Origin of the sequence: Levilactobacillus tujiorum (genome assembly GCF_012641185.1) — a bacterium.
GTDB classification, from domain to species: Bacteria; Bacillota; Bacilli; order Lactobacillales; family Lactobacillaceae; genus Levilactobacillus; species Levilactobacillus tujiorum.
Genome location: NZ_JAAXLK010000002.1, coordinates 1 through 115,343, shown reverse-complemented (window position 1 = coordinate 115,343; position 115,343 = coordinate 1). Strand labels below are relative to the sequence as shown.

Annotated in this window: 104 protein-coding genes, 2 tRNA genes, 1 other RNA gene and 2 other annotated features (1 of these 109 running past the window's edge); of the genes, 26 read left to right on the top strand and 81 right to left on the bottom strand. The window is 48.5% G+C overall.

What is annotated here, in order from left to right; translation table 11 throughout:
* The 19 genes from rny to HF569_RS01300 all read right to left on the bottom strand — a co-directional run.
* On the bottom strand, positions 1–1,240 hold the 5' portion of the coding sequence (rny, locus tag HF569_RS01390; protein WP_168849836.1) for a ribonuclease Y. It extends 320 nt beyond the left edge of the window; the window shows 1,240 of its 1,560 coding nt (coding positions 1–1,240); the start codon lies at positions 1,238–1,240; the stop codon falls past the left edge of the window.
* Positions 1,241–1,482: 242 nt separating this feature from the next.
* Positions 1,483–2,610, bottom strand: coding sequence for a recombinase RecA (recA, locus tag HF569_RS01385; protein ID WP_168901055.1), 1,128 nt, complete (start codon positions 2,608–2,610; stop codon positions 1,483–1,485).
* A 90-nt stretch (positions 2,611–2,700) separates the two neighbouring features.
* Positions 2,701–3,951, bottom strand: coding sequence for a competence/damage-inducible protein A (locus tag HF569_RS01380; RefSeq protein WP_168901054.1), 1,251 nt, complete (start codon positions 3,949–3,951; stop codon positions 2,701–2,703).
* A 360-nt stretch (positions 3,952–4,311) separates the two neighbouring features.
* Positions 4,312–4,899: a CDP-diacylglycerol--glycerol-3-phosphate 3-phosphatidyltransferase gene (gene pgsA / locus HF569_RS01375; RefSeq protein WP_168901053.1), complete on the bottom strand. Its 588-nt coding sequence runs from the start codon at positions 4,897–4,899 to the stop codon at positions 4,312–4,314.
* 69 nt (positions 4,900–4,968) lie between these two features.
* On the bottom strand, positions 4,969–5,904 hold the full coding sequence (locus HF569_RS01370) for a helix-turn-helix domain-containing protein (protein ID WP_168901052.1): 936 nt from the start codon (positions 5,902–5,904) through the stop codon (positions 4,969–4,971).
* A gap of 112 nt (positions 5,905–6,016) precedes the next feature.
* A complete protein-coding gene (yfmH, locus tag HF569_RS01365; protein ID WP_332870947.1) occupies positions 6,017–7,306 on the bottom strand; it encodes an EF-P 5-aminopentanol modification-associated protein YfmH in 1,290 nt (429 codons plus the stop codon).
* A complete protein-coding gene (gene yfmF / locus HF569_RS01360; RefSeq protein WP_168901050.1) occupies positions 7,296–8,576 on the bottom strand; it encodes an EF-P 5-aminopentanol modification-associated protein YfmF in 1,281 nt (426 codons plus the stop codon). Before yfmF ends, yfmH begins: the two co-directional genes overlap by 11 nt.
* A gap of 200 nt (positions 8,577–8,776) precedes the next feature.
* Positions 8,777–9,631: an amino acid ABC transporter substrate-binding protein gene (locus HF569_RS01355; RefSeq protein ID WP_168850307.1), complete on the bottom strand. Its 855-nt coding sequence runs from the start codon at positions 9,629–9,631 to the stop codon at positions 8,777–8,779.
* 13 nt (positions 9,632–9,644) lie between these two features.
* Positions 9,645–10,280, bottom strand: a complete 636-nt coding sequence (locus tag HF569_RS01350; RefSeq protein WP_168901049.1) for an amino acid ABC transporter ATP-binding protein — start codon at positions 10,278–10,280, stop codon at positions 9,645–9,647.
* Between the two features lie 18 nt (positions 10,281–10,298).
* Complete coding sequence (locus tag HF569_RS01345) at positions 10,299–10,940, bottom strand: amino acid ABC transporter permease (RefSeq protein WP_168850309.1); 642 nt, start codon at positions 10,938–10,940, stop codon at positions 10,299–10,301.
* Between the two features lie 171 nt (positions 10,941–11,111).
* Positions 11,112–11,339, bottom strand: a binding site (T-box leader).
* A gap of 278 nt (positions 11,340–11,617) precedes the next feature.
* A complete protein-coding gene (gene minD / locus HF569_RS01340; protein ID WP_168850310.1) occupies positions 11,618–12,424 on the bottom strand; it encodes a septum site-determining protein MinD in 807 nt (268 codons plus the stop codon).
* A 1-nt stretch (position 12,425) separates the two neighbouring features.
* Positions 12,426–13,097, bottom strand: a complete 672-nt coding sequence (locus HF569_RS01335; protein WP_168850311.1) for a septum site-determining protein MinC — start codon at positions 13,095–13,097, stop codon at positions 12,426–12,428.
* Positions 13,098–13,115: 18 nt separating this feature from the next.
* Positions 13,116–13,637, bottom strand: a complete 522-nt coding sequence (gene mreD / locus HF569_RS01330) for a rod shape-determining protein MreD (RefSeq protein WP_168901048.1) — start codon at positions 13,635–13,637, stop codon at positions 13,116–13,118.
* A 12-nt stretch (positions 13,638–13,649) separates the two neighbouring features.
* The gene (gene mreC, locus HF569_RS01325) at positions 13,650–14,501 is read right to left on the bottom strand and encodes a rod shape-determining protein MreC (RefSeq protein ID WP_168901047.1); all 852 of its coding nucleotides are present in this window, start codon (positions 14,499–14,501) and stop codon (positions 13,650–13,652) included.
* Positions 14,502–14,585: 84 nt separating this feature from the next.
* On the bottom strand, positions 14,586–15,590 hold the full coding sequence (locus tag HF569_RS01320; RefSeq protein ID WP_057733437.1) for a rod shape-determining protein: 1,005 nt from the start codon (positions 15,588–15,590) through the stop codon (positions 14,586–14,588).
* Between the two features lie 154 nt (positions 15,591–15,744).
* On the bottom strand, positions 15,745–16,410 hold the full coding sequence (locus HF569_RS01315) for a JAB domain-containing protein (RefSeq protein ID WP_168901046.1): 666 nt from the start codon (positions 16,408–16,410) through the stop codon (positions 15,745–15,747).
* A gap of 638 nt (positions 16,411–17,048) precedes the next feature.
* Positions 17,049–18,368 carry a bifunctional folylpolyglutamate synthase/dihydrofolate synthase gene (locus HF569_RS01310; RefSeq protein ID WP_168901045.1) on the bottom strand — a complete coding sequence of 440 codons (1,320 nt, stop codon included), beginning with the start codon at positions 18,366–18,368 and terminating at the stop codon, positions 17,049–17,051.
* A 302-nt stretch (positions 18,369–18,670) separates the two neighbouring features.
* Positions 18,671–21,337, bottom strand: coding sequence for a valine--tRNA ligase (locus HF569_RS01305; protein WP_168901044.1), 2,667 nt, complete (start codon positions 21,335–21,337; stop codon positions 18,671–18,673).
* Between the two features lie 114 nt (positions 21,338–21,451).
* Positions 21,452–21,665 (bottom strand) — a binding site (T-box leader).
* Between the two features lie 23 nt (positions 21,666–21,688).
* Positions 21,689–22,198: a thiol peroxidase gene (locus HF569_RS01300; protein ID WP_240821931.1), complete on the bottom strand. Its 510-nt coding sequence runs from the start codon at positions 22,196–22,198 to the stop codon at positions 21,689–21,691.
* Between the two features lie 409 nt (positions 22,199–22,607).
* Here HF569_RS01300 and HF569_RS01295 point away from each other — a divergent pair, with 409 nt between their 5' ends.
* The gene (locus HF569_RS01295) at positions 22,608–23,594 is read left to right on the top strand and encodes a D-2-hydroxyacid dehydrogenase (RefSeq protein ID WP_168901043.1); all 987 of its coding nucleotides are present in this window, start codon (positions 22,608–22,610) and stop codon (positions 23,592–23,594) included.
* A 686-nt stretch (positions 23,595–24,280) separates the two neighbouring features.
* On the opposite strand, the gene thiI is transcribed toward HF569_RS01295, so the two are convergent.
* From thiI to ezrA, 3 genes are all read right to left on the bottom strand, one after another.
* Positions 24,281–25,498, bottom strand: a complete 1,218-nt coding sequence (thiI, locus tag HF569_RS01290; RefSeq protein WP_168901042.1) for a tRNA uracil 4-sulfurtransferase ThiI — start codon at positions 25,496–25,498, stop codon at positions 24,281–24,283.
* A gap of 30 nt (positions 25,499–25,528) precedes the next feature.
* Positions 25,529–26,674 carry a cysteine desulfurase family protein gene (locus tag HF569_RS01285; RefSeq protein WP_168850320.1) on the bottom strand — a complete coding sequence of 382 codons (1,146 nt, stop codon included), beginning with the start codon at positions 26,672–26,674 and terminating at the stop codon, positions 25,529–25,531.
* A 182-nt stretch (positions 26,675–26,856) separates the two neighbouring features.
* Positions 26,857–28,590 (bottom strand): septation ring formation regulator EzrA, encoded by a 1,734-nt coding sequence (gene ezrA, locus HF569_RS01280; protein ID WP_168901041.1) that lies wholly within the window; start codon positions 28,588–28,590, stop codon positions 26,857–26,859.
* 186 nt (positions 28,591–28,776) lie between these two features.
* Between ezrA and HF569_RS01275 the strand changes: the two genes are divergently transcribed.
* The 5 genes from HF569_RS01275 (at position 28,777) to HF569_RS01255 (ending at position 31,794) form a co-directional block, all read left to right on the top strand.
* Positions 28,777–29,247 (top strand): GAF domain-containing protein, encoded by a 471-nt coding sequence (locus HF569_RS01275; RefSeq protein WP_168850322.1) that lies wholly within the window; start codon positions 28,777–28,779, stop codon positions 29,245–29,247.
* Between the two features lie 198 nt (positions 29,248–29,445).
* Positions 29,446–30,051 carry a 30S ribosomal protein S4 gene (rpsD, locus tag HF569_RS01270; protein WP_168850323.1) on the top strand — a complete coding sequence of 202 codons (606 nt, stop codon included), beginning with the start codon at positions 29,446–29,448 and terminating at the stop codon, positions 30,049–30,051.
* 503 nt (positions 30,052–30,554) lie between these two features.
* Positions 30,555–30,920, top strand: coding sequence for a TM2 domain-containing protein (locus HF569_RS01265; protein WP_168901040.1), 366 nt, complete (start codon positions 30,555–30,557; stop codon positions 30,918–30,920).
* A 91-nt stretch (positions 30,921–31,011) separates the two neighbouring features.
* Complete coding sequence (locus tag HF569_RS01260; RefSeq protein ID WP_168901039.1) at positions 31,012–31,461, top strand: Ltp family lipoprotein; 450 nt, start codon at positions 31,012–31,014, stop codon at positions 31,459–31,461.
* A gap of 132 nt (positions 31,462–31,593) precedes the next feature.
* Entirely contained in the window at positions 31,594–31,794 is a 201-nt protein-coding gene (locus HF569_RS01255) for a hypothetical protein (RefSeq protein ID WP_168901038.1), read from the top strand.
* A 49-nt stretch (positions 31,795–31,843) separates the two neighbouring features.
* Here the strand turns inward: HF569_RS01255 and HF569_RS01250 are convergent, their stop codons facing one another.
* Together HF569_RS01250 and HF569_RS01245 are read right to left on the bottom strand one after the other, a co-directional pair.
* Complete coding sequence (locus tag HF569_RS01250; RefSeq protein WP_168901037.1) at positions 31,844–32,884, bottom strand: AI-2E family transporter; 1,041 nt, start codon at positions 32,882–32,884, stop codon at positions 31,844–31,846.
* A 44-nt stretch (positions 32,885–32,928) separates the two neighbouring features.
* On the bottom strand, positions 32,929–33,528 hold the full coding sequence (locus tag HF569_RS01245) for a DUF1054 family protein (RefSeq protein WP_168901036.1): 600 nt from the start codon (positions 33,526–33,528) through the stop codon (positions 32,929–32,931).
* A 76-nt stretch (positions 33,529–33,604) separates the two neighbouring features.
* Between HF569_RS01245 and HF569_RS01240 the strand changes: the two genes are divergently transcribed.
* From HF569_RS01240 to HF569_RS01225, 4 genes are all read left to right on the top strand, one after another.
* Positions 33,605–34,060, top strand: coding sequence for a YueI family protein (locus HF569_RS01240; RefSeq protein WP_168849507.1), 456 nt, complete (start codon positions 33,605–33,607; stop codon positions 34,058–34,060).
* Positions 34,061–34,078: 18 nt separating this feature from the next.
* Positions 34,079–35,353, top strand: a complete 1,275-nt coding sequence (locus tag HF569_RS01235) for a replication-associated recombination protein A (protein ID WP_168901035.1) — start codon at positions 34,079–34,081, stop codon at positions 35,351–35,353.
* 393 nt (positions 35,354–35,746) lie between these two features.
* Positions 35,747–36,034, top strand: a complete 288-nt coding sequence (locus tag HF569_RS01230; RefSeq protein WP_168901034.1) for a hypothetical protein — start codon at positions 35,747–35,749, stop codon at positions 36,032–36,034.
* Positions 36,035–36,130: 96 nt separating this feature from the next.
* Positions 36,131–36,610, top strand: coding sequence for a universal stress protein (locus HF569_RS01225; RefSeq protein ID WP_168849510.1), 480 nt, complete (start codon positions 36,131–36,133; stop codon positions 36,608–36,610).
* A gap of 131 nt (positions 36,611–36,741) precedes the next feature.
* Here the strand turns inward: HF569_RS01225 and HF569_RS01220 are convergent, their stop codons facing one another.
* The 27 genes from HF569_RS01220 to HF569_RS01090 all read right to left on the bottom strand — a co-directional run bounded on the left by HF569_RS01220 (position 36,742) and on the right by HF569_RS01090 (position 62,963).
* Entirely contained in the window at positions 36,742–37,599 is an 858-nt protein-coding gene (locus HF569_RS01220; protein ID WP_168849511.1) for a helix-turn-helix transcriptional regulator, read from the bottom strand.
* A gap of 354 nt (positions 37,600–37,953) precedes the next feature.
* Positions 37,954–39,558: a glycerophosphodiester phosphodiesterase family protein gene (locus HF569_RS12590; RefSeq protein WP_168901033.1), complete on the bottom strand. Its 1,605-nt coding sequence runs from the start codon at positions 39,556–39,558 to the stop codon at positions 37,954–37,956.
* A gap of 95 nt (positions 39,559–39,653) precedes the next feature.
* Positions 39,654–40,796 (bottom strand): D-alanine--D-alanine ligase family protein, encoded by a 1,143-nt coding sequence (locus tag HF569_RS01210; RefSeq protein ID WP_168901032.1) that lies wholly within the window; start codon positions 40,794–40,796, stop codon positions 39,654–39,656.
* A gap of 74 nt (positions 40,797–40,870) precedes the next feature.
* Positions 40,871–41,842 (bottom strand): DUF2785 domain-containing protein, encoded by a 972-nt coding sequence (locus HF569_RS01205; RefSeq protein ID WP_168901031.1) that lies wholly within the window; start codon positions 41,840–41,842, stop codon positions 40,871–40,873.
* A 57-nt stretch (positions 41,843–41,899) separates the two neighbouring features.
* On the bottom strand, positions 41,900–42,751 hold the full coding sequence (locus tag HF569_RS01200; RefSeq protein WP_168901030.1) for an SPFH domain-containing protein: 852 nt from the start codon (positions 42,749–42,751) through the stop codon (positions 41,900–41,902).
* A 185-nt stretch (positions 42,752–42,936) separates the two neighbouring features.
* Entirely contained in the window at positions 42,937–43,239 is a 303-nt protein-coding gene (locus HF569_RS01195; protein ID WP_211089009.1) for a glycine cleavage system protein H, read from the bottom strand.
* 15 nt (positions 43,240–43,254) lie between these two features.
* Entirely contained in the window at positions 43,255–44,460 is a 1,206-nt protein-coding gene (locus HF569_RS01190) for an FtsW/RodA/SpoVE family cell cycle protein (protein WP_168901029.1), read from the bottom strand.
* Between the two features lie 94 nt (positions 44,461–44,554).
* On the bottom strand, positions 44,555–44,779 hold the full coding sequence (locus HF569_RS01185) for a DUF2969 domain-containing protein (RefSeq protein WP_168849517.1): 225 nt from the start codon (positions 44,777–44,779) through the stop codon (positions 44,555–44,557).
* Between the two features lie 12 nt (positions 44,780–44,791).
* A complete protein-coding gene (gene yidD, locus HF569_RS01180; protein WP_168849518.1) occupies positions 44,792–45,085 on the bottom strand; it encodes a membrane protein insertion efficiency factor YidD in 294 nt (97 codons plus the stop codon).
* 27 nt (positions 45,086–45,112) lie between these two features.
* A complete protein-coding gene (gene mreB / locus HF569_RS01175; protein WP_168849519.1) occupies positions 45,113–46,117 on the bottom strand; it encodes a rod shape-determining protein in 1,005 nt (334 codons plus the stop codon).
* A gap of 757 nt (positions 46,118–46,874) precedes the next feature.
* Positions 46,875–48,182 carry a UDP-N-acetylglucosamine 1-carboxyvinyltransferase gene (gene murA, locus HF569_RS01170; protein ID WP_168901028.1) on the bottom strand — a complete coding sequence of 436 codons (1,308 nt, stop codon included), beginning with the start codon at positions 48,180–48,182 and terminating at the stop codon, positions 46,875–46,877.
* Positions 48,183–48,212: 30 nt separating this feature from the next.
* Positions 48,213–48,440 (bottom strand): DUF1146 family protein, encoded by a 228-nt coding sequence (locus HF569_RS01165; protein ID WP_168849521.1) that lies wholly within the window; start codon positions 48,438–48,440, stop codon positions 48,213–48,215.
* 319 nt (positions 48,441–48,759) lie between these two features.
* Positions 48,760–49,179: a F0F1 ATP synthase subunit epsilon gene (locus HF569_RS01160; protein ID WP_168901027.1), complete on the bottom strand. Its 420-nt coding sequence runs from the start codon at positions 49,177–49,179 to the stop codon at positions 48,760–48,762.
* Between the two features lie 13 nt (positions 49,180–49,192).
* Positions 49,193–50,608, bottom strand: coding sequence for a F0F1 ATP synthase subunit beta (gene atpD, locus HF569_RS01155; RefSeq protein ID WP_168849523.1), 1,416 nt, complete (start codon positions 50,606–50,608; stop codon positions 49,193–49,195).
* Between the two features lie 22 nt (positions 50,609–50,630).
* Positions 50,631–51,530 (bottom strand): F0F1 ATP synthase subunit gamma, encoded by a 900-nt coding sequence (locus HF569_RS01150; protein ID WP_168849524.1) that lies wholly within the window; start codon positions 51,528–51,530, stop codon positions 50,631–50,633.
* Between the two features lie 30 nt (positions 51,531–51,560).
* Positions 51,561–53,102 carry a F0F1 ATP synthase subunit alpha gene (gene atpA / locus HF569_RS01145; protein WP_168901026.1) on the bottom strand — a complete coding sequence of 514 codons (1,542 nt, stop codon included), beginning with the start codon at positions 53,100–53,102 and terminating at the stop codon, positions 51,561–51,563.
* A gap of 30 nt (positions 53,103–53,132) precedes the next feature.
* Positions 53,133–53,675 (bottom strand): ATP synthase F1 subunit delta, encoded by a 543-nt coding sequence (gene atpH, locus HF569_RS01140; protein WP_168849526.1) that lies wholly within the window; start codon positions 53,673–53,675, stop codon positions 53,133–53,135.
* On the bottom strand, positions 53,665–54,180 hold the full coding sequence (atpF, locus tag HF569_RS01135; protein WP_168901025.1) for a F0F1 ATP synthase subunit B: 516 nt from the start codon (positions 54,178–54,180) through the stop codon (positions 53,665–53,667). The genes atpH and atpF overlap by 11 nt, the downstream gene beginning before the upstream one ends.
* Positions 54,181–54,228: 48 nt before the next feature.
* Positions 54,229–54,441 (bottom strand): F0F1 ATP synthase subunit C, encoded by a 213-nt coding sequence (gene atpE / locus HF569_RS01130; protein ID WP_057733259.1) that lies wholly within the window; start codon positions 54,439–54,441, stop codon positions 54,229–54,231.
* Positions 54,442–54,475: 34 nt separating this feature from the next.
* Positions 54,476–55,195: a F0F1 ATP synthase subunit A gene (atpB, locus tag HF569_RS01125; RefSeq protein ID WP_168901024.1), complete on the bottom strand. Its 720-nt coding sequence runs from the start codon at positions 55,193–55,195 to the stop codon at positions 54,476–54,478.
* Positions 55,196–55,633: 438 nt separating this feature from the next.
* Positions 55,634–56,269 carry a uracil phosphoribosyltransferase gene (gene upp, locus HF569_RS01120; protein WP_168849530.1) on the bottom strand — a complete coding sequence of 212 codons (636 nt, stop codon included), beginning with the start codon at positions 56,267–56,269 and terminating at the stop codon, positions 55,634–55,636.
* Positions 56,270–56,362: 93 nt separating this feature from the next.
* Positions 56,363–57,604, bottom strand: a complete 1,242-nt coding sequence (gene glyA, locus HF569_RS01115; RefSeq protein ID WP_168901023.1) for a serine hydroxymethyltransferase — start codon at positions 57,602–57,604, stop codon at positions 56,363–56,365.
* A 110-nt stretch (positions 57,605–57,714) separates the two neighbouring features.
* Positions 57,715–58,575, bottom strand: a complete 861-nt coding sequence (locus HF569_RS01110) for a glycosyltransferase family 8 protein (protein WP_332870946.1) — start codon at positions 58,573–58,575, stop codon at positions 57,715–57,717.
* 764 nt (positions 58,576–59,339) lie between these two features.
* The gene (locus tag HF569_RS01105) at positions 59,340–60,356 is read right to left on the bottom strand and encodes an L-threonylcarbamoyladenylate synthase (protein WP_168901022.1); all 1,017 of its coding nucleotides are present in this window, start codon (positions 60,354–60,356) and stop codon (positions 59,340–59,342) included.
* Between the two features lie 28 nt (positions 60,357–60,384).
* Positions 60,385–61,227, bottom strand: a complete 843-nt coding sequence (prmC, locus tag HF569_RS01100) for a peptide chain release factor N(5)-glutamine methyltransferase (protein ID WP_168901021.1) — start codon at positions 61,225–61,227, stop codon at positions 60,385–60,387.
* Positions 61,220–62,305: a peptide chain release factor 1 gene (gene prfA, locus HF569_RS01095; protein WP_168849534.1), complete on the bottom strand. Its 1,086-nt coding sequence runs from the start codon at positions 62,303–62,305 to the stop codon at positions 61,220–61,222. Before prfA ends, prmC begins: the two co-directional genes overlap by 8 nt.
* A gap of 70 nt (positions 62,306–62,375) precedes the next feature.
* The gene (locus tag HF569_RS01090; protein ID WP_168901020.1) at positions 62,376–62,963 is read right to left on the bottom strand and encodes a thymidine kinase; all 588 of its coding nucleotides are present in this window, start codon (positions 62,961–62,963) and stop codon (positions 62,376–62,378) included.
* A gap of 205 nt (positions 62,964–63,168) precedes the next feature.
* Between HF569_RS01090 and HF569_RS01085 the strand changes: the two genes are divergently transcribed.
* A complete protein-coding gene (locus HF569_RS01085) occupies positions 63,169–64,518 on the top strand; it encodes a MurT ligase domain-containing protein (RefSeq protein WP_168849536.1) in 1,350 nt (449 codons plus the stop codon).
* Positions 64,515–65,219, top strand: coding sequence for a type 1 glutamine amidotransferase (locus HF569_RS01080; RefSeq protein WP_168901019.1), 705 nt, complete (start codon positions 64,515–64,517; stop codon positions 65,217–65,219). The genes HF569_RS01085 and HF569_RS01080 overlap by 4 nt, the downstream gene beginning before the upstream one ends.
* A gap of 536 nt (positions 65,220–65,755) precedes the next feature.
* Here HF569_RS01080 and HF569_RS01075 read toward each other — a convergent pair.
* The 3 genes from HF569_RS01075 to HF569_RS01065 all read right to left on the bottom strand — a co-directional run bounded on the left by HF569_RS01075 (position 65,756) and on the right by HF569_RS01065 (position 70,447).
* Positions 65,756–66,766, bottom strand: a complete 1,011-nt coding sequence (locus tag HF569_RS01075; RefSeq protein ID WP_168901018.1) for a serine hydrolase domain-containing protein — start codon at positions 66,764–66,766, stop codon at positions 65,756–65,758.
* Positions 66,767–66,879: 113 nt separating this feature from the next.
* Positions 66,880–68,721, bottom strand: a complete 1,842-nt coding sequence (locus HF569_RS01070) for an ABC transporter ATP-binding protein (RefSeq protein ID WP_168901017.1) — start codon at positions 68,719–68,721, stop codon at positions 66,880–66,882.
* Positions 68,714–70,447, bottom strand: a complete 1,734-nt coding sequence (locus tag HF569_RS01065; protein WP_168901016.1) for an ABC transporter ATP-binding protein — start codon at positions 70,445–70,447, stop codon at positions 68,714–68,716. Before HF569_RS01065 ends, HF569_RS01070 begins: the two co-directional genes overlap by 8 nt.
* Positions 70,448–70,618: 171 nt before the next feature.
* On the opposite strand from HF569_RS01065, the gene HF569_RS01060 reads away from it, so the two are divergent.
* Positions 70,619–70,948, top strand: coding sequence for a hypothetical protein (locus HF569_RS01060; protein ID WP_168849541.1), 330 nt, complete (start codon positions 70,619–70,621; stop codon positions 70,946–70,948).
* 90 nt (positions 70,949–71,038) lie between these two features.
* Here the strand turns inward: HF569_RS01060 and HF569_RS01055 are convergent, their stop codons facing one another.
* Both HF569_RS01055 and HF569_RS01050 read right to left on the bottom strand, forming a co-directional pair.
* Complete coding sequence (locus HF569_RS01055; RefSeq protein WP_168849542.1) at positions 71,039–71,245, bottom strand: hypothetical protein; 207 nt, start codon at positions 71,243–71,245, stop codon at positions 71,039–71,041.
* Positions 71,246–71,344: 99 nt separating this feature from the next.
* Positions 71,345–72,469 (bottom strand): GGDEF domain-containing protein, encoded by a 1,125-nt coding sequence (locus HF569_RS01050; protein WP_168901015.1) that lies wholly within the window; start codon positions 72,467–72,469, stop codon positions 71,345–71,347.
* A gap of 265 nt (positions 72,470–72,734) precedes the next feature.
* On the opposite strand from HF569_RS01050, the gene HF569_RS01045 reads away from it, so the two are divergent.
* Together HF569_RS01045 and HF569_RS12490 are read left to right on the top strand one after the other, a co-directional pair.
* Entirely contained in the window at positions 72,735–73,415 is a 681-nt protein-coding gene (locus tag HF569_RS01045; protein WP_168901014.1) for an EAL domain-containing protein, read from the top strand.
* Positions 73,416–73,770: 355 nt separating this feature from the next.
* Complete coding sequence (locus HF569_RS12490) at positions 73,771–75,555, top strand: SpaA isopeptide-forming pilin-related protein (RefSeq protein ID WP_168901013.1); 1,785 nt, start codon at positions 73,771–73,773, stop codon at positions 75,553–75,555.
* 128 nt (positions 75,556–75,683) lie between these two features.
* Here HF569_RS12490 and HF569_RS01035 read toward each other — a convergent pair.
* Positions 75,684–75,757, bottom strand: a tRNA-Glu gene (locus HF569_RS01035).
* A gap of 180 nt (positions 75,758–75,937) precedes the next feature.
* Between HF569_RS01035 and HF569_RS01030 the strand changes: the two genes are divergently transcribed.
* Positions 75,938–76,010 (top strand) — tRNA-Gln (locus HF569_RS01030).
* Between the two features lie 1,092 nt (positions 76,011–77,102).
* Here the strand turns inward: HF569_RS01030 and HF569_RS01025 are convergent.
* Together HF569_RS01025 and HF569_RS01020 are read right to left on the bottom strand one after the other, a co-directional pair.
* The gene (locus tag HF569_RS01025; RefSeq protein ID WP_168901012.1) at positions 77,103–77,918 is read right to left on the bottom strand and encodes a hypothetical protein; all 816 of its coding nucleotides are present in this window, start codon (positions 77,916–77,918) and stop codon (positions 77,103–77,105) included.
* Between the two features lie 98 nt (positions 77,919–78,016).
* Positions 78,017–78,211: a hypothetical protein gene (locus HF569_RS01020; RefSeq protein ID WP_168901011.1), complete on the bottom strand. Its 195-nt coding sequence runs from the start codon at positions 78,209–78,211 to the stop codon at positions 78,017–78,019.
* Between the two features lie 394 nt (positions 78,212–78,605).
* On the opposite strand from HF569_RS01020, the gene HF569_RS01015 reads away from it, so the two are divergent.
* The gene (locus HF569_RS01015) at positions 78,606–78,863 is read left to right on the top strand and encodes a hypothetical protein (protein WP_168901010.1); all 258 of its coding nucleotides are present in this window, start codon (positions 78,606–78,608) and stop codon (positions 78,861–78,863) included.
* Between the two features lie 406 nt (positions 78,864–79,269).
* Here the strand turns inward: HF569_RS01015 and HF569_RS01010 are convergent, their stop codons facing one another.
* From HF569_RS01010 to HF569_RS00985, 6 genes are all read right to left on the bottom strand, one after another.
* Positions 79,270–82,290 carry a YfhO family protein gene (locus tag HF569_RS01010; RefSeq protein WP_168901009.1) on the bottom strand — a complete coding sequence of 1,007 codons (3,021 nt, stop codon included), beginning with the start codon at positions 82,288–82,290 and terminating at the stop codon, positions 79,270–79,272.
* Between the two features lie 358 nt (positions 82,291–82,648).
* Positions 82,649–83,995: a glucose-6-phosphate isomerase gene (locus HF569_RS01005; RefSeq protein ID WP_168901008.1), complete on the bottom strand. Its 1,347-nt coding sequence runs from the start codon at positions 83,993–83,995 to the stop codon at positions 82,649–82,651.
* A gap of 131 nt (positions 83,996–84,126) precedes the next feature.
* On the bottom strand, positions 84,127–84,993 hold the full coding sequence (locus HF569_RS01000; protein ID WP_168901007.1) for a GRP family sugar transporter: 867 nt from the start codon (positions 84,991–84,993) through the stop codon (positions 84,127–84,129).
* A gap of 183 nt (positions 84,994–85,176) precedes the next feature.
* The gene (locus tag HF569_RS00995; RefSeq protein WP_168901006.1) at positions 85,177–86,325 is read right to left on the bottom strand and encodes a class I SAM-dependent methyltransferase; all 1,149 of its coding nucleotides are present in this window, start codon (positions 86,323–86,325) and stop codon (positions 85,177–85,179) included.
* A 101-nt stretch (positions 86,326–86,426) separates the two neighbouring features.
* Complete coding sequence (locus tag HF569_RS00990) at positions 86,427–87,890, bottom strand: sensor histidine kinase (RefSeq protein ID WP_168901005.1); 1,464 nt, start codon at positions 87,888–87,890, stop codon at positions 86,427–86,429.
* Positions 87,887–88,621, bottom strand: coding sequence for a response regulator transcription factor (locus tag HF569_RS00985; RefSeq protein ID WP_168849554.1), 735 nt, complete (start codon positions 88,619–88,621; stop codon positions 87,887–87,889). Before HF569_RS00985 ends, HF569_RS00990 begins: the two co-directional genes overlap by 4 nt.
* A 266-nt stretch (positions 88,622–88,887) precedes the next feature.
* Here HF569_RS00985 and ssrA point away from each other — a divergent pair.
* Positions 88,888–89,258: a transfer-messenger RNA gene (gene ssrA / locus HF569_RS00980) on the top strand.
* A gap of 481 nt (positions 89,259–89,739) precedes the next feature.
* On the opposite strand, the gene HF569_RS00975 is transcribed toward ssrA, so the two are convergent.
* A complete protein-coding gene (locus HF569_RS00975; RefSeq protein WP_168901004.1) occupies positions 89,740–91,767 on the bottom strand; it encodes a DUF5776 domain-containing protein in 2,028 nt (675 codons plus the stop codon).
* 341 nt (positions 91,768–92,108) lie between these two features.
* Between HF569_RS00975 and HF569_RS12485 the strand changes: the two genes are divergently transcribed.
* Positions 92,109–92,732, top strand: a complete 624-nt coding sequence (locus HF569_RS12485) for a C40 family peptidase (protein WP_168901003.1) — start codon at positions 92,109–92,111, stop codon at positions 92,730–92,732.
* Between the two features lie 104 nt (positions 92,733–92,836).
* Here HF569_RS12485 and HF569_RS00965 read toward each other — a convergent pair whose 3' ends face one another.
* From HF569_RS00965 to HF569_RS00945, 5 genes are all read right to left on the bottom strand, one after another.
* Positions 92,837–94,204, bottom strand: a complete 1,368-nt coding sequence (locus tag HF569_RS00965; RefSeq protein ID WP_168901002.1) for a M20/M25/M40 family metallo-hydrolase — start codon at positions 94,202–94,204, stop codon at positions 92,837–92,839.
* Between the two features lie 107 nt (positions 94,205–94,311).
* On the bottom strand, positions 94,312–95,253 hold the full coding sequence (locus HF569_RS00960; RefSeq protein ID WP_168901001.1) for an anti sigma factor C-terminal domain-containing protein: 942 nt from the start codon (positions 95,251–95,253) through the stop codon (positions 94,312–94,314).
* Complete coding sequence (locus tag HF569_RS00955) at positions 95,246–95,725, bottom strand: RNA polymerase sigma factor (RefSeq protein ID WP_168901000.1); 480 nt, start codon at positions 95,723–95,725, stop codon at positions 95,246–95,248. Before HF569_RS00955 ends, HF569_RS00960 begins: the two co-directional genes overlap by 8 nt.
* 179 nt (positions 95,726–95,904) lie before the next feature.
* The gene (locus HF569_RS00950) at positions 95,905–97,293 is read right to left on the bottom strand and encodes a class II fumarate hydratase (RefSeq protein WP_168900999.1); all 1,389 of its coding nucleotides are present in this window, start codon (positions 97,291–97,293) and stop codon (positions 95,905–95,907) included.
* A 580-nt stretch (positions 97,294–97,873) separates the two neighbouring features.
* On the bottom strand, positions 97,874–98,368 hold the full coding sequence (locus HF569_RS00945) for an alcohol dehydrogenase (RefSeq protein WP_168849561.1): 495 nt from the start codon (positions 98,366–98,368) through the stop codon (positions 97,874–97,876).
* Between the two features lie 210 nt (positions 98,369–98,578).
* On the opposite strand from HF569_RS00945, the gene HF569_RS00940 reads away from it, so the two are divergent.
* Positions 98,579–98,950, top strand: a complete 372-nt coding sequence (locus tag HF569_RS00940) for a DUF1304 domain-containing protein (RefSeq protein WP_168849562.1) — start codon at positions 98,579–98,581, stop codon at positions 98,948–98,950.
* A gap of 477 nt (positions 98,951–99,427) precedes the next feature.
* On the opposite strand, the gene HF569_RS00935 is transcribed toward HF569_RS00940, so the two are convergent.
* Complete coding sequence (locus HF569_RS00935) at positions 99,428–99,607, bottom strand: hypothetical protein (RefSeq protein WP_168850642.1); 180 nt, start codon at positions 99,605–99,607, stop codon at positions 99,428–99,430.
* Between the two features lie 392 nt (positions 99,608–99,999).
* Here HF569_RS00935 and HF569_RS00930 point away from each other — a divergent pair, with 392 nt between their 5' ends.
* Complete coding sequence (locus HF569_RS00930; RefSeq protein ID WP_168900998.1) at positions 100,000–100,449, top strand: OsmC family protein; 450 nt, start codon at positions 100,000–100,002, stop codon at positions 100,447–100,449.
* Positions 100,450–100,505: 56 nt separating this feature from the next.
* Here HF569_RS00930 and HF569_RS00925 read toward each other — a convergent pair whose 3' ends face one another.
* Positions 100,506–100,682, bottom strand: a complete 177-nt coding sequence (locus tag HF569_RS00925; RefSeq protein ID WP_168900997.1) for a hypothetical protein — start codon at positions 100,680–100,682, stop codon at positions 100,506–100,508.
* Between the two features lie 58 nt (positions 100,683–100,740).
* Positions 100,741–101,184 carry a MarR family winged helix-turn-helix transcriptional regulator gene (locus tag HF569_RS00920; protein ID WP_168900996.1) on the bottom strand — a complete coding sequence of 148 codons (444 nt, stop codon included), beginning with the start codon at positions 101,182–101,184 and terminating at the stop codon, positions 100,741–100,743.
* Positions 101,185–101,326: 142 nt separating this feature from the next.
* Here HF569_RS00920 and HF569_RS00915 point away from each other — a divergent pair, with 142 nt between their 5' ends.
* The 5 genes from HF569_RS00915 (at position 101,327) to HF569_RS00895 (ending at position 108,120) form a co-directional block, all read left to right on the top strand.
* Complete coding sequence (locus tag HF569_RS00915) at positions 101,327–101,884, top strand: DUF5067 domain-containing protein (RefSeq protein ID WP_168900995.1); 558 nt, start codon at positions 101,327–101,329, stop codon at positions 101,882–101,884.
* A 71-nt stretch (positions 101,885–101,955) separates the two neighbouring features.
* Positions 101,956–102,777, top strand: coding sequence for a LicD family protein (locus HF569_RS00910; RefSeq protein WP_168900994.1), 822 nt, complete (start codon positions 101,956–101,958; stop codon positions 102,775–102,777).
* Positions 102,778–103,493: 716 nt separating this feature from the next.
* On the top strand, positions 103,494–105,023 hold the full coding sequence (locus HF569_RS00905; RefSeq protein WP_232842523.1) for a Ppx/GppA phosphatase family protein: 1,530 nt from the start codon (positions 103,494–103,496) through the stop codon (positions 105,021–105,023).
* 2 nt (positions 105,024–105,025) lie between these two features.
* The gene (locus tag HF569_RS00900; protein ID WP_408610782.1) at positions 105,026–107,185 is read left to right on the top strand and encodes an RNA degradosome polyphosphate kinase; all 2,160 of its coding nucleotides are present in this window, start codon (positions 105,026–105,028) and stop codon (positions 107,183–107,185) included.
* The gene (locus HF569_RS00895) at positions 107,185–108,120 is read left to right on the top strand and encodes a Ppx/GppA family phosphatase (RefSeq protein WP_168900992.1); all 936 of its coding nucleotides are present in this window, start codon (positions 107,185–107,187) and stop codon (positions 108,118–108,120) included. The genes HF569_RS00900 and HF569_RS00895 overlap by 1 nt, the downstream gene beginning before the upstream one ends.
* 669 nt (positions 108,121–108,789) lie before the next feature.
* Here the strand turns inward: HF569_RS00895 and HF569_RS00890 are convergent.
* From HF569_RS00890 to HF569_RS00860, 7 genes are all read right to left on the bottom strand, one after another.
* The gene (locus HF569_RS00890; RefSeq protein WP_168900991.1) at positions 108,790–109,554 is read right to left on the bottom strand and encodes an ABC transporter ATP-binding protein; all 765 of its coding nucleotides are present in this window, start codon (positions 109,552–109,554) and stop codon (positions 108,790–108,792) included.
* Entirely contained in the window at positions 109,535–110,506 is a 972-nt protein-coding gene (locus tag HF569_RS00885) for an iron ABC transporter permease (protein ID WP_168900990.1), read from the bottom strand. Before HF569_RS00885 ends, HF569_RS00890 begins: the two co-directional genes overlap by 20 nt.
* A complete protein-coding gene (gene isdE / locus HF569_RS00880) occupies positions 110,503–111,399 on the bottom strand; it encodes a heme ABC transporter substrate-binding protein IsdE (RefSeq protein ID WP_168900989.1) in 897 nt (298 codons plus the stop codon). Before isdE ends, HF569_RS00885 begins: the two co-directional genes overlap by 4 nt.
* Positions 111,400–111,411: 12 nt before the next feature.
* Positions 111,412–112,182, bottom strand: coding sequence for an NEAT domain-containing protein (locus tag HF569_RS00875; protein ID WP_168900988.1), 771 nt, complete (start codon positions 112,180–112,182; stop codon positions 111,412–111,414).
* Positions 112,175–113,365, bottom strand: coding sequence for an NEAT domain-containing protein (locus HF569_RS00870; protein ID WP_168900987.1), 1,191 nt, complete (start codon positions 113,363–113,365; stop codon positions 112,175–112,177). The genes HF569_RS00875 and HF569_RS00870 overlap by 8 nt, the downstream gene beginning before the upstream one ends.
* Positions 113,366–113,549: 184 nt before the next feature.
* Positions 113,550–114,275, bottom strand: coding sequence for an NEAT domain-containing protein (locus HF569_RS00865; RefSeq protein ID WP_168900986.1), 726 nt, complete (start codon positions 114,273–114,275; stop codon positions 113,550–113,552).
* 336 nt (positions 114,276–114,611) lie between these two features.
* The gene (locus HF569_RS00860) at positions 114,612–114,920 is read right to left on the bottom strand and encodes a hypothetical protein (protein WP_168900985.1); all 309 of its coding nucleotides are present in this window, start codon (positions 114,918–114,920) and stop codon (positions 114,612–114,614) included.
* Positions 114,921–115,343 lie beyond the last annotated feature (423 nt).

The window sequence follows — 115,343 nt, the reverse complement described above, 5'->3', positions numbered from 1 at the left end:
CAGACTGCGGCGCCGTTTCATCCGCTTGTGAGGCGATGGCATTTACAACAACGGGACTCTCACGATACTTCTTTGCGAGCTCCATTCCTGTCGTAATGTAAGAACTATCGTCTTCATGTTCAGCGGCGCGGCCAATATCATGTAATAATCCTGCACGTTTTGCTAACGTAGCATCTTCACCGAGTTCGGCGGCTAAGACCCCAGTGATCTTGGCAACTTCAATTGAATGGGCTAAAGCATTTTGCCCATGAGAAATGCGGAAATTCAAGCGGCCGACCAGCTTGATCAATTCGGGGTGCATCGAATGAATCCCGAGATCAAAGGTCGTCTGCTCACCAAGCTCCCGAACATGTTCGTCCAGTTCTTTCTTCGCCTTAGCCACCATCTCTTCAATCCGGGCAGGATGAATCCGGCCGTCTTGAATCAATTTCTCCAAAGCAATCTTGGCAACTTCTCGCCGCAAGGGATCAAATCCACTTAATACAACCGCTTCAGGGGTATCATCAATAATTAAATCAATCCCTGTTAGCGTTTCCAGCGTCCGAATGTTCCGACCTTCACGACCGATGATTCGGCCCTTCATATCGTCATTTGGCAACGTGACCACTGAAATCGTGGTTTCGGTCACCATATCGGCAGCGCTACGTTGGATCGCCGACACAATCAGATCCTTGGCATTAGCCTCGGCTGTCTTGCGAGCTGATTCTTCGCTTTCCTTAATCATCTTTGCCCGTTCACCTGCCAGAGCCGTCTTCGCCTCTGAAATAATCAGGTCACGTGCATCATCCTGGGATAAAGCAGCCACAGCTTCCACTGCAGCTTGCCGTTTTTCAATCAGTGAGTCTGCTTGTTGTTGCTTTTTCGCTAAATTCTGTTCCTCACCACTAAGTTTCTTATCGCGGCGGTTCAACGAATTTTCCCGTTTTTCCAGTGAATTATCCTTCCGGTCTAACGTTTCTTCCCGTTGAATCAAGCGGTCCTCTTGCTTCTGAACTTCGGCACGTCGTTCTTTCAGCTCCTGTTCAACTTCCGCCCGATACTTATGACTGTCCTCTTTAGCCTCTAATAGCGCTTCTTTAGTAGCAGTCTCAGCTTGCTTCTTGGCTTCGGCAAGTACACCTTGAGCAGTGTACTTGGCAGCATCTAGCTTGCGTTCATGGACCGTTTTTCGATAGTAATAACCGCCCACGACACCAACAACGATAGCGATGATTGCGAGGATTATAATTGGAACACTCATGATTCCACCTCCGCATCATCAAAAATGACTAATTTAAAATCAGACTTTTCAAGATGTTGATATGATAACTGACGCAACTTCAATTTTAATGGTTGCCTGCAACGCTGTCAACTAAACTCCTCGGAAACTGCGCCCAAAATCATCGTGGTTGAGCTGTCCCATTTTTAGAAGTGTCGCGACCAGTCCTGGCAAACTGTGAGGTACAGAAAAAGGCTTGGAGACACTACTCCAAGCCCCATCGCTTATTTAGATTGTGGTTTATTCGGAATTAATTCACTCTGTTGCGTATTGGGCTTCTTGCCCGTTTTACCGGCCTTGGCCGTATCTTTATCCTTATCAGCGGCATCCGTCTTGGTGGCCTCTGGCGCATCTTCGCCATCGACGTTAACCCCATATGCTGTCCGCACACGCGTGTTAACTTCAGCCATCATATCAGGGTGATCAGCCAAGTACTTCTTGGCGTTCTCACGTCCTTGACCAATCCGGTCTTCACCATAGGAGTACCATGACCCACTCTTATCGATGATATCTTTTTCAACCGCCATGTCCAGCAGTTCACCAGTTTGTGAAATGCCTTGGCCATACATGATATCAACTTCAGCCCGCTTAAATGGTGAAGCAACCTTGTTCTTGACGACCTTGATCCGGGTCCGGTTCCCAATGACGTCGGTGCCGTCTTTGATCTGTTCTGCTCGCCGAACCTCTAGCCGAACCGTCGCATAGAACTTCAGTGCCCGACCACCAGGCGTGGTTTCAGGGTTACCAAACATAACCCCAACTTTTTCCCGAATTTGGTTAATGAAAAGAGCAATGGTCTTCGTCTTATTGATCGAACCTGAAAGCTTCCGCAAAGCTTGTGACATCATCCGGGCTTGTAACCCCACGTGAGCGTCACCCATTTCCCCTTCAATTTCAGCACGCGGAACCAGAGCGGCAACGGAATCGACAACGACGATGTCAATCGCACCACTGGTGATCAAAGCATCCGCAATTTCCAGTCCTTGTTCACCAGTATCTGGTTGGGACAAAAGCAAGCTGTCAATATCGACACCTAATGCCGTTGCGTAGGCTGGATCCAAAGCGTTTTCAGCATCAATATAAGCAGCCGTACCGCCACGCTTCTGAACTTCAGCAACCGCGTGCAAAGCCACCGTCGTCTTCCCTGAAGATTCTGGTCCGTAAATTTCAACGATCCGTCCGCGTGGGTAGCCACCGACTCCCAACGCCACATCCAGAGCTAACGAGCCAGAGGGCACCGTTTCCACCTGCATATTGGTGTTGTCACCTAACCGCATAATGGAGCCCTTACCAAAGTCTTTTTCAATTTTCTTTAGCGCCTTATCCAGCGCCGCTTGTCGTTCGTCAGCCATCCAAATCCTCCTTAGGTGCGTTACATTTCAAGTAATACTATACCGATTATTATCACAAAAAGCAAGCAAAAAGAGAACAAAAGTTCCCCTTCATTTTTGATCCCGCAAAATCCGGCGCAACCAATCTAAAGCCTGCATCACTGCTCGTTCCCGAATTTTAGCGCGATTCCCCGTCAAGTGAAGCAACTTCGCTTGGGGTGCGTGATCACGCTGCGCCAAGCCCAGCCAAACGGTACCAGCCGGCTGGCCCTCCAGTGCGTCTGGACCGGCCACTCCCGTGAAGCTGACGGCAAAGTCCGTCGCTAACTTTTGACGGGAACGTTCAGCCATCTCCTTAGCGGTGGCTTCACTCACGACACCTGCCGTATCAATGACCTGTTGTGGAACCCCCAACAAATCGTGCTTGGCGGCGTTGGCATAGGTCACGAAGCCCCCAGGAAAGACCGCTGAGACCCCCGGAACGTCACCCAGCGTACTTTGGAACTTTCCCGCCGTCAAACTTTCCGCTGCCGTAATCGTCAATTGCCGGTCAATCAGAGTCTGGACCACCACCTGCGCTAAGCTATTATCGTCACCATAACCGTACAGGTAGTCGCCAACGCGATCTTGGATTATCGCGGTCATACGATCTAACAACTGCTGTCCTGCCGCGGTTGATTGCGCGGTTGCCGTCAGCCGTAGGGTCACTTCGTTAACCTTGGCGTACGGGGCAATCGTCGGATTCGTCTGTTGATCGATCAGGTCAGCCAGCCGAGTGACCAGGTCAGCTTCACCAATCCCAAAGAAACGCAGTACCCGTGACACTAGGAATTCCTGTCGATGGTACGCCGCCTTTAACCGTGGTAAGGCTTCATTTTCAAACATGGGTTCCAATTCACTAGGCGGTCCAGGAAGCAACATGAGATCTGCGCCGTGCGGGTCGCGATAGAATGAGCCCACGGCCATCCCCGTGGTATTCTTCAGGCGTTCACTGCCCGCCAAATAGAGCGCTTGTAGCCGATTATTAGGCGTTAACTGTTGTCCTGTAGTCGCAAAATGCTGTTGGATTTTGGCCATTGCCGGTTGATCTTCCACCAATTTAACGCCCAGTAGCTGGGCCACCGTCTGCTTGGTTAGATCATCCTTGGTCGGTCCCAGTCCCCCGCTAATGATCACCAAATCACTCCGCGACCGGGCCTGATTCACGACATCTGTCAGCCGATCAGCGTTGTCACCCACCAGTGAATGATAGTAAACCTCAATACCAGCGTCGGCTAACCCTTGGGCAATATAAGCGGAATTGGTATCCACCACCTGTCCGAGCAAGATTTCAGTTCCTACCGCAATAATCTCTGCTTGCATGCTACCCCTCCTGGAGGTTCCACCACTTAACTCCGTTATTTAACCGGAAAAATTCGTCAAAACCTCATTTTTTATCTTTTTTACGCATTATTGATCAAACGACACTTCCCTAGCATACCACCGAATGCGCTCTATGACCGCTAATTACCTCGACAATCTCACTAGGACAAATGAGAGTGGGACAAAAGGCGGTTAGTCAATGAGCATGAACGGCGCTTCGATAGCCGAATAATCCCGGGCTTGGATTGTTTGGCTATCGGGGTTAAGCGGAGTTGACTGCCTTTGGTTCCACGTTTCGGCCATATACGTTCGGAGCGCAAAAAGAGTCTGGGGGTTTCGTCCCAGACTCCGTCACTGATTTTATTCCGCTGAAGAATCTGCAAAAACCTGTCGATTTTGAACAAAGTAGTCAATCCCAGAGTAAATCGTAAAGAACAGGCAAATGTAGAAGAAGATCAACGCCATTGGAATGTGAATTGTGCCAAAACCAATGTTATTCAAGAGCAAGAGGATAATCCCCACCATTTGTGTTGTGGTCTTAATCTTTCCAGGCCAAGCAGCCGCCAGGACTCGACCACCGGTTTCAACCACGATGAGTCGTAACCCCGTGACCGCCAATTCACGGCAGACGATGATTGCCACTCCCCAAGCCGGCACCGCGCCCATCTCAACCAATAAGATAAATGCAGTCATCACAATCATCTTGTCGGCCAACGGATCAGCAAACTTACCGAAATTCGTCACTAAATGTTGGCGCCGGGCAATTTGTCCATCCAAGAAATCGGTGATCGATGCCGCTGCAAACACAATTGCGCCTAAGACCTGGGTAACCGGAATCGTCGTCCCTAACCACACGACGTTGCCCCAGTTCAAGGGCAGTACTAACAGCAACAGAAATACGGGAATCAGAATAATGCGCACAATAGTTAAGCGATTTGGAACATTCACAACGATTTCCTCCTTAAGTCTCTCTCACAAAAAAAGCGTGCCGGTCGCCACGGACCGACCCGCTTTAACTTATTTGAATTCCAAAGTAACGGTTTGGACTTGACTAGTCGTCGTACTGCTACTGGTTGTGCCCGTGGTCGTCGTATCGGACGAACTGTTAGAGGCGTCACTCGTAGCCGTAGCTGAGGCAAAGTTAAACGTCTTGCCATCAACCTTCACCTTAGTCGCAGGTGCATTACCAAACTTAAACGTCACGCTCGTAGCAGAGCTTGGAATGGTCATGGTATGCGACGTTGAAGAGGATAACATCCCTTGCCAACTCGTTGCCCCGTTAACCGTCACGGAAGCCCAAGCACTGCCACTGGCAGATAAGGCGACCTTAGGCTTGGAAGCGGCGTTCTTCATCTCCCAAGTTGATCCAGACGTCGTCGAACTTAATTGCTTAAAGCTGGCCGTCTTTTGCTTGGATGAAGACTTCGATGACGTGCTGCTTGACTTAGATGAACTGTGACTGGACGATTGATTAGAACTGCCAGAAACGCTCACTGAGCTGCTGTCAACGTTGTCCTTCTTGGTGTTGCTGCCATTATGCGCAGCCGCAACCCAGATGCCCACTAAGACAACCAACACCACGATGACAATCCCGATAACCGGAATGGTCCGGCGTAATTTAACGTACCGATCGTCAACCTTGCGTTGTTGCGAGCGGGTTTCGGGATTATTCTCATTCACTTTATCAACATATTCCTGGGTCTGGGTGCTTGGCAACGCACTATCAAATTGCTTTAACAATTCAGCCCCATCCAGATCGACCATATCTGCATACTGCTTAATAAAGGCCCGCACGTAAAAGTCGCCGGGAAGTTCATCAAAGTTTTGATCCTCAATCGCAATGAGGTAACGCTTCTGAATCTTAGTCGTCTGTTGCAAGTCGTCCAACGTGAAGCCCTTAGCGATCCGGGCATCCCGCAGTGTTTTCCCCAATGTTATTTTATTTTCACTCATTATAAATTCTCCACCTGTTCAAAATTTCTCTACTAGCAGTATAGCATAGGCATCCCGTCATTTTCACGGACAGGCCCCAGATTTCATGATTTAACCGTTTCTTAACTTCCAGTTAGGGCAAGATGGTGTACACCGTTTGCTTAGCCTGGGCCAAGAAATCATGGGCCGCAGCGAGTAATTCATCAAAACTCAGCGCTTCTAAAATAGCCAACTCATCAAAAATAGTTGCCCCATCAAATAATGGGCCATCGTATTGATTAGCAATTCCTTCAACTGAATTGATGGCACCCACAATTCGGCCAACCGCCTCACGCTTGACCAGGTCAAACTGTGGCTGTGCCGCCTTCAACTGGGCTGGCGCATCCGTAAGAATTGCGGAAAGTTCACTGGCAAATTGCTCTGGCTGATCCGTATCCCCGGCCAACTGGGCAAAATGAGCACCCCGCTGAACTTGAAAATCATAGCCGAAGCTATCATCAATGATATTTGCATCATACAGCCGCAAGTAATTGTCGCTCGTGTCGTTGAACAACAGGTCAAACATCAGGGATACCGCGATACTATACCGTAGCCCAGCGAAGCCCGCTGGTACGTTGTCGAATCCCCGCAACCCAATGCTGACCTTAGGCCGAGACACCGTCAGCTGACGCGTGGTCTGCGCCACAATATCAGCTGGTGATGCCTGAGGTGAAGGAATTCGGGTGATCGGTTCGTTAGGCGCAAACGTTTTACCCTCCTGATTAGCCGTAATCCACGCCAACGTCTGGTCGGGATCCAATTGTCCCACGACAATTAAGCTCATATTGCTAGGATGATAGAACGTCTGATAGGCAGCGTACAAATCGTCCGCCGTAATGCGATCAATCGAGTCAACTGTTCCGGCAATATCAATGTGCAACGGTTCCTTAGGGTACAGCTGGCCAATCATACCAAAGTAACTCTGCCAGCCGGGATCGTCATCGTACATCTGGATTTCTTGACCAATAATTCCCTTTTCTTTATTAACGGTAGCCGCCGTGAAGTAAGGATCCTGGACGAAATCCAATAAGATTTCCAAATTCTCCTTCAGATGGCTCGTCGTCGCAAACAGGTAACTCGTTTGCGTAAAGCCAGTAAACGCATTGGCGCTGGCCCCATACTTGCCAAATAAGTCAAAGGCGTCGTGGTCCTGCTTCTCGAAGAGCTTGTGTTCCAAGAAGTGAGCAATCCCATCAGGAAAACGGACGGCTTCCTTTTGTCCCCGCGGAACGAACTCATTGTCCATCGCCCCGTAATTCGTCGTCATGATGGCAAAAGTCTTATGAAAGCCCGCTTTGGGTACCATCAACACTTTCAGACCGTTGGCTAACGTCGTCTGGTAGACGGTTTCACCCAACCGTTCATAATTTTTCTTACTTAGCACCCTGCACACCTCCGTGTAAGCAGTACGTTGCCTGCAGCGTGACTTGCTGAGCCACTCGTGACACATCGGCCACGGTAATTGCTGCCAGCTTCTCCTGCCATGATTCTAGTGGTTCATGTAAATGCGTTAGCTGGGTATTTAACAAGCCCGTCAACCGGCGCTGGGGACTGTCTAACGCTGCTAGCCGCGCATTGAGCAGACTAGCCTTTACTTCAGCTAACAATTTTTCAGATAATTCACCGCGTTGAACAGCCGTTAACTGCTCCGCGATGATCGCCATCACCCGTTGTTGATTTTCCGCTTGAATCCCCGTCTGGACAACCAGAGTTCCCGTAAACGGATTATAACTGCTGCTAGCATAGTAAGCGAGGCTCGCCTTCTCCCGTACGTTGGTAAAGAGTAGCGAGAGTGGCGTCCCACCGAAGGCCGCATTGAAGACCACCGCTGCCAGAAAATCATCATCATCACGATAAATCGGCAGTTGGTAGGCCAAGTTAAGTTTGGCTTGCACAACGGGGGCTTCATCGTCACCGTTTTGAACCTGATCCCGCAGTTGCCAACGGTAGTAAGGATCTGTGTCCCCAATCGACCGATCAGCCAACGGCCAGTCTGCAACGGCTGCTTTGGCCCGCTCCTCAGTGACATCGCCGACCACCGCAACGTGTACGGCATCGTGCGCCAACATGTCGTGGTAAGTCTGGAGAATATCCGTTGCTGACAAATCGTTCAAGACGTGCGTATCTCCCAAGGCACTCATCGCCTGGGTGGGTTGCCCGGTAAAGAGCAACTCTTGTAGGCGGCGATTAGCCAAGTACTGTTTATCATCATCCAAAGACTTGATGGCCGTCAATAAATTCTGCCGTTGCTGCGTAAACGTCGTGGGCTCAAACTGACCGCCAGGCAACAGGGGGGCAAATAAGACTTCTCGTAATAACGCCATTCCCTGCTCAAATAGCGGTTGCTGGGCCGTAAAGTGATCCAGATATTGTTCATCAACTAACGAACAAGTCAGGCGAATCACATGCTTGGTCCCTAGTTTCAGCACACTAATGCCAAAGCTAGCACCGTATAGTCGTGACAATTCCCGTGCCAGTGCCGTCTGTGTCGGATATTTCGCCGTACTGGTCTCTAATACCTGAGCCAATAGCGCACGGGCAGTGATCGCCGTAGCCTGAAGTGGGGCCACAAAATCCACCTTGATCCCAATAGTTTTAAATTGTTTTGTGGGCAACAAATCCAAGGTTACCCCGTCTTTTATGCGAAAGTGCACGCGCAATTGCCTCCTCTAGCAAAATACTAATCGGTGTTTAATTCTAAAGGAACCACGCCGCAAATACAAGCGACGACTGTGTTGAAGTGACGGTTAGGTCGGTGATCGCGTTACCCGCTAGTTGCCCAGTGGCACACGCTTTCCCCACCAAAATTTGGCGATAAAAAAATGGCTGAGACTTTTGTCCCAACCACTCGACATTACTTGGTCTTCAACAGTGGCGTGTCAACGTGACTGCCGAACCATTTTTCATTAATCTTTTGTAACTGACCATCAGCTGCCAATCGCTTTAGACCCGTATTAATCTTTTGGCGTAACGTCCGATCGCCCTTTCGCATTCCCACGGCAAATTGTTCTTTCGGGAAACTCCCAACCGTGACGCGGTAGTCTTCAGGGTGGGCTTGGTGTTTGATGTAGTAGTTAGCATACGTACTGTCAATCAATAACCCCTTAATCCGGCCAACGTTCAAATCAATAAAGGCATTCGTAAAGGAATCATACGTGACGGCATCATGATTCTTAATCCGATCCTTCAATAACTTAGGATACGTCTCAATATCATTGGCTCCCGATGACCCCGTTTGCGCGCCCAGAACCTTACCCGTCATATCCTGATAAGAGGTAATGTGGTTCTTCTTCAACGTGACCAGTACCTGATCATTATTCAAATACGTATCCGAGAAAGCCACTTGCTTGGCCCGTTGCGGAGTGATGGAAAAGCCGTTCCAGATCAGGTCAATCGTCCCATTATGCAATTCGGTCACGTTCATATTCCAATCAATTGATTGAAAATCTACTTTGATCCCATATTGCTTGAAGACTGCCCGGGCGAGATCAATATCATAGCCTACGAGCCGCCCACTTTTCTCGCGGAACCCCATTGGCACGAAACTGTCATCTAGTCCAATCACCACTCGCTTTTTCTTCTGAATGGTTGACCAAGTATCCTGCGTATTCGCCCGTTGGGTCACATTCGTCCCACAGCTAGCTAACGTTGCGGCGACGCCAACCAAGAGCACAGCCAGCACAACCCAGCGTAATTTTTTAAATTTCATGCGTGGTGCCTCCCTACTCTTTTGGTTCAACCCGTAACATCTGATCGGCAATCGACTCGGCGAACGGCATATCGTGGGTCACGACAATCTGGGTCATCCCTTCTCGTTTAAGCTTCAGAATGATCTCTTCCACTTCACGACGTAAGTCAGGGTCTAACGCAGACGTGGGTTCATCGTAACACAGGAGTTTCGGGTGCATGGCTAGAGCTCGCACAATGGCTACCCGTTGCTTCTGCCCCCCAGACAATTCGTATGGGAACAGGTCCGCCTTGCCACCTAGATTTAACCGCTCCAAGAGTGCGCGGGCTTCCTTCTCAGCATCCGCTGCCGAACGTTTCAAGACCATCGTCGGTGCCAAGACCACATTTTGTAAGACGGTCAGGTTCGGAAACAGCTGAAAATCTTGAAAGACCACGCCGATCACGGCATCGTTGTCGCGATTGGTAGCGGGATCAAAGGCCTGCCCATCCAAGAAGAATTTTCCGGAATCGACAACCTCTAACCCACTGATACAACGTAGTAAGGTCGTCTTCCCAGCGCCAGAGGGACCGACAATCGTTAAGATTTGCCCATCGGGTACTGTGAGATTGACCTGATCCAAGATGGTTTTGCCATCGAATTTTTTTGTAATGCCTTTAAGTTCTAACATGAATAAACCATCCTTTCTTTACCGCCAGTAACTGTAGTGCTTTTCTAAGCGTTTGAGAACCAGCGTGCAGACCGCCGTCAACAGCAGGTAAATGACCCCGACCAGGAGCATTGGAACCAACGTGACATCGCGCGCCATGGCAACATTTCCGGCCCGCAATAGGTCGCCTAATCCGATGACGTAAACCAGTGATGAATCCTTTACCAAATTAATCACTTCATTGCCAATGGAAGGTAACACAATTTTAACCACTTGGGGAATCACAATCTTGCGTAAAGTCTGCCATTTCGTCAACCGTAGCACCCGGGCACTTTCATATTGTCCCACTGGAATGGCTTGTAACCCACCCCGGAAGATTTCGGCAAAGTAGGCCGTGTAGTTCAAAATGAAGGCGAAGAGCGCAGCATCGTAACGGTTAAAGACAATCCCGATAATCGGCAACCCGTAAAAAACAAAAATTAATTGCAGTAACAAGGGGGTTCCCCGCATCAGCCAAACGTAGACGTTAATCAACCAAGTTAATGGCTTAAATCGGGTAATCATTCCTAATCCCACTAAAATTCCTAAGGGAACGGAAATGATTAGGGTCCAAAAGAATATGGATAACGTCATTCCGGTTCCGGAAATCAGCGATGGTAAAATCTGACTAACATAGTGCATAACAATTCTCCTCCTTCATCAACTCAAAAACGCCCTCTTGAGATTACTCTCAAGAGGGCGTTGGTCACGCGGTGCCACCTCATGTACTCGGCAGGCTCACGCCACACCGACTCACGGAGTTCCTTGCACTGCCATGACATAAAAAACGTCCCCTTAGACCCTAACTGGGTCTAAGAGGACGATCACATCGTGGTTCCACCTCAAATTTGTTAAGCCATCACTGACCTAACCTCGGCGAGTTGCAAGCAACTCCAGCTATAACGGGCTATCCCGGATCATCCTACTAGATTCAGACGACCAACTCACAGATGTGTTTCAGTTTGACAGAGTCACCCATTTCCATCAGCTGGGCTTTCTGTTGACACCTATCTAACTTACTCTTCTGTTCGACGTTTTTCGTTTCATTGACAATATACTACTTTTAATTTTCACAAACGTCAAGTCTAAATTGATATTTTCCTGAAAGTCATGCATGCGTCGTTCTATTTAGTCAGTAAGCGAACTTCTTACTGGCTTAGTAGAAAACCAATCTTGGAGACTCGGCACTTTCGAAGCTTCAAGGTGTGTTCGCACCGTTCCAGCCCATACCTGCCGACCAGTAAGACGAAAGAGCCACCATGTCACCTAATTTTAACGTCACGGTTGTTATTCGGAACTTCTAGCCTTCAGCTAACCGATTAGCCGCGATGGAACCAGCTGCTAACCTTGTGCCAGAAGCCGTCTGGTTCCTGATCTTCTAGCTTCATCAGTGGGACTGTCTCGCCCTCCAAACGACGGGCAACATTCCGGTAGCCTTGTGATGCTGCGTTATCCGCATCCATGACGATTGGCTCCCCATTATTGGACGTAGAAATGACCGCATCGTCATCAAAGATAATTCCTAGTAATTCAATCCCTAAGTGATGCGTAATTTCATCAATATCCATCATGGAGCCATCCTGCATCATATTCCGCCGAATCCGGTTGATCAGCAACCGTGGGGCCTGCGTCAATGGGTGTTGTTCCAACAGACCAACCACCCGATCAGCATCCCGCACAGCGGAAATTTCTGGTGTTGTCACGACAATTGCCGCGTCGGCACCCGCAACGGCGTTCATAAAGCCTTGCTCAATACCGGCTGGGCAATCAATCAACACGTAATCATAGTCCGGCTTTAATTCGTCAACGATCGCCTTAACCTGGTCCGGTTGTAGCGCCGTCTTATCCGTATTCTGTGCGGCAGGTAGGAGGTAAAGCTTATCATCAAATCGTTTGTCCTTAACCAGCGCCTGTGGTAGCTTGGCCCGGCCACTCGCAACGTCCACGATATCATAGATGATACGGTTATCTAAGCCTAAAACCACGTCCAAGTTACGTAACCCAATGTCCAAGTCCATCAGGCAAACGCGTTTACCCATCAGTGCCAATGCGGTTCCGATGTTGGCGCTAGTCGTCGTTTTACCGACACCACCCTTACCAGAGGTGATTACAATTGCTTTTCCCATTCTAAATTCCTCCAATCCGGTTGTACAATTTCGGATTAATCTTCTTTAATGCGCTGAGTTTACCATACGACAACACATGGAGGTCGTTAACATAAGCGATCGTTTGGCTAGAAGCGGCCACTTGATCCGGTTCGATAATATCAAATTGCTCAGCAATTCTGACTTGCTGGGCCGTTGATAAATCGCCCATGATTAATTTGGTCTCGTCATCGGGATATCCCGCCTGCAAGATACCACTCACGTCGCCCATTGAGAAAATATTTCCAGTTGTACAAAGCTTACCACCCTCGTGAATCGTCCCCAAAAAGAGGACGTCCCCTTGCATGGTCACGTCTTGCCCATTTCGAATCACTTTACTCAACAGATGGACGTTCTCACGTTCACGTAATTGAACGGCATCCGCAATAGTCATCACGTTCGCCGCAATCTTATGAATTTCAAACCGCGGGTACTTGCCGACCAACTGCTCGATTTGTGATTTTTCATCGGCGGTTAAAATGCGATCCTCAGTCAAGACGTCCAGTGAAACCTTCGTGGCTTCCATCGCCTTAGGATCCACATTCAAGTTTTCCAATAAAGTTCTTAAATCAGCCAGAATTTGTTCCATGCTCGCCGATTGTTTGAGCACCAAATCATAGCCGTTTTGAGTTCCCCGTAATACGGCAGCTTGCATAGCGTTCGTTCCCTTCACCTATTTTAACCAATTATACACCCCGCGAATCGGAAAATATAAGACGACAAACAGGGCTAAATTCAAAGCCAGCGTTGGTGCTAGTGTATTCACTAAAAAGGCACTACCAGACATCGACGTCATGTGGACCACCCGACTGGCTAAGAAGCTTAATGCTTCGACAATGGTGATGTCGATAAAGTAAATGAGCAAACCACTCAAAAAGTTGGGGCTGATGTACTTAACTAATTGACGCGTCACGTAAACCACCAGTGGGAACACAAAAATGTAGACCCCAAAGATTCCCGTATAGTAAAGGTCAAAGACGATCCCCACCACGACGGCCCACTTCACGAGTGGTATTGTCATATTTTCTTCAAACAACACCCCACAGACCAGCCATAAAACCACGAGATGGCTGATCATAACTGACGGCACACCAAACATTTGCGAACTAAAGACTTGGCTCAAACTACCGTCAAGAAACAACATTAAAAATAAACCGATTGGAAAACCAAAACGCATTTTAGATAATCGATACACGTCTTAGCCCCCTTATTGCTTCGTTACAGCAACTGTCACAATATTTAACTCACTCAAATCAGTTGCTGGCGTAATGTAAAGCTTGGTTGATAACCCATAATCATCACCCACGGACTTAGCCACCGTGCCGACGTACAGGCCCTTAGGCGTCACGCCACCTAAGCCACTGGTGACGACCTTGTCACCCTTACTGATCTTGGACTTAGTCGTCAAGTTGTTCATGGTAATCTGTCCCGTATCGGACTTGTAGCCGCTCAAGACACCGTTGACCGTCTTCCCGGACTTCGTGGTAATGGAGACGGCAAACCGGTTGGCGGAGTCATTATTATCGGTAATAAGTTCCACCTTGGAATTGGTCTTGTTGACTTCAGCAACCCGACCAACCAGACCAGAGCCAGACATCACCGGCATGTTTTTAACAACACCAGCGGAGGCCCCCTTGTTGATGATCACTTGGTTCTGCCACGACGACGGTGTCCGCGTAATCACCGCTGCACTAATCGCCGTATAATCCGTGAGGGAGTCATTCAACTTAAGTTGCGTTTTAAGCTGTTTGTTCTCCTTGGCTAGTGTTTGGTCCCGAACCTTAGTCTGGGCCAACTCACTCACCTGTTTCTTTAATTGCTGGTTTTCCTGATACGTGTTCAATAATTCCGAAATTGCGCTCACTGAACCGTGTAGCCCATTGGCAGGCAAGGCCACAACCCGATCGGCCAAGCCAACAATATCATTGCCGAATTGTTGGATCAGCGGTGGCGTGGATCGCTTGTTCCGGATAGCTACGGACACCGTCATCAAAGCAAAGCTAACAATCAAGCAAACAATGATAATCACCAGTCGCCGATTGAAAGAAAATTTCTGCATGTTTGACCTCCATCTTGTTCGCCAATCACCGTTTCATCATTGGCGTCACAATAAAGAAGCGGGAAGCTGCCTTCCCGCTAGTCCCTATTTTTTCTTCATGACATCGATACTCTTTAATGATTCCCCTGTCCCAGCTGCAACACAATCCAGTGGATCGTTTGCAATGGAAACTGGAACTTTGGTTGCATCGGCGATGACTTCCGATAGGTTCTTAAGTAAGGCGCCCCCACCAGTTAACACAATACCGTGGTCAATCACGTCAGCCGCGATTTCTGGTGAAGTCTCTTCTAAGGTTTCCTTGATGGCGGTAATGACATCTTGGACTGGTTCCTGAATAGCCTTGGCAACGTCTACAGCTGAGACTTCCACGGCCTTAGGTAAACCGGAGACCAAGTCACGGCCACGAATCGTTGCGCCTTCAATCTTGTCAGCTTCTTCAACAGAAGCGGAACCAATATCCATCTTCAGCTTTTCAGCAGTCCGTTCACCGATTAATAGGTTAAAGTTAGACCGCACGTAAGTGGCAATCGCGTCATCCAACTTATCACCGGCCACCCGAATCGAGCGGCTCGAAACGATACCGCCCAGAGAGATCGTTGCAACATCGGTAGTTCCCCCACCCATGTCAACAACCATGCTTCCAGTAGGATCCATGACCGGTAACCCGGCCCCGATAGCTGCTGCAAATGGTTCTTCAATCACATAAGCGTCACGTGCACCCGCAACCCGCGTTGCATCGATGACCGCGCGCTTTTCAACTTCTGTTACACCGCTAGGCACACAAACCATGACGTAAGGCTTACCGCTAGACTTACCAACCGTCTTTTCGATGAAGTACTTCATCATCGCAACAGTCGTATCGTAGTCTGCAATCACCCCATCCTTCATGGGCCGAATGGCTACAATGCTAGCCGGCGTCCGACCAATCATTGCACGCGCGTCTTCACCAACGGACACAATTTCCCCAGACTTTGTGTTCTTGGCGACAACAGAAGGTTCGCGTAGAACGATTCCCTTACCGTCAACGTACACAATAGTATTGGCGGTACCAAGATCAATTCCAATATTTTTCGTTCCTAATCCGAACACTGTGTTTCATCCCTTCATTGCCAACAAAATATTTATAGTTGTTTGTTTTATTCATTTTGATAGACGTATTATAACATACCTATCTACGTGAGAACACGTCGTCAACGTCAAGAATACCGAACTTTTAACGAGAAAGAAATAGCTAAAACCGATTTTAATCAGATTTTAAACCTTCTGATTGGTTGACCGTCTGTTCGAGTGGCAACATTTCCGCCTCACGTAGGCTAAAATAGCTCCGTAAACCAATGACAAAGCCATCTAGTAACGGAATTCCCATCAGCTGACCACAACGTGCCAACCGCCGCATAAATGCCAAATCATTAGTCGACGGCTTAGCCTGGCCGCTGGGATGATTATGAGCGACGACAATCGCCGCACCCCCAGCCAACACTGCCAGCCGAAAGATTTCGCGGGGATGCACCGGACAGCTGTCTAAAGTTCCCACAAAAACCGTTTGCCGTTCGATCACCTGATGGCGGGCATCTAGAATCAACGCCTCGAGCCGCTCCTGAGGCCGATACCGCAAATCATCCATCAAGCTCTCAGCAATCTGATGACTCGCCACCACGGTGCCATAGATGGGACGCGGCGCCCGCTGTGCCCACCTACCCAGCTCAATGGCCGTCAAGAGTGCCTGGCGCGCGGTATCCCCGCTGACATATTGCCGGCATTGACGCTGACTTGCATAACGCAGCGCCGCAACGCTATGAAAATAGCGAAAAAAACGTTCAACCTCTCGCAAATCGCTATGTCCCAATTGCCGAAGCACCCGACACACTAACTGGCGTTCATTATCTCTGGTTACTCTTTCTTGTCGCATCTACCTCAGCTCCCTTACAGATTAACTCCGTAAAGGCCACTGATTTATTTGTCGCTATCCAAATATTGACAGATAAGGTGTAATTCATGGCATTAACTTAGATTAACCTGGCCGCACTCCGGCTGCCAGGGATTCCGCCTGCTGTGGGGACGCTTCAGACTGGCAGATCACCAGTCTTCTCGCTCGATTTGAAGCCACGAAGCCCCCGTGCCTTCAAAGTCGCCCGTGCCGTAAAGCTGGCTGAAAAACGCCAGCCAACACCACTTTCACGGCCGGCTCCATCCCTGACCTCCTACGGCTCTGATTGTGCTTTACCACGAAATTTGTTGGAGAACCTAGCTACTCGACGTTCTCAGTTCGAGAGATAACGACTATGATAGTCAAGAGGTCAGTAGATAGGCGTTTAAACGTGTCGTGCTACTAAGCTTGCGGGCATTGATCTCACGTAGCCGTGAGTGAGTCAAATTTGAGCTCAGCCGTGGGATTTGCCGAGTGGTCTTCTTGGTAAATGGCATCTTTGAGACGTAATTTTTCGGCTCAAAGTGAGGTTCGAGACCGCCCTATGGCTCGAACCGTCCTCCCCACAGCGATCCAGCTCAAATCTGGCGAACGGCAAGGCGGCAAAGCCCACGATGTTCTTAATCGGTATCTTTGAAATACTGCCGCACCTCAGAAATGAAGTACAGCGATCCCGTCAACAATACCAAATCGTCGGCCGAGACATTCGTCAACACTTGCTTCAGCGCACTCGGCCAATCTGAGGCCATACTGATCCGTTTTTGTGAGGTCACGGCATCTTCCAATGCCTGGGGTGTCGCGGCTGCTCGCTTACCGGGTCCCTGAAATTGTGTGACCACGATATGCACGTTAGGCACCTTCAGTAGCGTCCGCACCATCTGGTCATATTGCTTGTCAGCCAACACGGCCAGCACAATATACACATCGTGCTGAGAGAAGTGCTGTCGCAGCAACTGCGCTAACTCCACCATTGCCGGCTCATTGTGCGCCCCATCAATGGCAATCAAGGGTTCAGTCGTTAGTCGCTCAAAGCGTCCCGGCCACGCCGTTTGCCGTAATCCCTGACGGATATCGGTAATCTCGATTGGTAAATGTCGCTGCTGATGATAGGTGATGAAGGCTGTGAGGGCCGTCGCCGCATTGTCAATCTGATACTGACCTAATAGATCAATCTCTAAGTGTTGCCAACGATGATCGCCCCAGGTATAGGCAAACCGTTCACCCCACGTCTCCGCCTTCGGTTGATTCTTAACGGTAAAGTCTCTCCCCAGCGCGCGCACGTCCGTCTGCTTACTTGCCGCCGTTTGGTCCATCACCGCCAAGGCATCCGGCGTTAACCGGCCGCAAATGACTGGAACGCCCGGCTTAATAATCCCCGCTTTTTGCGTCGCAATTTGTGGAATGGTATCACCCAAGAGTTTCATGTGATCCAGTCCAATCGTGGTAATCACTGAAACGGCGGGGGTGATAATGTTGGTCGAGTCGTACAACCCACCCAGCCCCACTTCTACGATCACGATATCGACCGGATGACTGGCGAAATAGCAAAACATGAGGGCCGTATCAATTTCAAACTCCGTTGGGCCCTCTTCCGCAAGCTCACGATCTAAGCGGGCTACCACTGGTTGAATTCGATTCACCATGGCAACCAGATCATCATCGCTGATTGGCACCCCGTCCGTACTAATCCGTTCATTAAACCGGGTGATAAATGGCGACGTGAAGGTCCCGACCGTTTGTCCCTCCGCCATGAATAAGTCGCGCAAGAAAGCCACGGTGGACCCCTTACCATTGGTCCCAGCAACGTGAATCATATTTAATTTTGCCTGCGGATCACCCAAAATATGCATAAACTGCCGCATACGATCCAGTGTCGGCTTCTTCTTAAACCGATCTCGACCGTGAATGAATTGCAGGGCTTCGGCATACGTTTCTACCAAATTGAAAACCTCCCGCGTGAGTCACTGCCTCTTAGTGTAGCAGATTTTTTAGCAAACGACCGACCAAAATTTCAGCGGCATCAGCCAGCACGACCGTGAAACTCTCAAGTCGCCTTCACACAGCGTTCAGCGCCGAAATTTCAACCTTTAGAAATGGTTAAGAATGAGCGAATGCGTGCAACAAATCCCGCGTTTTTTCCATTAGTAAGTATAGTGGCACTTTTACTAGACACAAAAAAATCACCATCCCCGTTAGTGAGGATGGTGATTACAGTTAGCTTATCGCAATCGACGTAAGCTGATTACAGTTGTGCTTTGATATCTACAAGCCGTTGTTGCGTGGCTTCCAGCTTCTTTTGGTTATCCGCTTGCTTTTCACGTTCAGCGTTAACCACGTCCTCTGGGGCGTTGGCAACGAACCGCTCGTTCCCCAACTTCTTGGTTGCCCGTTCAACTTCGGCGGTAAACTTCGCCACTTCTTTGTCCAACCGGGCTGCTTCATCGTTCAAGTCAACCAGTTCGGCCAGTGGTACGGAGACTTCGGCACCCGTGATCACAGCCGTCATCGACAACTTGGGCGCGGTCAGATCAGCCCCAATTTCAAAGTCCTTCGGGTGAACGAACCGGTCAATGTAGTCCCGGTTGTTTTCAAAGACGCTCTGTAACTTGGCGTCGCTCGTCTTGATCTGCAAGTCGATCGGCGTGGACATTGGCGCATTAGCTTCCGCCCGAATGTTCCGGACCGCCTTGATCAGGTCAATTAAGCTGGTCATGTCACTTTCTGCCGTGGCGTTGTCAAATTCTGGATGATCGACTGGATAGGCTGCCGTTACCAGTGACTTGCCGTCATGCGGCATCGCTTGCCAAATGGCTTCCGTGACGAATGGCATGATTGGTTGGAGTAACCGCAACGTCTGATCCAAGACGTAAGCCAACAGGTCTTGCTTAGTGGCCTTAGCCGCCTCGTCATCGCCCGTTAAGACTTCCTTACTCATTTCGATATACCAGTCACAGAAGTCGTTCCAGATGAAGTTGTACAGTGAACGGCCAGCTTCACCGAATTCAAACTTGTCGAACATTTCAGTGACATGCTTAACCGTATCATTCAACCGACTCAAGATCCATTTGTCGGTCAGATCCCACTTGTCAGCTGCTGGTACCACGGGCTTGGTATTTTCACCCAAGTTCATGATCACAAACCGGCTGGCGTTCCAGATCTTGTTGATGAAGTTCCAGGCAGCATCCATCTTGTCATAGCTAAACCGGACATCTTGACCCGCCGTCGACCCAGTAGACAGGAACCACCGCAAGGCATCGGCCCCGTACTTGTCAATGACATCCATAGGATCAATCCCATTGCCCAGTGACTTACTCATCTTCCGACCATCTTCGGCCCGAATTAATCCGTGCAGGAGAACGTGTTTGAACGGCCGCTTGCCAGTAAATTCGAGGCTTTGGAAGATCATCCGAGAAACCCAGAAGAAGATGATATCGTAACCGGTGACCAACGTGTCGGTTGGGAAGTAGCGTTTATAATCGGCACTGTCTTCATTAGGCCAACCCATTGTAGAAAATGGCCACAGTGCACTTGAGAACCACGTATCCAAAACATCGGGATCTTGTTCCCAGTTTTCTGGATCCTTTGGTGCTTGTTCATCAACGTAGACTTCACCGGTCTTCTTGTTGTACCAAGCTGGAATCCGGTGGCCCCACCAGAGTTGACGTGAAATAACCCAGTCATGGACGTTTTCCATCCATTGCGTAAAGGTATGTTCGAACCGTTCTGGGACGAAATCAACCGCATTGTCGCTCTCTTGATTCTTGATGGCAGCTTCAGCCAGTGGCTTCATCTTCACGAACCACTGCGTTGACAAACGGGCTTCCACTTGAACTCCCGTCCGTTCTGAGTGACCAACGGAGTGGACGATCGGGTCAACCTTGAGCAATAAGCCCTGTTCGTCCAGATCAGCAACCATGGCCTTCCGTGCATCAAAGCGGTCCATGCCAGCGTACTTGCCGGCCCGATCGTTCATCGACGCATCTTCGTTCATGGTGTTGATCCGTTCCAAATTGTGACGGTTCCCAACTAAGAAGTCATTAGGGTCGTGGGCTGGCGTAATCTTAACCATCCCGGTCCCAAAGTTAATGTCGACGTATTGATCGGCAATGATTGGAATTTCACGGTTAGCCAGTGGCAAGACCACTTTCTTACCCACTAAGTCCTTGTACCGGTCATCGTCTGGGTTCACGGCAACGGCAGTATCCCCCATCATGGTTTCTGGACGCGTCGTCGCAATCTCGATGTAGTGCTTGCCATTGAAGGTATCATCCGGATTAGCAAATGGATACTTCACGTGGTAGAAGGCACCCTTATCATCCTTATGGATCACTTCAATGTCGGACAAGGCCGTCCGTGCTTGGGGATCCCAGTTGATGATGTATTCGCCCCGATAGATTAGGCCCTTCTTGTACAGTGCCACGAAGACCTTCTTCACTGCATCGGATAGCCCATCATCCAGGGTAAACCGTTCCCGGGAATAGTCCATGGATAGCCCCATCTTGGCCCACTGCTTGTGGATGGTAGCGGCGTATTCGTCCTTCCATTCCCAAACTTTGTCCACAAACTTCTCACGGCCCAAGTCGTAACGGGTAATGCCTTGCTCGCGCAACCGGGCTTCCACCTTGGCCTGCGTGGCAATTCCGGCATGGTCCATCCCGGGAACCCAGAGCGTGTCAAATCCTTGCATCCGCTTTTGCCGGATTAACATATCTTGCAACGTCGTATCCCAAGCATGACCCAAGTGCAACTTCCCCGTCACATTTGGTGGAGGCAATACAATCGAATATGGGGTGGCCTTTTTATCGCCACTTGGTTTAAATACATCTTCGTCTAACCAAGTTTGGTACCGTCCCGCTTCAACGGCGGTCGGGTCATACTTGGTCGGCATATCAGTCTGCTTATCTGCCATGTAAATCAATTCCTTTCTCTTGATAACCTTGTCTTAAACAGCTAGTCCTAACATCTTGCAGCATGACTAGCCAAGTTAACTGTCGCTGATACACAAAAAGACTCCTCATCCTAAAATTAGGACGAAGAGTCTTCGCGGTACCACCTAAATTGGGCGTTTATGCCCCACTTAACTTCTTTGTTAACGGAGAGTGCTCCGGTCTGGGCTTACTCATTCGTTCAGCCCAACGGCTCACAAGCTACATTCACGCGGAATCGTTCACCGGCTCACAGCACTACCGGCTCTCTGGGCAACTCACCCGCGCTACTGACTTGTTCTACGCCACTTTCACATAGTCTACTCAATTTTTACCTAAAGGTCAACACGTGGTACCAGTTTTTCCAAAGCATCGATCGCTTCGAGGTAGTCTGGCTCATCGGATTGTTCCGTCACAATCTGCCGGTAAACGATCTTTCCTGTCTCATCAACAATCCAGATGGACCGTGCCAAATTGCCTAAGTTAGGGACGTATAACCCCATCTCGTAGCCAAAGGACAGTTCTTCATCAGATAACAGGTCAACGTTTTCGACACCTTGAGCAGCACACCAACCGGTCTGTTCAGCAATTGAGTTGTTCGAGATCGTGCAGAACTTAGCTGCTGGATAATGATCCGCCTGCTGGGTAAACTTCCGTGTTTGCAACGTGCAAACGGGCGTTTCAAGATCCGGAACAACACTAATCAAAGTAACTTTGCCAATCAAATTTGCCGTTTTAACTTTGACATTGTTCTGATCAAACACTTTAAACTTTGGTAACTGATCTCCAACCTCTGGCGGTGTGCCAGAAAGAGTCATTGTATTGCCGAGCCGTGTAACATCCACGCAGATCAACCCCTTCAAAATATACATCGGTTTACCACCGATTGTTACGTCAATTATCCCGCAACTTAGGGGGCAATGACAAGCGTTTTGCTGTAAAATCACAAAAAACTCAAGATTAAGGTCAAACCTGCACTCACCGGAAGCACCGGGCCTAATTTAGGGCAGTTCACAGCCCAGTTTGACTGAGGTTAACAGCACAAAGCATCAGTCTGTGAAAACAACGGACAGATTCATCCCCTGAGTCATGTACCTTTACGATCACCCTTGCCCCAATTGTTACTTGGCTTAACAAATAAAGAACTGGATTGCCTCCCCCACTTGTCCAAGCCTTAACGCATCACTTGCACGGCCCCCTTCTTTTGTAGTTCAATTAAGGAAAGCGTTTTAATTTCAAATTGGAGGCTTTATCATGAAAATTTTTTGTTATGGAACCCTAGCCGTTGAAGAACCCTACGTACGCGCTTGGAGTAAGAAAAACGCTGTGGAAGTGGGGATGACTAGTAAGCCCCTAAGTAGTGCCACCGCCGACCTAGCGAAGGGCTACGACGGGGTCTCAACTAAGGGTATTGTCCCCGTCACGGCAGACGTCTACGCCAAATTCGAAGAGTTTGGGATCAAGCAACTCGCCGTTCGTCAGGTCGGGGTTGATAATCAAGACGTCCCCGCTGCCAGTCAACACGGTATTACGTTGACTAACGTGGCTTCCTACTCGCCACGAGCAATTGCCGAAATGGGGGTGACCCAGGCGATGTCCTTGCTCCGACACATCGGGATCTATCAACAGCGGATGCACAATGGTGATTTCACCTGGGATGCCGATACCATCAGTACCGAAATCTTCAACTGCACCGTCGGACTAATCGGTGCCGGTCACATTGGCGCGGCCACTGCTCAGATCTACAGTGCTTTGGGTGCCAAGGTACTGACGTATGACCCGGCCTACGATGCCGCCTTAGAGCCCTACACGACCTACACGGATAAAGAAACGATTCTCAAAGAAGCCGATATCATTTCACTCCACACACCACTGCTGCCCTCAACTAAAAATATGATCGACGCGGCGGCGTTCAAGAAAATGAAGCCGAATGCCATTCTGATTAATATGGCGCGTGGTGAACTGGTCGACACGGCTGCCCTCATCACGGCCTTGAAGACCAAGGAGATTGCCGGTGCTGGGCTAGATACTTTGGCCAATGAAGTGGCATTCTTCACTCAGAAGAAGCCTTATGCAGACACACCACAGGATTTCCAAGAGTTAAACGCGATGCCTAACGTCATTATTACGCCACACGTGGCCTTCTTTACGAAGTTAGCCGTCAAAAATGGACTAGAAATTGCGCTGAACGATGCGCAACTCATCATCAACGGCCAAAAGAGCCGGCACGCCGTTAATTAGCTGCGTTTGTTGCTTGCCCAAAGACCATAAAAACAAAAATCGTCATCTGAGTCTAGCTGTAAAGACAAAAGTAGCCTAAACCCGTCACCTGCGGCTGACAGAGATTCCGCCTGCTGTGGGGAACGCCTGCGGCCTGAGAAGCGGTCCTCCGGCTCGGTTTGAAACCTGACAAAAATCGTCAGTTTCCAAACGTGTCCCACGCTGTAAGCCGAAAATCGGCTTACACCGTTGTCACAGCTGGCTCCATTTCTGCCCTCCTCCGGTTAGGGGTAGTCGTTGAATTCTAAGCTGACTTGAACAGATGAAACGGCGATAGTCATTCGGCAACGATCAGTGACCACCACGTAGCCGTGAGTGAGCTAAATTTGAGCTCAGCCGTAGGATTTTCCAAGTGCTTTTCTTGGTAAATGGCGCCTTTGAGACGCGATTCCCGGCTCAAAGCGAGGTTCGAGACCGTTCTATGGCTCGAGCCGTCCTCCCTACAGCGATCCAGCTCAAATTTGGCGAACGGTAAAGCGGCAGTCTAATCCGTGCTGACTAATCTTTAAGTATCCAAGCACGAAACAACATGAAGGAAATAAACTATTCTTTTCAACCTTTAGCTCGCACCAAAAAAGGCAGCATCACCCCACTCCCTAAGGAGTCGCAGTGATGCCGCCTTTTTGGTGTTCAATTTTTACTAAGCTTTAGAGTAATTCTGCGAAGACATCTTCGTTCTGGTTCAAGTAGTTATCACCAGGACGGATGTCAGAAATTACGATGCCGTCCAAGGCCTCTTTCATCAAGCCTTCAACGTCAATATAGCCCTCATACTTCCGCGACTTCTCTAAGTCTGGTCGCGTCTTTGGTGCCGGTGGCGTGAAAATCGTACAGCAATCTTCGTAGGGTAAAATGGACAGATCATAAGTGTCGATATCTTCAGCTACTTTGATAATTTCCGTCTTATCCATCGAGAGCAGTGGCCGTAGAATTGGCATGGACGTCACATCATTGATGGCGGCCATACTTTCCAGCGTCTGCGAAGCCACTTGCCCCAGTGATTCACCGTTAAAGATCCCCTTAGCATGCCGCTTCTGGGCAATTGCGGCCGTTAGCCGTAACATCAAGCGCCGTTGCACGGTCATCAAGTAACCTTCTGGGACTTTTTCCTTGATGGTCTCTTGAATCTTAGCGAATGGCACTTGGATGAACTGAATACTCCCAGAGTACCCCGCCAAACGGGCTGTCAGTTCCTTAGCCTTCGCCAATGCCTGTTCAGACGTGTATGGCGGACTGTAGAAATGGATCATATCAATCTTAACGCCACGCCGCAGCGCATAGTAAGACGCCACGGGGGAATCAATCCCACCGGATAGCATCATGACTGCCTTGCCGCCCGTACCAACTGGTAAGCCACCGGCCCCCTGAATGGTTTCGCCAGACAGGAAGACCCCGTTCATCCGCACTTCAACCCGTAATTCCAGGTCGGGATGCTTCATTTGGACGGTCAATCTGGGAACGTTGTCGAGAATCGTGCTTCCCAGGATTTCGTTCATCTGGTAGGTATCGTATTGAAATTCCTTATCTTGGCGCCGCGTGTTAATCTTGAAGGTCATCTCCGGCTTAAATGCCTCTTTGACCATCGTCACCGCCGTTTGCTTGATCTCTTCAATATCTTTATCAACCTTCACCGATGGCGAGAAGTTCTCGATACCGAAGACACCCTTCAACCGTTTCATGACGGCTTCCGAATCCGCCCCGTTAAGGGTAACGTGCAGGCGGTCATGTTGTGCTTTAACCTCAACACTGTCAAACGTGCCGAGGGCCTTACGTACGTTTTGGCCGAGCTGCTTGATGAAGTCTTTCTTGTTTTTCCCCTTCGTCGACAGCTCGCCGTAACGGACCATAATTTCGCTGTATTCCATTGCGCGACCCCTTTCGTTAGTTAGCTTAAATTAGTTTAACTTGGCAAATTGCGTGTACAATTCGTCAAAAACTTGGTTAAATTTCTCGGCTTCCGCCATGGTATTATGCTCGTCCAATGAAATTCGCACCGCACTCGTTGCGATGCCATCATCCACCTTCATGGCTTGTAGCGTGCTGGATTCGACGTGCTTCTTAGATGAGCAAGCGCTGGTCGTCGAAATGTAAATATCGTGCTCCTCGAACGCGTGCACAATCGTTTCGCCCCGGACACCCGCAATTGCAAAGCACAGAATGTGCGGTGCAAAGTAAGGCAGATCCTTAGAAAAGATGGTAACGTTGGGGAACTTCTCGACGTGATGCAGGATTGCCAGACGGATATCGCGTTGTTGCTTAACCTTGGCAGCTTCGTTATCCAACAAGAGCCGCAACGCCTTCGCCATGGCAGCGATGGCTGGTAAATTCTCTGTACCAGAACGTAAATTCCGCTCCTGACCACCACCGGCCATTAACGGCGCAATCTTCCGACCTTGACGTTTGTACATAAAACCAATGCCGCGGGGGGCGTGGAATTTATGCCCGGAAAAGGTCACGAAGTCTACGCGATCATTAAAGATCTTGTCGGCTAGGCCCTTCCCAATCCCCTGCACGGCGTCAATGTGCCAGTGAATCCGGGGAAAGTCCCGCATGACCGCAGCGATGTCATCTAGCGGTTGCACGGCCCCAATTTCATTGTTAACGGCCATCGTCGACACTAAGATGGTAGATGGCTTGATGGCTGCGCGCAAATCCGCGGCCGATACCCGACCATGCTCATCAACGGGCAAATACGTGACTTCGAAGCCTTCTTGCTTCAGCTGTTCCATGGAATTGTGCACGGCTGGATGTTCCACCTCAGTGGTAATCAGGTGGTTTCCAAACTCACGCTTAGCCATTGCGGTTCCTTTAATGGCCCAGTTATCACCCTCGGTACCTCCACTGGTAAATAGGATTTCACTCAGCTTAGCACCGACTAAATCCGCAATCTGTTGACGGGATTGCTCGAGCAAGTTAAATGCTTGCTCACCAAACTTATGCAAACTTGAAGGGTTACCCCAGTAATTCGCACTAACTTTGGCATAAGTATCGACAACCTCGGGTGCTGCCTTGGTCGTCGCACTATTATCAAAATAAATCATACTGAACCCTCTTATCTCTTTTCTATTGGTTCGACTCCGATAGAAATTCTTTCTCATTATAAACACAATCGTCCATTCTCACAAGCCCCTTGCTTAGAACCCCCACTCCGTGAACGCTTGCATTTACCCCACGCCGCCAAACAAAAAAACCACACCAACTTTTCCATTGATGTGGGTCATGTTTACTTTTTATCCGTTGACTCATGCTGTGGCTTTTGCTTGCCCTTACTCTGGTAATAGGCATCTTCCAAGCGCTTGTAAGATCCTGGCTCAACCTCGTCCAGCACAGTGGCAATCGTCTCTAACGCCTGTGCATACTGGTGCTTATTCTCAAAGAGATCCGCCGCTTCTTTGCTAGCTTGCGCCACATTCTCATGACTGGTCTGATAACGGTTTGCGTACTGTAACAACTGCTCGGCTAACTCCGCGCTATCAATCAAATCATCCGTCTTGTCCTGTAAGGTGTCCAAGTCGGTCTGAATAATCAGCAGTTGCTTCGTGATCCGCTCCATATCAATCTGGGGTTGATCCATATCCGTCGCCAATTGCGCCACTTCATCACGCACGACAAAGAAGTAGTCCAAATAGTTTTGAGGAATCCCTGGCAGATTCAAGTTCTCCACTTGCCGCCGTAAACTATGTAGATCAAAATCAAATTGCTGCAAGGTGTTGCGGGCCTGCCGCTCTTCGTCTGCTAAACCAGCCACACTCTTCAGAATATCAGCCTGTTGCTGTTCAATTTGTTCCAAATCCTTTTGCTGCTGTTTTTGATGGGCCAGCACTTGCGAGTACGTTGCTGTTTTACCAGTTAGGTCCTGAATGTCCCGTTGGTAGATCCCATCAATACTGCGCAGTTGTTCGTTTAACTCACGCGCGGTCTCCAACTCTTGATGGTCCAACGTGTAGTTTTGACTCAACCGATCGAGTTCCGTCATCAGTGAATGGTTCTGATTCTGTGCGTGGGCAATAAACCGCGCCACACCATCCAAATTACTTTCAACCGGCTGCTTAGCGTCGATTTCCGTTTGCATCAGGTCATAGACGTTGTCAATTTGACTGGCAATTCGCTCATTCACGACCTGAGCATCGTCGGGACGCAAATCCTTCAGCGTTTCCAAATTGGACTTGATGTGTTCTTCCACCGTGGTAATCAGCCCGGGAACATCTTGATCCCCGAACTGGAAGCTCTCAGCTGTTAATTGTTGGTAACCGCTCTTCAATTCCTTGACTTGATCAGGGAAAGTGACGGTTAGATCTTTATATAAGGGTGGAATGGCCTTAATCAAGCTCTCCAAGACATCCGTATCATCATGCAACTGCTCCAACACATCGGCAGCCCGTTCATGATCCCCCTCTTGCGTGAGGCGTGAGAAGGTATCAAAGTTATCTTCCAGTTGACTCAGTTGTTCCTCTAAGCCATCGATGCTGGGACCAAACGCGAAGTTCTTGGCCAGCAATGTTTTGCGCAGGTCTTGATACTTTTGTTCCAGGTCCTTGACCGCCTGCCGGTGTTGCTTATCAACATCCTGCAAATGGGTCAATTGTTCTTGAACAGACTTAATCAATTCATCCGTTTGCGTAATCAACATTGTGACCTTATTTAAGTTACGCCGCAATTGAATTAAGCTGACGCCCCGCGAATCGCTCAGCAATTGCGCCAATTGTTCATCAATTCTGGTAAATCGATTCTCTGTGATTTCGGAGAAGTCCGCTTGCAAATTCTCATAGTCTTCAAGCGATTGTCCGGTTAGGCTGAGTTGCCCCACCAACTGAAGTTCATCCTTTAGCGGGATAGCTTCCATTGCCTCTTTCTTAGTGGTTAACGTCGCTACCTGCCGCCGAATCCGCTGCTGGTATATCACTAAGCCAACGTACGCGGCAACCGCAAGTATGACGATTCCTATTAGCACAATCATATTGACCCCATCCTTCATCCACATTTCAACGTTTAAACGAGTTGTAAAATTACTCGGCTCACTTTATAATTTAATCTAATCTTGATTATAGCATAAGTGGCATACTGGCTTCACTAGGTTTTCATGATTCTCTTAACCTTTCTGGCTATAATCGAATAAAATTTCAATATCAATGGAGGCCTTTTCATGAGTGACCGTGTCAATTCCCTAATCACCGAACAACTCGACGCCCTTTTACACGAGGAAACGAATCTCATTGCTAACCTGGCCAACGCTTCTGCACTGCTGAAACAAACGCTGACAGACGTCAACTGGGCCGGCTTCTACCTTTACCAACCCCAAACCGACGACTTGATTCTGGGACCCTTCCAAGGCAACGTGGCCTGCATCCACATTGAAAACGGCAGTGGTGTCTGTGGCACCGGCCTAGCTACGCAAACCACACAACTCGTTCCCGACGTACATGCCTTTGCGGGCCACATTGCCTGCGACTCCGCCAGTAATTCCGAAATCGTTGTGCCCCTCACCCTGAGTGACGGCACCAAGCTGGGGGTCATGGATATTGACTCCCCTATTAAGGAACGCTTTACCACCGATGATCAGGCGGTCCTGGAAGAATTCGCCCGCGTTTTGTTAAAACACATTGACAAAGCCTAGTGCTTCTGGGTATACTGGTGTTTGTGTAAAATAATGCAGCGATAAGTGGTAAGCTCGTCAACAGATTGTTGCCGTTCAATTGGTTCAGGAAGTAACCTGCGGCTGCATACGGTGAAACCTGCAAAGCAACCTGCACGAATACTAAACTTATATACAGCTTATTTTACTCCAAATAATATTTTATTGGAGGAACTATCTATGTCTCGTTACACTGGCCCAAGCTGGCGTATTTCCCGTCGTTTAGGGGTATCCCTTTCCGGCACTGGTAAAGAATTAAACCGTCGTCCTTACGCACCTGGTGATCATGGTCAAGGTCGTCGTCAAAAGTTATCTGAATACGGTACGCAATTGCGTGAAAAGCAAAAGCTCCGGTTCACTTACGGCATGACTGAACGTCAATTCTACAACTTGTTCAAGCGTGCCGGCAAGATCAAGGATGGTACCCATGGTACTAACTTCATGATCTTACTCGAACGTCGTCTGGACAACATGGTTTACCGTTTAGGTTTGGCTACGACTCGTCGTCAAGCTCGTCAATTGGTTAACCACGGTCACATTACGGTTGATGGCAAGCGCGTTGACATCCCTTCATACGAAGTGGAAGTTGGCCAAGTGATCTCCGTTCGTGAAAAGTCTAAGGACATGGCAATCATCAAGGGCGCTGTTGAAGCCGTTGTTGGTCGTCCACAATACGTCCAATTCGACGCTGACAAGCTGGAAGGTTCCCTTACCCGCTTCCCTCAACGTGAAGAATTAGATGCAGAACTCGACGATTCTCTTATCGTTGAATACTACAACCGTTAAATCGGTTGGAATTGCGCACTTTCCATATTTATGGGAAGTGCGTTTTTTTTGGTTAATTGATGATTAAATATATGAATTTCGATCAAAAGTCATCTAACACCATTCTCTCAAATTAGTTCATGTCCCCCTCTTCTACAGATTCATACATTAAAGCTATTGATTGACATGGATCAAATAGCTAATTCATTATCTGAACTCAAATTTTCTACTCAGCACTTAGTAGCTCTGGTATAATACAGTCTGTAAAGGCTTTATGACCAGTAGATCCAAGCACATAAAAGAATTAAAATCCTCCCAAAGAATCTGATAGTCATTACATCTCTTCTAGTCTCAGAAAATGAAGGGTTAGGCCATTTAATGCTATTAAACTCGTGAATTATTTCGTAATTTCTTCTCACCCAGAAGCATTACACTAAAAGAGTTGTATAAACGCTACTACAACTATGCCCCACCATGCTGACGGCTTAAAACTCCTGCATACAATCCATATCGGAGGAAACAACATGTATAATAATCAATATTTAAAGAGCCAGTTGACTAACGAAGAGGTTTTAGTCGTCAATTCTGAAATTGAACGCCAAAAGAAGTCAACGGCAGTGGCCTTTCTGCTTTGCCTTTTTCTGGGCACATTGGGCGCCCATCGTTACTATATGGGTAAAAATGGATCCGCTATCGCTATGACTTTGATTACAGTTCTAACATTGGGGCTTGGTACGTTTATAACTGGTATTTGGGCTTTTATTGACCTCTTTTTAATAACCACTTGGCTTCGAGAAAACCAAGATGAGATTGAGAATACCGCTGCACAACAAATCTTAAGCAAACGAGGTAGTCAAACGAAAGAAGCTACCGAAAACAACATCGACTAATTAATACTTAGATAACCTAATGTACTTTTGTCCCAACACTGACGACATTAAAAGCCGTGAATACATATTTTCAACAGGAGGAAGGAACATCATGAAGAAGTCCCTTACTATCGCCATTACACTATTAGCAAGCCTTTCACTGACAGCCTGCTCTTCTAGCAGTGACTCTGCTGACACCTCTTCTGACGAATCATCAACCGAAGCAGTTTCATCGTCAAAGAAGAGTTCAGTACCTGCCGAATATGAAGCGGCTTTAAATAAGGCTGAGACCTACGCCGACTCCATGGATATGTCTGAAAAGGGTATCCATGATCAGTTAACTTCGGATGCTGGCGAACAATTCTCAGAAAAAGCCGCAACATATGCAATGGATCATTTAACCGATGTTGACTGGAATGCCAATGCTTTGGCTAAAGCCAAGACGTATCAGAAAGAGATGAGCATGTCATCGGATGCTATCCGTGATCAATTAACTTCCAGTGCAGGGGAACAATTCACTTCAGAGCAAGCAAACTATGCTGTTTCACACTTGGATGATTAATTAAGTACCGAAGTAGGATTACTCTCAGCACATAGGGATTCACGGATTAATTGCCTCTTTTTCCGTATCACCCGGCCCCACTCTGCTGAACGGCCCTAAAAGCGGCAGAAATTACATACTGGAGGCCTTCCTATGCCCGTCTTGAATCTTGTCATGAGCCTATCACTCGTCTTAAATATTCTCCTTGGCCTAGCCGTCATTGCCCTACTGATCGTTTTCGTCCTTTGGCTACGTGATCGCCATCGCAAATCATCCCAAGTCACGACTAAAACATTGCTCTACTACGTTGGGCTGCTAGTGATCTTCATCGTTGCCAAGCTGGTCATGCACTAACCAAAATAACGTTCTCCCATCATCAGGAGAACGTTATTTTTTGCCTTATTTACTGATCAGCCGGTTTCGACCGGACCGGCTTAGGTTTCAACTGAACATCAAAGACTTCTAGGAAGAACGCCACCAATGGCACCCCGACGATTAAACCCCAAGCGCCAAAGAGCCGTTCACTCACAATCAAGGTAATGAAGGTGACAAAGATCGGCAAGTTCGTGGCATTAGCCATCAGCCGTGGATGCAAGAAGTACGATTCAAACATGTGAATCAAAATCACCAGCACGATGACTTCGATCACCCGGACCAGTCCACCGGTCACAAACGCAATGATTATCAGGGGAATCATCGAAATCAAGACACCGGCAACCGGAATTAAGCCTAGGAAGAAGACCATGATACCCAAGATTAACAGGCTAGGCATCCCCAGCAGCCACAGCCCCAACACCATTAGAATGGTATTGATCGTGCAAATAATCAACTGCGTTTCGATAACCGTCCCAAAAATATGAACGAACTTCAAAATGAGGTCGCCCATGGGTACAAATAACCCGGCAAACCGACTTTTAGCAAAAGCATGAACAAAGTGTTCTAACTGATGCTTGGTCAGGTTGAAAATAAAACTGAAGAAAAAGGCCAACAGAATTGTCTCGACACCAGAACTAAAGCGTGACAACTTAACCATGCCACTGGAAAGCATGGCTTTACCATTACTAATCACCGTCGCGTTTTGCGTCAAGTTCTTAATCAATTTTTCCAATTCCGTTTCCAATTGCGGATAAGTCTGGACCAACATATCCAGCGTATGCGGTAAGTTGGAAGCTTCCGCAACTAGCGGCGGAATGATCTGGCCAAACGCCGCCACCAAAGCCCCTAGAAAAAGCACGTACACGAGTAACGTCGCCCACAGATGATGCAGCCGGAGATGGTGTTCTATCCCCATAATCGCCGCGTTACCTAAATAAATAAACACAATCGTAAACAGTGCCAGCGACAGAAAGGCATGCGCTTGCCACACAATCACAATCAACACGATCAACGCTAAATAATACATGGTCAGCGGATTTTGCCACCATTGTTTGAGTATATTAATCAAAGAAGTCCCCCCCCGGGTGCTGTCATTTAAGACGCTCCCCATCATCATAGTCGAATCAACTGATCGTACACCGGCAATAATGCCGTCACATCATCCCGAATCACCTGTGCTTGGTCCGCCGCAGACAATGAAAAGAACGCATCTCCACGGTGATAATTCCGACCAACTTGCCACTCGGCATGCCGTTGAGTCTGTTCAGCCATCAATGCCTGATAAGTGGCCCGCGTCAATGGTCGCGCACAGTCTTTATCCGTGTGATCCCCACCGCATTCAAATCCTGTCGGCAACTGCAACACCAAGTCCTCTTTTACACGACTCAACAAGGCCTGACGTTCCTTAGCCTCCTGCAATACGGCTAGCCAAATAAAGAAACGATCGTCCCAAAATCCAATCTCTAGATGCGGTAACATCTTATACCCCCGTTTGGACGTACTGAATGCCACCCAAGTATCCGTTGGCGGATTCTTAGTTCGCCGGCGGTGCTGGGAAATGTGATCATAGATTGGCATGCTCAGCCGTGCAAAGACTGGGGCCAAATCCGTCACGGTTGCCGTAAACTTAGGGTCAATGTAACGCTGGATCTTGGCCAAGCGTCCCGGCAGTGTTGGGTCATCAAAAACCCGAAAATCCTGATCCTGATACATCCTAAATCGCTCCTCCTGAAACTTGCTTCCATTCCATGTTATACTAACAGCACGACATTGAAAAGAGGGATTAGACATGGCTGAAAAGAGTCAAATGGATAAACACTTACAAAACTCAACCTTTGGTGCACCCAAGGTTAATCCGGATGAACAACGCCGCTATCTGGGGACATTTAGAGAACGGGTCTCACTGGCCATGACCATTGCTGAGGTCAAGGATCGTCACAACGTTGACGCGTTCATCACCGAAATCACGGCTCATCCTGATTATCAAATCATTTTAAACGGTCATATTGGTCAAGGTGACCTCGCACCCTATCTCAAGGTCGCGGGTCAACGCAACCTTAAGTTTACAATTCGCAATGATATTTTCTACGGCATGGCAGAAGACGATTATGGTTTAATCGTTGCCAGCGACCATGCCATTAACAAAAACCCAGTTGATTTACTCAAGAAATACCCGAAGCAATCTGCTAGTTCTGACACACCAGACAGTAAGAAATCCTTGCTGGATAAGCTCCTGGGTAAATAACGAAAGGAGCTTCAGTCTTTGGCACAACCACTTGCTTATCGCATGCGACCACAGCGCCTTGAAGACGTGGTCGGTCAACAGGAGTTGGTCGGTCCGGGCAAGATCATTGCCCGCATGGTCGCAGCCAAATTATTATCCTCAATGATTCTCTACGGACCACCGGGCACTGGTAAGACGAGTATCGCCAGTGCCATCGCTGGTTCCACCAAATATGCCTTCCGAAAACTCAACGCAGCGACTGACTCCAAAAAGGATTTACAGGTCGTTGCGGCTGAGGCCAAGATGAGTGGCACCGTGATTCTCCTGCTCGATGAAATTCACCGGCTAGATAAGACCAAGCAGGACTTCTTGTTGCCGCATCTCGAAAGCGGTCGAATCATCTTGATCGGGGCGACCACGGAGAACCCCTATATCAATATCAACCCGGCCATTCGTAGTCGGACGCAAATTTTTGAAGTGCATCCCCTGTCCCTAGCGGACATTGAAACTGCGCTTCGTCGCGCCATTGCGGATAAGGACCGTGGACTGGGAAAATTACCGCTAACCGTCGACGAGGACGCCTTCCATTTTATGGCCGGCGCAACCAACGGCGATCTGCGGAGTGCCTTGAACGGGTTGGAATTAGCGGCCCAGTCAACCCCACCCGATGAGGACGGGCAAATTCACCTTACCTTAGACGTCGCCGAAGCCTGCTTTCAACGCAAAGCGCTGGTGGGCGATAAGAATGGCGATGCCCACTACGACGTCATTTCCGCCTTTCAGAAGTCGATTCGGGGCAGTGACACCGATGCCGCCCTACATTACTTGGCTCAATTAGTCGCGGCGGGCGATCTTCCGTCAATTTGCCGGCGCCTCATGGTCATTGCCTATGAAGACATTGGCATGGCTAATCTGCCAGCAGCGGCGCGAACCGTTCAAGCCGTGACGGCCGCGCAACAGTTGGGCTTACCCGAAGGTCGTATTCCCCTCGCCGACGCGGTGATTGAGCTCTGTTTGTCACCCAAATCCAATTCGGGAATTACGGCCATGGACGCGGCCCTGAGTGACGTCATGAACGGTCACAATGGCGCCGTACCCGCTCACTTGAAAGATGCTCATTATGCGGGCGCTAAAAAGTTGGGGCACGGCAACGACTACCAGTATCCTCACAATTTCCCCAACGATTGGGTTAAACAACAATATTTGCCCGACACCCTGCGTGACGCCCAGTACTATCATCCCAAGACCAATGGCCGCTTTGAAAGTCAATTAGCCGAACAATACGCGCGTTTACGGCAAGCCAGCCGGACGTAACGAATTGAATTTTTATAAAAAATATGCTAATATACAATTGGTTCTAAGGTGTACGCGTTGTCTCACTACAAGTTGCCGAACAAGTAATATTTAAACGGGATTGCCTAAGGGCGAAGAAGATGACATGCCTTTTCACTTGGAAGTCAGACACTTCGCCACGCTCTCCCCCCTGCATTTGTCATCGCGGGTCAACATGACTAGACAATTAACGGCACCACTTAGATCATCAAAAGCTTTGCTTTGAGGGCCATTCCATTGAATGGCTCTTTTCTTTTGGCGTCAATGTGCTATCCTAAATGAATTGGCGCTTATCATTAAACTTTTTTGCACCGCCAGAACGCCTCATTAGGCGGCAGCTCAGTGAACATTTAATTATCATTAAGGAGGACCCTCATGGTCATCACAATTCTCATGATTTGCTACACGTTACTTTCATTCGGTATTGGTTGGTTTGCCTTCAGCCACCGTCAACGCCCCTTCCTGGTCTTTCATCCGGAAGAATCCAGTGTTCTTAGCCACGTTCTCATCATCTGTGGCACAATTCTGATGGTTATCGGTGTTCTAGCCGCCGTGGCCACCATCATGAACAACACCGTCTTCATTTCCCTCACCTTACTCGCAGGGGTCATCGCTATTATGGCTTTTCAACTCCTACTTTTGCATTGGTTTCCAAAGCGGTAACCGTTTCCAACTTTTCCACCTTTTTTCACCATATTGCTTTTTATTTCGCGATAAATAACGTATGATAAGAGTATAAAGTAATGAGAGGTGAACAATATGTTACAACAATACAAGCACATTTTAGTTCCAGTAGACGGGTCATACGAGGCTGAATTAGCCTTTAAAAAGGCGGTCGCTGTTGCTAAGCGTAACGATGCTGATTTACATCTCGTTCACGTTGTTGATACGCGGGCTTTCCAAAATATTTCCAGCTTCGATACCAGCATGGTTGAGCAAGTAACGGAAACGGCTAAGAAGACGTTGGATAAGTATGTCGCTGACGCAAAGGCCGATGGCTTACAGAGCATCGACTACGCTATCGAGTATGGTGCACCCAAGACCATCATCGCCCGCGATGTTCCCCGTGACAACGATACCGATTTAATCATGATCGGTGCCACCGGTTTGAACGCGGTCGAACGATTACTCATTGGTTCCGTGACTGAATACGTTACCCGGACTGCGATCTGCGACGTTCTGGTGGTTCGGACTGACCAACATAACCAACCTGCTAAGAATACGCATCCTGAAAGATAATCTCTTGTTGATTTTAAAGACGCACGCTGTTCCTGAATTTGGGAACAGCTTTTTTATTGCCTGCAATCGTCATCAGCGACAAAAAGAGACTGGAAAATGACGCCTCCAGTCTCTCAAATCTCATCAATCATTTATTCCGTAATCATGGGGCCAATTTGCGGTGTCAAGCGTTCCTGTAACGCGACATTGTGCGTCACTAAGGCCAACGTCCGGGCAATGATTAAGCTCTTCTTGGCCGCTGCGGTGGCCATCAAGGCTTGTTCCGCCTGCCCTCTTACTTCATAGAGCACATCAATTAAGTAGAGTGATGCCTGATGCTTAACGGCCCGTAATGCGGCCTCCACATTTTCAATCACCAACTGCGGTTGATCTAACTCGAGGTACAGCTGGGCAATTCGGTAACGCGCCCAGATCATCCGCTTGAAGTTGTCTTCGTCATGCCATTCAAACTCGTCTAAATAATTGCTAGCCGCATTTAAATAATACCGGGTCTTATCTAATTCCTCACGTGCTAAGTAGGCCGTCGCCATGCCGACATTCCCCACAATGGCGTACAAGTCCCATGGCATCCGATATGAACGATGTAATAATAAATTAAAATGGAAAATAGCTTCATCCGGCCGTTGCCGTGCACCCAATTCGATAAATCCCCGATAATAGTGATACCGTTCGCGATCAAAGCTATTTTGAACGTTAGTCATATTCATTTTAGCCAACAGTTCCGCAGCGAGTGAGTAATCTTCACGACGAACGGCGTTGGAAATGCTATTGAATTGGTCATCCAAGCCACTCCCCAGCCCCGACAAGACATCATCCAATGAAATGTTCAATCGCCGGCAGATTTGCAAAATAATCTTAATGCTGGGGACCTTATTCTTCTTTTCCATTAAACTCACCGTGGCCTGAGTGCAGATGCCTTCGGCTAACTCTTGCTGTGATAGATTTTTCTGTTTGCGGTACTGTTTAACCTTATTCCCTAATAAACGCATCTTATCTCTCCCTACGATTCGTAACGTTAGGTAACAGTCAACTTGATAAAACCGAACATTACTCAAAAAATCACTAACACCCATCCCCCGACCGTGTTCACAACAGGTGTTAATATTTATCCCCTGGTAATGACTGGCCGTAGTGCGGCCCGTTTATCTTATTTACCATAATAAGTGATTCAGCTTGAATTACAAGCTTTATGCCGTTTTATTAAGGAACTTTAATCTGTCTATACCATTTTATCATTTAGATATAAAAGGATTAATATCCAGCCCACCCGTGACCGTATATTAATCCTTTTATAGTTCGTTTTATGCGTATATTACCTCAAAAACTAATTGTCGCCTTACCAATTAGTAGCTATAAATAAATTTTTGTAAGATGGCCCACTGTACTCGGCGGCGTGGTTGGCTAGTCGCCGTGCGCAAGCGTTGTAGTTCGTTGGTAATCTGCCCATCAGCGCCCAACGCCCACATGCGGGTCATTTTAGCTGTCGTATCCGGGGTCCAGATATAAGCGGGCGCCCCCAACCGATGCGCCGCCAGAATAAACTGTTGACTGGCAGAAATTTGCTGGAAGGAATAGAAGTCGGCCGGAACCGAGCTTGGTGCCACCCAATTGAACGGTAAAATATAGCCGACACGTAAGGCTGGCAGTGCTCGTCGTAACTCGGCCACAACCCGATAATCCAGCGAATGGACGACGGCGTGATCGCGAATCAACCGCTGCCCATACTGACAACCAAACCGGCGGACTGCCCCAGGTGAATCCTGCGGTGTCGTCTTAATCTCGACCATCAGTGGCTGATGCAGGCGTTCGGCAGTCCTTAAATAGTGATCCCAACTGGCCAATCGAGCGGATTGCCCACTCTCGTGCACGCTCAGCCGTTCTAATTGCCGTAACGTTAATTGATGCGGCGTTTGCCGGCGGTTCGCCAAAACCTGCAAATTTTCATCATGTAGGACTACCCACCGATGATCCTTAGTCTCATGCAAATCCATTTCGACGTAATCCGGCCGTTCCCGACTGACGCTTCGCAACGCCGCCAGCGTATTCTGGACGCCACGGTGATGATCAACGCCGCGGTGGGAGATGAGCACCGTTCGCGCAAACTGTGGCTGGCTCACCAATGTCTGTTGAATCACGCCACCGGCTAGCACTACACAGACTAAGCCACCCAGTAACGCCCGACTCGAATACCGCCGCTGGCAACGTGGCAACTCTGGTTGACCGCACCAGCTCCACACCACCGTCAATACACCCAACACGCTGACCAGCGCAAAGCCAATCCAAACCAGAGCGAGCGAGGCTGCCAACAGCCACTGACTTCCCAGCAGGCTGCCGTGACGATCGTACCACCAGTTTACCCAGACTAAAGCCTCACTCATCCCCCACCAAACGCCGGTCAGCATTAGACTAATCACCAGCGCCATTAACATCTGCGGGATTGACCCGTGACGCCTTAGCTGCGGTGTCAACCGGCGAAAATGTCGGGGGCCCCACAACAATAGATAAGTCGCTAGCACGCCATACACGATAGCTGCCGTGATCACGACTGGTCGCCGGTACAGGGAGACCAAGTTCACCCAACTTGCAGCCAGCGGTAAGCGAACCAATACTCGGCTGCTCAACCCCCACAATCCTAATGGCAAGGCTAGTACAACGATCAGCGCCTCAATGGCTAACCACTGCCACTTGTGAGCCCAAACGCGCCGCCAAGTCGTTGGCCAATCCGGCTGCTGCTCACTATATAGCCGGACCAGCTGCATCAATTGACCGGCTAGCATGATCACTAAAATAACGATCGCAAGAACCAATGGTACCGACCAGCCCGGGCGTTGGCTGAGCCACCGTACACCGGCAAAAAGGCCGATGACGGCCTCCCAGCCGAGCAGCAGCCCCGGCGCCAATAAGCCCTGACGCCAGCTATTTAACAAATGTCGACCAAACCTGTACACCCTAGTTGCCTCCTCTTTTCCAGCACACCATTTTACGCCAATAAAAAAGCGACGCGCAACGTCTCCGCTACCGCACCGCTCTTTGAGATGAACACTTACTTCTTAGGCTTGTAAGTTGATGCCGCCGAGTTGTCATCTAATGGAATGAAATCGTAGGCCAATTCATCTTGGTACTTGAATTCATCAAGTGCCAGTTCGATGAGCCGATCAATCAGATCCGCATAACTAATGCCCGAGGCTTGCCACAATTGCGGGTACAAGCTGATGTTAGTGAACCCTGGTAAGGTGTTAACCTCACCCACGTAAGGCACACCATCTTGTGAGACCAGATAATCAATCCGGGCCATCCCCTTTAGGCCTAAAGCAGCATATGTCCGCAGCCCCATCGTGGTAATTTCAGTCGTCAGTTCAGCAGATAATTCTACTGGCACTTCGAACGTCACACCACTGGCATCCACAAACTTATTGTTGTAGTCGTAGAAGACATCGGATTCTGGCACCCGAATGGCCCCTAGCTTAGATGCTTGGGGATGTTCGTTACCCAAAATGGAAATTTCAACTTCTTCAGGGCCAGCGATGGTCTCCTCCACCAGTACCTTAAAGTCATAACGGAAGGCATCGGTGAGCCCTTCATCAAACTCTTGGGCGTTACCAGCTTTGTGAATTCCAACTGAAGAACCCTGATTAGCAGGCTTGATGAAGACGTTCGTCCCCAACTTGGCTTGCACCGTCGCATAGTCGTATTCGTCACGATTTTCCGGCGTAATCACTACGTACTTCGTGTTCCGAATACCATGCGTCGTTAAGACCTGCTTCGTCATATCTTTATCAAAGGACGTCGCTGATGCTAAGACGCCACTCCCCACGAAAGGCTTTTTCAACAACCGGAAAAGCCCTTGGATCGTACCGTCTTCACCCAAGTTACCATGGATAATTGGGAAGAAAACATCAATGTCCTTTGCCTGCGATAAATTCCAAATGGGTGCCAATGGGTTTGCAGCGTCTACTTTGGCTTGTTCTTCAGCAGCCACAGTGGCCTCGTCTTCACCATCAAAGACGCGCCGTGAGGCTTGATCACTCAACACAAAACCGTCACGGGTTAACAAGAATAAACTCACATCGTAACGAGACTTATCCATTGCGTCATAAATGTTATGGGCTGAACGCTTAGAAACATCGTGTTCCGAAGAATTACCACCGAATAATAGACCTACGTGTAACTTTGCTTTTGTTTCCATTTTGTCACTCATCCTATCGTATATATTTCGGTTAGCCTTCAGTATACCATTTCTCTAAAAAATTGAATATCTTTTCAGCCTAAAAAATCGATAGTTGAGTTTAAATATTTTTTGAGCTTAGGACTGGCATCCTGGCGCAGTCGGAGTGCATCCGCCAGCCGTTTACGATTGAAGAACTGATTCCACCCTGCCAGACTGTCCGGCCGCCGACGCCGGGCAACCGTTTGCCGCCACTGTTTGAGCGCGTTGAGTAGCGCCGTCTCATACAGTGGATGCCGGTTGGTCAGCACCACAAAGTAGGTCGCCATCCGGTCGTTTTCCCCATAGATCAGCGGTGTCGTCAGGCGCTTCAGCCGCTCGATTAAGACCTGTAGCAGAAATAGCTTGTCTGCCCGGGGGAGACTGTCCGTCTCCGACAACACCATCAGGAGGTCGAGAATGGCCGCATAGGCGTGCGCCCACCCCTGCTGGTTAATGAAGCCCCGAGTGTCCGTTTCCAGGCAAATGTACGTCGCCACTTGGTTCACCAAATGCTGGTAATCCACCATCCCCTGCGCATCATTCTCCGCGATAAAGTGGAGGACGACTGCCAGCATGGACGCCGAACCCGCGCGTCCAAAAACAGCAGCGTTAGTGGGCTCAAGAATGTGATTAAACAAGATTTCGTCACGACTGAGGAAATTAACTAGCGTGACCATATCGTTAGCGTCTAACGCATTCTGTTGTAGCGCATCATAAACGGTGAAATTGACCCCATTGTACCGAATCTTAGGGTCTGGTGACGCCAAGTAGCGGAGCAAAAAGTCTAGATTTTGTAGCGACAGGTGCAACGGTTGATTTTGATCTAACTTCTCCCGTAGATTTCCCAGTAGGTCCTCGATGCCTTCACGGTCATCGGGTAAGGTCACAGGCGTTCGCCGGCGCCGATGGAGACCATCCATCAGTTGGCCCAACCGCGGCCCCAGGGATTGAAAAACCGTCCCCGCTTTTAAGTCTGTATTTAAGGCCGCAAGTTGACGCTGCAACTCACCTATCTGTTCATCCATGCCATTATCCTCCAATGTCTATCCTTATTTTTCTGAGCTCGTGGGCCCTTTGGTCGCTTAAGACTCAACTTTCCCAGTATTAATCACTGGTTGTGAGCCCCGTTCGTTGATGATTGAAACCATCATATTATTAATTAACTGTAATTTCTGATTGTCGCTTAGGTCTAGATCCGTTTCGTCAGCCAACCGGGCAATGGCCCCCTCGGTGATGGAAACGGCCCCCTCGACAATAATCTTCCGGGCTGACAGAATGGCTTGCGACTGTTGCCGTTGCAACATAGCCGATGCAATTTCCGTCGCGTACGCTAAGTGGGTGAGTCGCGTCTCAATAATCTTGACCCCGGCAACGTCCAAGCGTTCCTGCAACTCTTCAGTTAGATGATTGGACACCTCCGTGGGATTACTCCGCAGAGTCAACGCGGCGTGGTCGCCAAAGTTATCGTAAGCGTACTCTGAGGCGACGTGCCGAATAGCCGACTCACTCTGAATCTCCACGAATTGTTCATAGTCCTCAACTGAAAATAGGGCTTTGCTGGTGTCCACAACCTTAAAGACAATCACCGCTGCAATCTCGACCGGATTACCTTGTAAATCGTTCACCTTCAAGATCGCGCTATTGAAGTTCCGGACCCGTAACGACACCGTGGATTTGTTCGTCAGCGGCACCGTCAAATACAGACCAGCCTCACGAATCGTCCCAATATACCGGCCAAAGAAAGTCAAAACCTTTGACTGATTAGGACCGATAATCGTCAAACTGCTGGCTGCCAACGCTGCTAGGATCACAACTACGATGGCTAACGGGACTATCACGCCTTCAAAAATCATCCAACCGCTGACAATAAATAATGCCAAAACAATCAATAATCCCAAGTAGCCGTTGATATGAAACACATTTTTCTCTGACATGTGACACCCTCCATTCTCCAATTACTACTTCCATTATACCCGACTCACCGCTAAAGCACTAAGAAACCAGTTATGGTCGCCACGATTCGTTCCTAACTGGCAACCATTCGTGGGTCAAATTTTTAATCTTCAGTCTAAAAAACCGGTGCTCCCCATTGCGGGCGCACCGGTCAGTTACGCGTAGCCTAAGCTTCTTGAACGTCAACGAACCAAGCAGCATCTGTATCGCTACCGTTTAGAGCAGCATAGTCATCTGCTAACGCTGGGTTAACTGCCGTTACTTTACCAGAAACTGGACTAGGAATATCAGAAACGGCCTTATCAGCTTCAACACTCAACAGGTTTTCACCCTTCTTAACTGTGTCGCCAACTGCAGGTAATTTAGCAAATTTGATCGTGCCTAATTCGTCTTGACCTTCAGTGGTTAAACCGATACGTGTACCGTCATCTACTGCTTTAGTCCAAAAATACTTTACCATTTCAGCCATCTTAGATACTCTCCTTTATTTAAACGCGTCGTTACGACTAAACATGTAACTCTTATAATGATACCGCATTGACATGATTAAACCAATCCCAATCAAGTTCCCGATCAGAGCTGACCCACCTTGACTAACAAACGGCAATGGAATCCCTGTCAATGGTAACAGCCCAATACTCATCCCGATGTTTTCAAACACATGGAAGAGGATCATCATGATAACCCCCGTCGAAATGTAGGCATAAAACACGTTCTTAGTATCAAACGTTACGCGAATCATTTGGTAAATCAATAGGAAATACAGGAAGATTAAGACACAACCCCCGATGAACCCGAAGTTTTCGCCAATCACTGAGAAAATCATATCGGATTCACGTACGGGGACGTAAACGTGGGAGACGTTGAAGCCGGTCCCAAAGATGCCCCCGGAACCAATGGCCTTCATACTCTGCCACAACTGATACCCACTGTTTGACGTATCCTGTGAGGGGTGTAGCCACGTATCAACCCGGGAGAATTGGTAAGCTTGAAACCCAACCTTCTCCAAAATCTTCCGCCCAACATCGGTGGTGACCAGCGCCAGGGCAGTTCCCCCGACCCCACCAACGATCGCAAAAGCCGGTGCGATGATCTTCCAGGTAATTCCTGAGACCAGAATCACCCCACCAACAATGGCGAAGAACACCAGCATCGTCCCAAAGTCATTTTGCAACTTCAACAGGACCGCCACTGGCAACGTCCACAAGATCAACTTGCCGATTAACAGCCAGTCCGTCCGCGTCGTATGAATGGGATTCTGATTATTGTGCTCGGTCACTACGCGGGCCAGCATCAAGATAAAGGCGGGCTTCATAACTTCAGACGGCTGGAATGTCAGTGGGCCAATGGCAAACCAACTCCGTGCCCCAGTATTGGCAAAATAAGCCCGGCTGTAAAAGATCAATACCGCCGCCAGCAGGAAGATGCCTAAACCATACAGCAACGGGGCGACTTTCCACAATTGCTCGGAGTCAAACTGCATGATAATAATAATCGCTATCGTCCCAATGACGTACCAAATCAACTGCGACACCACGGCAGACGTGATGCTCGTGGCGCCACTATCGTGGGTCGCAGCTACATAGATGGATGCTAACCCAATAAGAGCCAGCATAAGGACACAGAAGATAATTCCCCAGTCAATGCGAGAATCCGTCTCGGTCCGTTGTTCTGTCGCATTCTTTGCCACAATGATTGCTCCTTAATTCAAACTAAGATTATCTCAAGTATAAAGGCCGCAGTGAACTTTAACGATCCACTGCGGCCAATTTTACTAAAATTTATTATCCGCGATGAAGGTGGTAGTCCCGCAAGAGCAGTTCGACGCCTTCGTCTACCGTCTTAACCCGGTAAACGTCACCGTCATTCAATTGCGCTTGGAAACGGTCGTCGTCTGGTTTAACCGTTCCGATCGTCTCTTGACCAATCTTCAAGATGGACATCGTTTGCCCATCTGGCAACTTTTGTTCATCAATCGTCACTTGCACTGATTTTTCTCGTTTACTCATGCCAACTCTCCTTTATTTAGTAGGGGATTGTTTATCAAGGCCCATTTCCTTGCGGTAGGCTTGTTCCGCCGCGACGTTGCGTCGTAGCGTGAAATGATCGGGAACGGGATCAACGCCCCCGTGCACAAAGGGATGACACCGCAAAATCCGGGCCAATCCCATCAAGCCGCCCTTAATTGCCCCATGCTTAGCCAAAGCCTGTAGCATATAGTTGGAGCACGTCGGATAATACCGACAAGTCGGCGGAAACAGCGGTGAAATGAAACGCTGATAACCGCGCACTAACTGAGTAAGTAACCATTTCATCGCGAGTTTCCCCCTTTTAATTGACTATTAGTTGTTTTCCTTAGCCGTCTTAGTGTCCATATGTTCCAGCAAGACACCAGCACCCTTTGCCACGTTATCCAGTGGATCTTCCGAGATGATCACGGGAACCGTTAACCGTTCGGAGAAGAGCTTATCAATACCGTCCAGCAACGCACCCCCACCGGTCAGCATGATGCCCCGGTCGATGATGTCAGCGGCTAATTCTGGCGGTGTCGTTTCCAAAACTGCCATTGCAGCGGAGACAATCTGCTCAACGGAGTCATGGATTGCCAATTCAACTTCAGCGGCCGTAATGGTCGTTTCCGTTGGCATCCCACTTACGGAGTCCCGGCCCCGTACGTCCATGGTCTTGTCTTCGTTGCCTGGTTCTGGATAAGCGGTCCCGATCTTAATCTTAATCGTTTCAGCCGTCCGTTCCCCAATGATTAAGTTGTGATGGTGCTTCATGTAGTTCACAATTTCTGTGTTCATCCGGTCACCGGCAACGCGAATTGACCGACTGGCAACGATATCGCCCAGCGATAAGATGGCGATATCACTGGTACCACCACCCATGTCAATCACCATGTTCCCGCTTGGCTTAAAGATATCCATGCCGGCACCCAAGGCTGCGACCTTTGGTTCGTATTCCAGGTAAACTTTGGCCCCACCGGACTTTTCAGCCGCCTGAATGATGGCCTTCCGTTCAATCTCGGTAATGTTAGTCGGTGCACAGATCATGATGTTAGGCTTGGATAGGAAGCCCTTAACACTTAATTTATTAATGAAATAGGAGAGCATGGCTTCAGTGATATCGAAATCAGAAATGACCCCATCCTTCAAGGGACGAATTGCGCGGATGTTGCCGGGGGTCCGACCAACCATCCGGTAAGCTTCGGAGCCCACCGCTAATACCTTATCAGTCTTCGTGTCAATTGCGACTACTGATGGTTCATTTAATACGATACCCTTGCCGACCACGTAGATTAAAACGTTCGCAGTCCCCAAATCAATTCCAATGTCTTTCGCCATACTTATGCGTCCTCCTGATTTTTAATGCCAATTTTCAACATTTTATTATACCATAATCTACCACAACTCTAAACGGTTTCTCACGCTTAGCTAGAAAAGTAGACGACATGGATGAATTCTACCGCCTTACCATTCGCTAAATTTGGACTGGAACGCTGTGAGCAGGACGGGGCAAGCCAAAGAACGGTCTTGCCCCTCGCTTGAAGCCGAAAAACACGTCTTCAAGTCGCCATTTTCAAGAAAACCACTTAAAAATCTCACGGCTGAGTCCAAATTCAGCTCACTCTCGGCTACCCAGATCTTATCAATTTCTATTTACCCAAACCTTACCATACTGGTTGTTTATACCATTTTGCTATTCTAAGAATCGGCAGCCTAGTGACCTCTTTCGCCTTGCTGATCGGCTGGCGTGCTCTTAAGCAACTGAGATAATGACTATCACCATCATTATAGATTCGGCCGAAAGTCCTAAATATCCACGTTTTCCAGCCATCGCTGTGGTAAAACCCAATCAAAGCCGGAGGAGGCCAGGGATGGAGCCAGCCGTGAAAGTGGTGTTAGCTGGCGATTTTTCCAGCCAGCTTACAGCACGGGCGACTTTGAAGACACATGTTTCTCGTGGCTTCAAAGCGAGCGAGAAGACTGGTGGACTTCCAGTCTGAAGCGTCCCCACAGCAGGCGGAATCCCTGGCAGCCGCAGGCGACTGAGTTAGAGTCCAGCAAAAAAGCGGCAACCAGTGCCGCCCATAAATAATTTCTAGTTTTTAACGTGCGTATTCTTCAGAACAACCGTATCATCCTCTGGGAAGTCAACCCGCTTGACCTGTGCACCCAACGCCGTCAACTTCTTGTGGAAGTCATAGTAACCGCGATCGAGATACTTCAAGTTGGTAACCTGTGTATACCCATCAGCAACTAAGCCGGCTAATACCAACGCCGCAGCCGCCCGCAGATCAGTAGCCGCAACTTCAGCGCCATTGAAATCAGTAGGTCCGTGCATCACCACTGTCCGACCATTGATTTGGAATTGCGCGTTCATGCGCCGCAGCTCTTCCAAATGCATGAAGCGGTTTTCAAACACCGTTTCGGTCATCGTGCTTGTGCCTTCTGCTGCTAACTGCAGAATCGTCATCTGCGGTTGCATATCCGTTGGAAAGCCAGGATATGGCAACGTCTTAACGTCCGTTGGGGCCAACTTCTCTGGGCCAATTACACGAATGCCGGCAGCCTCTTCGGTTACCTGAGCGCCCATTTCCTGTAATTTGGAAATCAGCGGCTTGTTATGTTCAACGATGCCATCCTTAATCAGGACGTTTCCCTGAGTCAAGGCAGCGGCAACCATAAACGTTCCCGCTTCAATCCGGTCTTGGACCACATTGTGTTCCGTCCCGTGCATCTTCTCCACGCCATCAATCCGTAACGTTTCCGTCCCGGCACCGCGAACATGCGCGCCCATCTTGTTCAAGACGTTAGCCAAGTCGACGATTTCCGGTTCACGGGCAACATTATCGATGACCGTTGTCCCTTGCGCCAGGCAAGCTGCCATCATGATATTTTGCGTTGCCCCAACGCTAGGAAAGTCTAAGTAAATGTGAGTCCCCTTCAGCTGGTCAGCAAAAGCTTCAATATAGCCATCGTGCTGTTCAATCCGGGCACCTAAGGCTTCAAGCCCCTTCAAATGCAAATCAATTGGCCGCGTACCAATGGCACAGCCACCAGGCAAAGCCACCCGGGCATGCCCTAAGCGCGCCAATAATGGCCCCATTACAACGATTGATGCACGCATCTTGGAAACGTATTCAAACGGTGCTTCACTTGAGACTTGGTGGGTCGCATCGATCGTGACCTCCCGTTGCTTTTCGTTAAAATCAACGCGTAGGTTCAGGAAACGAAGGACCTTGTTCATCGTATAAACATCAGACAAAACTGGAACATTTGCTAAATGGGTGATGCCGTCCTGTGCTAAAATTGCGGCTGCCAAAATCGGTAGCACGGCGTTCTTAGCACCTTCAATATTGACTTCACCGGTTAAGCGGTTCCCACCATGAACGATAATTTTTTCCATGGGATACCTCCAAAGAATTTTCGGGCTTGCCTATAGTAAATAGCCCAGATTACGAACATTATTGATGAAATCCAGAAAGAACGAGCTACAACCATATCCAATCGCCACCGATAACATCACAATAATAACCTGTGCCTGACGTGGATATACCGACATTAGTCGTTCGATGTGCAACGCCGAAATTGCCCAAAAAGCCAGTGCAATAAAGGTTAAATGACTAACAATCGTTAAGATTCCTTGTAGCCCGATAAGTTTCATTAACTCAATCCTTTCTGAACATTCTCACCAACTATATCATAATTTACCGTCCCTGTCCTTGAATTTCCGGCGAAATCGACGTTTGTAATATTACATTTGACTTTATTAATAGATGTAACTGAACAAACTATAAGTTATTTATAAAATTTGCTAAATTTTGACGTGTAACCAATAATTATAGACTGAACCACTCCTCCTCATGAGCTCCCCCTTTTTCTCCAAAACGTTAAGCTGATCGGAATTTCCGAACTTTACCTTCTTACGCAAACAAAAAAGACCATTCCCGTTAGCGAGAATGGTCTCAAAACAAATTTTGTGCTTAATGATTGGCGACGTTAATCCGGTTAATGGCCCGTCGCAAAGCGACTTCTGCCCGCGCCAAAGTATCCGCATCGTGTTCTTCTTGCGCCTTTTTAATGGCAGCTTGCGCACGATCACGAGCACTTTCGGCACGACCGACGTCAATATCGTCTTGACGTTCCGCACTGTCAGCAACAATGGTGGCAACATTATCAGAGAATTCGAGGAAGCCACCATTTACGGCAACTTCATCTTCTCCACCATCATGTTTAATCCGTACTTCGTCAACTTCCAAAGAAGAAATAACGGGCACGTGATTGGGCATGATCCCGAGTTGACCCAGCTTAGTCTTGATGACCAAGAGTTCACCATCGTGTTCATAGACCCGGCCATCTGGGGTTACGATACTAACGGATAATACTGATCGATTATCAGCCAATTAGAATCCCTCCCTAGTTGTCGGCAACGGCAGCGTTCATTTGCTTAGCCTTTTCAACGGCGTCTTCGATAGCGCCACAGTTCCGGAAGGCATCTTCTGGAAGGTCATCGTACTTACCTGCCAAGATTTCCTTGAAACTGCGAACAGTATCATCCAACTTCACGTACTTCCCGTCCATACCCGTAAACTGTGAAGCCACGGAGAATGGTTGTGACAGGAAGAATTGAATCCGCCGAGCACGGTTAACAATTGTTTGTTCTTCTTCAGAAAGTTCATCCATCCCTAAGATAGAGATGATATCTTGCAATTCATGGTACCGTTGCAAAACGTGTTGAACTTCTGTGGCAACATCGTAGTGTTCTTGACCGATGATTTCAGGGGCCAAGGCAGTTGACGTTGAAGCCAATGGGTCCACGGCTGGATAAATCCCTTGTTGCGTCAAAGCACGTTCCAAGTTAGTCGTGGCGTCCAAGTGGGCGAAAGTCGTGGCAGGAGCAGGGTCGGTATAGTCATCGGCAGGCACGTAAACGGCTTGGATAGAGGTGATAGACCCCTTCTTCGTTGACGTGATCCGTTCCTGTAACTGACCCATTTCAGTAGCCAACGTTGGTTGGTAACCAACGGCTGAAGGAATCCGACCCAACAGGGCAGAAACTTCAGAACCGGCTTGCGTGAACCGGAAGATGTTATCGATGAAGAGCAGCACATCTTGGCCCTTAACATCACGGAAGTATTCCGCAATCGTCAAACCAGTCAATGCAACCCGCATCCGGGCACCAGGAGGTTCGTTCATCTGACCATATACCATGGCCGTTTGCTTCAGAACTCCGGAGCCTTTCATTTCCCAGTACATATCGTTACCTTCACGAGTCCGTTCACCAACACCGGTGAAGACAGAAATCCCGTTATGGCCTTGAGCAATGTTATGAATTAATTCTTGAATTAAAACGGTCTTACCAACACCGGCACCACCGAACAACCCAATCTTCCCACCACGAACGTAAGGTTCGAGTAAGTCAATAACCTTGATACCCGTTTCCAGGATTTCAGTCGTAGGGTTTAATTCGTCATACTTAGGTGCGTCACGGTGAATTGGCATCCGTTCTGCGTCTGGTCCAAATTCGGCACCGCCGTCAATTGGATTCCCCAAAACGTTGAACACCCGACCAAGCGTGTCATCACCAACAGGAACAGAGATTGAAGCCTTAGTGTTTTCAACTTCCATCCCGCGGCGAAGACCATCAGTACCGTCCATGGCGATTGTCCGCATAACCCCATCACCTAATTCCAAGGCAACTTCGGTTACAAGGATACTACCATCATCTTTTTTGATGTTCAGGGCAGTGTTGATGTCAGGTAATTCATCATTCAGTGGGAATTCAACGTCAACAACAGGTCCGATAACTTGAACAATTTTACCAGCACTCATTATTCGTTAATTCCTCCCGTCATTAATTATTTAAGGCTTCCTGACCACCAGTAATTTCGGTGATTTCAGTGGTGATCGCTGCTTGCCGTGCACGATTATAGTGCAGTTGCAACGTATCAATCAAATCATCAGCATTATCAGTGGCTGATTGCATCGCGTTAGAACTTGATGCGTGTTCGGAAGTCTTCGCGTCCAAGATCGCCCCATAAACTAGGCTTTCTGCGTATTGTGGCAGAACGACCTGCAACACTTCTTCTTCAGAAGGTTCAGTATCGTATTCAGCAGTTAATGGTGCAGCTTGCGTATCGTTTGCCGCATCAGAAGACAAGGTTTCCTTGTCCACTGGTAACATTTTTTCAGCCCGAAAACGGGATGAAATCCGGTTCACAAAGTGGTTGTAGCACACGAAAAGTTCATCGAACACTTCGTTATCAAACATCGTAGTAACGGTCTTAACGATTTCCCGAACTTCATTAAATTCAGGCACATCGCTGACCCCGCGATATTCGTAAGCCACATTGATTCCGCGGTTCCGATAGAAATCAGCACCCGTTCCCCCAACGGCTAACACCATGTAGTCGTCAGGATTAGGTGTCCGTTCTTTGATGAACGAATTGGTTTCCCGGAGCACGCTACTATTATAGCTTCCCACCATTCCACGATCGGAGGTGATCACTAAATATGCGGTTTTCTTTACTGGACGGTTCGACTGTAGGCTACTTGAGGAATTATCTAACAGATGAGACTGTGAAAGATGCATAACGACAGCCTTAACTTTCGAAACATAGTCTTGGTAGCCGACTGCGTGTTTCTGAATCTTATTTAACTTCGCGGTCGAAACCATGTGCATCGCCGCCGTAATCTGACGGGTTGCTTTCGTGGAATTAATCCGACGTTGAACGTCATGAATTGATTCAGCCATTATTTCTCACCATCCTTCCTTCAAGTAATCTTAATTAGCCGTGTCAGCCGCCTGATTGTCGGCCTTAGCAGTTGGTTGGAAAGTTGCGTCGAATTCAGCAATTGCGTTTTCCAGAGCGTCGCCTTCAGGCAAGTTCCCGGTCTTCGTAATCACGTCTTCGACATCTTGATGACTGGCGTCCATGTAGTCGAACAGCTCGTTTTGGTAACGTAAAACGTCCTCAATTTCGAGCTTGTCCAAGTGACCATGCGTCAATGCAAACAAGATAATAACTTCCTTGGCAACTGGAACGGATTCATGCAAGCCTTGCTTTAAGACTTCCACGGTCCGTGCCCCACGGTCTAGTCGAGCCTTGGTAGCAGCATCCAAATCAGAACCGAATTGTGCGAAGGATTCCAGTTCACGGTAGGCAGATAAGTCCAACCGCAATGTCCCGGCAACCTTCTTCATGGCCTTGATCTGAGCGTCCCCACCAACCCGGGAAACAGAAGTCCCGGCATCCATAGCTGGTCGAATACCAGAATAGAAGGAATCACTGTTCAGGAAGATTTGACCATCGGTGATTGAAATAACGTTGGTTGGGATGTAAGCAGAAACGTCCCCGGCCTTGGTTTCAATGACAGGCAACGCCGTCATGGAACCACCACCGAGCTCGTCACTTAACTTTGCAGCCCGTTCCAGCAAACGAGAGTGGGTGTAGAAGATATCACCAGGATATGCTTCACGACCTGGTGCCCGCCGTAGAATCAAAGAAAGTTCACGGTAAGCATCGGCTTGCTTAGTTAAATCATCATAAACGATCAAAACATGCTTGCCGTTGTGCATGAACTCTTCACCCATGGCAGCACCGGCATATGGTGCGATGTATAGCATTGGCGCTGGTTCGGAAGGACTAGCGGTAACGACAATCGTGTAGTCCATGGCGCCGAATTTTTCCAGCGTTGAGACTTGTGCACGCACCGTAGAAGCCTTCTGACCAATGGCAACGTAGATACAGATCATGTTTTGGTCTTTTTGGTTAATGATCGTATCAATGGCAATAGAGGACTTCCCAGTCTTCCGGTCACCGATGATCAATTCACGCTGACCACGTCCAATTGGAACTAAAGCATCGATGGCCTTAATCCCGGTTTGCAGAGGTTCACTAACCCCTTGCCGTTCCATAACACCAGGTGCCTTGTGTTCGATTGGCCGCGTCTTGTCCGTGGAAATGTCCCCTTTACCGTCAATTGGCCGGCCCAATGGGTTAACAACCCGACCGATTAATTGATCGCCAACGGGAACTTCCATGATCCGTCCAGTCCGCTTAACAGAATCGCCTTCAGTGATTCCAGTAAAATCACCCAAGATAACGATACCAACGTCACTGGATTCGAGGTTTTGGACCATTCCATAAACCCCGTTATCAAACAACAGCAACTCACCTTGCAAAGCGTTGTTCAGACCGTGGGCCCGAGCAACACCGTCACCAACGTAAGTAACCGTACCAGTTTCTTCAACTGAGATTTCATCCTTGTAGCTTTCTAATTGTTGTTTAATTAGAGCACTGATTTCCTCAGCTTTAATGCTCATGAAAGTTTCACCTCTTTATTACCGAATTCGTTATGCTAGCAGTTGCTGCCGTAAACGATTGATTTTTGTTCGTAAGCTACCATCAAGAACCGTGTCAGCAGCTTTAACGATGACCCCACCGATCACACTAGGATCGACTTGACTCGTCAAGATAACCTTATCGGCACCTACGCGCTTGGCGTAAGACGTCTCGATTTGCGTCTTTTGATCATCTGTTAAAGGCACTGCCGTGGTTACTTCAGCGTAAACCGTATGGTTAGCCTCATCATACATGGCCTGGAATTGATCAACAATGTCAACCACGTTTTCCATCCGACCATAGTCATATACCATTTGAACAAAGTTCTTGATATATGGTGATGCGTCTTTCAGTAACGGTTGCACTAAAGCTTCACGTTCAGCAACCTGCAGGCTAGCGTCTGAGAGCAAAGTGCTCAATTGCGGGTTGTCCTGGAAGATACTTCGAAGTTCTTTGAGCTCTGTGAAGCCTGACTCCAGTTGGTCTTTTTCGGACAACAATTCATATAATGCTTTTGCGTAGCGTTTCGCTACAGTTGCCCTATTAAGACTCATGTTGCTTCCCCAACCCTTCGATATAAGAATCAATTAATGCCTTTTGATCGTCAGCTTTCAATTCTCGTTGAATGATCTTGGAAGCAATCTCAATAGATAGGTCCGCCACGTCATTGCGGGCATTGACCAGGGCATCTTGGCGTTCTTGCTCAATGTCCTTTTGGGCATTTTGCTTCAACGTCTGTGCATCTGCTTGGGCCTGAGTCACGATTTGTTCACGTTGCTGTTGACCATTGGTCTTCGCATCGTTAACAATCGTTTGTGCCTCAGAACGAGAATTTGCTAATGCGGTTTGCCGCTTCTGAACTAAGTCAGCAGCTTCATTCCGTGAATTCTCAGCTGAGTCAATATCATTGCTGATCTTGTCAGCCCGATCCTGCATCATCTTAGTTACTGGCTTCCAAGCCAGAACCTTAACAATCCACATCAAAAGCAAGAAACAAACGACGTAGAAAATAGAATCACCAAAGTAAAGCCCTGCACCAACCACTAAATGTGAGAGCATCTATTGACACCTCCTTCTACTATCAGATATAAACATCTTCGCGGTAAATTACTTGTTCATAACCATCAAAGCAACAACGAAGGCAATGATAGGCATGGCTTCAACAAGCCCAACCCCGATAAACATGTTCGTCCGTAATTGACCTGACAGTTCAGGTTGACGGGCCATACCTTCTAGCATTTTGGCGATAAGAAGACCGTCACCTACACCACCACCAATAGCGGCTCCGGCCATAGCGATACCAGCTGCAATAGCTCCCATAATCTTTGTTTCCTCCTTAAATTAAATAAATACTCTATTCCTCAACTTCAAGTTTTTGAGAAATGTAAACTGAAGACAACGTAACGAAGACGAAGGCTTGGATTGCTCCTAAGAAAGCAGAGAATCCTTGCCAAGCCATCTCAAGTGGTACAGCGACAATCATCGTTGCGATGCCATGTGACGCCGCAAGATTCCAGATTATCCCCAGTAGCATTTCACCAGAGAAGATAACCCCGAAGATACGGAGACCCAACGTTAAGAAGTTCGTGAATTCTTCAAAGATACTGATAACTATCCAGACCTTAAAAGGCTTCAAGTAGTTCCTAAAGTGGGTCTTATAACCCAATTTACTTATCCCCGCAAACTGCGCAAGCATCAACGTCATCAACGAGAAAGTCAACGTCGTAATTGGATCGGACGTAGGACTCCGGACGATGGTGGCACCGTTCGGCAACGCGAGATTGATAAACAATCCCAATTCGTTAGACAGCAACAGGAAAATAAATAAAGTGAAACCATACAATCCAAAACCACCAATTTCCTTGGCAGGAATGGACCCCTTCAAAATTCCGTTGGTAAAATCAATCAACCACTCCAAAAAGTTTTGCCCTTTGGAAGGCTTCATGGCCAAATGTCTGGAAGCGAAGAAAACAATGGCAACAACAAGTACAAAAACCACTGAAGCAGATACAATGTTGGCCGTGCTAAACGTCAATCCCAGAAATTGGAAGGTCGAAACTGGACCATCATTCACCGAATATCACCTCTTTTCAACACTATATGGACGCGGTTTCTCGAAGGTTTCACTTAATGTTTCATCAAGCTTTCTTTCGAGAAATGCGGAATAGTGAACGAAGCGAGCGCTCCATTCAAATACACTGGAAATGATACCACCAATTCGGGGAAAAAACAAAACAATTTTTTACAGTCTAAACATTATTCACAACTTGGATAAACTTAGAGCTGAAAAGGATCGTAACCGTTTTCACATCCTGCTTGCGTGCGCAAATAGCTCCATAATTAAAGTGACTTGTCAAGGCCTTTTCTGTAAATGTATCCGGTCAAGCAACTAACCAGCGCATTTTGCCGGATAAATCCCTAGAAGCCGCGCTACAAACACTGCACCACCACCTTTGGAGAAAAATTGACAAACAAATAAGAGACTCAGCCCTAAGCTGAATCTCTCTAAAGTTTACTTCGTCCCAAACAAACGATCACCAGCATCGCCCAAACCAGGGACAATGTAGCCATCTTCGTTCAAGTGATCATCCAACGCTGCCGTGAAAATATCCACGTCTGGATGCGCCGCACGCAAGGCTTTGACCCCTTCTGGTGCAGATACCAGGCAGACAAACTTCATGTTCTTTTCACTGGCACCACGCTTCTTCAATGCGTCAATCGCCATGATGGCTGACCCACCAGTAGCTAACATTGGATCAACAATAAAAATTTGCCGTTGGTCGATGTCGGAAGGCATCTTGACAAAGTATTCATGAGGCTGCAGGGTTTCTTCGTCACGGTACATCCCAATGTGGCCAACCTTAGCCGCTGGGATCAATTCTAGGATACCGTCAACCATACCGATACCAGCTCGTAGAATTGGCACAATGGCCACTTTCTTACCAGCAAGCTCCTTGGCCGTCATCTTAGATACTGGCGTTTCGATCACCTTATCCTGTAATGGCATGTCACGAGAGACTTCGTAAGCCATTAAAGTCGAGATCTCGTTAACGACCTCGCGGAAACTGCGAGTACCGCAGTTTTTATTCCGAATAATAGTTAATTTGTGTTGAATCAACGGGTGGTCGAGTACTTGAAACTTCCCCATGAATAAACGCTCCTTTATGATTTCTTACAATTGTACCATTATCTACGCTACCAGAACGGATAAATTTTTAATGAAAACGTTTTTTCAAAAGATTTATGGCAAAGCGGTTAAAGGATGGGCCTGAGTTAACTCGTGAACCTGGGCTTTCACTTCGGCTAAGCTCTGGTCATCATTAGGATGTAGCAGGGCCTTCACGATCAGCCGGGCGACCTCACGACATTCATCGGCGCTAAACCCACGCGTCGTAATCGCTGGTGTCCCTAAGCGAATCCCCGAAGTCTTAAACGGACTGAGCTTTTCGTTAGGGATGGCTTCCTTGTTCGTGGTAATCAGCACGCTATCCAACAACTCCTGCGCCTGCTTGCCGTTGAGCTCAGTCTCTGATAGATCCAGCGTCATTAAGTGGTTATCCGTCCCACCGGAAACGACCCGCACCGTTGGCAACTGATTAAATTCATCGGCCATTGCCGCCGCGTTGGTCACGATCTGTTGTGCGTAGTCCTTAAAGTCTGGTTGTAGATCTTCGAAGAAGGCCGCGGCCTTTCCTGCAATCACGTGCTCCAACGGGCCACCCTGCGTCCCAGGGAAGACCGCTGAATTAATCCGTTTGGCATTCTCAGCCTGTGACAAAATCAAACCGCCACGGGGACCACGCAACGTCTTGTGGGTGGTCGTAGTGACCACGTCCGCAATCCCGACTGGACTCGGATGCAAACCAGCCGCTACCAAGCCAGCAATGTGCGCCATATCAACCATTAAGTAGGCGCCCACTTCGTCCGCAATCGCCCGGAAAGCGTGCCAGTCAATCGTCCGTGAATAAGCTGAAGCCCCGGCAACAATCATTTGTGGCTTAACTTTTAACGCTAAATCCCGAATCATATCGTAGTCCAGGAGTTCCGTCTCTGGGTTCAAGCCATAGCTGTAGGCTTCGTATAACTTACCAGAAAAGTTCACTTTGGCACCATGCGTCAAATGGCCCCCAGCATCGAGACCCATCCCCAGGATTGTGTCCCCAGGCTTCAAAAATGCCGCATAAACCGCCTGGTTGGCCTGTGACCCGGAGTGAGGTTGGACATTCGCATATTCCGCGTTAAACAGCTTCTTAGCGCGGTCAATGGCGAGCTGCTCCACCACGTCAATATACTGCGTACCACCGTAGTATCGTTTGCCCGGATAACCTTCAGCATACTTATTCGTCAAGACTGACCCTTGAGCCGTCCGAACGGCGTGGCTGACAATATTCTCTGAGGCAATCAGCTCAATGGTGTCCTCTTGCCGCCGTTCCTCGTTAGCAATAGCATCCCACAACGCTGGATCTTGTTCTTTAAAATTCAATGGCGATCCCTCCTGAACTATAGTTGTCACTATTTTACCAAATTTCACTAGTCAACGGGGTGAAGTTACGGTTATTTATATTTTTTTACCGGCTGGCTGCGTTCTCACCCTCAGTCCACGGGATCCCTGGCTAGTGTCGGCATGAAGCGCTGTAGTTGCTGCTGATGATACAAGAATAAGCTGGTAAACTTACTGTCGCTTGCCGCCTCCCACGGCTTGGGCATGCCGCAATAATGCAGGATGACCGTATGCGCCACCACCCAGTGAATATCATGCTGATTGAGACTGCGCGTTTGATAGGACAGATACTTCCGCGTGTCGTAATTCCAGATTTCTTCGGGAATTTCTAAAATATCTGCACCATACAGAAAATTCAAAATATCTTGATCCGGCAAGATCAATTCACTCTCGTGCTGGTCGATGGCCGTAGTAATATCAGCTAATTTAATCTTGGCCCGTGCCTGCTCCAAATCCATGACCAAGACCCCCGAGTTGAAGTAACTCGTTTTAGTTCCCAAGCGCAACTGATTGACGCTATCCACAATCCCCGTAACGCCACGATGAACCGCGGCCGCCAGCATGTGCCCTTGTAAGTCAATCTCCCACAACGGGCGCAGTGCATTAATCACTAGTAAATCTGGATCCAAGTAGATGACCCGCTTCACCTTGGTTGGTAGAATCTGCCCACTCAACAAGCGAAAATACATCTCTCTGGGGTAGCGCTTAATCAATGGCACGCCGGCCGCAAAATCCGTCGCCACTTTTTCATTGCTGAGGGTCCAGCCAAATGCCGTCGTTAATTGCTGAATGGCCGCGACCTCCGCAGCCGTCAAGCTGGCATGCAATAGCCATAAGTGAATGTGCTCATCGGGATTATTGACTTGGACTGAATACAGCATCGTTTTCAAGGGCTCCACGTAGCCTGAATTGAGCGTTACTAATAAATTGATCTCATCCGTCAAATTAGCCACCGACTTCCTTTAATGTTTTCCTGATCATATCCATTAAACCATGACTCCCCTGATTTTCATGCTAAAATGACTCACCCAAAACGTGATCGAGCCCTGCACCCCATAAATCGAGATAAAAAAAGATCGGGTCAAATCCCGATCTCACTTTGAATTCAGTTAAGTTGTCATCTGAAGGCCAAAAGTTCCGAAGTGCTGGTTATCTCTCCCCTAGCAACAACCATGAAGTCAAAATTAGGCAACATGGCAGTCTCTTCGCCTTACCGGTCAGCCGATATGGGCTGAATCGGTGCGAACACAACTTGAAGCCTCGAAAGTGCCGAGTCTACAAGCTTGGTTTTCTACTAAGCCAGTGAGCAGTTCACTCACCGACTAAGTAGAACGACGCGCCTGAGCCCATATCAGCTGACCTCACGGCTTACATAGTACTCCTGGGCGACCTAACAGCTATCACATCCGTTATCGACTGAAGTGACAAAAACTACCAAGTCGTCACATTTTTCAACTATTATCCTGATAAAACACAATCGAAGCCGCAGGAGGGCAGAGATGGAGCCAGCTGTGTCGACGGTGTTAGCCGATTCTCGGCTTACAGCGTGGGACGCGTTGGAAGACCGGTGAATTTCCGGGCTTCGAACCGAGCCGGAGGACCGCTTCTCAGGCCGCAGGCGTTCCCCACAGCAGGCAGAACCTCTGGCAGCCGGAGTGCGACCTCTTACCGATACAAGAACCAAATAGGTATTTTAACTTTCAACCTTCAGCTATCATCACTTCGTAAAGTGTTGTTGCCCAGCGGACTTGTTCAAACGGTTCATGTAGGCTGCCCCTAAACCTTCTGCCGCAAACCCTTGCGCCAAGATTCCCGTCACTGGGGATTCGAGGTCGTAATGCCGCAATCCGGCGAATAAGCGGTGGCTGGCACTCGTCATGTCGGCGCCTAGTGAAAAGGCTTCGGTATTCGCCGGCAACGTGGCACTGGCTAACGTGTGGTCCAAGGCCATGACGCCAATCGTTCCCGGTTGTTGCGCTGCCCAAGCCAACGCCGCGGGCCAGTCTTCCTCACGATCCACAATTGTCACTTGAGCATTGGGCGCATAGTGCTTGTATTTCATCCCCGGTGCCTTAGGAATTTCTCCCTGGCTGACCTTATGATGGTTAGACTGCACCGTCCCAATCACGGCTTCCAGTTGCTCCTCAGTCACGCCGCCCGGCCGCAAAATGGTCGGCACCGCCGTTGACATATCCAGCACCGTTGATTCAACGCCCACCTCAGTCGGGCCATCGTCTAAAATACCCGCGATTTTCCCATTGAGATCGTGATACACGTGCTTAGCCAACGTGGGACTAGGCTTGCCAGAGGTGTTGGCTGATGGCCCCACTAACGGCACGCCGGCCGCCTTTATTAAATCAAGCGTAACCTGATTGGCCGGATTACGGAAAGCCGCCGTGGTTAAACCACCAGTAACCGCCTTCGACAATTTTCCCGGTTGCAATTCAAAAATCAGGGTCAATGGTCCCGGCCAAAAAGCCTTGATTAAGGCCTCCGCTTTGGCCGACAGCGGTTGCGCATACTGTTTAACCGTCGCTTCACCCGTGACGTGGACAATCAACGGGTTATCGCTAGGCCGGCCCTTGGCCAAGTAAACCTGTTTGACGGCGGCTTCATTCGTAGCGTCGGCCCCTAAACCATAGACTGTTTCCGTGGGAAAAGCCACGAGTTCGCCGGCCCGAATAGCTGCCGCCGCCTCATCAATCTGATCTGGTTGAAAAATCTTTGTTTCCATAAATTCTCTTCTCTCCCATCGCCAAAAGCTAAAGTTGCACGCGCACCATGCGATCGTGTCCGTTAATATCCGTTTTCACCGTGACCGTGGCGTTCGGCAGCGCATCCGTAAAGATAGATTTAACTGCCGCGCCCTGTTGGTAACCTATTTCCGCAAAGAACTGACCACCTGGCAATAGGTAAGTGGCCAGTTCTTGGGCGAACCGTTCATAGAAGTCTAACCCATGATTGGCCGCGTACAGCGCCTGTTCCGGCTCGTACCGTTTGACGGATTCATCCATCACGACGGTCTCCGCCCGATCAATGTACGGCGGATTAGACACAATCACATCGAACCTTTGATGACTGACCGGCGCAAATAAGTCTCCCGTCGTAAACGTGACCGGCGTCGTCAGTCGCTGTGCATTCTCCTGGGCAACGGCAACCGCTGCCGCTGAAATATCGGTAGCCGTCACCTGCCAGGCGGGTCGTTCCGCTTTCAAGGTCAGCGCAATCGCCCCACTGCCGGTTCCAACATCCAATATTTGCAGGGGGGCTGCCCGCGTGACCGCGAGAATCCAGCTCACCAATTCCTCCGTTTCCTGGCGCGGAATCAACGTGGCTGACGTCACCCGAAAGTCACGCCCATAAAAGGACGCTCGTCCCAAGACGTACTGTGCGGGCTCTCCCGCGGCAACGCGCTGGAGCTGCTCCTGAAAGGTGTGGTACTCCGCAACCGGCATCGTATCACGGTAATGTAGGACCAATTGCGTAAACGTCCACCCGTGCGCTTCCGTCAGCAGGTACTGGGCCGCACTTGGATCCTGTTTTGCCCCCGCCAATAGCGTCTGCCCCTGCCGTAGGGCCACGAGGTAAGTCGGCTGATTAGCCATTATTCTTCAGATCTTCGAGCTTAGCCGCTTGATCCGACAAAATCAACGCATCAATAATGTCATCAAGTTCCCCGTTCATGACCCGGTCCAACTTGTTCAGTGTCAAGCCAATCCGGTGATCGGTTACCCGGTTTTGGGGGTAGTTGTAGGTCCGAATACGTTCTGAACGGTCCCCAGTTCCCACTGCAGATTTCCGTTCGGCGTTATAGGCACTCTCTTCTTGTTGCTTGTAGTAATCATAGACCCGTGCCCGCAAAATTTGCATGGCTTTGGCCCGGTTCTGTTGCTGTGACCGTTCGTCTTGCATGGCAACCACGATTCCGGTTGGCAAGTGGGTCATCCGCACGGCTGAAGAGGTCTTGTTAATGTGTTGGCCACCGGCACCAGAAGACCGGTAAACGTCAGTCCGAATGTCCTTAGGATCGATGTCAATATCAACGTCTTCTTCTTCCGGCATAACCCCTACCGTAGCCGTACTCGTGTGCACCCGACCAGCGGATTCAGTTACGGGGACCCGTTGAACCCGGTGCGCACCGTTTTCATACTTCAGCTTGGAATAGACCTTGTCCCCGGTAATCATCATGACAATTTCCTTGAAGCCACCGACTTCGGTCGCGTTCTCATCGACAATTTCCGTCTTCCAGCCCTGGCGTTCGGCGTACTTGGAGTACATGCTGAAGAGATCCGCAGCAAATAAGCTGGCTTCATCCCCACCAGCAGCCCCGTGGATTTCCATAATAATGTTTTTGTCATCGTTAGGGTCCTTAGGCAATAAGAGGATCTTAATGTCTTCTTCGAGCTTCTCTTTTTGTTCGTTTAAATCCTTTAACTCATCCTTGACCATGGCGTCCATGTCATCATCAAGCTTTTCCCGCAACATCTCATCGTCATCCTTGATCTGTTGGGTCACGTTTTGATATTGGTGGTACTTGTCAACCGTTTCCCGCAACTCTCCTTCTTCCTTTGAGAGCGCCATAAAACGCTGCGTATCCGCAATGACTTCCGGATCACTAATTAATTCATTCAGCTCGTCGTAACGGTCCGCGACCGCTTGGAGCTTGTCAAACATTTCATCCATTCGATTAACCTCGTTTCAATTTTGATGTTTCTTAGTTGTCGTCAGCTTTTGATAGCGCCTGAGCCGTCACCTACGACTTACGCATCTGATCCAACGGTGGATTGAAATAATGCCGCCGACAGACTGGGTAGTAGGCCTCGTTTCCGCCGATCTGAACCTGTTCGCCCTCATAGACGGGTTTCCCGTCATGGAACCGCAGATTCATGATGGCCTTCTTCGTGCAGAACCAGCAAATCGTCTTCATTTCTTCAATTTTATCTGCATAAAGCAAGAGGTACTTTGACCCCTCGAACAATTCGTTTTTGAAATCATTCTTCAAACCAAACGTCATGACTGGAATCTTTAATTCATCCACGACTTTGGCCAATTGGAGGACGTGTTCCTTCTTTAAAAACTGAGCTTCATCAATTAAGACACAGTTGGCGTGTGCATCAATTCGCTTAATTTCGTCGTACAGGTTAGTCTGCTCAAAGATTGGATGTGCTTGTCGTTTCAACCCGATGCGACTGGCAATATACCCCACCTCATCGCGAGTATCCAATCCACTTGTCATGATAATGACCCGCTTGTGTTGTTCCTCATAGTTATGAGCGACCTTCAAGATTTCAATGGTCTTTCCACTATTCATTGCACCGTACCGAAAAAATAGCTGCGCCACGTTATTCCCACCTTTTTTGACAGTTTCCATCTATTATAGCTGATTAGGCTGGAAAATTCGACCGTGAGCTGGGTAAAGTTCTTGGGATTTTACCAAAGTTCAGGCATACCGCTCCCCTAAACGTTGAAAAAATGCTAAAATTAAGGCTTGAATATTAAGGAACCCGACATTTAAAAATTTGTCGCGATTAAGGAGCGAAATATCCATGTCATTAAGAAGCGGCTTTGCCACCTTCGCGGGGAAATCCTCTTACTGGTTTCTCCATACGTTTCTTCACGGGGGCAGTTCTCTGCCCGGGAAGATTACGCTGAAGTTGGATCCTAACATTTTACGTACGCTGGGGGCCAAGTATGACGTCATTGTCATTACTGGGACCAACGGGAAGACCTTAACCACTGCGTTAACCGTCTCCGTCTTACATCAAAAATACCCGACCATTTTGACTAATCCTACCGGTTCCAACATGGAACAGGGGATCGTGACGACGTTCCTAAACGCCAAGCACCCTAAAACTGGTCGTCCCTTGGCCGTTTTAGAGGTCGATGAAGCCAATGTCATCAAGGTTACCCAGTACATTGAGCCCAAGGCATTTGTCTTCACTAACATCTTCCGCGATCAAATGGACCGTTACGGCGAAATCTACACGACGTACCAGAAAATCCTAGATGGTGTGGCGCTGGCACCTAACGCAACCATCATCGCAAACGGTGATTCGCCAATTTTCCATTCCAAAGAATTGCCCAACCCGATCGAATATTACGGGTTCGACGACCAACCTGACCAAGACTTGAAGGCCAAGCCCAACACGGATGGTGTCCTCTGCCCCGTCTGCGAGCACATTTTACACTACCACTCGTTGACCTACAGTAATCAGGGGAAGTATTTCTGCCCCAACTGTGGCTTTGAACGGCCTGAGCTGACCTACCGCCTGACTAAGCTAGGTGAGCAAACGCCAACATCCTCTGAATTTGAGGTTGACGGTCATGCCTTTAAGATCGGCGTTGGCGGGACCTACAATATCTACAATGCCCTCGCGGCTTACTCAGTGGGCCGTTTCATGGGCGTGGCCCCTACTCAGATTGCCCGGGCCTTCAACGGTAACCAGCAAGTGTTTGGCCGCCAAGAAGTGATCGACGTTGATGGTAAACAAGTCACGATCATTCTGGTTAAGAACCCCGTTGGTCTCGACCAAGTGCTCCACATGATCGGTACCGATAAAGAAAAGTTCTCCCTGGTCGGTCTCCTCAACGCGAATTACGCGGACGGGATTGATACCAGCTGGATCTGGGACGGCGACTTCGAGCAACTCACACAGCGAGACATTCCCGCGGTGATCACCGGTGGCGAACGCTACAAGGATATTACTTTCCGCCTCAAAGTTGCCGGGATTCCCGATGACAAGCACATCGTCGAACCTGATCTGGAAAAAGTGGTCGATGAAATCAAGCAAGTCCCAACTCAGCGGGTCTACGTACTGGCAACCTACACGGCCATGCTTCAAATGCGGAAGATCCTAGCAACTAAAGGGTACATCAAGGAGGGATTAGGCGTATGAGTTATGAATTAAACGTTGCCCACCTTTACGGCAACTTGATGAATACCTATGGTGACGTCGGCAATATCTTGGCCTTAAACTACTATGCCAAGCAAATGGACGTGCACCTAAATGTTGATATCATCAGTCTAGAAGAAGACTTCCACGCCGCCGACTACGATCTCGCCTTTTTCGGTGGTGGTCAGGACTTTGAACAGACGATTGTTTCCCAAGATATCCAGACCAAGAAGGCCGAGCTCACCAAATTCATCGAATCTGGCGGTCCCCTGCTGGCGATCTGTGGTGGCTTTCAACTACTCGGTCATTACTACATCGGTGCTGATGGCGAAAAGCTACCTGGGATCGGGGCACTCGACCACTACACGTTGGCCCAAGACCACAACCGGTTTATTGGCGACATCGTGATCAAGAATCAAGAAACCGGCGAGACTTATCACGGTTTTGAAAACCACCAAGGCCGGACCTTCCTCGGCGCCGGCGAACGGCCATTAGGTAACGTGGTCTCCGGCAAGGGGAATAACGGCGAGGACGGAACGGAAGGCGCTATCTACAAGAACGTCTACTGTTCCTACTTCCACGGCCCGATTCTGACCCGTAACGGCGAGATTGCAAAACACCTATTAGTTGCCGCTTTAAAGCGCAAGTTCCCGGAAGAAGACTTCAGTCAACAAGAAGCCCTGCCAATTCCGGCAACGTTCTAACCCTATCATTTAGAAAAGCAGTGTCACGTCCATCTCGGGCGTGACACTGCTTTTTAATTGCTCTCATAGCTTGAGTAACCATGTTCATCGTAATATTGCCCATCACCTGCGGCTGGCAGAGATTCCGCCTGCTGTGGGGAACGCCTACGGCCTGAGGAGCGGTCCTCCGGCTCGGTTTGAAACCTGACCCAAACCGTCAGTTTTCAAACACGTCCCACGCTGTAAGCCGAAAATCGGCTAACACCGTCGACACAGCTGGCTCCACCTCTGCCCTCCTCCGGTTAAGCTAGTCCTTGAATGACACAATGACACTAGCTAAGATGACAGACGTCATTCGACAGCGATTGATGATATCCATGGAGCCGTGAGTGAGCCAAATTTGGACTCAGCCGTGGGATTTACCAAGTGATCTGCTTGGTAAATGGCGACTTGAAGACGGGTTTTGCGGCTTCAAGCGAGGGGCAAGACCGCTCTATGGCTTGCCCCGTCCTGCCCACAGCGTTCCAGTCCAAATTTGGCGAACGGTAAGGCGGCATTTATTTTTCAGCCAAATAAGTACCGATCACGGCATTTCGTTGGTCGAGGTATGGCAAATTAGGCGCCACTGGATGGACCCGATTCGTCAGGAAGACCATCGCCTGTCGTGCTTGCTGGTCGATCACCAGGTACGTCCCGGTGAATCCCGAATGCCAGATCACCCGGTGAGCTGACGGCCACTGCGACGCCGTAAGTGCCCACCCCAACGACCGGTTAGCCTGCCCGTTCGGGGTCCAATCTGCCGTGAGCCGATGAATCCACGTTGGCGGCAAGACACTGGCTACTTTTTCTGGATAGAGGTACGCCTGACAGAACGTGGCAAGATCCCGGGCCGTACTGAAGAGGCCGGCCGATCCGCAGCGTCGTTGGAGCACATAGCCCTTGGGATCATGCACCTCACCCCGAATTAATCCCCGCTCACGCGTCACCGCCGTGGGCACACACGCTTGCGGCTGCTGGGGCGTAAACGTACTGTGGATCATACCTAATGGCGCTAGGACTCGTCGCTGGACGGCCAACTGAATGGGCTCGTCCAAGACCCGTTCGACGATCCACCCCATGAAAATATAATTAACATCCGCATAGACCATTTGCCGATTAAACGTCGGCCCCACATGTAATTTCAACAACGCCTGCGTCAATGCCGGTGCGGCTAACTGATTTCGATTTGGAATATAACCGCAGATCCCGGACGTATGGGTCAGCAAGTGACGGATGGTTACCCGCCGATCCTGCCACTCCGGCAGCCAATCGCTAACCGCATCAGTTAAATGCAACCGCCCCTGAGCTAGCAGCTGTAAGGTCACACTCAGAGTTCCCACAACTTTCGTCAACGAAGCCACGTCATAGACCATCCCTGATCGCAAGACTTCCGGCCGAGGAACTACAGCTGCGTTTCCCATCACCCCGGTTTCAACCCGATCCTGATCGATAAAGGCATAGCTGACGCCCGGAACAATTCCGTCCGTGAGTAAACGGTGTAGCGCTGCCTTCGTCTGTCGATATGTCATTCCTACCGCCTCAACTTTCTCTCCTCCTCATTCTACCCTGAAATGCTAACCTTTGACCATTGAAATCAGCAAAAAAGGCCAGGACCTGCGCCCTGACCTTTCGTAACGACAAATTAAGCTAAATTATTACCGGCAAATTGACTGTTGTACAGATCGGCATAGAAGCCATCCGCTGCCAACAAGCTTTCATGGTTCCCAGTTTCCACGATGTGCCCGTGGTTCATGACCACGATATTTTCGGCATTTTGAATCGTCGATAACCGGTGCGCAACGACAAAACTCGTCCGCCCAGCCAAGAGCCGTTCCATGGCATGTTGAATCAGCATTTCCGTCCGTGTATCGACCGAACTCGTCGCTTCATCGAGAATCAAGACGTCGGGATCAGCCACGAACGCCCGGGCAATCGTCAACAGTTGACGTTGCCCTTGTGAAATGTTCGTGGCGGCTTCATTCAGAACCGTCTCGTAGCCCTCAGGCAACTGCCGGATAAAGGTATCCGCGTGTGCCGCTTTAGCCGCCGCATAGACCTCATCATCCGTCGCATTCTCACGACCATACCGAATGTTATCCATGATGGTCCCCGTAAAGAGCCACGTATCCTGCAGAACCATCGCAAAGTGCTTACGTAATTCTGGCCGCGCAACGTTAGCGGTTGGCTCGCCGCGATACTTGATCTGGCCGGATCCAACGTCGTAGAAGCGCTCGAGCAAGTTAATGATCGTCGTCTTCCCCGCACCGGTTGGCCCGACGATGGCGACCATCTCACCCGGCTTAACTTTCAGATTGAAGTCTTCGATCAGTGGATTCTCAGGATCGTATTGGAAGGCCACGTTGTCAAATTCAATGACGTTGCCATCCGCCGCTGTTTGGGCCGGTAACGTTGCCGCTGCCGATTCATCCATTTCCTTTTCATCCAAGACCGCAAAGACCCGTTCAGCCGACGCAATCGTCGCTTGAATCGTGTTGGTCAAGTTGGCCATCTGCGTCAATGGTTGTGAGAATTGGTTGGTATATTGCAGGAAGGCTTGCACGTTCCCCAAGCTCACTTGCCCATTAGCAACCTGAATCCCACCAATCACGGCGACTGCCAGATAGTCCAAGTTCTTCACGAAGTTCATCAGAGGAAAGATCAGACTTGAAACAAACTGCGCTTTCCACGCTGATTGGTAATACTTACGGTTATGCTGCTCAAACTGTTCCTGCGTGCTCTCCTCTTGGTTAAAGGTCTTCACCACGGTGTGACCCGCGTAAGTCTCTTCGACCGTATCGTTGAGCAGCCCCAGATGCTTCTGTTGATTAGCAAAGAACCGTTGTGACTTCGGCGCCACAATCATGACCACGACTAAACTCAGTGGCACTGAAATCAGCGCAACCAACGTCAGCCATCCACTAATGGTGAGCATCATGTACAGCACCCCGAAGAAGGTCAGCACACTCGTTACCAATTGAGACAGCGTCTGTTGTAAGGTACCACCAATGTTATCCATATCATTGGCCATCCGCGACATTAAGTCCCCGTTGCTATGGGTATCATAGTAACTAATCGGTAACCGTTGCATTTTTTGCTTAAGGTCTCGTCTGAGACGGTACACGACTTTCTGCGCAATCCAGTTCATGATCACTTGTTGGATCACGTTAAAGATTGCTGCGGCTGCGTACATAATCCCGACGACCAGTAGGATTTGACCAATTTTGCCAAAATCTACCGGGAGGCTGTGAATAGGGATGCCAGCCTTCAGTTCGGCTTGCCCCTTCATCACGCCTTTAAATAACTCAGTGGTTGCTTTCCCTAAAATCTTAGGCGTTTTAATTTGTAAAATAACCGCAATTGCAGCAAATACGAGCACAATCACAATGCCTGGAATCCACCGACCCATGTAGCGAAAGAGCCGAATCGTCGTGCCCCAGAAGCTTTGTGGCCGCTGCTTAGTTGCAGATCCGCGTCCATTACGCATCGACGACATCCCCCTTCCGGAGTTGTGAATCTAGAATTTCTTGGTACGTTTCGTTGTTAGCTTTGAGTTCGGCATGCGTGCCTTGGCCGACGATCTTCCCACCGTCGATCACCAAGATCAGATCAGCATCGGCAACGGTTGAAACCCGTTGAGCAACGATCACCGTCACCCCTTGCTGAACCTGTTCGTCTTGCCGTAAGTCTTGGCGCAACAGGGAATCCGTCTTGAAGTCCAGTGCGGAGAACGAGTCGTCAAAAATATAGACGCTAGCCCGCTTCAGAATCGTCCGGGCGATGACTAAACGTTGCCGTTGACCACCGGAGAAATTATCCCCATCTTGTTCAACCGTCGCGTCCAGGCCACCTTCTTCTTTGACGAAATCACTAGCTTGGGCGATGTCCAGCGCGTGCCAAATCTGATCGTCTGTGGCATCGGGCATCCCATAAACCATGTTGCTACGAATAGTCCCGGAGAACAGCACGGCCTTCTGTTGCGTGATAGACACCGCTTGGTGAAGATCATGCTGGCTGACTGCTGTAAGGGCTGTCCCGTTCAACTTAATCTGCCCACTCTCGGGATCGAATAACCGGGGAATCAGGTTAACCAGTGTTGATTTACCAGACCCCGTTCCCCCAATAATGGCGACCGTTTGGCCAGCAGTTGCTGTGAAGTTCACGTCAGTTAAAGCGAGCTCCTCAGCACCGGTATACCGGAAATTGACGTGATCAAACGTTAAGCTAGCCGCGTCATCGTTTAGGCTGACGGGTTGATCGGCATCGTTAATCTTCGACTTCAGGTCCATCACTTCATTGATCCGTGCTGCTGAGGCTTGCGCCCGGGGCACGAAGACAAAGATCATGGAAACCATCATGAAACTGATGAGAATCTGAGTGGCATATGTCATGAACGCCACTAAATTCCCCACTGCCATTGATTGGCTGGCGATCAGTTGACCACCGTACCAGACGATTCCGATGTTAGTCCCACTGATAATCAGCGTGATGACGGGAAACATCAGTGACACAATCATAAAGACCTTAATCCCAGTTTGGGTATAGTCCTGGTTGGCCCCTTCAAACCGATCTTGTTCGAATTTATCTTGATTAAAGGCTCGAATCACCCGAACCCCCGTTAACCCTTCGCGGAACGTTAGGTTAATCCGATCAATTTTCTTTTGCAGACTCTTAAACAACGGCACAGCGAAATACATGATCGCCCCAGTGAAGATTGCCAAGACTGGCAGTGCCACTAAGAAGACCAAGGTTAGCTTGGGACTCTTGACGTATGCCAAGACACCCGCGCCAATCAGCATAATTGGTGCCATCAACATCATCCGTAACATTTGGACCATTACGTTTTGAATCTGTACCACGTCGTTGGTCGTCCGGGTGATCAGGGACGCATTCCCTACCGTTTCGAATTCTTCGGATGAGGAATACGTGACTTTCTTAAATAGTAAAGAACGAATGCGTTGACCCATCTTTTGCGATTGGGTTGCCGCATAGTACACGTTCCCGGCGGAACCTAACACCCCAATAAAACTCAGCAGAAGCATTTTTCCACCGGTCTGCCAGATGTAGCCAATATCGTTTTGCGCAATCCCTTTGTCAATAATATCAGAGGTTAGCGTTGGCAACGAAAGATCACAGATAACTTGTATGATCATAAAGCCCACAGCAAGGACTACTGCCCACCAGTCCAAGTGTTTTCGGGCAAGTCGCATCATTGAATTTTGGCCTTCTTTCTTCTTTTTACTCTCTGGAAACTGTATAAACTACATATGCGACAATTATACTCGCCTGAAATTCGTTTGCAATAACGGATTATCTCATAGTGAACTACTGGTAAACGCAAAAATATTTGTTACAATATAGACACCGAAGGGAGCAAGAGAACTGTGGCGAGCAACTCTGATTCAATCTATAACGTATTATCCTACATTCACCGACACCAAGACAAAGTGAAGTTCATTCCCCAACCCAATAGTAACGTTGTAACCGTAGGGGTTCCCGACACGGTACCAGTCGCTAACGCTGATATCTATTTCCCCGAAAACCACCTACTGGTTAACCGCATGGGTGATGACTTCCTCGCAAAGAATGGCGATCTATTAGAAGACTTCTTCGCCCGTACCCATAGCTCCAAACTCGATTATCAAGAGGTTTGGATTACCACTGGTTACGTGACGAAGGAACACACTTATCTCGTCGAAATGTCATTCGAATAATTCTGATCCGTCAAAAAAACTCCGGCAGCCGCCGAAGTTTTTTTATTTTAATTAACAACTCAGTTAAATGCTGAGCAGTACACCCCACGCTTAACTGAACAATGCATGTGAGGCCCACAAGCCGCCGCCAATCACGAGTACCGCCACGATGAAGAATCGAAACAGTGCTGCGAAGGCAACGAGAACGATGGCCCCGATAATTACAGTTCCCACAATTCCTAACAACCAGCCTGCCAAGCCGAAAGTTAGGCGTAACAATGGAAACAGTAACAATAAAAGTAGTAATAAGAAAATCACGGTGATCGCTCCAATCCGTCATGACGTTCCATGACTAGAAGATTATTCTACACGAAGCCCCGCCAATTTTCACGAATTCTCACCTGATTTAACCAAAAATTACCCAACCGTGATCTGTTGCCGGCCGTTTTGCTTAGAGTGATATAAGTTGGCATCGACCCGTTTGTAGAAGTCCAACGGGTTACTATCCTTCAAGCTCAACGCGGAGACCCCAATCGAAATGGTCACGTTAATTTCAACGTCGTTATACGCGATCGTCTTGTTCTTAACGGCATCGAAGACGCGTTGCGCGACATCCCTCGTCTGTTCTACCGAATACTCTGGGAAGATAATGTTAAACTCTTCGCCACCGGTTCGGTACAGCACAATCTTCGGGTCGATGTCTTTCAGTGTATTGGTCACGGTTCGCACGACCTGCTTCAAGACTTCATCGCCTGCCAAGTGCCCGTAAGTATCATTCACCCGTTTAAAATGGTCGATATCGAACATAATCATCGACAAATCACGGTCATGCGCGGCACTCTGGTGGAATTCATACCCAATGGCCCGGTCGTACGCCGCAAAGTTTTGAACCTTAGTCAACGTATCCCAGTTGGCCGAACGGAACAGTCGGTCCTTAATCCGTCGGTCCTTGTCCTGAATCTTGAAGTATCCGTACATCAAGACCACCAGCAACAGGTAATTAATCATCTCGTCAAAGTACGTCGACCAAGTTAAGTGCAGGCGTACCTTGACCAAGTACCACAGCGGCGCGGCAAATGCAATCGCAACCGCCGCATAGCGCGTAAACGGCGCACGCCAGAGGTGAGTGCTCTGAATGTACGACACGACGTAGAACAGGCCGAACAGTGCCGTGTAAACCCAAGATAACGGCTGGTTAATGTTGCCGTTCAATAACATGAAGGCAATTCCCGCGAGGAACACGACCCAGTACGGGATTTTGACCTGTAAGAAGTAGGCCACAAAAATTAATAGTAACAGCTGAAAATTCGTAAAAGTCCACGACAAATGGCTATCGCGCACAATTAATTGCAATGCAAATACAGAAGTCACGGCACAAACGACCCCTACGATCGTCTGAACACGTTTAACGTTCACTGGTTTATTCTGCGATTCGGCTTTTGCCGTCGCCCAGTTAAAGATTGACCAGTAAAGTGTGATGACGCCTAAAACGAAAAAGATACTGGTAATCATTGGTGGTACCAGCCAAACTGACCAAGTCATCTGATCAATCTCCTTGTTTTAATAATTTTCCCCAATCGGGACGCAAAACCTGTTTCTCGATTTCGACAAATAAGATTGTCAGTATATTCAATCTATCGTTATAACTATAATCCAATATAGCCAATAATGCCACACCACTATATTACTCTAATTGATTAACTTGTTACACTAAAACCACAAACTGTTTTGGGACAACCCCTATTTTAATTTGGAAAAATAAAGTATGATGGTAACAGACACTCTACGAAAGGAGGATTTTGTAACTATGTACCGTTACTTTTTACAACCCCAATTAGACGTCTTAAACAATTCTCTGATTGGTTACGAAATGTTGATTCGCCAACGTGTCGATGATAAGTGGGTTCTGCCCAAAAATTTTGAATCAATTCCGATTGATATTCAAGCCGACTTAATGACCAAAACGGCTAAAAAGTTAATGCTCAAAATTGGTTCAGTCTCCTTCAACGTCAACCAGAGTCAGTTCATTGATCCGACGATTGCCAAAGCCATCGTCGCCGCTCAAAAACAGATTTACCCAGTCAATTTGGTCCTCGAAGTGACCGAGGAAGTGACTGACGACCACATTACCAACCGACAAATCATCGATCAAGTCCACTACTTCGATCAACGTGGCATTCAGCTCAGCTTGGACGATGTTGGTACGGGCCTTAATACATACAAGCACCTGGAACCAATTCTCTCTTACGCCAGCGAAATAAAATTCGCCATGCAAAACTTTCGGCAAGAAGGCCGTACCGCCGAGATTCCCGAAAACCTGAAGTTCTGGAAAAAGATCGCTGATCAATACAAACTGCGGCTTATTCTAGAAGGCGTCGAAAATCAAGATGAAGCCGATATGGCAGATAGTCTGGAAATCGACCTTTGTCAAGGCTGGTTCTACGGCAAGCCACACCTCTTCAAACTCGACGGCGATAAATTCGATTAATCACGAAAGTCATTCTTAGAATGGCTTTTTTTCTTTGCTCTTTTTAGGGATTAGCATGCTTTACGCTCCCATCAGCTTAGTCGGTCAAAGACGTTGCGCCAGCAATAGTGGCAACGTTTTGCACTGATTAACAACCGATTTGCTATTTTTTCACCGCATCCTTTTAATAACCTACTTAACGCCCCACTTTCGTTCTTTTCTCAACCCCCGCCAACATGATTATCGCTATAGTAAATATCAGAGCAGTAGAAATAGTCACACAAGTAAGAAATTCTGATACCAGCTAGTCGCTTGACTTACTGAGCGCGCTTGCTAGTTGTTGGGATAATAGACGATTGGAGGAGAATTAACTACGATGCGAAAAAGAAAATCACACATCATCGTTTGCATCCTGATCGCTATTGTTGTCTGTCTTATCGGGGGGATTGGTGCTGGTGAAATCACTGCTCACGCCAGAAACATCGAGATCTCCGGTCTGGGTGAAAACGATGCAATTATTACGGATTCTAACGGTAAGGTCATTCCTAATGGGAGCGACTTGGGCAAATGGGATAACTATACGGTCGACTACAAATGGAGTATTCCGGACGGTGTCTCTATTCAAAACGGCGACACCGCCACCGTCACGTTCCCTCACAGTGCCGTTGGACGACGCGATATTACCTTCCCACTCTACGACGATAATGGGCAAAAGATCGGGACGTTTACGATTACAGAGGGTGAAAATACTGGCGTCATCACCTTCAACGATGCCCTCGCTAGTCCGGCAACTAACCGGCGTGGTGAGCTTCAATTCTACGTCAAGGGTAGTGCAGACAAAGAAGACGTTGGCGTAGACTGGGGAATTAATAAAATCGGTTGGGTGGCCGGACGTAATGCAGCCGGCGAGCCCACCCTGTTAACCTGGAATATTGCGTTTAACCCTAATGGCACCAACCTTGGTCAGACGGTCATTACCGATAACCTGGGGCCCGGACAAACCTTTGTCCCCGGTAGCGTTCACGCTCAGACCGGGGAATTCGATAATAATGGAAACTTTACCGCTGATGGCGGAAGTATCACACCGTCAGTTGATGCAGCCGGAAATACCATCATCCTTAGTTTTGACGATGTCACGACCGCCGTTAATGTCACCTACCATACCAAGCCAGATGTTTCCGGAACTGGTGGCACTTGGAAGAACAGCGCGATCTTGAACGGCCAAACTGTCAATTCACGAATCGTCTGGGGCGGTAGCGGTACCGGCAATGGCGACAACAATAACAATAATAACAGTGGAACTGAACAAGCTACTGGAGCTGTGACCCTAACCAAAACTGACAAGGCCACTGCTAAGGCGCTGGCGGGCGCCGTCTACGACTTACAGGATGCAACTGGCAAGGTCATCAAGGCTGACCTCACCACCAATGCCGAAGGGATCATTACCTACAGCGGACTAGCAGCTGGTAAGTATCAATTCGTCGAAACTAAGGCCCCAGCTGGCTATGAGTTGAGCCAGACACCCATTCCATTTGAAATCAAGGCTGACGACACAGCTACCGTCAACATCACAGCCTCGGATGTTAAAGAGGATACGGGGGGCACGTCCCTAGGTCCAACGGAGCCCGAGAATCCTGAAGATGAGAACCCCGAAGAACCTGAGAATCCAGGCGTAACGCCACCAACGGAACCGGAAAAACCAGGAACGAGTAATCCTGAAAATCCAGGGACAACGACGCCACCGAGTCCTGAGGTTCCAATTGTCCCAACGCCGACGCCTTCGGTTAAACCACCGAAGCCGACGAAACCGATCAAGCCAGTCAAGCCCACTAAGCCTGTTAAACCAGTGAAGCCTGTGAAGCCACTGGCAACACCTGGATCGGGCAGTAGCCATCACGCTTCGACCGGTGGCGCTGGTGGTTCCATCACAGGACCGGCCAACACTATGAACCACGCCGCAGGATCTGCCACGGCAAGCAACGCCGGTAACGCTGCGCCAGCCCCAGGGACTACCAAGCCCGCTGCACATGCACACTACGATGCTGGCAACACGCTCCCACAAACCGGTGAGCACAAGTCAGATGGTCTTATCCTGACCCTTGCTGGTTTAGCCCTGCTCATCACGACTGGGGGCCTCTGGTTTCATCAGAAGCGCCACTGATTCTGTCAAGCTAGGCAAGTAATGGTCGGAATACGGTTATTGCATAAACTAAGCCAAAAAGAAACGAGCTATAAACGCTGATAGAACAGCATTCATAGCTCGTTTCTTTTATCAAACATTTCCACTTATCACCCGCACGGGGCTCGAACCCGTAACTCCGCCTTGAGAGGGCGACGTCTTAAACCAGTTTGACCAGCGGGCAATGTCATTAACTAGGCAAGTACTAATGTACGCTATTCTCAGATAATTGTCAATCCTTCTCTGCATAAAATTACATTCAATTGGGAATTCATACAGTTTTACCAACTTTTTCAGAAAAATCGGTTGACACTAATATCCAAACAAGTTACTATTAAATAGTTGTTTCAGCAACAAGCCTTATTGGGTATTCGCCAAATTGGTAAGGCAGCGGACTCTGAATCCGTAATTTACTGGTTCGAGCCCAGTATACCCAATTGAATCATTTCGGTAGTCGCTAATCAGACGTGCAAACGTTGAGTTAGCGGCTTTTTTAGTGCATTAGACTTTATATGGATACTTGTGGATAACCCCCGTTTTTTTCATCAAAGTGTAGCCAAAAACGTAGCCACTTTTTCAGGCAATTCTCTTACCAAACACAGCTCTACATCAACTAAGAATCTAAATAGCTGGCAAGTTCCTGAGTTGGCTCATTTTTTCCTCATTTGCTATCAGCTGTAATCACGAGTTATCAAAAATACTGTGATTACGGCCTTTTTCACTGCTCTAATTTACCACTAATCGTCGTCCATTTTCATTAAGATTCAGGTCAAAAACTACCATTTCAGTAACGTCACACGCGAGGTAACAGGCAGTTTTGTTAACAGTTTTTACACGGTGTAATATCTGTATACAATATAAAAATAATAAACAGATCCCACAACCAACAACACTTGTAGTAAGAAAAATAGGATTTTTAAGATATTGTCAGTTGGGCTCCCCTCACCATATCTACTATCAATAGCTTCTGATTTTAATGCATAACTTGCTACGACACAGACTATTGGCAGTAAAAAAATAGTATATTTAGCATCAGTCAATGAGTCGACGCTACCAATTCCTATATGCACAGGGATCGCACTTTTTAAATGAGAGTATATGAACAACGAAAACATAATCTCAAGCGTGTACACCGCTACGAATACATAAAACGATTTCTTATAAAGAAAGCTAAATCTGCAATTGAACATAATGCTCCCCCGCTAACCCCTAATGAATTTGCGCCTCACAGTATACGCCACCAATCGTAAATTAAAAGCACAATACCGCGTGGTTTTTCGGTTGCTAAGCTTGCTAGCCATAACCGACAACTTGGATTTTGCATTATCTTCTGTGGATAACCATTGAAAGACATTCACATAACCAGACGACTTCCCCACCAGATCTGCAGCAACTAGCAATCTAAATGACTGGCATCTGAATCGTCCTTTTCTTATTCATAGCTGTTGTGTAAATATCTATCGCTGAGCGCCAAATGCTCGCGGTACCAAAAAAAGGCCACCCACGACGGGCAGTCTTCTCTTAATCTCTTAGTCAGTGTAGATCATACCAGCAAAATAGGGCTTGCCATTGACCGTGTAATTTGTCCAACTACCGCGATCTTCCTCACCGAAATTTCTTCCGCCAAGTGTATGACGATTGGTTATCTTAATCTGATACTTATGAGCACCTAGTTTTTTCCCAGGGATTCCCTTAATGTAGTGACGATATTGAACAGTGGTCGTATTGCCCTTAACCGTGGTCTTGGTCATCTTGATTGATGCGGTGGGCTTGAAATTATCCATAGTGTGACCACCATCAATCACCATCTCACCCATGGGGTCATACTTCGTCATAGCCGCCTTACTATAGTATTGAAGATAGTTATCCAAGGTGAGATAGAACGCCGAGCTATTCCCATAGTTAAACTGACTATCCCGCTTGAATCCCTTACCTGCTCGTAAGACCGTTCCCCGAATTGGGGCCTTTAATTTAACGTTCTTAAAGTTGGCCTTGGTCAATGGAATCGTCGGTCTAGTCGTAAATCTGAGCTTACTTAGCCGACTATAGTGCACCGCTCCAGAAGTGAATGAAACTTTAACTGCGCCACGACTAGAAGCTTGTTGTATCGCTGCCACTCGCAGCAGTGCCCCTTTCTTCTTCAACAGTGGTTTATACGTATTACCGTGTTTCTGATAAATGCCCACGTACATTGCTCTTTTAGTGCGCACATACCCCGACTGTCCCAAGTTTAAGTATTTACTCGATGCATTGGCCGTGGTCTCCGTTCCCACAGCACTTCCAACACCAATCGCTGCACTCAACAGCATCAGCGCAGTGACATATCTACATTTCAATTTTATCATGTTATTTCCCCCTACCTATGTATCGAACACCACTAGTGTAACGCTACTGAGCGCAAATAAAAACCATCCCTCAACTGAATGGATGGTCGGTCGTCGCTTTACTCCTCTTTTAGTTCTGTACGCCGATCTGCAATTAATTGTTCCAGCTCCTGTAAATCGTCTAACGTTGCCTTTTTGCGGATAAAACTGCGGGCACTAGAGCGTGCATTCAAGTAGCGGGTACGTTCTTTATGATGATCATTCCACTTTTTATTAGCCTTGGCACGGGCTTCAGTATATTCATTTTTAGCCATTCAAAAGTCTCCTAACATCACGCGATAACTGCTTATCAAATAAGCCCTCTGCTCTCGCCCAACAAAAATTTTATTTAACTCAGCCAGTGCACTACTCCTAGTTTGAGTGGGTGCGCCGGTATCTGTACCATTTGCCAACAAATGCCCCTATAGATCATTCAGACAAACATGCTAAACCTCCAAGTTTATTTTATCATACCTGATCTAACCATTCCTGAAGCGCCCATTTTAAGTCACCTACTCCATTCTATTGACCTTGCCCCCTAGCCCAGCATTGTGAGTAGTAGTCGCTAAGTCACAACTAACCATGACTCCCCGCCTAAATTTATACTAGAGACAACCCACTTGACGAATCGAACGCTCGTTCGTATAATCAATTTTGAGGTGATTAACTATGAGCCACTTAGCTATCAACGGAACGTTGCTGTCCGATCCTAAAGTATTGAAGCTAAATCCCCTACTACTCTATGTCAAACTGCGTACAACGACCGATGAGGAGCTAAACTGTCTGATCCATCAGCACGGCCTAAACTTCTTATACCAAGCTACCAGTGGCTCTCGTGTGGCGATTTATGGCCACTATAATGCCCGCCGGCAGTTTATCATTGAGAAATTCACGGTACTCACTAGCGCCAACGCAGTCGCCTCCTAGCCTATATGGTGGCAGCGTAGTCCTTGTTATAATTATCGTTATATACCATTAATAATTAAATAGACAAACTTCTTGTCTTTCACTGTTGTTTCATTTATGATAAAGCTACCGTTTGAGCCTAATCAGGAGGAACCTTACTCACCATGTTAGCCATACTCGGATACTTTATCACCCATCAGCCTTCAGCCACCCAGCAGAACAGGTCACGCGTATGATGGGAAAACGTCAGACACCACCCCATCATTATTTATTTGCAGAGGTCACTTTTCTTCTCATCTTGTTTTCCACTTTGATTTGGGATTTTTTCAATTATAACTAACAAAGAGGGTCACCACGCTGAATTGCATGGTGACCCCCTCGCTTACTCGTTAACTATCATTAATCATTCTTCAATAACATACATCGCCTAACGCCGACGCCGGTACCACCAGTAGTAGTAACTGCCAGCAATCAGCAAGCCTAGGACTCCCAACGCGGTCATCAACATTCCCACGCGTTGACCTGGCGTACGGTACGTGAGCACAATCTTATGGGTCCCAGCCGTCAAGCGGGCCCCCACAAAGCCAACATTGACCTTCGTAATCGGCTGTTGCTTCCCATCAACGGTTAACTTCCAGCCAGAGTTATACGGAATGGAGGTCGTTAAGACACTGGTCTGAGCGGCATGCGCCGTCCCCGTGACCCGATTCTCTTGCACGTTTAGTCCTTGCAAGCCTTGCTGTTGCAGGTGCGTCATCCGCTTAGCATATTGACTTCCAAATGGAACGGCGATCACCTTTGCCGATTTAAACGACAAGCTCTTCACGCCTTGGAACGTCAACTTAATATTGCGACGCGTCTTGTTCGAGTATCCCAGATTCAACAAAACATGGTGTTTTGGTTGATAATCCGACAAATTGGTTTGGCCTAACTGATTGAAACTCGACACGTTGTTGGACGTTGTCGCCGTCACTGAATAGGCCCCATCACTTTGGTTCCATAAACCTGAACGCAATTGATTAATCCGTTCAATCCCAGAGAATGCCTGATTACCAAACGCCTTCGTGTTCTTGGCAGCTTGGTACTTGTCACGAACGGAAAGGCGGTCGGCCTTAATCCCATCCAACTCTAGATACAGCTCAGTCCCCTTGGCCTGCTTAGGGTCGTTGAGGTGCAGTCTGTACGTAACCGGCATATTCTGGTTATCACTAATCATTTTGTGCAACGACTGCTGATTCGTTTGCTTATTTTGCGCAAGTGCCTGCCGGTTTTGCCCCGTAAGACGCTTCAACCGGGCCTTATCATCCGTAATATGAACCGCACGGTCTTGGTTGGTTTGCATCAAGGAAGACTTCGTGGTGGTAATCTTAGCCGGATCCATTTGATTACCCTGTTTCCGGAAAGTGGCTACTTGTTTCAAATTATCCAATACAGTACTTCTGTCAGCTCTAGTCTGATAACCTAAGTCCCGGCTATGACTCCGATAAGTCGCCGTCTTGACCCCTTTCACCTTCTGGTCTGTCAGGGCGCCGTAAGTCAGCGCTTGTTCTTTGTCACTCCCATTTAATTGGGCAAATTGCTTGGCACTTAACTGTTTCGTTTGCAAGTAAGCTAATGGTAAAGCGTACTTTGACTTCAAAATGACCGTATTATAATTGTTCCCCAAATCATGAACTGGTCGATCCTTGTAGGTCAACACCTTGCCGTTCTTTTTAACCGGCACATATCCATAAGGAAAGGCTTGGGTCTTCAACTGATTACTCCGGGCGAAGATATAGTTGACCCCCAACAAGTTACTCATGGTGGTCCGACTGTCTGCCTGATTAATAGGCTTATTCATCTTAAATTGTGAGTTCGCCAATTCTTCGCTGAATTCCCCGACAGACCCATCCTGAATGGAGAAGTAAGACATAATGTCATGCGCACCGAGGTTCATCCCCATGTTGGTCTTCGCGTCATTACTGTAGTAATAGTACTTGCTGATACTACTACGCTTAAACCCTGGCTGAGCCTTAACGTAGTCTTCAGCACCGTCATAAAAGTTCTTCTGGAACTTCGTCGCGACTCCCCGGTGAAGCAACTGATTGCTTGCCCCACCAGCGTTAGGACTGAAGTAACCATACCCGTTAGCAATGATGTTTACACACAACAATCCCAACAACGTCCAAATCACCCGGTGGCGGGACCACTGATAAAAGTGACCGACCGCAATCGCACCTAACGTCAGCAACAAGATGCCGTAGACGACTAAGTCATGCGTCTGATTGCTGAAAATAAATCCATTTGCTGCCCACACCAAGCCTAAGAGGACCAGGGTTCCCGCGATCATCGCCGAAATATCACTCCGGTCAAGCCGTGGCAACGCGTCAATGAAGTGCATGACTGCTAAACTGAAGGCTAAGCAGCCTAAGAGGAGCCAACGTTGCGATGGCGTCGTACCACCATTCATGATTGCCGCCACTTCTGGCAGCAACGAACCGACACCTAAGATTAACAGTCCAATATCGAACCACAAGTAACGGCGTGCATGGCGGACCACGTACATCAAGCTCAAGAAGGTCAACCCTGCAAGGCCGAGATTAGCCCAGAAACGCATGGGATTCCCCGTCGTAATTAACGCGTTAGGTAATCGTAAATAATAACTGATTGGGTAGATAAAATACCCATTAGCAAAATTCCCGGTAGCCCGCGTTGACGTCAGCACCCCAATCAAGGATGGGATAAAGAGAACGCCGGCCAACAAGAAGCCGAGTAAGCCAGCCCCAACCAGCTTAGTGATCAATGGCCACCCTTTTTGATGAATCGTTTCTCGGATGCTCAGATAGCGTAGCACCGCATAAAATAAGCTACCAATTGCCAGTATGTACGCAAAATAAAAGTTGCTAACCAGCGCTAGGCCCGTAAAAATCGCTAATGGTAACCACGTCTTCCCCGCGTAGATGTGGTCGATCCCGTAAGCCAGCAGTGGAAATAAAATCATGGGCAACAGGAAAAATGGGTGCCGAATGCTGACATACAAGGAATATCCCGTAAACGTATAAGTCAGTGTCCCGAGCATTTGGCTACCTGGTTTAAAATGACGCTGCCGTGCAAAGAGCATAAAGGCTAAGCCACTCACATAGAGTCGCAATAGGATCAATAAGTTATAACCCATTTCGATATGGTGCTTAGGGAAAAACCAGATTAGATAACTAAACGGATCACCTAATACATAATACGAGAAGGTGGTTAATTTATCTGCACCTGGCCCTAGATTCCACGACCACCCTGACAGGCTACCGCCGTGCAACCAAGTGTAGAACTTTTCCAGTACCGGGTAGTGTTGTGCCAAGCCATCCCCTTCCCAGATGAATGACTTGCCGGTCAGGATAAAGATCCCATACACGCCCACGACTAATCCGATAAAAATTAGCGTGTATAACCAATAATTCTTTTTTGAAACCTTCACTAATCTTCTCTCCCCTACAAAAATCATAGTTCTCCGATCAACTATGTTCATAAAAATTCTAATATCATTCAATTACAACTATACGGGCCCATTTCTCACATCACAAGGGGTTCCCACAATCTGTAACCAAATCTTCACCTGATGGTAGCCCGCCGTTGATGCTAATTATCACCTGACGATAACCTATTAATTCAGCCAGCCTGACGTTTCGCCTAAAATTAACTCAGCCGTTAATTCTAGCATACTCAATTAAATCGTTGCAAAATTATTTTTCATATCTACTATTTTGCCCGGCCGTAACCATGAAAAAGCCCCCGGCCCATTAGCGGACCGAGAGCTTCTCACAAATTATTTTAAATTAAAGACGTGCGTTTAATTCTTTACCTAATTTTTCAAACCCAGGCTTACCTAATAAGGCAAACATGTTCGTCTTGTAGGCTTCAACACCAGGCTGGTTGAATGGGTTGATCCCGTTCAAGTAACCTGAAATACCAATGGCAACTTCAAAGAAGTAGATCAGGTAGCCTAACGTGTAAGGCGTCGTATCTGGGATATGCACGCTCATGTTAGGGACACCGCCATCGGTGTGGGCCAAGACAACCCCTTCAAAGGCCTTCTGGTTTACAAAGCCCATGTTCTTGCCTTGTAAGTAACCCAGACCATCTAAGTCGTCCTTTTCAGTAGGAACATCAACATCGGTCCGTGGCTTGTCGATCATCACGACCGTTTCCATCAACGTCCGTTGACCTTCTTGGATGTATTGCCCTAAGGAGTGGAGGTCAGTACTGAAGTTAGCTGAGGATGGGTAAATCCCCTTTTGATCCTTTCCTTCAGACTCACCAGTCAATTGCTTCCACCATTCTGCTAAGTATTGCAAACGTGGTTCGTAGTTTTCCAGCAATTCTGTCGTGTAGCCCTTACGGTACAAGATGTTCCGTAAAGCGGCGTATTGATAAGCTTCGTTCTTGGTTAAGTCAGGATTGGTGTAAGCATCCTGCGCATCCGCAGCCCCTTGCATCAATTCGTCAATGTTAGCACCGGAAGCGGCAATTGGTAATAACCCTACGGCACTCAATACGGAGTAACGGCCACCAACACCATCAGGAATAACGAATGATTCGTAGCCCGCTGCGTTAGCTTCCGTCTTCAAAGCCCCACGCACCTTATCAGTCGTTGCGTAGATCCGTTCCTTGGCACCAGCTTCACCATATTTCTTAATCAGCATATCCTTGAAGATCCGGAAAGCGATTGACGGTTCCGTCGTCGTCCCAGACTTAGAGATCACGTTGACAGAGAAGTCCCGGTCACCAATCAGGTTAATCAGATCATGAACGTAGTCCGCACTGACAGAGTTGCCGGCGAAGAAGACTTGTGGTGCGTTCCGCTTTTCTGCTGGCAAGTAGTTAAAGAACGTGTCGTTCAAGAAGTCAACGGCCATCTTGGCACCCAGGTATGAGCCCCCGATTCCAATCACAACTAATACTTCTGAATCTGACTGGATCTTTTTGGCGGCTGCCTTGATCCGGGCAAATTCTTCCTTGTCATAATCCTTAGGCAACGTTAACCAGTCACGAAAGTCGCTCCCAGCACCGGTACCTTGGCGTAATTCGGCGTCTGCCGCCGTCACCATTGCTTGCATTTCTCCTAATTCGTTGTCATGAACAAATGGTTCAAGTTTCGAAAGATCAAAGGCGATATGTGCCATATTAAGAAAACCTCACTTTTATTGTTATTGACTAGTCCATTATAACGCAAACCACTGGAAAGTAAATGGTCTAGTCCAAACTTTTTTGTAAAGAAAAAGGTCGATAACCGTAGCTATCAACCAAATGTAAACTATTTCATTAAACCTAACGTAACCCCACCAACAACCACTAGTAATGAGCCAATTGTGATGTAGACCATTTCGCGACCAGTCTTCTTTTCACCCAGTAACCAAATGCTACCAAACGTTGAAATCACGATTCCGCATTGGGCCAGTGAATAACTGATAGCTAGACCAATCGATGGAATTGCCATAAACATGAAGAAGTTCCCAATTCCCCAAACAATCCCGGTCATGATGTTCTTGGCCGTGGCCTTGTGCATGACCTTTTGCCGTGAGAACAAGACGAAGATGGTGGCCCCTAAGATCATCCCCAAAGATTGTGGGAAGATGACCGTTTCGGCTTTCAACCCAGAAGCATTCACGATAACCGTGTACAGGACATAGCCAATCGTCGAAATGATAATCGCCGTAGCCCCTTTACCAGCCTGCATCGGTCGGCTAGCACCCGTTGACTGCGCCCGGGAGTCCCGTAATGAAGTCAAGGCGGCCCCAGCAATCAAGACGATCACCGCGATGGTTCCCATCGTCACCATCCGAGTAGTCTTCCATTCGTGGAACAGCAAGACCCCGGCCAACGCCGTACCGACTAACTGAAGTCCAGTTGAGATGGGAACTGTGCGTGAAATACCAATAAACTTCATGGATTGGAATTGTTCAAACTGCCCAACTGACCAGCAGAGACCTGACGCAATACCAACAATCATTGCCATTCCGGAAATTGCAGTGTGAAAATAAAAGACTGAAAATAGGCCAAACAGCACTGCCCCAGCAGTCATCCCCAACGTTTGTTGGTAAGACGTTCCACCTAATTTTCCACTGATTAATCCGATACTTCCCCAGCAAACCGTAGGGATCAAAGCTAGTAAAATTCCCATTTGTAAACCTCAACTCTCGTTTCAATTCTAATTACTTTCGTGTAAGCGTTTTTTATTTAGCAATAGTAAGTCTACTGTTTTCGGTTCTAAATGTAAACTATAAATACTTCAGAAAAACGCCAATCGTTGAATGGTCTAATCCAACGACTGACGTTTTTTCTGATTCTTTCAAAATATTTTCATTTATTCAACAGTTAACTGAACGCCCTTTAAGGCCTCGCTATGACGGTCAGCCTTATTCGTCAGAAAATCATTCGGTGACAGGAACGTATTGGAAACAGTTACATGACCGGTATAATTTTGAATTGCTGCGCTAATTGTCTCACGCAGCCGCTTCATCCCATAGGTAGGCGTGGTCGTCGTCACAACTAATTGTGAGCCTGACTTAGCCAGCTTCAAGGCCTGTTCTAACAGGTCCTGCAGGTCTTGTTCCAACGTGAAGGCCCGCTTCTTTCCCCGAATAAAGGCCGGTGGATTGATAAAGATCGTGTCGAAAGTCAAGTCGTGCTTAACCGCATAGTCCAAGTAATTGGCCACATCCATCGTCCGCATTTCCACGGCGGCCTGATCGAAGTTGTTGGCTGCCAATTGGGCCTGAACAGCTGTTGTTGCCCGGTTAGTGGGATCAACGGTCACTGCTTCGACCGCGCCCCCGAGCATGGCTGCCGTCACCAGCCCGGTCTCAGCACTATACAGATTGAGAATCCGGCGTTGTTGACTCGTCGCCTTGGCCCAAGCCCGAATATCACGGAACTCTAGCGCTAATTGTTGCCGACTCAACGACAAATCAACGGGGTACGTCACCCCATTCTCCAACACCTGCATAGGCTGTGCGTCCAGTTGGCCACTCACAACCTGTAAGTGTTCCTGACCAGGTGTTTCCGCCACAACGGTTTGGCCCTTGCCCACAATGCGTTCGAAGCCGGCGTAGATTAACTTAGCCTGTTGCTTCAGGGCATTGTTCTGCCACCGGAAGACATAGACGCCGTTGAAAACATCAACGACCAAGCCGCCTAAACCATCACCGGTACCATTGAACAACCGGTAAGCTGGGCTCTCTGCAAAAGCAGCCCGTTTGGCAACCGCCGCACGGAACTTGCCAGTGAAGAAGCGTTCATCAATGCTCTCATTTTCACGAAGACTCATGACATAGCCAATGCCCCGATGTTGCTTGGCAAAATAAGCCGTGGCAACAAAGTGACCATGATTTTCTAATTGGACCCAAGCACCATTGTCAAAGTCTTGGGCATTTTCTAAATCTGTTAAAGACACGATAGGATAGCCATCCTCAAACTTACGGACTGACTTCCCAGTAATTTGTACTCGTTTCAAAAGTTTCCTCCTTAATGGTTCTTCTCATTGTATCACGAGAACGTCATAAACACAGCAATTGACCTGCGATCACTCGAAAACATCGGCACATTCCTGCTAGCTTAAACCTTAGCGCGTTCCGAATTGGTCTGGTGCTGGTCGGGGAAAATCACCGTAAACGTGGTCCCCACATCTTGCTTACTGGTGACGCTAATCTTACCGTGATGGAGCTGAACCAGCTGGTGAACGATCGACAAGCCTAATCCCGATTCTCCATACTTGGTGTTCTTACGCGATGGGTCCGCCTTGTAGTACCGTTCCCAAATATTCTGCAACTGTTCATCCGTCATGCCCATCCCCGTATCAGCCACCTTTACCACGGTTTCTTCGTAGCCCCGCTGAGCAGACAACGTAATCGTCCCGTTTTGTGTAAACTGAATGGCATTTTGTGTAATGTTAAACATAATCTGGACAAATCGGTCGTAATCTGCGTAGACCGGAATCTCCTTAGGCGCCTGCAATTCAATTGAATCACCGCTATCATCGGCTTTTTGTTTCAATTGTTCTACTATATTATGGAGGGCATCTACCGCATTGAATTCGTGAAGATTGAGCGAAATCTGATTTGACCGAATCTTTTCATAGTCTAAATTCTCATTAACCAACCGAATGAGCCGACTGGTTTCACTCCGCATCAGATCAATGCTTTCTTCCTTGCTTTCTTCAGGAATCGCATCGTAAGCCATCCCTTCCAGCAAGCCGTTAATTGTCGTCAGTGGTGTGCGCATCTCATGTGAAGCGTTCGCCATAAACTCACGCCGTCGCTGTTCTTGCCGTTGAATCTCCTCTTGCGAATCTTTTAACGAGTGGGCCATGCCGTTGAAATCATTAATCAAGTCATCAATTTCATCCCGGTTCTTACTGGTCATTTCAACGTCATAATTACCTTTAGCCACTTGATTGGTCGCCTTACGCAGCCGGTTGATTCGTGACGTGTAGTAACGCGCCAGAATATAACTGGCGACAATCGCCACCACAATCGACACCAGTAACGCGCGAATCAGGTTACGATTGATCTGGTTCACACTCGTATTGATATCCGAGACGAACGCTCCCATGACCACGACCGCGACTAATTTATGGTTGTAGAAGTAGGGCTTCATGACCTCAGTCATCGCTGGACTAATCCGGCCATTCTTGTTACGAACCCGTCGATCCACCACTTTGTGAATGATTTGGTTATTTTGGAGCTTCTTCCAATCCGCCGTCTTGATCGACTGCTGATACACACTGGCTGGAAAGACTACCTTATTGTCGGCGCTATAAATCGTCGTACTAATCGCCTGGTTCTGCAGCAACTGCTCACTACTTTCCAGTGAATTGGTATCGAAATTAACCGTGTGGGCATCCTGAGAGCTGATGCGCAAGGACTGTTCGATAAGACTGTTGGAGTACTTCTCCAACGTGTTCCAAGTATTACTGTAAACCATGTGCCGCGTCATCTGAGAATACGAGACGCCCATGATAATCAGAATGATCATAATCGCTGCAAAGAACCCCAGCATTTGTTGGTACATTAGTTTCATTGCTGATCTGCTCCACTATCATCAAATTTGTAGCCCACGCCCCAAACAGTCTGAATAATTTGGGGACCAACCTTTTCAATCTTCTGGCGTAATTTTTTAATGTGCGCATCCACGGTCCGCTCATCACCATAGTATTCGTAATCCCAGACGAGTTGTAACAACTGTTCCCGGGAAAATACTTGCCGCGGCTTCTGTGCCAACGTCTTCAATAAATCAAATTCCTTCGGCGTGAGATCGTGAATCTGTTGCCCATTGAGATAGGCTTCCCGCGTCTTCGTGTTTAACTTAAAGTTTTCCGTCACGACATCAAAGGATTCCGTGTCATCCAGCGGCGCCTTCTCTGGCCCTTTAGATACTGGCCCCAATTCGGCGCGCCGGTGAAGCGCCTTAATCCGTGCGATCAGCGTAATCGGGCTGAACGGCTTGGTCACGTAGTCATCCGCGCCCATTTCTAAGCCTAATACCTGATCGCTTTCTGAGTCCCGTGCCGTTAGCATAATAATCGGCACAGTTGGCGACAGCTTACGGATCTCGGCGCTGACTTGCATGCCGTCCATTCCGGGCAAGTTTAAATCCAAAGTCACCATGTCCCAATCATTGGGTGTGGCCTTAAACTTTTCAACGGCTTCATTACCGTCGTAGGCAAAGTCCGCGTCCCACTGCTCTTTCTTAAAGAACATCGACATCATTTGTGAAACTGAATGGTTATCTTCAATCATTAATAACTTCATTGCTACCTCCCAAGGTTAAGGCTACTGTATTCGGAGCCGGCAAAAAGTTTGGATTAACGCTTCCTAAACCTACGCGGTTAATCAGAAGTCTTCATGATGGAACCTTGAAGATTCTGTAACTTTTGTCGGCTAGCCCGTGCCATGTGGTTCCTTACCTATCCATTATACTATACTGATTTCTGGATTTTTTCCTTAAATTAGGTTCTCCTAGTCAAAATTGTTTGCACTCCCCTAGTGGTATGTTAAACTAGATGAGTATTGTTTATGGGGGCGTTCTGGATTCGACTGGTATAGGTTGAAGCTTGACTGCGCGCCGTAGCGGCATCTACGTTAAAAGGTCCAGTTTATTATAACTGCAAAAAATAATAACAATTCTTACGCTTTAGCTGCTTAATAGGCGCTTAACGTAGATCCTCCTAGGTTTGTCTGTGGTCTAGATCTGGGTCCTAAATTTAACAGACTTACGCTAACGACTCCCACCTGAAGTACGGTAGAAGAGAAAAATCAGGTTAGCTGAGCATGTTGGCCCTGACAGGCGGCAAGTTGTTCAGTGAAACTTTAAATAGTCTGCCTATGCGTGTAGACGTTAAGTTGGCAATATGCTAGGACGCGGGTTCGATCCCCGCCGCCTCCATCGATTAACCCGTTAGTTGCGCGACTAACGGGTTTTTTATTTTGGGCAAAAATTCTAACCGTTAAGTTGATCGCACTCCGGCTGCCAGGGGTTCCGCCTGCTGTGGGGACGCTTCAGCCTGGAAGGGCACCAGTCTTCTCGCTCGATTTGAACGTCTTCAAAGTCGCCCGTGCTGTAAGCTGGCTGAAAAAGTCGCCAGCTAACACCACTTTCACGGCTGGCTCCACCCCTGGCCTCCTCCGGCTCTGATTGCGATTTACCCCCCTTAGCCTTTGATTCAATTGGTAGCGCCTATAACAATCGTTATCGTAGCCGTCCAAGAACACCATCTAAGTCGACCGTAAGACGCAGAAATTACTAGAGTTACCTAGTTTTAGAACAAGCATGGTTAGTTTCAATCTCTAGTTGTGCAATCCATCTTCGTGATAATAAAGCCAGGTTGACGCGTAGTCAGCCTGGCTTTGTTATCACGATCTGTAATCACCTATTTAATTGCCTTAACCAATTTAGGGTTAGCCGTAATGTAGCCGCCAGCAACCCGGTAACGCTGTGTCCCCTTGGCACTGAAATCGTATCCTAGCACAGCAACTTTAGTTCCTTTACGGAAGGGCTTTATCCGCTTCTTCAAGTTAACATCTTTGTAACGGTTAATCTTGGTTTTGGCTACAACCTTTTTGACCATTGGGAGTCGCCCGGAATGAACCAATATTTTGTTTGCCGTCACGTAGGTACCATCTTTTAGTTTGAAGCGTGTGGTTAGGTTGTGCTGTTTGATCCCCACAACGGGAAGAACCTGTCCCTGACGGCAATGCTTCACCTTACCAGTTAATGACGCTCGCCGATAGGCATTGATACCCTTCGGTGAGATCACGGTTACCTTGGTTGGCGCCTTCGTGTAATAGGTCGAGCCCACATAGTCAGCCCGCTTGGTAATATAGCCAGTTTCACCATAGGTCTTAGACATCGGGTCGATATCCTTCACGAGGTAACGCGGCGTTCCGTGAGTAGACTTAGCTTCCCCCATCACTTCAAACATTGGCCGCCGCGTCCGCGGTTGCTGGTTATACCAGCGCACTCGTGTTGCCTTAGAAAAGTCTGGCTTTTGATAGAGGCCAATCTTCTTGGTGGCGTAAACAACCGTTGGCTTCACGAACGGCGGCGTTTCAGAATCCGCCTCGCTGCTTGATTCGGATTGTGAATTGTCCGTGGGTGTCGCTGCCGGTCTGATTGGAATCGTGTAAATTTGAGTATAAGTTGTCCCACCATCAAGAGATGGCTTATAAGTCCGTAATTTAATCTGTTTTGCATCAGCCGGCACATTAAGGATGTAGAGATCACCTAAATTTGGTGTTTTATTCTTCTGACCGTCAGGATGCGTAAACGTATAACCTTTGCTTAAAAAGTCAGCCATGCTTGCCCTAAAGACTGAATATGGCAAGGCAAAACCGCCACGACAATAGAATTTTCCGCCAGCTCCAGCTGTTGCATCAATAAAATCAACATTTTTAAGATCTATTTCCTTCTTTGTTGAGTCTTCATCATAACCAGTCTCGAGCCAATATAGCCCCCAATCATACGGCATCGTCTCTGAGTGAAGTGCCTTGTCCACTATTTGATAACCGCTACGACCTTGAAGCGTACTATCATCATTTGTCCCATCACCATCAAGAGTCGCCCCTTGATCAAACAAGCCAGCTTGACCATCATAAGCCTGGATTCCCGCGCTGGTATAGAGATCATCATTTTCAGCATTTTCCGGTAAATATTGATCCTTAAATTCATTAAACTCGCTGAAGGGGACTGTCATGAGACCATTTTTGACTGTTCGTGGTGCCAACGTAATCCCTTCTGTAATCGGCGAGCCATCCGGATTCTCTAATACGTCTGCATTTAGACTGTAAATTTTATTTTTAGTCGTGGCCGAAAGCTTAAAATTTGTCCAAGAAGAGAAATCCGTAATGGGATTCCGGTTAAGCAACAGGTACTTAATAGTTGCCGCTGAATTGGCTGACGAAATCGTCGTTAATAGTGTACCCAAATCTTTAGTGGTAACCCCATCATTAGAAAAACCCAACGCTGCCAGTTCGGTACCAGACGTCCGATTGGCCAAAAACGTGCGTGTAATCGCTGTCATTTCAGCAGAAGTGAAATCTTCTTGATTATTAACGACTAGTCCATTGAACAGACCAGCTACCTTCTCCAGCGCCTCATACGACTCCATATTATCCGTAATCTTGACAATCAATTTTTTAGCCGCAATGTCCCCTAGCGTACTGGACCCGCTAAATGATAGGTTTCTATCCGAGGCAGCCTTTAAAATAGCCGCCTTCACAGTTCCGGAGTCCCCACCATCAGGTAATGCCTCGTTCAGAGTCGTGGTTGCCGGCACCGTGGTAACTTGCGCCGGCTCAGCGGCTGTATCGGCTTGCGCCACACTCATGCCACCTACGCCAAGTACCGCTAGACTGACAGCCAGCATGACTGTCATCTTCCAATTCGTTCGACACACCATCATCTTTCCTCCTCACATCATCAACTTAACTTGATCGAAAAAAGCGACGTCGCTCATACTAAAAATAATTTCATTATAAAGTAAGTATCGTACCAAAACATTAATTCATTGGCACAAGTATATCACAGTTTACCCTATTGTTGATTATTTAACATACCGGTCCACAGCACCCATATTACCCTGTCAGCAACTATGCCCATAAACTGTTCTAGTCAGCTGACATTTTCTGTCATCTGACCGATGTTTATTTGTCATTTAAGTGATACGCCCCCGCAATTTTCCTTCGTTATACTAGCTTTTGTGGTCAGCTAATTGGCGACCAAATACTTAGAAGATTGCGAGTGACACTTATCAAGTCTACAACAACTAAAGTTTTATTAACCACCCTCGGTGCGGCGGCTTTACTGTTTACCGGCACCACCACAGCTTCCGCCCACATGAACACGACGACGGGATCGACTGCCGCACAAACAACTCAGGCGACAACTCAACCAGCGACGACCACGACAACCGCCGCTCAGAACACGAGCTATCACCACACCGCGGCAAACACAACCGCAACGGCCACGACAAATACGGCCACGACGAACTCGACCGCTACGAGCACGAGCACTGCCAACACCGGTGGCGCCGTTGCTAAAGCTCTAGCCGTCGCCAATAGCGGCGTTCCTTACGTCTACGGTGGTAGTTCTATGAGTGGTTTTGATTGCTCCGGCTTGGTTCAGTACGCCTTCGGTTTAAGCGCACGGACCACTTACCAACAAGCCACCCTCGGCACTCACCACTACGACGTTGCCAATGCGCCAGCTGGTGCCATCCTCTTCTGGGGTTCTGACAGTGCCCCTTACCATGACGGGATTTCCTTAGGCAATGGGAAATACGTTGCGGCTCAAAATGAATCCGATGGGATCGGCGTCTTTAGCCAAACTTACTGGCCTGCCAGCTTCTACATCGTCGTCAACTAAAAAATCTTAAACCAAAAACTAGCGTTATCAGCCATCACTAATGATGAGCCCGATAACGCTAGTTTTTTTGAGATCAATCGCCGTTATCTGCCGCCGATTGATTGTCATGCTTGACCGAAAGCTTGCAGTAACCGGGCTGTATAGCGCGTTGCCTGCGTGAAATCTTTCACTCGGACATTTTCATTCGGCACATGGGCCCCAGAACCAGCCCAAGTCGAGCCGATCGAAACGATTGGGGCGCCCACTGCCTCAGCAAACGGCGCTTCCGGACCACTACCACCGGCATTCGGCACTAATTTCACGGCATTCCCATAGACCTCATGGGCCGTCGCAACCGCCGTCTGAACGAACTCATCCGTTAAATCTGAACGAAAGGCCGGTTCGCCTTGATTGTAAGAAACGTGGAGATCACTGAAACCATTTTTATCCAGTTGAGCTTGAACTAACTCCGAAATGTGTTTGGGATCTTGCCCTGGCACTAAGCGGCAGTCTAACTGAGCCCGCGCCTGCTTGGGGAGCACCGTCTTCAAACCGTCGCCCTCGTACCCGCCGGAAATGCCATTGATCGTAATCGTTGAGCGATTAATCAGGGCTTCAGCTGGCTTGTCTGAAATTAGGGGTAGCTTTAACCCAAAGTTCTGACGGGTGGCTGCCTCATTAAACGGCAATTGGTCGATCGCCGCCTGTTCGGTCGGTGTCAATGGACTGACACCCTCATAAAAGCCGTCGACCAAAATTTCACCCTTTGCCCCCCGCAATGTGGCTAGGCCTTGAACTAACCGCCATACGGCATTGTCCACAAAGGTTGCGAGCGACGAGTGTAGGTCACTTTCAGCGGACTTGGTAGTCACATTGAAGCTCACAATTCCCTTGACCCCACAGGTGATCTGAAAATTCTCATCGGCATCTTTGCCGCCGGTCTCCCAAACAACTGCATCCGCAGCAAGATCCGCGGCATGTTGTTTAGTCATCGGGGCAATGTGCGGACTGCCCACCTCTTCTTCACCCTCGAGAATAAACTTTAAGTTGCAAGGCAAGCCCCCTGCCGCTTGTAAGGCCTTGACTGCGGACAACCGGACGATTAATTCACCTTTATCGTCAGAAACGCCCCGCGCCACGTACTGCCCGTTCTTTTCGGTCAACGTAAAGGGATCGCTGTCCCATTCGTCGAGTGGTTCTGCCGGCTGAACGTCGTAATGATTATAGAACAGCAAGGTCTTATCGGCATTGCCATTAGGCCCCGCCGGTAGTGTCGCAAAGACAAAGGGATTGCTGCCCGGAATGTCCCGCCAGACCGTGGCCACCGCACCTAAATCTTGAAAGGCTTGTTCAATCACACTAACCGTTTCCTCGATACCGAGGTGTTTGGCAGCGACCGTTTCAATACTTAAATATTTCGCTAACCGTGGTCGATTGGCTTGTAGCGCCTGATCAATAGCGGTTTGCAATGTGTCGGTAGTTTTTTCTGGCATAGACATTCGCTCCTTAAAATTACACGTAACCCCCTCGTGGGAATTCGTGATTGCCCTCAACATTAATCTTTGATGAGAGAAAAGTCAAGAATGTTCTCATTATTTTATCATTTAATTACTGAGCGCTGCTTAAAGAATCCCGCCGAACTCGCATAGATCCAGTTGGCTTTGTCCAGCGGACGGAAGGCTTCACTGTTACCCGTGACGATCACGCCGGCAAATTTGGCTTGACTAGCAATAGGATAGCGTTTCGCGTACTGCCCACCGTATTTGTAAGGTCTAAAATCATCAAAAGCGATATCTGGTGCATGGGTGGCTGCATACTTCAACCCCTGATAAAAGCTACGATAATCATTCTGCGTCAACCCTTCTGACGGACGGTGCGAAAGGCCTATATCCTTGATACTCAATCCCAATAAGTTGTTATCCATCGAAGTTGGATCTGCATCATCACTTACGCCAATCCAATACCACTGCGCATGCAGGCCTGCTGGTAGCTTTGCCTGTACTTGCCGATACGTTAACGGTTGTTTAAAGGTTAGTGCAACTTCAGCTACGGCACCTTTCGACTGCCCAATCTTAGCAAGATCATGAGTTGCCTTTAAATTGGGTCTCGAAGCCTGTTGATTGAAAAACATTGGAATTTTTTGTTCCGTCTCACGATCATATAGACTCGACTTATTCTGGTCAGTCGCATTGCTAAGGGTGCTACTGCTCCCCGTCAACCACGAATAATCGCGAACGACCGAAGACCAGGGCACCCGATACCCCTCAACCTCCTTGTACCTGTGGCTAATCACTTGGCCACCAAATGCCGAGGTATTTCCTAAATGTTGATCACTCACCGCTATGTTGGGTGACATCAAATGATCACTTGTTTCCATTTCTCGTATCATTTCATTTGACACCTTAGCAGCTCGCAACTGCGTCAACTTATAGGTCACTGGAATTGCCACCATCACCACAATCATAGCAATCATTCCTGTGAGTACCCACCGGCGAAATTTTACCCGCCGTGCGAGTCGTCGAAATTCTTTACCCTCATTCATTTTTATTCCTCCGCATTTTCTTTTCTAACTTCCGATGAATCCGAAACAATCGCATTTTAACGGTAGCGGGTTTAACCCCTAATCTGACCGCTATTTCCCGAATTGGTAAATCCCGATCGTAACGTAAACGTAACAGGTTAAGCTCTTGCGATGATACCCCCGCTACCTGATCAATCAGCGACCATTCAGGTTCCGCCGTGGTCCCTTCTTCGACTGGCCGTAAATAAGCCTCAACCAGTTCTTGATACCGACGCGTTCGCCGGTAATGATCTAGATAAGTCGTCCACGCCACACGATAAACATAGGGGCGCAGCTCAGTCAGCGGTAACACCAGCTCCATTTCCAACAATTTAATAAAAACATCTTGGCAAATATCTTCAGCGGTTTCCGGTCGCGCCCCTCGACTAACCAAATAGTGCCTTAGATCAACGGTTAATTGTGCCAAGTGGTCCTCGTACTCTTTTAATTGCATGCGTCCCTCCTCCCCACACTTAATCAACGTATGACAACACCAAAAGGTAACATTTTTTCTAATCCAATTAATAGCTGCATTATACACAAAATAATGACACTTTTCTCCCCCGTAATATAATCCCACACAAAAAGCCGCAACTCCGGAGACGATTCTCCAGAGTTACGGCCCAAAATTTTCTATTTTCTCATTTGTTCGACATTAGTCATTGCCAACGGCTTAACCCACTGATCGAACTGTTCCGCCGTGACCTTTCCCGATTTTACGGCAGCTTCCCGTAGCGTCAAATCTTCACGCTCTGCTAACTGCGCAATCTCGGCACTGGCATGGTAGCCAATGTAAGGTGACAAGGCGGTCACAGTCATCAATGAATGGTCAACAAGCTCTGCCATATGCTCGGCGTTCACCGTCAAGCCATGTACCAATTTGTCCGCAAAGCCCGTCACGGTCCCCGTCAACAGATCTACCGACTCCAAGAAAGTTTCAATAATGACCGGTTTGTAGACGTTCATTTCAAAGTTGCCTTGCGAAGCGGCGATCGTCAGGGTCACGTCATTTCCCATCACGCGCGTCGCCGCCATAGTCAGTGCCTCCGCCTGCGTGGGATTAACCTTGCCCGGCATGATTGATGAGCCTGGTTCGTTGGCAGGAATGTTAAGTTCGTTATAGCCTGCCCGCGGGCCGCTAGCGAGAAAACGCACGTCATTGGCAATCTTCAACAAGTCACTCGCCAAAGTTTTCAAGCCGCCGTGGACCACGTTCAACCCCGAATGTGCCGCCAAGCCAAAGAATTTATTGGTCTTAGCCGTAAACGGTTGATCGTAAGCCTTACTCAGCTGCTCGGCCACCAGCGACGCAAAGCCGGGCGCTGCATTTAGCCCCGTCCCCACAGCCGTACCACCAATTGGCAATTCCAAGAGGGAGTCGTCTAAAGATTTTAAGTAATCCCAGTCATGCTCCAACATGCTGACCCAACCACTGACCTCTTGACCAAACGTTAACGGCGTGGCATCTTGCAAGTGGGTCCGCCCAATCTTAACGACATTCTGGTAGGCCGCCTGTTTTACCGCTAGCTCATCAATGAGGTGTTGTACGGCGCCTTCTAACTGACGAACCGCGACTCTAGCCGTGACGGCCATTGCCGTAGGAAACACGTCATTAGAACTCTGACCATGGTTGACATCGTCATTGGGTAAGACGCCGCTCGTCGGATCGTAAGTTGCCGTTTGGTGGGCAATGACCTCGTTAACATTCATGTTGGTCTGAGTTCCCGATCCTGTCTGGTAAACATGCAGGGGAAAGTCCGGCCGCAGTTGCTCATCTGACAGTGCCAGCAAGTCCGTGGCTGCACGAATAATCAGCTGCGCCTTCTCTTCGCGCAACTCCCCCAGATCACGATTAGCAGTAGCGGCGGCCCGTTTAATCTGTAGCAACGCTCGAATCATGGGCAGTGGCATCAGCGGTCCCGTCGTAAAGTTATGCCGACTGCGTTCCGTTTGCGCCCCCCATAAAGCAGTTGCCGGTACCCGTACCGTCCCCAATGTATCTGCTTCTTCACGATATTCCATGTCAACCTTCCTCTCACTTTTTTCAACTATCCCCAGCATACCCAACTTCACAATCTCCCGTCAATCATTCTCACCCCATTCCACCAAAAAAGCCGTTCCAAATTACGGAACGGCTGCTTGGCTTCTAATTCTGGCTGGGTAACTAAAGATTGAAAAAATAAAAATTGTCGTCCGAGCTTGAATGACAAGGATAGTAGACTAAGGAATCCTCTAAACCGCCACCTACGGCTGTCAGAGATTCCAGTTAAAGGTAGTCCTTGAACTCTAAATTAACCTGAACAGCTAAGTTAACTCGATAATGAATCGACACCGTTTACGTAGCCGTGAGCGAGTCAAATTTGAGCTCAGCCGTGGGATTTGCCAAGTGGTTTCCTTGGTAAATGGCGACTTTGAGACGTGTTTTTTCGGCTCAAAGCGAGGCTGGAGACCGTTCTATGGCTCCAGCCGTCCTGCCCCACAGCGTTCCAGCTCAAATTTGACGAGCGGCAAGGCGACAGCCCCACACTATCTGTTTCTCACACTAAGCTACGTGCTGTATAGGATAAAACACTCTTTCAACCCTTAGCTGGTGTTCTGCCGATTAGCCTTCGGCAGGTTCTTCCACTTTAACATTGGTTTGCTGACTTAATTGCTGTTCTGCTTGACGGCGCGCCGCCACCGCATCATCAAAGTCACTAAAAGTTTGATTCAAAACGTAGCGTCCATGGTAAAATAAACGTGCCGCCCACTTACCAGAACGTTTATCAAAACTGACGCCGATCACCCCTGAAATATTTCTGGAGCTAATCTTGGTCAGTGCGGCAACGTTGGACCCATTCACTAATGGGAGGTTGGTAGCATTCCCAATTTGCTTGCGGGTACGGGGATCCTTGGTGAGGCGAGCCTTACTAATATCGCGCCGATAGCACCCGCAACTTACCGTAATACCATGGCGTAACCGGTAACTATCCACTGTCACCAGGTTGCCACAGCTACATTTACACAGCCACGTTGCGTTACCATTCTTGGCTGTGCCATCTCGGCGAATAACCGTCAGTCTGCCGAATTGTTGACCACTTAAGTCTAGGAGTCTCATAAATAATTCCTCCATTCAAATTTATCATAAAGGTCGATGTGAAGCGGCTCATGTCTCCCCAAACGTCTGAGCTCCCCTGGCAAATATTACTTAATTATTATTCTACACGCCAAACTAAAAATTAGCTTAAAGTCTCAATAACTTTATGGTTAATCGATGACCCCTGGACACCATTAATTTTATCATACTACGAGAGAGAAGGAATCATTCATGCAACTCATTTTAACAATATTAATATATGTCGTGGCAATCGAGCATTTGGGCATCATGAGTCTGGAAATGTGGGGAAATTCTGCTACCCAAGCCAAAGCCTTCGGGATGTCCCTTGACTTTGTCCGACGGCCCGAGGCCCAAGTTGCCCTCGCAAATCAAGGCATTTACAATGGGATGCTGGGTCTTAGTCTGATCATTTTCCAATGGCTACTGGCCGGTCACGCGCAGCTTGTCGCAACGGCCGTACTGCTCTTATTCATCGTCATCGTCGCAATTTATGGCAGCTGTACCGCAAAAAAGGAAATTTTATGGCTACAAGGGATGCCGGCGCTCGTGACGTTACTCGTTTTACTAACCTTAATAGTTTAAGCGAATCTTTAAAAATGTGGTTTACAGAAGTGAAGCGACAGGTTATAATGGGTTTACATATTCAGGTGAGAGCCTGCCACGGATCTTCAATCGTTGGAGGAGTTAATTAGACATTTAGCCATTATTAACACCATTGAAGCCGTACACATACTTCTATTCTGCTGGTTGCGTCCAATCGTAACTAGCTTTTTTGTGTCTTCAGGTTCGATAAAGTCAGACGTGCGCCCAAGGACTAGTAACCTCCGAGGGCGCACGTCTCGTTTATTTTAGATATGACTGGCAATCACCCACAATACAAGCATGTGATAAATCACCACGCCCATCGTTCCGACAAACAACCAACCGCCTGCATAATAGACATAATACATTACTGGATGCTTCATCATGCTGCCCCCTATCTACTTGCGCATAGCGTACCATAGGACATCATTTAACCCGTAACGTTTACCCCAATCGGGAATCAATATCCCCGGTAGACTAACCAACCGGTGTTACTTCTCGCCGATTGGCGGCCGCCACAATTGCCTCCTGTTGGGCAATTGCTGCCGTAAACTGCTGCATGGTTTCGCGCTCAATAATTTGCGCACCATGCTTTTGCGCCCGCCACGTCATCATCTGAAACTTCTTACGTTCATTCAACAGCTCTTCTGTTAACATATGGCTTCCCCCAAACATAGCGCCAGTGTTCTACTGCCTGTTGACTCCATTATAGCATCTTTGTGCAAGCGGTCTAGTCTTTATTGAAATTTATTACAAAACTTTTACACAGGCAATATTCAGTAATTTACCATACTAATTGCGGGTTTTAACGAATAGTGAGGGCCCACACCAGTTAAGTAATACTGATATTTTCACAAATTGGTATAGGTACTTTGTGCAAGCGGTTGTTCGCTTGTCAGGTCTTATCTTATCGCAATGATTTAATATATCAACGGTCAGTGGTTTACCCCAAAAAGAAAGCCTTTCCAATTTGTTGCCTTACCATTGTTTTTTCCCGTAAAACAGCGTAATCTTAAGTTGTTGAAGCTTATGAAAGAAGGTGTCTATCCGTGGCAATTAACCGCGAAAAGTTCCCACCACTTTACCGAACCGTTGCCGTTAACGACGGCGGTTTAGAAAGTCATTCCTTTATTCCTGATGGCTTGGATGTTTTGACCAGCCATCCCCTCAACGATGCTCCGGGAGCCAATCCCGAGCAATTTATCGGCCTGGCACTCAGTACGTGTCTCAACGCCACCTTAGAAGCTATTGAAGTCCGCCGCGACCTGCCACACACCTCGCAAGTCCATACAATTGTCGAGATGGCCCGCGATACCCGGGGATTTCAGTTCTACCTAACCGCGGAAGTTAAAATTCCAGGCGTTGATCGGGAGTCCGCCGCGGCGATGGTTGACCTCGCTGAACGGCGTTGCCCCGTTGCCAAATTAATAGGAAATAGCGATAACGTGGTCGTCAAACTAGTCACCGAGTTTTCGCCTACAACGCCAGTCGAGCGTTAAACCAAAAAGGGCCACACTCCCGGACGCAAGGTTCAGGTTGTGTGGTCCTTCTTATATTAGCGACGGGTCAACCGTCCCTTTAGTCGATGCCACCAAGACTTACGTTCGGTGCGCTCTCCGTAAACGTAAGAACGGGTGGATCGTGGCGACCGCTTGTCATCGTGGTCATCATCCATGAAGACAATCTTGCGCCAGCGCTTGGCCTCTTCGTCACTCATGCGCTTTTTGCTCATTGACTTCAATCTCCTTTTATCCCCACTCCACGTGAGAGGGGCTCTCAGTAGCCATTCACTACTTTTTCATGCGGGTAACCTGACTAAAGTCTTGAATGAATTCCAAGATATCTCGGGCCCGATCGTTACCGTAAACGTCCACCCAACCCTGGAACCGTTGGTTGATCCGTTGGCGAATTACCCGCTCAGCGCGTTTGCCAGCATCGGTCGCAAGCAAATACAGCCGACGACGATCGTTTTCATCCGGTTGTTGCCGCAAATAGCCTTGTTTCAGCAACACCTTGATTTGCCGTGAAATGGCACTACGCGTGACCTGCCGTTTACTCGCAATATCCATCAACGTCACGTCATGATTACGCGTCACGTCGCGCAAGATCAAGTACTGTTCAAAAGACAGATGGAACTCTTTTGCCGGTTCTGAAACAAACTCATCCAAATACTTGAGTGAACTCATGTAGACGTCAATAAAAGCGTCCAGTAAAGACTGCTCTTGCTCAGCCATGATTACCCACCTACATTTCTCAAAATACGATTTTTATCTTAGCATTTACGCCCAACAAATACCAGTTTTTTTCATCCAAATTAGCAGGTGGTCTGGACCAACCTATGCTAAAATAAAGAGGTAGCATTGGGGGGGAAGAAAGATGCAACAAACATTGAAAATTGGAACCGTTTTAAGCTTATTATTGTTACTCACTGGGTGTGGCGCACGGACTCATCAAGCCACGCGTCACCAGCGGACCAGTCAATCGGCTAAAAGTCTCAGCTCTAGCAGCCATTCTAGTAGCCGTACGCTGGCCAAAACGGCAACGTTTGCTAACTCACAATTTACGATTGACCACGTCAGCTACAAGCTAACCGGCACCAAGCTCACGGCTAGTGCCACGGCCAATCGAAATTTATTCGTTATCTATTATACCGTAACTAACCAACAAAGTAAGGCCATCGTGCCTAGCGACCTGTGGGAAAGTTCGGTGAGTGCCAAACAAGATAATAAATCCTTGGGGACGGGTAATCTTGCGTTTACAACTGATCAAACTAAGGATAATGATTTACTCAATAACACCGTCATGCCGGTCAAAGCTGGTAAAACGGTCACAGGGTTGGCCACTTTTGAGCCTAAGAACCTTGACCCCATTACCGTGACTTTTAAAGATACCCACGGTCAGCTTATTCATACCAGTCATTACAACCTGCAATGAGCGGGTACCGGTAGATTGGCTTGCCGAAAAGCCAACTCAACCATCATTTTATAATCAGAAAGGACCCTTTTATGACGCGCTTAATCGATCGTATTCACCAAGTTGAGCTTGGTAATTTAGCTCAGTTCATCGCCATGTGCGACGAGCTCAAACTTCCCTATTTTATGATGGGCGGTTCATTACTAGGGACGATCCGTCATCAAGGCTTCATCCCTTGGGACGATGACGTCGATGTGGGCCTACTCCGTGCCGACTACGAGCGACTGCTAGCAGCTGCTCCCGCGTACCTGGCCGACACCCACTACTTCTTACAGACGCCCGCAAGCGATGACAACTACGCGTTGAGTTACGCCAAGCTCCTTGATCGCAATACGTATATTGAAGAGAAAAATAACGTCAACGCCGCCCGTAAAGGGATTTTCATCGATATTTTTCCGTTAGATCGCATCCCGCTAGATACCACCTTGCAGCGTGAGCAGATGACTAAATTTCAACTGCTTAACACGCGGATTCTTTTCCAACTGCGGTATCACCTCGTCGACAATCCCCTGCGAAAGTTGCAGAGTCCCTTGTCGCCAGAACAACTCGCTGATGTTCAGGCGCTGAAGGCTGAGCGGCAGGCACTGATGACGACTTATCAGGCGGATACCAGTCTACTGCAGGTCAAAAATTTGGCCTCTCAGTATAGTTACAACAAAGAAGTCTTTACCGTTGCGGAAGTATCCGACCTAACCCCCATGCCATTTGAGCATCTGACCGTCCAAGTCCCTAAGATGTACAGTAGCATTTTAACTAAAATGTATGGCGACTACATGGCCTTACCGCCTGAGAATCAACGCACTGAGAAACATCTAGAAAAGGTGATCATGGATAATCAAGTCTTCACTGATTGACCTTAATCCGTGCTCACCAACTATCAGCCTCCAACTTGACGGCAACTACCGTTAATCGTTCCAAATGTCCGAGTTTCCTGTAGCAATTAGTTTTTAACTAACGGTTGAAAGAAAAACCATTCTATGCGCGGCGTTTCGCGCTCTGGTAATTAAAGAGTAAGCAACATGGATCAGACTGCCGCCTTACCGTTCGTCAAGCTTTGAGCTGGAACGCTGTGAGGAGGACGGCTCGAGCCATAGAGCGGTCTCGAACCTCGCTTTGAGCCGAAAAAACACGTCTCAAAGGCGCCATTTACCAAGAAAATCACTTGGTAAATCCCACTGCTGAGCTCAAATTTGACTCACTCACGGCTACACTGAGGTCGCCAATTATCTTTGGTTGAATACGAACACATCGTTTTTCAACCAATTTGCTGGGCAAAGACTAGCTTAACCGGAGGAGGGCAGAGATGGAGCCAGCTGTGTCGACGGTGTTAGCCGATTCTCGGCTTACAGCGTGGGACGCGTTTGGAAACTGACGGTTCTGGTCAGGTTTCAAACCGAGCTGGAGGACCGCCTCTCAGGCCGTAAGCGGTCCCCACAGCAGGCGGAATCTCTGCCAGCCGCAGGTGAATGGCTTAGGCTACTTTTCAGTCGGTTATCCTGACTACTCAAACTTTGACAATGAATTTTGTTCTTTTAAACCCTTAGATTCCAATAGAAAGTAGATGACGTTTATGGCTGATAATTATTTTGGCGCAATGCTCGTGAATGTTTCCAGTATGGAACTGTCAATTGTGAACCTCAAAACCGGCGCTCAAGCCGAACGGGTCAAATCCACCGTCGCCATCGGGGAAAATATTTACAACCATGAGGAAATTAATTTTGAAACCGTCGCCGAAGCTGCCGAAGCTTTGCGAGGATTTCTACAAATCATCAAAGATTACGGCGTGACCCAGTACCAACTCTGGGGGTCACAAGCCCTCTCCACGGCGCCCAACGCCGAATTCATTCGCGATCAACTCTTTGTGCGCACGGGACTGAGTATCAAGTGGCTTTCGCTGGGCGAAGAATCCTTCGTTCGTAACGAGGCGATCGCGTTGAAATTCGACGGCTATCACCACTTGGTAAAAAAGCACGCGGCAATTATTGGGCTCAATTCAGGGAGTGCAACTCTCTCCTTCTTTGCCCACGATAATCTCGTTGCATCCCACAATATGAAATTAGGCCCGGTTCGGATCAAGGAAGTCCTCCAAAGTCTGCGGGCCACGGCACCTAATCCGGTTGACGTTTTGGACGATTACATTAACAGTAAAGTCGACGATTTCTATCGCTTCTTACCTGAACAACTCCAGACCGCAAACAATCACGTCATTTTGATCGGTGCTGCACCACTAAATAACTACTTTATTCCTAAGGATGAGATTAGCTATACCTTACCACTCAAGCAATTCAATGACTTTAGTCGTGAAGTCATCGGCGCCTCCGATCAGTATTTAATGGAACGACTGCACCTAACGGAAGAAAACGTCGAACTCGTTTTGCCCGAAGTCCTTCTGATTCAAAAACTATTGACCGTTGTCCACGCCGACAAACTTCACCTAGTCAATCTCAACGTTCTGGACGGTCTCACCACTAACCAGGAGATTGCCGCGGGAAATCATAAGTATCATTTTGAAAATCAGATTCTCGCTTCAGCCAACGACCTCGCCCAACGTTACCGGGTCGAACCCCACCACATGGAATTGGTCCGGCACTTTGCCCTACACCTCTTTGACCAGTTGAAGTCCCTGCATCGGCTATCGGCTCGTGATCGGCTGCTTCTCCAGATTGCGGCCATCGTACACGACATTGGCGGCTTCATTGATACGCATGAACACTATTTACACTCCGACTATGTCCTCAAACAATCCGAAATGTTGGGGCTCTCCGCGGAAGAAACCCAGATCATTGCGGCCGTTTCCCGGTACCATAGCACTCGTACGCCGGCTGAGGATATCACGCACTTCCGCCAACTCACGACTGAAAAGCGGTTGACCGTGGCTAAATTAGCCGCCATCTTACGCCTGGCCGATGCCTTAGACGATGCTCACCAACAAACTATTCAACGAATTTCCGTTTCCGTTCGGACCAATAAGGTGATCATCACCGCGTTCAGCGATGACGACCTGTCGCTCATTCGCTGGGCATTCAATTACAAGGCTCAATTCTTTACCGATGTCTTCGGGCTACAACCCGTGTTTAAACAAAGGAGGCTTCACAAATGACCATTGATTATAAAGATCCTAAGTATTACACCAACCGAGAACTCAGCTGGCTAGACTTTAACGACCGCGTCCTAGAAGAGGCCCGCGATAAGGCCAATCCTTTGCTCGAACGCGTGCGGTTTCTCGGCATCACCCAAAGTAACGTTGACGAATTCTTCATGGTACGGGTAGCCTCGCTGTCCAAATTAGCCGCTGTCAACTACCCTAATCCTGATGCGTCGGGGATGACGGCGGAAGATCAACTGCTCGCCGTGAACGCTAAGGCCCACGATCAAGTGATCAAGCAATATTCCACACTAAATCGGATGCTGTTGCCGTTGTTGGCTAATTTAGATGTCCACTTGAAGTTGGTCAACGAGCTGTCCTCTCAACAATTCCGGTTCATTCAAAAGTACTTTAACGATGAAATTTCGCCGGCACTGACGCCAATGGCCGTCGACAGTTCTCGTCCGTTTCCCTTTATTGGCAACAACACGTTAAACATCGCGCTGCGCCTCTTCAAGGACGGCAATAAAAAAGACAAGCGTTTCGCCACCGTTCAGGTGCCTGACATTTTTCCTCGCACCGTGCGACTCCCCGGCGCGGACAATGACTTCATCCTGCTAGAAGATATCATTAAGGCCTTCATCGGCAACCTGTTTATCGGCTACGAAGTCAAAGAGGCCGCCAATTATCGGGTTATTCGTGACATGGACCTCGACGTTGCCGAAGAGGACACTTCCGACTTATTGAAGGAAGTTGAACAACAGCTCAAACGGCGTGAACACGGTGGCGCCGTGCGAATGGAGGTCGAAGCCGGCATTTCCGACTCACTTGAAAAGCGCCTGGCAACGGCAATTAAGATCGCCGATTACGCGGTCTACAGCATTGGCGGGCCCATTGACCTCACGTTCCTGAGCAAGTGGACCAAACAGATCAGCAATCACGGCGACCAGAAGTATCCCGCCTTTACCCCTGCCCCAACGCCGGGTGTAACGGCTGATGACGATATCTTCAAGACCATCCGCCATCACGATGTTCTGGTCCATCACCCCTTCGATTCCTTCTCCGCCGTCACCGAATTCATTCGCCAAGCGGCTTACGACGATGAAGTGCTGGCGATCAAGATGACCCTCTACCGGGTTTCAGCCAACTCTCCCATCATTAAGTACTTGGGATCGGCCGCTCAAAATGGCAAGCAGGTCACGGTTCTAGTGGAAGTTAAGGCGCGTTTCGATGAAGAAAATAACGTACACTGGGCCCAACAACTGGAAAAAATGGGCTGTCACGTTATCTACGGATTGATTGGACTGAAGACCCACTGTAAGCTGGCCCTGGTTGTCCGGCGGGAACCCGATGGTATTCGGCGCTACATGCACATGGGAACCGGGAACTATAACGACGTGACCGCTCACTTCTACACCGACCTGGGGCTAATGACGACCAACACGGACATGGGGATTGACGCCTCAAACATTTTCAACATGCTTTCTGGCTATTCCGAACCGCCATACTTCCATCAATTGCACATGTCCCCCGATGGCATTCGCGAGTTCATCGTCAGCAAGATTGACCAGGAAATTGCCAACGCGAAAGCCGGGCAACCCGCTTGGATCGAGATGAAGATGAACTCCCTGTCGGATTCCGATATGATCGCCAAACTTTACGAGGCGTCGCATGCCGGCGTGCACGTTAAGCTACTGGTCCGCGGAATCTGCTGTCTCAACGTGGGCATCACCGGAATTAGTGAAAATATTGAAGTTCACTCCATTGTCGGGCGCTTCCTGGAACACAGCCGGATCTACGGGTTTGCCAACGATGGCGATCCACTCATCTACTTGTCCAGTGCCGACCTGATGACGCGGAACTTGAACCGCCGCGTTGAGTTGCTCTTCCCTATCCTGCAAGCCAACTTGCGGCAGCGAGTCTTTGACATTTTCGCCACTCTCTGGCATGATAACGTCAAAACCCGGGTGCTCCTGGCTGACCGCACCTATACTCGCGTAGATCGGCGGGGCCTCGATCCACTCGATGCACAGTCAACATTCATGCAGGAAGCAGCTAATAAGAATCAGCACGGTGACGACCATTCCCCCAAGATGGCCAACGCCCCGCGCCAGTTCAAACCCATGCTCAGTCCCAAGAATCAACCAAAATCCCCTATTGATCGGAGTCCTCAATAATGGAAAATTTAGTCGTCATTGACTTAGGTTCTAACTCAGTGCGTATGACCATCAGCGAAATTGATGGCGCTGGTAACCATAAAACTGTCGAGCAAGTTAAGCGTTACGTGCGTCTTTCGGAAAATATGGGTGACGAACACATCCTACAGCCCGAATCCATCGACCGGACGCTCACCGCACTGGGCGAGTTCAAAAAGATTTACAGTCAACTCGACAATCCCGACATTCAAGCGGTCGCGACTGCCGCTGTTCGACAAGCCAGCAATCAGAAGCAATTTCTCAAGCTGGTGAAGGATAAACTCGGCTTATCCTTCAACGTTATTTCCGGTGCGACTGAGGCCCGTTACGATTACCTCGGCGTCATCAATACGCTGCCCATCGTTAACGGCCTGCTCGTCGACACTGGTGGTGCCTCATCCGAACTGATTCTTGTTCAGAATCGACAGATGAAGCAGGTGGTCTCAATTCCTTTGGGGTCCGTCACGCTCTCACAGAGTTACTTGGAAAATGACGTGGTCAAGGCTGACTCGTTATTTGAAGCCATGACGTTCGTCAACAGTGTCTTCAACGATGTCTGGTGGCTCCGTGAGGCTACTAACTTACCCATCATTGGCCTCGGCGGTGCGAACCGAACGCTGGCTAAGATTAATCGGCGCAAGAAGAATTTCCTGAACTTCGAGGACGTCCACGGGTATAAGCTTTCCGCCGAAGACGTCTACAGCACGTTAATCCAATTGTTAGGCCTCGATCTGGCTGGTAGAAAGAAAGTCCCTGGTCTTTCCAAGGACCGTGCCGACATCATCATCGGCGGGTTAATCCCCGTCACCTTGTTGATGCGCCTACTAGATTCACAACAGATCACGTTCTCTAACGCCGGGTTACGGGATGGTATCCTGTTTAACCGGATCAACGAGATTAAAAACGACGTGGAATAACGCCGTTTAACTGAATACGATCTTTCATTTCCCCCAATGAGGACACAAACATCCCGCAAAGCCACACTGGCCTTGCGGGATGTTTTTTTGATTTTGACTAAAGACTGAAACAACGAATATCCATTGCTAGAACCTGAGTGACAAGGATGAGTTCCTCCAAACCAGTCACCTGCGGCTGGCAGAGATTCCGCCTGCTGTGGGGACCGCCTGCGGCCTGAGAGGCGGTCCTCCGGCTCGGTTTGAAACCTGACCAGAACCGTCAGTTTCCAAACACATCCCACGCTGTAAGCCGAAAATCGGCTAACACCGTCGATACAGCTGGCTCCACCTCTGCCCTCCTCCGGTTAAACTAGTCTTTGAATGACAAGTTAGCTTAATCATTTGGGACAACAGTAGACATTCAACGTGCTAGTAATTGACAACCTTAACGTAGCCGAGAGCGAGTCAAATTTGAGCTCAGCCATGGGATTTACCAAGTGATTTCCTTGGTAAATGGCGCCTTTGAGACGCGTTTCTCGGCTCAAAGCGAGGTTCGAGACCGTTCTATGGCTCCAGCCGTCCTCCCCACAGCGATCCAGCTCAAAATTGGCGAACGACAGGCGGCAGTCTGATCTATGTTGCCTAATTCTAGTTCAATTGTATTTGCTAGGACCTTCCTCAATTTAACCGCTAATCTGTTGCCGGTACCTGTACAATATACGGGCCCAGTCGTGGGACTTCCACGATCTCGATGGGCGTCGCAAACGCTTGGGCTAACAACTTCGCCTGCCGCAGCTGTGCCGGTGTACCAGTCGCAACTAACTTTCCCGCTCGTAACAGCCATAGCCAATCGCTGACGGCAAAGGCCTGGTTAATGTCATGCAGGACCTGAATAACCGTCAGTCCCTGTCGAGCTAACCGTCGCAGCTGCGTCATCAACACCTGCTGATAGTGGACGTCTAAATAAGTGGTGGGCTCATCCAACAAGAGCACCCGTGGCTCTTGAGCCAACGCCATGGCGAGCCAAACTCGTTGCTGCTGACCACCAGAGAGATTTTGTAAATGTTCATCTGCCAAATCCGTTAGCTGTGTCTGCTCTAAATATGCTGCAATTTCTTCATCGGAAACGGTCGCAAACAAGCCATGATAAGGAAGACGGCCCATCTTGACCACCGCAGCCACAGTCATGTCGTCGTATAATTCGTGGCGCTGGCTAACCACCGCTACCTGTTGGGCCAACTGCTTAGCCGAGTAGCTGGTCAACGCCTTGTGGCCCAAAGTTATGCTGCCTTGATCAGCTTGCAACTGCCGGGAGAGCAACTTTAGTAGCGTTGATTTACCAGCGCCATTGGGCCCAATAATTGTCGTCACCTTTCCCAGCGGAAACGTCCCCGTCAGCTCTGCTAGTCCGGTTGCCTGCCCGGGATAACGAAACCTAACCTGTTGTAATTCCATGAAAGCCTCGCCCCCGTTGCAAAAGAATAATCACGAATGGCCCACCGATGACGGCCATCATGGTCGCCGCCGAAATCTCACTCGGCACAATCACCGTTCGTCCCAGCGTATCCGCCGCCAACATGAGCCAAGCCCCTGCCAGCATCGAAAATGGCAGCAGTGTTTGGTAATCATGGCCGACCAGACGCCGGGCTAAATTAGGAACAACAATCCCGACAAACGGGATAGCCCCCACGATGGCCGTGACACTGACGTCTAAGTAAGTTCCTAGTAACAGCAGGCTCCAGCGAATCAGCTTAACAGGCACTCCAATGGTCTGTAGCGCCGTATCAGCTAACTTAAGGTGATTAGCCCAGGGCGCCAGTAAGAGTGCCCCTAGCAGGCCTAATAAGCCTAGAATCAGCAAAGTCCAGGTATCCGTCCAGGTGGTCGCGTTAAAGGTGCTCGGCAGAACTTGAGCGGTCTGACCGCTACTGACCAATCGCGACAAACCAACAAAGGTCGCGTCCAATGCAACCCCAATGATAATCAAGCGGTACGGATCACGTAAGGCCCGCCCCCGCGTCAAGATGAACAGGGCCACCACCCCACCGAGCAGTGCCAGCAACCACTGACGTCCTGGTAGCCAAGGAACCAGCAACACCCCACCTAATTTGAAAAAATCAGCCGCGGAGCTAATTCCCAGAATGCTCGGATCAGCAATTGGATTACGAAATACCGCTTGAAACAGTGCACCGGCCACCGCCAGACTGCCACCACAAATTAGGCTACTGATGATCCGAGGCAAGCGTAAATTGAAGACCGTCACGAAATCACGACTAGCTGGTTGACTCAAGATTTGAAGCAAGCGGTGGGGACCAATCCACGTGGTCCCCACCATCACGGCCAGCACGATCGTCGCCACTAATAGGACGATCACGCCGCTAAACCACCAACCGACGTGTCGCATCATACCTTGACCCCCTTCGTCGGGTAGAGCCAATGACTGACTTGATCTAACGCCGTCGTGACCCGCATATTAGCCGTCGCATCAAAGATTGGTTCTTGTAAATCATAAACGCGGTGATGCCGGACTGCGGCCGTTTTCGACCACATTTGGTTATCCTTGAACTCCTGATCAAATTGCTTCGTCACCATTTTAGGCATCGCGTGTTCCAACCGCAAAATCACCTGCGGATTGGTCTTTTGAATGGCCTCATCGTTGGGCTGCATGTACTCTTGCTTTCGGCTAGTAAAGACGTTCGTGCCCCCCGCTAAGCGCACCAAGTCCCCAACGTAAGAACGGTTAGTGGCGACCATATAGTTAGCTCCTGGCAGACCCATTAAGACCAGTACCCGCGGCGCTGGCCGTTGTTGGGCCCGCTTCTTCGCCAATTTTTTAGCCGCCTGAATGTGCTTCACCTGTTTGGCAGCTGCGGACTGGCGGTGATATTGCTTTCCCAATTGCGTTAAGGTTTGTTCCAAATGCGCTACGCTAGTCAGATTTAAAAAGTGGGGCGTCACGTGTTGAGCCTTGAACGCTTTACCAAATTGATCACTCAGCGTCGTCACAGAGTATACTGCCGTGGGCTTTAGCGCCGTAATCTTCTCTACACTGGGATTCATCGGACTGCCGACCTTAGCCACGTGTTGATACCGCTGGGGCAACGTGTTGGCCGTCGTGGGCACGCCTACCAACGGCAAATTGAGCTTATTGGCAATCTGAACCACCGCAAAAGTCGTGGCAACGATCCGCGGTTGCTTTTGTTGGTGCTGTTGACGTTGCCAAGCAAAGCCACCCCCAATGATTCCGAGGATAAGCAGCACCGTCAGCGACCATAGTCCAACCTTTCTAGGATTCTTCATCTGCCAGGCCTCCTAATGTCGTCCAAAATACCACCAACTACCGCCGCCAATGAGGACTAAGATGGCAACGATCCCGCCGACCAGAGTTCCCCAGTGCGTCTTTTGTTGGGGCACCTGGTCTTGACTAGCCGCGTGCTGGGCAGTTGCCGAATGCTTGGCTGGTGATTGCACTGAACGCATTGACTGACTGGTTGCCGAACTCGACGCTACTGATGACTTGGCCTGAGCAGAGTTAGTTGCCTTAGATGAAGCAGCTGGTTTCTTAGCGGCTGGCTTCGTGGCTTGTGACTGCGATGCCTGATTGGTCTGTTTAGCCACCGTTGTCAATGTGGTTGCTTGTCTCAAAGCGGGCAAGTGATTGGTCTTAAACTGAAACGTTATCTTATGTTTTGCCTTATAAACATCCGGCACGTCAATCGCTAGGCGGGCATTGATTCGTCGCTTAAGATTCGTGGTGGTGAAACTGTAATATAGATGGGAGTTCCCGGCTTGGTCCTTCGTCTTACGGACGTTTTCCGGTGCATGACCATCCACCGAGAGGACCTTAACCGGCCAACTCGTCAACTTTTTGGCCGTCTTCAAGTCCATCGTGACCACGTAAGCCTGATGCTTCACCTGCACCGTGGCCGGATGGACAAAATAACCGCTGGCCATTGACGTCTGCTTGGTGCCGTACTTAAGGGCCGAATAGTCAATTGATTGGGCGTGGGCCGTGAGTGATCCGGCGATCATTAGACCACCAACGACCGCGAGCAGGCCTAACCATGATCTGAATCTAAGCATGGCGCTTCGCCTCCCATGCTACCAGGCCAATCGCCAACAAACCTAGTACACCCCAGAAGGTCTCGTTGTGTTGCGCATCCCCCGTAGCTGGTAAAGTGCGTTTGGCAGACTGGTGGTGAGGAGTCGTCGTGGCTTCATTAGCCACCGTGTGCTTGTTGGTAGTCTCAGGCAAGGCAGCCACCGCCGCGGCCGTCGCTTTATCAGCCGACCCACTAGCTGCAAATTGGAACCTTACGGGGAAGGTCTCACTGATAGACATCATTGGCACCGTCACGTGGATCTTTCCCGGTACTAATTTCGCCGTCAAAGCACGCGTCGAACTGATCGGGAACCAGTAAGTCATGGTATAATTCTTCGCGGTTTGACCGTACGCCACACGGCTGGCTGGTACCGTCACGCCGTCCATTTCTTTAGGCACAACTGCCCGCGGTCCTAACTTCAAAGACTTCGCATAGCTGACCGTTAGAAATACCCGGTAACCGTTGTCCGCTGGCACAACTTTAGCGGTGTGCGTGTAATACTGATTGGCATCAGAGGGCGTCATTGCATCCGCCTTCAACACCTGATACTTCCAATAACGCGCAGCCGGAGTCGTCGACTTAGTTGATTGAGTCGTCGCAGCCGGTTTAGTTGTCTTGGTGGTCTTAGCCGGTACCACCGGTTGGGTCGCGTCGCCTTTAGAAATCAAAGCCGTCGCTTGCTTGAGCAAGTCTGCCGTCGTCGTGCTGTCACTATCACGTTCAGCCTTAGCCCAGTCCAACGTGAGCCGTGCCTGCTCTTGCATCTTCCCCATTGGCGTGGCTAACTTAAATGTTGCGGGTAACGGACTCGTCAATTTTGCCAAGTTAACCTGATAAATGGCCTGCCCGTCGACCTGCTTCACCAAAGTGACGAGTTGCTTGTCGATTGTCATGGACTTGATGTACTGTGAGCCATTGCTCGTTAGTAGCACCGTGGCCTGCTGATCCTTCACGCGAACCGCTGCGTAATCACTAAAGAATTGATTGGCCGATGACGTAGCCGTACTGTCAGCTTTAATGATCTTGGCGGGCACCACGTAGATGCCATCATCCATGGTCGTAGCCGCCGCAACGGGTTGCGCCTCTCCTTGAAGCAAGCAGAGCGCTAATCCCGCCACTATCGTTAATCCTAATATATGTAAACACCATTGCAATTTTCGCATGGCACACTCACCCCATTCATAAAAATAACTCGCGAGTTCACAATTGCTGTACCCGCTTTCATTCTAACAAAGTGCATTCGTCGTCACAAATTTATTGTATTAAACCTAAAGGCCCTTAACTCTTTGATAAACAAAAGACCACCGCTGGTTGACGGTGATCTCTAAATTCAAGGTGTGGTCCAAATTACTTCGCAACTGTAATTGTCTTGGTAACCGTCTTGTAGCCGGCTTTCGTGGCCGTTACTTTAAGCTTCCAATTCTTCTTAACGGCTTTCTTCAGCTTAACCTTGTAAGTGGCCTTCTTCGTCGTTGTCTTACCTAAAGTGGTCTTGCCGCGCTTAACGGTAACCTTGGCGCCTTTGGTCGTCTTCCCAGTGACTTTCTTTGCCTTGGCCTTAACCTTCTTAGTGCTCAACTTAACCTTAGTCGTTGCGGCTAACGTACTTGTCTTAAATTTCAGCGTTGCCGCCTGCTTCATCGTCACAACCTTGCCATTCATCGGCACTGCCAATGAGAAGGCTAAGGTGTGGGCCTTCTTCAGGTTGACGTTGGTAAACCGATACGTGTTGCCATTAGCCTTCTTAGTGACCTTAGCCGTCTTACCACCTAACGTCATCGACTGAATAAATTGGTTGCCCGCCTTAGTTACGGTCAACGTAACGGTAGCTTTCTTATTCTTCACGGACACTGCCGCTTTGGTCTTAAAGTATTGAGCCGCTTCAGAGGCCGTCGTTGTCCCCGTCTTGTAGATCCCATACTTAACGCTATACTTTCCGTTAGCCAGCTTAGCCGCATTCAACTTAGCCGCCTGAGCAGTTGCCGGCGTCGTTCCTAATTGTACTGCGGGAATTCCCGCCCCAACGCTCGTCAACATTAACAAAGCACTAAACACCGTCAAAGATTTTTTCACAGTGAGTCCCTCCAAAATATGTAAAGTTTGACTTTTATGAATCCGATTACATAGTAGCATGATTCACTATTCAGCTCCAACATAAAGACTCCTCAAATACTGCTGCAATAGGCTTATCGGGTGATTAATGACTTGGGATGCTTGCTGATTTGTGTTAGGATTCACGGTCCTCTTCCCTCACCCAACCGGCGTGCGCGCTTTAGTAGCTTACTTTTCCCCTAGTTAGTCTTTGCAAGCCGGAGCAGGTTTGTTTTCAGTTATCAATCAATAAGTGAAAATAAAAGTGATTAAAAAAGTTTGACCGGATACTTAACTTTCCGGTCAAACTTTTACCGACTACCCGATGTGGTTTTCATGGAGAATCGCGGCGACTTCCTTTTGCATCTCCGCCGGCTTCTCCCATTCTTGAAACGTTTTAAAGTCTTCGTCAGGCATTTCATAATGCTCATTCACATAATCTTCGTAGGCTTGAACGTGAGGTGTGTGTGCAATATTTAATTGCAAAATCCGCACCTGTTTGATCAGGCCACGTTCGACGGCTAGTTCTGCCCGCCCATTTTGAACCATGTCACTGATTTCCATGTACTTGCTACCATCCAATCGCGTAATCTCTTCGATCAGGGTAAACGTTTCATGACTTTTCATCAATTCTCACCTTTCATTGACGATCTCGTTTTCTAACACTAACCAGCTAGGCCAGTCAATACCGGCTTTAATTATACAAGGTTTTAGACAAAAACAAAACCACTACCAGGGAATGGTAGTGGTCGGCATAAGAGAGAAAGAGAATTGATTAGAAGGTAATTATTAATACCTTACGAGTTATAATATACCGTTCTTTGTAAGCGCTGTCAATGCTTTTCGTGAAATATTTCTTCACTTTAACGATTTTATCGTCTCACAACTTCCACCCGTCATCAGTTAGCCCTTGATATATCAGCTTTTACCGGTCTATTAGGGACTGTCTGAAAACTAAAAATTCAGGTATAATCTGAGGAAAAACGAATCGAGGCATTCCGATGACAACACCTAAACGATACGAACTAGAAGATGCTCAGTGGGACCGAA

Bases quoted from the DNA above. Each gene is read 5' to 3' on its own strand.
- HF569_RS01220 (WP_168849511.1), bottom strand. From the start codon at position 37,599: ATGCGTTTATTAGGGAATAAGGTTAAACAGTACCGCAAACAGAAAAAT.
- HF569_RS00975 (WP_168901004.1), bottom strand. From the start codon at position 91,767: ATGGTGTGTCGAACGAATTGGAAGATGACAGTCATGCTGGCTGTCAGT.
- HF569_RS01260 (WP_168901039.1), top strand. From the start codon at position 31,012: ATGAAGAAGTCCCTTACTATCGCCATTACACTATTAGCAAGCCTTTCA.
- HF569_RS01000 (WP_168901007.1), bottom strand. From the start codon at position 84,993: ATGGGAATTTTACTAGCTTTGATCCCTACGGTTTGCTGGGGAAGTATC.
- yidD (WP_168849518.1), bottom strand. From the start codon at position 45,085: ATGAAATGGTTACTTACTCAGTTAGTGCGCGGTTATCAGCGTTTCATT.
- mreB (WP_168849519.1), bottom strand. From the start codon at position 46,117: ATGGCGAAAGACATTGGAATTGATTTGGGGACTGCGAACGTTTTAATC.
- HF569_RS00895 (WP_168900992.1), top strand. From the start codon at position 107,185: ATGGAAAATTTAGTCGTCATTGACTTAGGTTCTAACTCAGTGCGTATG.
- HF569_RS01370 (WP_168901052.1), bottom strand. From the start codon at position 5,904: ATGAGTGAAAATAAAATAACATTGGGGAAAACACTGCGGGATGCCCGG.
- HF569_RS00910 (WP_168900994.1), top strand. From the start codon at position 101,956: ATGACGCGCTTAATCGATCGTATTCACCAAGTTGAGCTTGGTAATTTA.
- mreC (WP_168901047.1), bottom strand. From the start codon at position 14,501: ATGCAGAAATTTTCTTTCAATCGGCGACTGGTGATTATCATTGTTTGC.
- HF569_RS00960 (WP_168901001.1), bottom strand. From the start codon at position 95,253: ATGAATGAGGGTAAAGAATTTCGACGACTCGCACGGCGGGTAAAATTT.
- HF569_RS01295 (WP_168901043.1), top strand. From the start codon at position 22,608: ATGAAAATTTTTTGTTATGGAACCCTAGCCGTTGAAGAACCCTACGTA.
- atpF (WP_168901025.1), bottom strand. From the start codon at position 54,180: ATGCTCTCACATTTAGTGGTTGGTGCAGGGCTTTACTTTGGTGATTCT.
- murA (WP_168901028.1), bottom strand. From the start codon at position 48,182: ATGGAAAAAATTATCGTTCATGGTGGGAACCGCTTAACCGGTGAAGTC.
- thiI (WP_168901042.1), bottom strand. From the start codon at position 25,498: ATGGAATACAGCGAAATTATGGTCCGTTACGGCGAGCTGTCGACGAAG.
- HF569_RS01070 (WP_168901017.1), bottom strand. From the start codon at position 68,721: ATGCGTAATGGACGCGGATCTGCAACTAAGCAGCGGCCACAAAGCTTC.
- HF569_RS01080 (WP_168901019.1), top strand. From the start codon at position 64,515: ATGAGTTATGAATTAAACGTTGCCCACCTTTACGGCAACTTGATGAAT.
- HF569_RS01335 (WP_168850311.1), bottom strand. From the start codon at position 13,097: ATGCAAGCTGCCGTATTACGGGGAACTCAAAACGGCTATGATTTGGTG.
- prfA (WP_168849534.1), bottom strand. From the start codon at position 62,305: ATGGATGAAATGTTTGACAAGCTCCAAGCGGTCGCGGACCGTTACGAC.
- HF569_RS00965 (WP_168901002.1), bottom strand. From the start codon at position 94,204: ATGCCAGAAAAAACTACCGACACATTGCAAACCGCTATTGATCAGGCG.
- HF569_RS00955 (WP_168901000.1), bottom strand. From the start codon at position 95,725: ATGCAATTAAAAGAGTACGAGGACCACTTGGCACAATTAACCGTTGAT.
- atpE (WP_057733259.1), bottom strand. From the start codon at position 54,441: ATGGGAGCTATTGCAGCTGGTATCGCTATGGCCGGAGCCGCTATTGGT.
- HF569_RS01240 (WP_168849507.1), top strand. From the start codon at position 33,605: ATGGCTGAAAAGAGTCAAATGGATAAACACTTACAAAACTCAACCTTT.
- HF569_RS01150 (WP_168849524.1), bottom strand. From the start codon at position 51,530: ATGGCTGAATCAATTCATGACGTTCAACGTCGGATTAATTCCACGAAA.
- HF569_RS00870 (WP_168900987.1), bottom strand. From the start codon at position 113,365: ATGCGAAAATTGCAATGGTGTTTACATATATTAGGATTAACGATAGTG.
- HF569_RS00905 (WP_232842523.1), top strand. From the start codon at position 103,494: ATGGCTGATAATTATTTTGGCGCAATGCTCGTGAATGTTTCCAGTATG.
- atpA (WP_168901026.1), bottom strand. From the start codon at position 53,102: ATGAGCATTAAAGCTGAGGAAATCAGTGCTCTAATTAAACAACAATTA.
- HF569_RS01195 (WP_211089009.1), bottom strand. From the start codon at position 43,239: ATGGCTGAAATGGTAAAGTATTTTTGGACTAAAGCAGTAGATGACGGT.
- HF569_RS01210 (WP_168901032.1), bottom strand. From the start codon at position 40,796: ATGGAAACAAAAGCAAAGTTACACGTAGGTCTATTATTCGGTGGTAAT.
- HF569_RS01205 (WP_168901031.1), bottom strand. From the start codon at position 41,842: ATGGATGAACAGATAGGTGAGTTGCAGCGTCAACTTGCGGCCTTAAAT.
- HF569_RS01065 (WP_168901016.1), bottom strand. From the start codon at position 70,447: ATGATGCGACTTGCCCGAAAACACTTGGACTGGTGGGCAGTAGTCCTT.
- HF569_RS00990 (WP_168901005.1), bottom strand. From the start codon at position 87,890: ATGAAACTAATGTACCAACAAATGCTGGGGTTCTTTGCAGCGATTATG.
- HF569_RS01075 (WP_168901018.1), bottom strand. From the start codon at position 66,766: ATGACATATCGACAGACGAAGGCAGCGCTACACCGTTTACTCACGGAC.
- HF569_RS01245 (WP_168901036.1), bottom strand. From the start codon at position 33,528: ATGTATCAGGATCAGGATTTTCGGGTTTTTGATGACCCAACACTGCCG.
- HF569_RS01285 (WP_168850320.1), bottom strand. From the start codon at position 26,674: ATGATTTATTTTGATAATAGTGCGACGACCAAGGCAGCACCCGAGGTT.
- HF569_RS00935 (WP_168850642.1), bottom strand. From the start codon at position 99,607: ATGTTAACAGAAGAGCTGTTGAATGAACGTAAGAAGTTTCAGATGATG.
- isdE (WP_168900989.1), bottom strand. From the start codon at position 111,399: ATGAAGAATCCTAGAAAGGTTGGACTATGGTCGCTGACGGTGCTGCTT.
- HF569_RS00985 (WP_168849554.1), bottom strand. From the start codon at position 88,621: ATGAAGTTATTAATGATTGAAGATAACCATTCAGTTTCACAAATGATG.
- HF569_RS01315 (WP_168901046.1), bottom strand. From the start codon at position 16,410: ATGCGACAAGAAAGAGTAACCAGAGATAATGAACGCCAGTTAGTGTGT.
- atpH (WP_168849526.1), bottom strand. From the start codon at position 53,675: ATGAGTCTTAATAGGGCAACTGTAGCGAAACGCTACGCAAAAGCATTA.
- HF569_RS00875 (WP_168900988.1), bottom strand. From the start codon at position 112,182: ATGCTTAGATTCAGATCATGGTTAGGCCTGCTCGCGGTCGTTGGTGGT.
- HF569_RS12490 (WP_168901013.1), top strand. From the start codon at position 73,771: ATGCGAAAAAGAAAATCACACATCATCGTTTGCATCCTGATCGCTATT.
- HF569_RS00860 (WP_168900985.1), bottom strand. From the start codon at position 114,920: ATGAAAAGTCATGAAACGTTTACCCTGATCGAAGAGATTACGCGATTG.
- HF569_RS00925 (WP_168900997.1), bottom strand. From the start codon at position 100,682: ATGAGCAAAAAGCGCATGAGTGACGAAGAGGCCAAGCGCTGGCGCAAG.
- rpsD (WP_168850323.1), top strand. From the start codon at position 29,446: ATGTCTCGTTACACTGGCCCAAGCTGGCGTATTTCCCGTCGTTTAGGG.
- HF569_RS00950 (WP_168900999.1), bottom strand. From the start codon at position 97,293: ATGGAATATCGTGAAGAAGCAGATACATTGGGGACGGTACGGGTACCG.
- HF569_RS01305 (WP_168901044.1), bottom strand. From the start codon at position 21,337: ATGGCAGATAAGCAGACTGATATGCCGACCAAGTATGACCCGACCGCC.
- HF569_RS01050 (WP_168901015.1), bottom strand. From the start codon at position 72,469: ATGACTTGGTCAGTTTGGCTGGTACCACCAATGATTACCAGTATCTTT.
- HF569_RS01105 (WP_168901022.1), bottom strand. From the start codon at position 60,356: ATGGAAACAAAGATTTTTCAACCAGATCAGATTGATGAGGCGGCGGCA.
- HF569_RS01025 (WP_168901012.1), bottom strand. From the start codon at position 77,918: ATGATAAAATTGAAATGTAGATATGTCACTGCGCTGATGCTGTTGAGT.
- HF569_RS01350 (WP_168901049.1), bottom strand. From the start codon at position 10,280: ATGTTAGAACTTAAAGGCATTACAAAAAAATTCGATGGCAAAACCATC.
- HF569_RS01185 (WP_168849517.1), bottom strand. From the start codon at position 44,779: ATGAGTAAACGAGAAAAATCAGTGCAAGTGACGATTGATGAACAAAAG.
- upp (WP_168849530.1), bottom strand. From the start codon at position 56,269: ATGGGGAAGTTTCAAGTACTCGACCACCCGTTGATTCAACACAAATTA.
- HF569_RS00915 (WP_168900995.1), top strand. From the start codon at position 101,327: ATGCAACAAACATTGAAAATTGGAACCGTTTTAAGCTTATTATTGTTA.
- HF569_RS01165 (WP_168849521.1), bottom strand. From the start codon at position 48,440: ATGAAACTTATCGGGCTACAAGGAATCTTAACGATTGTTAGTCATTTA.
- HF569_RS01265 (WP_168901040.1), top strand. From the start codon at position 30,555: ATGTATAATAATCAATATTTAAAGAGCCAGTTGACTAACGAAGAGGTT.
- HF569_RS01020 (WP_168901011.1), bottom strand. From the start codon at position 78,211: ATGGCTAAAAATGAATATACTGAAGCCCGTGCCAAGGCTAATAAAAAG.
- HF569_RS01355 (WP_168850307.1), bottom strand. From the start codon at position 9,631: ATGAAATTTAAAAAATTACGCTGGGTTGTGCTGGCTGTGCTCTTGGTT.
- HF569_RS01005 (WP_168901008.1), bottom strand. From the start codon at position 83,995: ATGGCACATATCGCCTTTGATCTTTCGAAACTTGAACCATTTGTTCAT.
- HF569_RS00940 (WP_168849562.1), top strand. From the start codon at position 98,579: ATGCAACTCATTTTAACAATATTAATATATGTCGTGGCAATCGAGCAT.
- HF569_RS01085 (WP_168849536.1), top strand. From the start codon at position 63,169: ATGTCATTAAGAAGCGGCTTTGCCACCTTCGCGGGGAAATCCTCTTAC.
- HF569_RS01380 (WP_168901054.1), bottom strand. From the start codon at position 3,951: ATGCAAGCAGAGATTATTGCGGTAGGAACTGAAATCTTGCTCGGACAG.
- HF569_RS00945 (WP_168849561.1), bottom strand. From the start codon at position 98,368: ATGAGACTCCTAGACTTAAGTGGTCAACAATTCGGCAGACTGACGGTT.
- atpD (WP_168849523.1), bottom strand. From the start codon at position 50,608: ATGAGTGCTGGTAAAATTGTTCAAGTTATCGGACCTGTTGTTGACGTT.
- recA (WP_168901055.1), bottom strand. From the start codon at position 2,610: ATGGCTGACGAACGACAAGCGGCGCTGGATAAGGCGCTAAAGAAAATT.
- prmC (WP_168901021.1), bottom strand. From the start codon at position 61,227: ATGGCTAATCAGCCGACTTACCTCGTGGCCCTACGGCAGGGGCAGACG.
- HF569_RS01200 (WP_168901030.1), bottom strand. From the start codon at position 42,751: ATGTCAGAGAAAAATGTGTTTCATATCAACGGCTACTTGGGATTATTG.
- minD (WP_168850310.1), bottom strand. From the start codon at position 12,424: ATGGGAAAAGCAATTGTAATCACCTCTGGTAAGGGTGGTGTCGGTAAA.
- HF569_RS00920 (WP_168900996.1), bottom strand. From the start codon at position 101,184: ATGGCTGAGCAAGAGCAGTCTTTACTGGACGCTTTTATTGACGTCTAC.
- HF569_RS00890 (WP_168900991.1), bottom strand. From the start codon at position 109,554: ATGGAATTACAACAGGTTAGGTTTCGTTATCCCGGGCAGGCAACCGGA.
- HF569_RS01015 (WP_168901010.1), top strand. From the start codon at position 78,606: ATGAGCCACTTAGCTATCAACGGAACGTTGCTGTCCGATCCTAAAGTA.
- HF569_RS01230 (WP_168901034.1), top strand. From the start codon at position 35,747: ATGGTCATCACAATTCTCATGATTTGCTACACGTTACTTTCATTCGGT.
- ezrA (WP_168901041.1), bottom strand. From the start codon at position 28,590: ATGATTGTGCTAATAGGAATCGTCATACTTGCGGTTGCCGCGTACGTT.
- HF569_RS01255 (WP_168901038.1), top strand. From the start codon at position 31,594: ATGCCCGTCTTGAATCTTGTCATGAGCCTATCACTCGTCTTAAATATT.
- HF569_RS01345 (WP_168850309.1), bottom strand. From the start codon at position 10,940: ATGCACTATGTTAGTCAGATTTTACCATCGCTGATTTCCGGAACCGGA.
- HF569_RS01045 (WP_168901014.1), top strand. From the start codon at position 72,735: ATGTACCGTTACTTTTTACAACCCCAATTAGACGTCTTAAACAATTCT.
- HF569_RS01225 (WP_168849510.1), top strand. From the start codon at position 36,131: ATGTTACAACAATACAAGCACATTTTAGTTCCAGTAGACGGGTCATAC.
- HF569_RS01275 (WP_168850322.1), top strand. From the start codon at position 28,777: ATGAGTGACCGTGTCAATTCCCTAATCACCGAACAACTCGACGCCCTT.
- HF569_RS00885 (WP_168900990.1), bottom strand. From the start codon at position 110,506: ATGATGCGACACGTCGGTTGGTGGTTTAGCGGCGTGATCGTCCTATTA.